The organism is Actinopolyspora sabaoui, assembly GCF_051225635.1.
Taxonomy (GTDB): Bacteria; Actinomycetota; Actinomycetes; order Mycobacteriales; family Pseudonocardiaceae; genus Actinopolyspora.
The window spans coordinates 171,899-286,485 of record NZ_JBMIHH010000007.1; the positions used below are offsets into that span (position 1 = coordinate 171,899).

104 protein-coding genes and 1 tRNA gene (2 of these 105 running past the window's edge) are annotated in these 114,587 nt (G+C 67.9%); 36 read left to right on the forward strand and 69 right to left on the reverse strand.

Features of this window, described 5'->3' with window-relative positions:
* The 4 genes from ACOQFL_RS15300 to ACOQFL_RS15315 all read right to left on the reverse strand — a co-directional run.
* Positions 1–1,377: the 5' portion of an MFS transporter gene (locus ACOQFL_RS15300; RefSeq protein WP_435544837.1), read on the reverse strand. 1,335 nt of this gene lie to the left of the window's left edge; the window shows 1,377 of its 2,712 coding nt (coding positions 1–1,377); the start codon lies at positions 1,375–1,377; its stop codon lies off the left edge, out of view.
* The gene (locus tag ACOQFL_RS15305; RefSeq protein ID WP_435544838.1) at positions 1,374–1,865 is read right to left on the reverse strand and encodes a MarR family winged helix-turn-helix transcriptional regulator; all 492 of its coding nucleotides are present in this window, start codon (positions 1,863–1,865) and stop codon (positions 1,374–1,376) included. Before ACOQFL_RS15305 ends, ACOQFL_RS15300 begins: the two co-directional genes overlap by 4 nt.
* Positions 1,866–2,049: 184 nt before the next feature.
* The gene (locus ACOQFL_RS15310; protein WP_435544839.1) at positions 2,050–2,544 is read right to left on the reverse strand and encodes a MarR family winged helix-turn-helix transcriptional regulator; all 495 of its coding nucleotides are present in this window, start codon (positions 2,542–2,544) and stop codon (positions 2,050–2,052) included.
* Between the two features lie 205 nt (positions 2,545–2,749).
* A complete protein-coding gene (locus ACOQFL_RS15315) occupies positions 2,750–3,370 on the reverse strand; it encodes a pyridoxamine 5'-phosphate oxidase family protein (protein WP_435544840.1) in 621 nt (206 codons plus the stop codon).
* A 507-nt stretch (positions 3,371–3,877) separates the two neighbouring features.
* Here ACOQFL_RS15315 and ACOQFL_RS15320 point away from each other — a divergent pair.
* From ACOQFL_RS15320 to ACOQFL_RS15335, 4 genes are all read left to right on the forward strand, one after another.
* Positions 3,878–5,059 carry a globin domain-containing protein gene (locus ACOQFL_RS15320; RefSeq protein WP_435544841.1) on the forward strand — a complete coding sequence of 394 codons (1,182 nt, stop codon included), beginning with the start codon at positions 3,878–3,880 and terminating at the stop codon, positions 5,057–5,059.
* A 79-nt stretch (positions 5,060–5,138) separates the two neighbouring features.
* On the forward strand, positions 5,139–5,906 hold the full coding sequence (locus tag ACOQFL_RS15325) for a YwqG family protein (protein WP_435544842.1): 768 nt from the start codon (positions 5,139–5,141) through the stop codon (positions 5,904–5,906).
* Between the two features lie 19 nt (positions 5,907–5,925).
* Positions 5,926–6,777 carry a YwqG family protein gene (locus ACOQFL_RS15330; protein WP_435544843.1) on the forward strand — a complete coding sequence of 284 codons (852 nt, stop codon included), beginning with the start codon at positions 5,926–5,928 and terminating at the stop codon, positions 6,775–6,777.
* Between the two features lie 68 nt (positions 6,778–6,845).
* On the forward strand, positions 6,846–7,610 hold the full coding sequence (locus ACOQFL_RS15335; RefSeq protein WP_435544844.1) for a YwqG family protein: 765 nt from the start codon (positions 6,846–6,848) through the stop codon (positions 7,608–7,610).
* A gap of 83 nt (positions 7,611–7,693) precedes the next feature.
* Here the strand turns inward: ACOQFL_RS15335 and ACOQFL_RS15340 are convergent, their stop codons facing one another.
* The 5 genes from ACOQFL_RS15340 to ACOQFL_RS15360 form a co-directional block, all read right to left on the reverse strand.
* Positions 7,694–8,158 (reverse strand): heat shock protein transcriptional repressor HspR, encoded by a 465-nt coding sequence (locus ACOQFL_RS15340; protein WP_092626759.1) that lies wholly within the window; start codon positions 8,156–8,158, stop codon positions 7,694–7,696.
* Positions 8,155–9,354: a molecular chaperone DnaJ gene (dnaJ, locus tag ACOQFL_RS15345; protein ID WP_435544845.1), complete on the reverse strand. Its 1,200-nt coding sequence runs from the start codon at positions 9,352–9,354 to the stop codon at positions 8,155–8,157. Before dnaJ ends, ACOQFL_RS15340 begins: the two co-directional genes overlap by 4 nt.
* 138 nt (positions 9,355–9,492) lie before the next feature.
* Positions 9,493–10,158 carry a nucleotide exchange factor GrpE gene (gene grpE, locus ACOQFL_RS15350; protein ID WP_435544972.1) on the reverse strand — a complete coding sequence of 222 codons (666 nt, stop codon included), beginning with the start codon at positions 10,156–10,158 and terminating at the stop codon, positions 9,493–9,495.
* An 80-nt stretch (positions 10,159–10,238) separates the two neighbouring features.
* Entirely contained in the window at positions 10,239–12,107 is a 1,869-nt protein-coding gene (gene dnaK / locus ACOQFL_RS15355) for a molecular chaperone DnaK (protein WP_435544846.1), read from the reverse strand.
* A gap of 498 nt (positions 12,108–12,605) precedes the next feature.
* On the reverse strand, positions 12,606–13,388 hold the full coding sequence (locus tag ACOQFL_RS15360; RefSeq protein WP_435544847.1) for a DUF4097 family beta strand repeat-containing protein: 783 nt from the start codon (positions 13,386–13,388) through the stop codon (positions 12,606–12,608).
* Between the two features lie 276 nt (positions 13,389–13,664).
* Between ACOQFL_RS15360 and hisG the strand changes: the two genes are divergently transcribed.
* Complete coding sequence (gene hisG, locus ACOQFL_RS15365) at positions 13,665–14,531, forward strand: ATP phosphoribosyltransferase (protein ID WP_435544848.1); 867 nt, start codon at positions 13,665–13,667, stop codon at positions 14,529–14,531.
* A 113-nt stretch (positions 14,532–14,644) separates the two neighbouring features.
* Here the strand turns inward: hisG and ACOQFL_RS15370 are convergent, their stop codons facing one another.
* From ACOQFL_RS15370 to ACOQFL_RS15380, 3 genes are all read right to left on the reverse strand, one after another.
* Complete coding sequence (locus tag ACOQFL_RS15370) at positions 14,645–15,232, reverse strand: TetR/AcrR family transcriptional regulator (protein ID WP_435544849.1); 588 nt, start codon at positions 15,230–15,232, stop codon at positions 14,645–14,647.
* Positions 15,229–15,552, reverse strand: coding sequence for a DMT family transporter (locus ACOQFL_RS15375; protein WP_435544850.1), 324 nt, complete (start codon positions 15,550–15,552; stop codon positions 15,229–15,231). Before ACOQFL_RS15375 ends, ACOQFL_RS15370 begins: the two co-directional genes overlap by 4 nt.
* Positions 15,553–15,667: 115 nt before the next feature.
* Positions 15,668–16,174, reverse strand: coding sequence for a DUF1707 domain-containing protein (locus ACOQFL_RS15380; RefSeq protein WP_435544851.1), 507 nt, complete (start codon positions 16,172–16,174; stop codon positions 15,668–15,670).
* A 515-nt stretch (positions 16,175–16,689) separates the two neighbouring features.
* Between ACOQFL_RS15380 and ACOQFL_RS15385 the strand changes: the two genes are divergently transcribed.
* The 6 genes from ACOQFL_RS15385 to ACOQFL_RS15410 all read left to right on the forward strand — a co-directional run bounded on the left by ACOQFL_RS15385 (position 16,690) and on the right by ACOQFL_RS15410 (position 28,415).
* Positions 16,690–18,954, forward strand: a complete 2,265-nt coding sequence (locus ACOQFL_RS15385; protein WP_435544852.1) for a heterodisulfide reductase-related iron-sulfur binding cluster — start codon at positions 16,690–16,692, stop codon at positions 18,952–18,954.
* A gap of 465 nt (positions 18,955–19,419) precedes the next feature.
* Positions 19,420–20,934, forward strand: coding sequence for a TIGR02677 family protein (locus ACOQFL_RS15390; protein WP_435544973.1), 1,515 nt, complete (start codon positions 19,420–19,422; stop codon positions 20,932–20,934).
* Positions 20,931–22,163, forward strand: coding sequence for a TIGR02678 family protein (locus ACOQFL_RS15395; RefSeq protein ID WP_435544853.1), 1,233 nt, complete (start codon positions 20,931–20,933; stop codon positions 22,161–22,163). The genes ACOQFL_RS15390 and ACOQFL_RS15395 overlap by 4 nt, the downstream gene beginning before the upstream one ends.
* Complete coding sequence (locus ACOQFL_RS15400) at positions 22,160–26,200, forward strand: TIGR02680 family protein (protein ID WP_435544854.1); 4,041 nt, start codon at positions 22,160–22,162, stop codon at positions 26,198–26,200. Before ACOQFL_RS15395 ends, ACOQFL_RS15400 begins: the two co-directional genes overlap by 4 nt.
* Entirely contained in the window at positions 26,197–27,726 is a 1,530-nt protein-coding gene (locus ACOQFL_RS15405) for a TIGR02679 family protein (RefSeq protein WP_435544855.1), read from the forward strand. Before ACOQFL_RS15400 ends, ACOQFL_RS15405 begins: the two co-directional genes overlap by 4 nt.
* A gap of 83 nt (positions 27,727–27,809) precedes the next feature.
* Positions 27,810–28,415 (forward strand): Uma2 family endonuclease, encoded by a 606-nt coding sequence (locus ACOQFL_RS15410; protein WP_435544856.1) that lies wholly within the window; start codon positions 27,810–27,812, stop codon positions 28,413–28,415.
* A gap of 80 nt (positions 28,416–28,495) precedes the next feature.
* Here ACOQFL_RS15410 and ACOQFL_RS15415 read toward each other — a convergent pair whose 3' ends face one another.
* A complete protein-coding gene (locus ACOQFL_RS15415) occupies positions 28,496–28,768 on the reverse strand; it encodes a DUF397 domain-containing protein (RefSeq protein WP_435544857.1) in 273 nt (90 codons plus the stop codon).
* Positions 28,769–28,791: 23 nt separating this feature from the next.
* Entirely contained in the window at positions 28,792–29,628 is an 837-nt protein-coding gene (locus ACOQFL_RS15420; RefSeq protein WP_435544858.1) for a helix-turn-helix domain-containing protein, read from the reverse strand.
* A 162-nt stretch (positions 29,629–29,790) separates the two neighbouring features.
* On the opposite strand from ACOQFL_RS15420, the gene ACOQFL_RS15425 reads away from it, so the two are divergent.
* From ACOQFL_RS15425 to ACOQFL_RS15435, 3 genes are all read left to right on the forward strand, one after another.
* Positions 29,791–30,000 (forward strand): hypothetical protein, encoded by a 210-nt coding sequence (locus tag ACOQFL_RS15425; RefSeq protein ID WP_435544859.1) that lies wholly within the window; start codon positions 29,791–29,793, stop codon positions 29,998–30,000.
* A gap of 179 nt (positions 30,001–30,179) precedes the next feature.
* Positions 30,180–30,752, forward strand: coding sequence for an RNA polymerase sigma factor (locus ACOQFL_RS15430; RefSeq protein ID WP_435544860.1), 573 nt, complete (start codon positions 30,180–30,182; stop codon positions 30,750–30,752).
* A complete protein-coding gene (locus ACOQFL_RS15435; RefSeq protein ID WP_435544861.1) occupies positions 30,745–31,773 on the forward strand; it encodes a hypothetical protein in 1,029 nt (342 codons plus the stop codon). Before ACOQFL_RS15430 ends, ACOQFL_RS15435 begins: the two co-directional genes overlap by 8 nt.
* A gap of 155 nt (positions 31,774–31,928) precedes the next feature.
* On the opposite strand, the gene ACOQFL_RS15440 is transcribed toward ACOQFL_RS15435, so the two are convergent.
* Positions 31,929–33,335 (reverse strand): sugar porter family MFS transporter, encoded by a 1,407-nt coding sequence (locus ACOQFL_RS15440; protein ID WP_435544862.1) that lies wholly within the window; start codon positions 33,333–33,335, stop codon positions 31,929–31,931.
* A gap of 208 nt (positions 33,336–33,543) precedes the next feature.
* The gene (gene dcd, locus ACOQFL_RS15445) at positions 33,544–34,125 is read right to left on the reverse strand and encodes a dCTP deaminase (RefSeq protein ID WP_435544863.1); all 582 of its coding nucleotides are present in this window, start codon (positions 34,123–34,125) and stop codon (positions 33,544–33,546) included.
* 80 nt (positions 34,126–34,205) lie between these two features.
* Here dcd and ACOQFL_RS15450 point away from each other — a divergent pair.
* Positions 34,206–34,279 (forward strand) — tRNA-Gly (locus ACOQFL_RS15450).
* Between the two features lie 312 nt (positions 34,280–34,591).
* Here ACOQFL_RS15450 and ACOQFL_RS15455 read toward each other — a convergent pair.
* From ACOQFL_RS15455 to ACOQFL_RS15495, 9 genes are all read right to left on the reverse strand, one after another.
* Positions 34,592–34,909, reverse strand: coding sequence for a hypothetical protein (locus ACOQFL_RS15455; protein ID WP_435544864.1), 318 nt, complete (start codon positions 34,907–34,909; stop codon positions 34,592–34,594).
* A 240-nt stretch (positions 34,910–35,149) separates the two neighbouring features.
* Positions 35,150–36,193 carry a S66 family peptidase gene (locus ACOQFL_RS15460; protein ID WP_435544865.1) on the reverse strand — a complete coding sequence of 348 codons (1,044 nt, stop codon included), beginning with the start codon at positions 36,191–36,193 and terminating at the stop codon, positions 35,150–35,152.
* Positions 36,194–36,313: 120 nt separating this feature from the next.
* A complete protein-coding gene (locus ACOQFL_RS15465; protein ID WP_435544866.1) occupies positions 36,314–36,847 on the reverse strand; it encodes a DUF3558 family protein in 534 nt (177 codons plus the stop codon).
* Entirely contained in the window at positions 36,844–37,341 is a 498-nt protein-coding gene (locus tag ACOQFL_RS15470; RefSeq protein ID WP_435544867.1) for a hypothetical protein, read from the reverse strand. The genes ACOQFL_RS15465 and ACOQFL_RS15470 overlap by 4 nt, the downstream gene beginning before the upstream one ends.
* 5 nt (positions 37,342–37,346) lie before the next feature.
* Positions 37,347–38,258: a hypothetical protein gene (locus ACOQFL_RS15475; protein ID WP_435544868.1), complete on the reverse strand. Its 912-nt coding sequence runs from the start codon at positions 38,256–38,258 to the stop codon at positions 37,347–37,349.
* Positions 38,255–38,629: a hypothetical protein gene (locus tag ACOQFL_RS15480; protein WP_435544869.1), complete on the reverse strand. Its 375-nt coding sequence runs from the start codon at positions 38,627–38,629 to the stop codon at positions 38,255–38,257. The genes ACOQFL_RS15475 and ACOQFL_RS15480 overlap by 4 nt, the downstream gene beginning before the upstream one ends.
* A gap of 134 nt (positions 38,630–38,763) precedes the next feature.
* Complete coding sequence (locus ACOQFL_RS15485) at positions 38,764–40,731, reverse strand: alkyl/aryl-sulfatase (protein ID WP_435544870.1); 1,968 nt, start codon at positions 40,729–40,731, stop codon at positions 38,764–38,766.
* A complete protein-coding gene (locus ACOQFL_RS15490; RefSeq protein WP_435544871.1) occupies positions 40,721–41,902 on the reverse strand; it encodes an acyl-CoA dehydrogenase family protein in 1,182 nt (393 codons plus the stop codon). Before ACOQFL_RS15490 ends, ACOQFL_RS15485 begins: the two co-directional genes overlap by 11 nt.
* 19 nt (positions 41,903–41,921) lie before the next feature.
* Positions 41,922–43,529 carry an AMP-binding protein gene (locus ACOQFL_RS15495; protein ID WP_435544872.1) on the reverse strand — a complete coding sequence of 536 codons (1,608 nt, stop codon included), beginning with the start codon at positions 43,527–43,529 and terminating at the stop codon, positions 41,922–41,924.
* Positions 43,530–43,680: 151 nt separating this feature from the next.
* On the opposite strand from ACOQFL_RS15495, the gene ACOQFL_RS15500 reads away from it, so the two are divergent.
* From ACOQFL_RS15500 to ACOQFL_RS15520, 5 genes are all read left to right on the forward strand, one after another.
* The gene (locus tag ACOQFL_RS15500; protein ID WP_435544873.1) at positions 43,681–44,277 is read left to right on the forward strand and encodes a TetR/AcrR family transcriptional regulator; all 597 of its coding nucleotides are present in this window, start codon (positions 43,681–43,683) and stop codon (positions 44,275–44,277) included.
* Between the two features lie 218 nt (positions 44,278–44,495).
* Positions 44,496–45,962, forward strand: a complete 1,467-nt coding sequence (locus tag ACOQFL_RS15505; RefSeq protein ID WP_435544874.1) for an MFS transporter — start codon at positions 44,496–44,498, stop codon at positions 45,960–45,962.
* Between the two features lie 139 nt (positions 45,963–46,101).
* Positions 46,102–46,596, forward strand: coding sequence for a GNAT family N-acetyltransferase (locus ACOQFL_RS15510; RefSeq protein WP_435544875.1), 495 nt, complete (start codon positions 46,102–46,104; stop codon positions 46,594–46,596).
* A gap of 135 nt (positions 46,597–46,731) precedes the next feature.
* Positions 46,732–47,391 (forward strand): DUF1326 domain-containing protein, encoded by a 660-nt coding sequence (locus ACOQFL_RS15515; RefSeq protein ID WP_435544876.1) that lies wholly within the window; start codon positions 46,732–46,734, stop codon positions 47,389–47,391.
* A gap of 41 nt (positions 47,392–47,432) precedes the next feature.
* Positions 47,433–48,197 (forward strand): DUF2182 domain-containing protein, encoded by a 765-nt coding sequence (locus ACOQFL_RS15520; protein WP_435544877.1) that lies wholly within the window; start codon positions 47,433–47,435, stop codon positions 48,195–48,197.
* An 11-nt stretch (positions 48,198–48,208) separates the two neighbouring features.
* On the opposite strand, the gene ACOQFL_RS15525 is transcribed toward ACOQFL_RS15520, so the two are convergent.
* Complete coding sequence (locus tag ACOQFL_RS15525; protein WP_435544878.1) at positions 48,209–48,853, reverse strand: TetR/AcrR family transcriptional regulator; 645 nt, start codon at positions 48,851–48,853, stop codon at positions 48,209–48,211.
* 59 nt (positions 48,854–48,912) lie between these two features.
* Between ACOQFL_RS15525 and ACOQFL_RS15530 the strand changes: the two genes are divergently transcribed.
* Positions 48,913–50,145: an oxygenase MpaB family protein gene (locus ACOQFL_RS15530; protein WP_435544879.1), complete on the forward strand. Its 1,233-nt coding sequence runs from the start codon at positions 48,913–48,915 to the stop codon at positions 50,143–50,145.
* Positions 50,146–50,290: 145 nt separating this feature from the next.
* Here the strand turns inward: ACOQFL_RS15530 and ACOQFL_RS15535 are convergent, their stop codons facing one another.
* The 7 genes from ACOQFL_RS15535 to ACOQFL_RS15565 form a co-directional block, all read right to left on the reverse strand.
* Positions 50,291–51,091 (reverse strand): hypothetical protein, encoded by an 801-nt coding sequence (locus ACOQFL_RS15535; RefSeq protein ID WP_435544880.1) that lies wholly within the window; start codon positions 51,089–51,091, stop codon positions 50,291–50,293.
* On the reverse strand, positions 51,088–52,011 hold the full coding sequence (locus tag ACOQFL_RS15540; protein WP_435544881.1) for a DNA-processing protein DprA: 924 nt from the start codon (positions 52,009–52,011) through the stop codon (positions 51,088–51,090). The genes ACOQFL_RS15535 and ACOQFL_RS15540 overlap by 4 nt, the downstream gene beginning before the upstream one ends.
* 318 nt (positions 52,012–52,329) lie before the next feature.
* Positions 52,330–53,145 (reverse strand): SDR family oxidoreductase, encoded by an 816-nt coding sequence (locus tag ACOQFL_RS15545; RefSeq protein ID WP_435544882.1) that lies wholly within the window; start codon positions 53,143–53,145, stop codon positions 52,330–52,332.
* A 237-nt stretch (positions 53,146–53,382) separates the two neighbouring features.
* Positions 53,383–53,928, reverse strand: a complete 546-nt coding sequence (locus tag ACOQFL_RS15550) for a GNAT family N-acetyltransferase (RefSeq protein ID WP_435544883.1) — start codon at positions 53,926–53,928, stop codon at positions 53,383–53,385.
* A gap of 153 nt (positions 53,929–54,081) precedes the next feature.
* A complete protein-coding gene (locus ACOQFL_RS15555) occupies positions 54,082–55,656 on the reverse strand; it encodes an alpha/beta hydrolase (protein WP_435544884.1) in 1,575 nt (524 codons plus the stop codon).
* Entirely contained in the window at positions 55,653–55,961 is a 309-nt protein-coding gene (locus ACOQFL_RS15560) for a type VII secretion target (RefSeq protein WP_435544885.1), read from the reverse strand. The genes ACOQFL_RS15555 and ACOQFL_RS15560 overlap by 4 nt, the downstream gene beginning before the upstream one ends.
* Before the next feature lie 465 nt (positions 55,962–56,426).
* Complete coding sequence (locus ACOQFL_RS15565) at positions 56,427–57,398, reverse strand: bile acid:sodium symporter family protein (protein WP_435544974.1); 972 nt, start codon at positions 57,396–57,398, stop codon at positions 56,427–56,429.
* A 316-nt stretch (positions 57,399–57,714) separates the two neighbouring features.
* Here ACOQFL_RS15565 and ACOQFL_RS15570 point away from each other — a divergent pair, with 316 nt between their 5' ends.
* Positions 57,715–58,128, forward strand: a complete 414-nt coding sequence (locus ACOQFL_RS15570; RefSeq protein WP_435544886.1) for a hypothetical protein — start codon at positions 57,715–57,717, stop codon at positions 58,126–58,128.
* 357 nt (positions 58,129–58,485) lie between these two features.
* Here ACOQFL_RS15570 and ACOQFL_RS15575 read toward each other — a convergent pair whose 3' ends face one another.
* The 16 genes from ACOQFL_RS15575 to ACOQFL_RS15650 all read right to left on the reverse strand — a co-directional run bounded on the left by ACOQFL_RS15575 (position 58,486) and on the right by ACOQFL_RS15650 (position 69,911).
* Positions 58,486–58,839 carry a DUF1048 domain-containing protein gene (locus ACOQFL_RS15575; RefSeq protein ID WP_435544887.1) on the reverse strand — a complete coding sequence of 118 codons (354 nt, stop codon included), beginning with the start codon at positions 58,837–58,839 and terminating at the stop codon, positions 58,486–58,488.
* A gap of 2 nt (positions 58,840–58,841) precedes the next feature.
* Positions 58,842–59,171: a PadR family transcriptional regulator gene (locus ACOQFL_RS15580; protein WP_435544888.1), complete on the reverse strand. Its 330-nt coding sequence runs from the start codon at positions 59,169–59,171 to the stop codon at positions 58,842–58,844.
* Between the two features lie 192 nt (positions 59,172–59,363).
* Positions 59,364–60,365, reverse strand: a complete 1,002-nt coding sequence (locus tag ACOQFL_RS15585; protein ID WP_435544889.1) for a mechanosensitive ion channel family protein — start codon at positions 60,363–60,365, stop codon at positions 59,364–59,366.
* 206 nt (positions 60,366–60,571) lie between these two features.
* Complete coding sequence (gene crcB, locus ACOQFL_RS15590; protein WP_435544890.1) at positions 60,572–60,955, reverse strand: fluoride efflux transporter CrcB; 384 nt, start codon at positions 60,953–60,955, stop codon at positions 60,572–60,574.
* Positions 60,955–61,404 carry a FluC/FEX family fluoride channel gene (locus tag ACOQFL_RS15595; RefSeq protein ID WP_435544891.1) on the reverse strand — a complete coding sequence of 150 codons (450 nt, stop codon included), beginning with the start codon at positions 61,402–61,404 and terminating at the stop codon, positions 60,955–60,957. Before ACOQFL_RS15595 ends, crcB begins: the two co-directional genes overlap by 1 nt.
* 198 nt (positions 61,405–61,602) lie before the next feature.
* Positions 61,603–62,562 carry a CPBP family intramembrane glutamic endopeptidase gene (locus tag ACOQFL_RS15600; RefSeq protein ID WP_435544892.1) on the reverse strand — a complete coding sequence of 320 codons (960 nt, stop codon included), beginning with the start codon at positions 62,560–62,562 and terminating at the stop codon, positions 61,603–61,605.
* Positions 62,563–62,741: 179 nt separating this feature from the next.
* Complete coding sequence (locus ACOQFL_RS15605) at positions 62,742–65,480, reverse strand: M48 family metalloprotease (protein ID WP_435544893.1); 2,739 nt, start codon at positions 65,478–65,480, stop codon at positions 62,742–62,744.
* Positions 65,481–65,547: 67 nt separating this feature from the next.
* The gene (locus ACOQFL_RS15610; RefSeq protein ID WP_435544894.1) at positions 65,548–66,033 is read right to left on the reverse strand and encodes a hypothetical protein; all 486 of its coding nucleotides are present in this window, start codon (positions 66,031–66,033) and stop codon (positions 65,548–65,550) included.
* A gap of 194 nt (positions 66,034–66,227) precedes the next feature.
* Positions 66,228–67,016, reverse strand: a complete 789-nt coding sequence (locus ACOQFL_RS15615; RefSeq protein ID WP_435544895.1) for a MerR family transcriptional regulator — start codon at positions 67,014–67,016, stop codon at positions 66,228–66,230.
* Positions 67,017–67,145: 129 nt separating this feature from the next.
* A complete protein-coding gene (locus ACOQFL_RS15620) occupies positions 67,146–67,946 on the reverse strand; it encodes an ABC transporter permease (protein WP_435544896.1) in 801 nt (266 codons plus the stop codon).
* 185 nt (positions 67,947–68,131) lie between these two features.
* A complete protein-coding gene (locus ACOQFL_RS15625) occupies positions 68,132–68,590 on the reverse strand; it encodes an Imm1 family immunity protein (RefSeq protein WP_435544897.1) in 459 nt (152 codons plus the stop codon).
* Positions 68,587–68,790, reverse strand: a complete 204-nt coding sequence (locus ACOQFL_RS15630) for a hypothetical protein (RefSeq protein WP_435544898.1) — start codon at positions 68,788–68,790, stop codon at positions 68,587–68,589. Before ACOQFL_RS15630 ends, ACOQFL_RS15625 begins: the two co-directional genes overlap by 4 nt.
* A gap of 30 nt (positions 68,791–68,820) precedes the next feature.
* On the reverse strand, positions 68,821–68,976 hold the full coding sequence (locus ACOQFL_RS15635) for a hypothetical protein (protein WP_435544899.1): 156 nt from the start codon (positions 68,974–68,976) through the stop codon (positions 68,821–68,823).
* Positions 68,977–69,095: 119 nt separating this feature from the next.
* Entirely contained in the window at positions 69,096–69,482 is a 387-nt protein-coding gene (locus ACOQFL_RS15640; RefSeq protein ID WP_435544900.1) for a hypothetical protein, read from the reverse strand.
* Complete coding sequence (locus ACOQFL_RS15645; protein WP_435544901.1) at positions 69,475–69,699, reverse strand: hypothetical protein; 225 nt, start codon at positions 69,697–69,699, stop codon at positions 69,475–69,477. The genes ACOQFL_RS15640 and ACOQFL_RS15645 overlap by 8 nt, the downstream gene beginning before the upstream one ends.
* The gene (locus tag ACOQFL_RS15650; protein WP_435544902.1) at positions 69,696–69,911 is read right to left on the reverse strand and encodes a hypothetical protein; all 216 of its coding nucleotides are present in this window, start codon (positions 69,909–69,911) and stop codon (positions 69,696–69,698) included. Before ACOQFL_RS15650 ends, ACOQFL_RS15645 begins: the two co-directional genes overlap by 4 nt.
* A 148-nt stretch (positions 69,912–70,059) precedes the next feature.
* Between ACOQFL_RS15650 and ACOQFL_RS15655 the strand changes: the two genes are divergently transcribed.
* Both ACOQFL_RS15655 and ACOQFL_RS15660 read left to right on the forward strand, forming a co-directional pair.
* A complete protein-coding gene (locus ACOQFL_RS15655) occupies positions 70,060–70,911 on the forward strand; it encodes a helix-turn-helix domain-containing protein (protein WP_435544903.1) in 852 nt (283 codons plus the stop codon).
* A complete protein-coding gene (locus tag ACOQFL_RS15660; protein WP_435544904.1) occupies positions 70,908–71,096 on the forward strand; it encodes a DUF397 domain-containing protein in 189 nt (62 codons plus the stop codon). Before ACOQFL_RS15655 ends, ACOQFL_RS15660 begins: the two co-directional genes overlap by 4 nt.
* 70 nt (positions 71,097–71,166) lie before the next feature.
* On the opposite strand, the gene ACOQFL_RS15665 is transcribed toward ACOQFL_RS15660, so the two are convergent.
* The 3 genes from ACOQFL_RS15665 to ACOQFL_RS15680 all read right to left on the reverse strand — a co-directional run bounded on the left by ACOQFL_RS15665 (position 71,167) and on the right by ACOQFL_RS15680 (position 73,096).
* Positions 71,167–71,304 (reverse strand): hypothetical protein, encoded by a 138-nt coding sequence (locus ACOQFL_RS15665; protein ID WP_435544905.1) that lies wholly within the window; start codon positions 71,302–71,304, stop codon positions 71,167–71,169.
* A gap of 29 nt (positions 71,305–71,333) precedes the next feature.
* Positions 71,334–71,789: an Imm1 family immunity protein gene (locus ACOQFL_RS15670; protein WP_435544906.1), complete on the reverse strand. Its 456-nt coding sequence runs from the start codon at positions 71,787–71,789 to the stop codon at positions 71,334–71,336.
* Positions 71,790–72,052: 263 nt separating this feature from the next.
* Complete coding sequence (locus ACOQFL_RS15680) at positions 72,053–73,096, reverse strand: ATP-binding cassette domain-containing protein (RefSeq protein WP_435544907.1); 1,044 nt, start codon at positions 73,094–73,096, stop codon at positions 72,053–72,055.
* A 269-nt stretch (positions 73,097–73,365) separates the two neighbouring features.
* Between ACOQFL_RS15680 and ACOQFL_RS15685 the strand changes: the two genes are divergently transcribed.
* Complete coding sequence (locus ACOQFL_RS15685) at positions 73,366–75,210, forward strand: acyl-CoA dehydrogenase (protein ID WP_435544908.1); 1,845 nt, start codon at positions 73,366–73,368, stop codon at positions 75,208–75,210.
* Between the two features lie 206 nt (positions 75,211–75,416).
* On the opposite strand, the gene ACOQFL_RS15690 is transcribed toward ACOQFL_RS15685, so the two are convergent.
* The 8 genes from ACOQFL_RS15690 to ACOQFL_RS15725 form a co-directional block, all read right to left on the reverse strand.
* On the reverse strand, positions 75,417–76,454 hold the full coding sequence (locus ACOQFL_RS15690; RefSeq protein WP_435544909.1) for a zinc-dependent alcohol dehydrogenase family protein: 1,038 nt from the start codon (positions 76,452–76,454) through the stop codon (positions 75,417–75,419).
* A 136-nt stretch (positions 76,455–76,590) separates the two neighbouring features.
* Positions 76,591–79,020, reverse strand: a complete 2,430-nt coding sequence (locus tag ACOQFL_RS15695; protein ID WP_435544910.1) for a VanW family protein — start codon at positions 79,018–79,020, stop codon at positions 76,591–76,593.
* A 163-nt stretch (positions 79,021–79,183) separates the two neighbouring features.
* Positions 79,184–79,504 (reverse strand): GroES family chaperonin, encoded by a 321-nt coding sequence (locus ACOQFL_RS15700; protein WP_092632434.1) that lies wholly within the window; start codon positions 79,502–79,504, stop codon positions 79,184–79,186.
* Between the two features lie 83 nt (positions 79,505–79,587).
* Positions 79,588–81,531, reverse strand: a complete 1,944-nt coding sequence (locus tag ACOQFL_RS15705; protein ID WP_435544975.1) for an NHL domain-containing thioredoxin family protein — start codon at positions 81,529–81,531, stop codon at positions 79,588–79,590.
* 54 nt (positions 81,532–81,585) lie between these two features.
* Positions 81,586–81,852: a type II toxin-antitoxin system VapC family toxin gene (locus ACOQFL_RS15710; protein ID WP_435544911.1), complete on the reverse strand. Its 267-nt coding sequence runs from the start codon at positions 81,850–81,852 to the stop codon at positions 81,586–81,588.
* On the reverse strand, positions 81,849–82,739 hold the full coding sequence (locus ACOQFL_RS15715) for an ornithine cyclodeaminase family protein (RefSeq protein WP_435544912.1): 891 nt from the start codon (positions 82,737–82,739) through the stop codon (positions 81,849–81,851). The genes ACOQFL_RS15710 and ACOQFL_RS15715 overlap by 4 nt, the downstream gene beginning before the upstream one ends.
* Positions 82,740–83,206: 467 nt before the next feature.
* Positions 83,207–83,440, reverse strand: coding sequence for a hypothetical protein (locus tag ACOQFL_RS15720; RefSeq protein WP_435544913.1), 234 nt, complete (start codon positions 83,438–83,440; stop codon positions 83,207–83,209).
* A gap of 713 nt (positions 83,441–84,153) precedes the next feature.
* A complete protein-coding gene (locus ACOQFL_RS15725; protein WP_435544914.1) occupies positions 84,154–85,431 on the reverse strand; it encodes an acetyl-CoA C-acetyltransferase in 1,278 nt (425 codons plus the stop codon).
* A gap of 125 nt (positions 85,432–85,556) precedes the next feature.
* On the opposite strand from ACOQFL_RS15725, the gene ACOQFL_RS15730 reads away from it, so the two are divergent.
* From ACOQFL_RS15730 to purL, 5 genes are all read left to right on the forward strand, one after another.
* Positions 85,557–86,894 (forward strand): 3-oxoacyl-ACP reductase, encoded by a 1,338-nt coding sequence (locus tag ACOQFL_RS15730; protein ID WP_435544915.1) that lies wholly within the window; start codon positions 85,557–85,559, stop codon positions 86,892–86,894.
* Positions 86,895–87,022: 128 nt separating this feature from the next.
* The gene (locus tag ACOQFL_RS15735; RefSeq protein WP_435544916.1) at positions 87,023–87,907 is read left to right on the forward strand and encodes a MaoC/PaaZ C-terminal domain-containing protein; all 885 of its coding nucleotides are present in this window, start codon (positions 87,023–87,025) and stop codon (positions 87,905–87,907) included.
* A gap of 126 nt (positions 87,908–88,033) precedes the next feature.
* Entirely contained in the window at positions 88,034–88,273 is a 240-nt protein-coding gene (gene purS, locus ACOQFL_RS15740; protein ID WP_435544917.1) for a phosphoribosylformylglycinamidine synthase subunit PurS, read from the forward strand.
* Positions 88,270–88,956: a phosphoribosylformylglycinamidine synthase subunit PurQ gene (purQ, locus tag ACOQFL_RS15745; RefSeq protein WP_435544918.1), complete on the forward strand. Its 687-nt coding sequence runs from the start codon at positions 88,270–88,272 to the stop codon at positions 88,954–88,956. Before purS ends, purQ begins: the two co-directional genes overlap by 4 nt.
* Positions 88,953–91,286 (forward strand): phosphoribosylformylglycinamidine synthase subunit PurL, encoded by a 2,334-nt coding sequence (gene purL, locus ACOQFL_RS15750; protein ID WP_435544919.1) that lies wholly within the window; start codon positions 88,953–88,955, stop codon positions 91,284–91,286. Before purQ ends, purL begins: the two co-directional genes overlap by 4 nt.
* Before the next feature lie 167 nt (positions 91,287–91,453).
* Here purL and ACOQFL_RS15755 read toward each other — a convergent pair whose 3' ends face one another.
* Positions 91,454–92,272 carry a lysozyme gene (locus ACOQFL_RS15755; protein ID WP_435544920.1) on the reverse strand — a complete coding sequence of 273 codons (819 nt, stop codon included), beginning with the start codon at positions 92,270–92,272 and terminating at the stop codon, positions 91,454–91,456.
* Positions 92,273–92,645: 373 nt separating this feature from the next.
* Here ACOQFL_RS15755 and ACOQFL_RS15760 point away from each other — a divergent pair, with 373 nt between their 5' ends.
* Positions 92,646–94,823 carry a putative bifunctional diguanylate cyclase/phosphodiesterase gene (locus tag ACOQFL_RS15760; RefSeq protein WP_435544921.1) on the forward strand — a complete coding sequence of 726 codons (2,178 nt, stop codon included), beginning with the start codon at positions 92,646–92,648 and terminating at the stop codon, positions 94,821–94,823.
* Positions 94,824–94,956: 133 nt separating this feature from the next.
* On the opposite strand, the gene ACOQFL_RS15765 is transcribed toward ACOQFL_RS15760, so the two are convergent.
* Positions 94,957–95,808 (reverse strand): GGDEF domain-containing protein, encoded by an 852-nt coding sequence (locus ACOQFL_RS15765; protein ID WP_435544922.1) that lies wholly within the window; start codon positions 95,806–95,808, stop codon positions 94,957–94,959.
* A 524-nt stretch (positions 95,809–96,332) separates the two neighbouring features.
* Between ACOQFL_RS15765 and ACOQFL_RS15770 the strand changes: the two genes are divergently transcribed.
* Entirely contained in the window at positions 96,333–97,709 is a 1,377-nt protein-coding gene (locus tag ACOQFL_RS15770; protein ID WP_435544923.1) for a glycosyltransferase 87 family protein, read from the forward strand.
* A 230-nt stretch (positions 97,710–97,939) separates the two neighbouring features.
* Here the strand turns inward: ACOQFL_RS15770 and ACOQFL_RS15775 are convergent, their stop codons facing one another.
* Both ACOQFL_RS15775 and ACOQFL_RS15780 read right to left on the reverse strand, forming a co-directional pair.
* Positions 97,940–99,385, reverse strand: a complete 1,446-nt coding sequence (locus ACOQFL_RS15775) for a hypothetical protein (protein WP_435544924.1) — start codon at positions 99,383–99,385, stop codon at positions 97,940–97,942.
* A gap of 221 nt (positions 99,386–99,606) precedes the next feature.
* The gene (locus ACOQFL_RS15780; protein WP_435544925.1) at positions 99,607–100,848 is read right to left on the reverse strand and encodes a hypothetical protein; all 1,242 of its coding nucleotides are present in this window, start codon (positions 100,846–100,848) and stop codon (positions 99,607–99,609) included.
* Positions 100,849–101,181: 333 nt separating this feature from the next.
* Between ACOQFL_RS15780 and ACOQFL_RS15785 the strand changes: the two genes are divergently transcribed.
* Positions 101,182–102,333, forward strand: coding sequence for an AI-2E family transporter (locus ACOQFL_RS15785; protein ID WP_435544926.1), 1,152 nt, complete (start codon positions 101,182–101,184; stop codon positions 102,331–102,333).
* 382 nt (positions 102,334–102,715) lie between these two features.
* On the opposite strand, the gene ACOQFL_RS15790 is transcribed toward ACOQFL_RS15785, so the two are convergent.
* On the reverse strand, positions 102,716–103,912 hold the full coding sequence (locus tag ACOQFL_RS15790; protein WP_435544927.1) for a GGDEF domain-containing protein: 1,197 nt from the start codon (positions 103,910–103,912) through the stop codon (positions 102,716–102,718).
* A gap of 500 nt (positions 103,913–104,412) precedes the next feature.
* Between ACOQFL_RS15790 and macS the strand changes: the two genes are divergently transcribed.
* Both macS and ACOQFL_RS15800 read left to right on the forward strand, forming a co-directional pair.
* Positions 104,413–105,702 (forward strand): MacS family sensor histidine kinase, encoded by a 1,290-nt coding sequence (gene macS / locus ACOQFL_RS15795; RefSeq protein ID WP_435544928.1) that lies wholly within the window; start codon positions 104,413–104,415, stop codon positions 105,700–105,702.
* Between the two features lie 11 nt (positions 105,703–105,713).
* Complete coding sequence (locus tag ACOQFL_RS15800) at positions 105,714–106,391, forward strand: response regulator (protein WP_435544929.1); 678 nt, start codon at positions 105,714–105,716, stop codon at positions 106,389–106,391.
* Positions 106,392–106,443: 52 nt separating this feature from the next.
* Here the strand turns inward: ACOQFL_RS15800 and ACOQFL_RS15805 are convergent, their stop codons facing one another.
* The 3 genes from ACOQFL_RS15805 to ACOQFL_RS15815 form a co-directional block, all read right to left on the reverse strand.
* On the reverse strand, positions 106,444–108,081 hold the full coding sequence (locus ACOQFL_RS15805; protein WP_435544930.1) for a phosphoenolpyruvate--protein phosphotransferase: 1,638 nt from the start codon (positions 108,079–108,081) through the stop codon (positions 106,444–106,446).
* Between the two features lie 886 nt (positions 108,082–108,967).
* Positions 108,968–109,273, reverse strand: a complete 306-nt coding sequence (locus ACOQFL_RS15810) for a glutaredoxin family protein (protein ID WP_435544976.1) — start codon at positions 109,271–109,273, stop codon at positions 108,968–108,970.
* Positions 109,274–109,589: 316 nt separating this feature from the next.
* Positions 109,590–111,740: an MMPL family transporter gene (locus tag ACOQFL_RS15815; RefSeq protein ID WP_435544931.1), complete on the reverse strand. Its 2,151-nt coding sequence runs from the start codon at positions 111,738–111,740 to the stop codon at positions 109,590–109,592.
* Positions 111,741–111,865: 125 nt separating this feature from the next.
* On the opposite strand from ACOQFL_RS15815, the gene ACOQFL_RS15820 reads away from it, so the two are divergent.
* Positions 111,866–112,651 (forward strand): TetR/AcrR family transcriptional regulator, encoded by a 786-nt coding sequence (locus tag ACOQFL_RS15820; RefSeq protein ID WP_435544932.1) that lies wholly within the window; start codon positions 111,866–111,868, stop codon positions 112,649–112,651.
* Positions 112,652–112,686: 35 nt separating this feature from the next.
* Here the strand turns inward: ACOQFL_RS15820 and ACOQFL_RS15825 are convergent, their stop codons facing one another.
* Positions 112,687–114,587, reverse strand: the 3' portion of a protein-coding gene (locus ACOQFL_RS15825) for an acyl-CoA dehydrogenase family protein (RefSeq protein WP_435544933.1). It continues 64 nt past the right edge of the window; 1,901 of the gene's 1,965 nt are visible here — the last part of the coding sequence; the start codon falls outside the window, past its right edge — the gene reads right to left on this strand; the stop codon is at positions 112,687–112,689.

The window sequence follows — 114,587 nt, forward strand, 5'->3', positions numbered from 1 at the left end:
CAGCACCGCACCGAGCACCGACACCCCCGCGGAACCGCCGAGGGTGCGGAAGAAGGTCACCACCGAGGTGACCGAGCCCATGTCCTTGATGTCGACGCTGTTCTGCACCGCGAGCACCAGGTTCTGCATCAGGGCGCCGACCCCGATCCCCATGAGAGCGAGGTAGACGTCCACGAGCGGCAGCGGCGTGTCCGAGTCGATCGTGCTCAGCAGCCCCATCCCCAGGGTCAGCACCAGGCTGCCACCGATCAGGAACGGTTTGATCCTGCCGGTGACCCGAGCGATGACCTGTCCGCTCACCGTCGAGGAGACGAACAGGCCGAGCACCATCGGCAGCGTCATCAGTCCGGCCTCGGTGGGGGTGTAACCGCGCCCGAGCTGGAAGTACTGCGCGAGGAACACCGCACCGCCGAACATGGCCGTGCCGACGGCGACCATGGCGACGATCGCCAGCGAGACCGTGGGATTGCGGAACATCCCCAGCGGGACGATCGGCTCGCGAACCCTTGTCTCGACGATCACCGCGAGGATCACGGCGAGGACTCCGCCGCCCACGAAGCCGAGCGTGGCCCAGGAGAGCCAGTCGAACTGCTTGCCCGCCAACGACACCCACGCAAGCAACAGGCTCACTCCGCCGACGAGGAACAGCGCGCCGAACCAGTCGATGGAGACGTCGCGCTTGATCACCGGCAGCCGCAGGACTCGTCCCAGCACCAGGAACGCGATCACCGCGATCGGCGCTGTTACCCAGAAGCACCAGCGCCATCCCAGCGGCGAATCCACGATGAGCCCACCGACCAGCGGTCCGCTGGTGGTGGCGACGGCGAAGGTCGCACCGATGTAGCCGGTGTAGCGACCCCGGTCGCGCGGCGCGACCATCGCGGCGAGCACCACCTGGATCAGCGCCTGCATGCCGCCCATGCCGATGCCCTGAATGGCCCGGAAGCCGATGAGCATCCCCATCGACTGCGAGAAACCGCCGAGCACCGAACCGAGCGTGAAGATGGTGATCGAGAGCTGGTACAGCAGTTTCTTGCTGAACAGGTCCGAGAGCTTGCCCCAGATGGGGGTGGTGGCCGTGGAAGTCAGCAGCATGGCCGTGACCACCCAGGTGTACTGGCCTTGCGTGCCGTTGAGCTCGGCGGTGATCCTGGGCAGCGCGTTGGACACGATCGTGGAGCTCAGGATCGCCACCAGCAGGGCCAGCAGCAGTCCGGTCAGCGCCTTGAGCACCTGGCGGTGCGTCATCGGCCCGTCGGAGCTGCCCTGCCCACCGACGCCGGGAGGCGAGGTGTCCCGCGCGGCGGCCCGTCCGTCGGTGGTCTGGCCGGGCGGAGCGTGTCCCGCCTCGGCTCCCGCGACGTTCGAGGTGGTCATCGATTTCCTTCCTTGGCCGCGTCTTCCGGATTCGTGAGCTGCTGCCTGGAGGAGGTCAGCAAGTCGTCCGAAAGGGCGCGGAGCAGTTCGTCCAGTTCGGCGAGCCGACTCTCGTCCCAGTCGCTGAGCACCACTTCGCTGAGCCAGCGCGCCTTCTGCCGCTCGCGTTCCTCGAGCGCGCTCCGCCCCCGCTCGGTGGCTCGCAGCAACGAGACCCGGCGGTCGGTCGGATCGGGTCTGCGCTCGATCAGCCCCTCCTGTTCGAGCTGCCCGAGCTGTCTGCTCACCACGGAGGTGTCCACGACCCGGTTGTGGGCGAGATCGGATGCCCTCGACTCGCCGCCGTGGACCAGCTCGGACAACAGGCCGGTCCCCGAGGTGCTCAGTTCGTTGCCGTGCTGCGCCCGTTGCAGCGCCACCTGTCTGATCCCCAGCAACTTGCGGAGCGGTTCCAGTAATCGCTCGCAGGATTCGAAGTGCGATCCCATCGAGTATTCCTTTGGTTGGTACAACCAACCATAAGGATCCTTAGTTTCAGTAAGCAACTTAATCGTGCGCGACGGAGAGCGGGGTCACACTCGCCCCACCGGACCGAGCCGCGATACTCACCCTTTCGGGATCAATCGGGCCTCCCGACTGTTCGGGAGGAAGAAGCGGCGGGAAAGATCGAACTCAGTACATCGCGTTGAGCTTGCCGAGCAGCCTCGCGAACTGGTGCAGATCGTCGGTGGACCACTGCACGAAGTCCTCCCGCAAGTGGCGGGAACGACGTTGCCGCGCCGCCTCCAGTCGTTGTCTACCGGACTCGGAGAGCTGGATCAGCCTGGCCCTGCCGTCCTGCGGGTCGGGGGCGCGGCGCAGTAGGTCCAACCGCTCCAGGTTGGCTATCTGCCTGCTGACCGTGGACTTGTCCAGGCCGATGCGTTCGGCCATCTCGATGGCGCGCAGCGATCCCGCGTCGGCGACCATGAGCAGCAGGCTGTAGGAGGCGGGGTCGAGCTCGGGATGGACCTCGGCGGCAACGTCCAACGACATCTTGCGGGCGCGCCGGAACATCATGGCGAGTTCACGCTCGACCTCGGCGGCCGCCCGTTCACGCTCGGTACCGGCCGAACCCCACGATTCGGAGGCCGCCTCGCCTGCCCCCTCCGGCATGCCCTCGGTCACGAGCTCGCCCTCCCATCGCCGACGCCCCAAGTCTGACGGTGCCGCGTCGCGCGTCGACAGGCGGTCCTTCAACTCGGGACGCACCCGCGCACATTTCGTGGGAAATTGACGGAGGTGGGGCCACACCGCCGCGCGGCGGCGTCAATTTCCCACGAAATCGCCGCGCCACCCGCACCGCCACGCAGCCCGAGCCGACACCCGGTTCTCAATCCTGCTGGGGTTGCGGTTCGTGCCAGGGACGTGCGGTCCCCTTGGCCGCGAAGTAGTCCCCGCCCTTGCGCTTGACGTCGTCGGTGCCCCAGGAACGTTCCCGTGAAACGAAGGCCATCCGAGGAATGTGTTTGCGGCAGTGGATGTAGGCCTCCTCGACCTGCACGACCACCCAGCGTTCCGGTTTGCGGCCGCGTTCGAAATCCGAGCGAAGCCCGGGATGGATGGCTCTGAGGTCGGAGTCCTCCAGAATCCTGGCCTTGCCGTTGACGTGCAGCCCGATCAACTCGTCGACGAAATCGATCAGCAGGATACCGACGTGCGGGTTCTCACTGATGTTTCCCAGACTCGCCATGACACCGTTGCCCCGGTACTCGGGGTAGGCCACGTGGCGGTCCCCCAGCACCTCGATGAACCCCTTGGGGCCCGCGCGGAAGCTGGAGTCGCACTCGCCGTGCCCGTCCGCGGTGGCGATGAAGGCCATGCTCATCGAGAGGATGAACTCCTTCATCCGCTCGTTGAGATGGTCGAGCACTTGGTCATTGTAGAACTTGTGGGCCCGGCGCTCGGTCTCGTAGGCGCTCTGCAGCAGGTGCTCACCCGCCGAGCCGGGCATGGTGCTCCGCTCGTTCGGAGCGAAGGGATCCTCCGGCCGACTCGTGCCGCCCGTGGAGTCCGGAGTGGACGAATTGGGGCGAACGGGTCGCATTTGTGGGCGCGTCGGACCGTCGTCGTAACGGCTCTGCCCACCGGAGGACGATTCGGATCGCATCCGCTCGGAAACACTCGGTGACGAATCCGCGAGTTCGAGCTCCAACAGATCCGCCGGGGCCATCCCTGTGGGACGGCGGGATTCGGGGGAAGGTAACCAGTCCGCGATCACGCGCCTCACCGTGTCACGCCGCGAGGTGGATGCAAGTGTGCCGAAACGGATTCAACACGAGCGTGTGAGCTTTCATGACGATGAGTATTAAACAACCACTCGAAGGTGGCATCAAGGGTCACACAAGCCGAAAAAGGGGTTAGAGTCTCGGGCAGTCGGGGGACAGGTATACGGACATCAGGTATATGGACACCGTGCCGGACCGACACGGCCGCCTATGTGGAGAGAATCGCCCGAACCATGACAGCCAACGCCGCTTTACACCCCGAGCGCCCCGGCGGTTCAGCTGATCGCGAGCGCCCGACCGACGTGACCGACACGGTTCGGCTGATCCGGGACAGCTGGGCCGTGGTGGAACCGCAAGCCGAGGACGTGTCGCGGTTCTTCTACAGCATGCTGTTCAGCCTGGCTCCCGCCACTCGGGAACTGTTCCCCGTGAACATGGAGGTACAGCGGAGCAGGCTACTGCGTGCCCTGGTGCACGTGGTGCAGATGGTGGACCGGCCGGACGAACTCACTCCGTTCCTGCAACAACTCGGCAGGGACCACCGCAAGTTCGGCGTGGTCGCCGAGCACTACGAGGCGGTGGGAACCGCACTGCTGGCAGCGATCAAGAAGTACGCGGGCGATGCCTGGAACGACGCCGTGGAGCGTGCTTGGGGAGAGGCCTACGCGGTGATGGCCACGACCATGACCGACGCGGCCTCCAAGGACGACGGACCCGCCTGGTACAACGGCGAGGTCGTGCAGCACGAACGGCTGAGCTGGGACGTCGCCATGGTGCGCATCAGGCCGGAACATCCCGTGCCGTATCAGCCGGGCCAGTATGTCAGCGTCGAGGTGCCGCAGCGTCCCAGGCTGTGGCGCTATCTGTCACCGGCCAATCCCCCCTCCGATGACGGCACGATGGAGTTCCACGTACGTGCCGTGCCGACGGGTTGGGTGAGCCGCGCCATCGTGGGGCACGCACAGCTCGGCGACCAGTGGCGCATGGGTTCCCCGATGGGCAGGCTCGGCGTGGATCGTGACTCGGAACGCGACGTGGTGATGCTCGCCGGCGGCACCGGGCTGGCACCGATGCGGTCGATCATTCAGGACCTGGCGCAGTACGGCAACAACCCCGAGGTTCACCTGTTCTACGGCGGCAGGACCCGAGAGGACCTCTACGAGCTGCGCAACCTGCGGCAGGTCGCCATGAGCAACCCGTGGCTGAAGGTGATCCCGGTACTGGAGAACGACCCCACCGCGCAGGGAGCCGAGCACGGCACACTGGCGGAGGCCGTGACCCGCCACGGCGCGTGGCAGGACCACGACGTGCTGGTCAGCGGTTCGCCGGAGATGATCCGGAACACGGTCTCCGGCATGATGGTGGCGGGCACCCCGCTGGAACGGATCCACTACGATCCGTTCACTCTGGACTGAGCACTCGCGGAGCTCCCGAGAACGCGGGGAGGGGTGAGCCACCGGACCCGTTGTCAGGGGTCGGTGCGAGAGTGCGCGCATGTCCGGAACCGAACAACAGCGCGAACGTGTCAGACAGACCCTGACCGAACACGTGGGCGCCGCCGAGGCCGAACGAATCACGGCCCTGGCCGCCACCTCCGTCGCACTGAGCACCCACAGCGAAGCGGGAGCACCACTGGGGGTCTCCCGCTTCGGCGGCGACGCACTACTACCACCGGACACGACGTGGCCGGAACACGAATCGAGAGCACTGGAGCTGTTGGCCGTGCTCGACCTCACCGCCCTCGCACCACTCAACCCCGAACTCCCCCTGCCCCACCACGGCGTGCTCAATTTCTGCTACGCCCCGGCCGAGCAACTCGTGACCGGGCTCGATCCGGGGGAGTCGGATGGCTGGCGGGTGATACACGCCGACCCCGCCACAGCGGTACGCACCGCACCACCCGGGGAAACGAAACGCCACCACGAACGGACGCTGCACGGCCGTCCCCTCCTCACCGTCCCGGATTTGGAGGATCTTCCTCCGGACGAAGCGGGAGAGCTGCCGGACAAGCTACTCGACGGCTACCGAGAGCTCCGCGACGACGAGAACGAACCCGCGCATCGGATCGGTGGCTGGCCGGATCTGATCCAGGGCCCTGTACTGGAGAATTCCGGGAAGGAGCTACTACTGGCCCAGCTGGACAGCGACGACCGGATGGACTGGTGCTGGGGTGACTCCGGCAGCCTCTACTTCCTCATCGAGGAGCAGGACCTGAAAGCGGGCGACTTCAGCCGTGTCTGGCTGGAAATGCAGTGCTGCTGACCGACACGGGAACAGGACCATGACCGACCTGGAACGACAGCGCGAGCGCCTCGCGCAAACGTTGCGCGAGCACCTCGACGAGGACGAGGCCGAACGGATCACGGCGTCGGGCAGCGCTGCCCTGGAGCTCAGTGTCACCACGCGGCACGGTGATCCGTTGGCGCGTTCCCACTTCGGCGGGGATGCGTTGCTATCTCCTGGAAGCCCCTGGCCCTGCTACGACGAAGCCACACCGCTGGAGCTGGTGGCAGTACTGGACCTCGCGGAGATCGGTGAGCGCGAACCGTCCGGCATCCTGCCAAAAACCGGCCTGCTGAACTTCTTCCACGCGGGCTTGGACACCGAACTGGTAGGGCTCGGCCCGGAGGAAACCGGTACTTACCGAGTGATCAAGGCCGATCCGGACACCGCTGTGGCCACGTCACCACCGGCCGGGGTTTATCGCTATCCGTGCCGCCAACCGCGAACTCGCTGCATATTCACGATTCCGTGCGAACAGGACGTGCTCGGTGTGCCTCCGGAAAACATACCGCAGCGGTACCAGTACGCCTACGAAGCACTTTACGACGAGCCAGGGTACGCGGGGGAGCTTCGCGCACTGCACCAGATCGGTGGCTGGCCGACACCGATCCAGGAAACCATGTGGGAACGGATGCAGCGGATGGCGGCAGCTACCGTCCCGGGCTCCTCACCGACGAAAGTAGAGCGCACCGAGGCGAATCCCGACGACTGGTTCGTGCTCGCGCAGTTCGACAGCGACAGCAGCATGGATTGGGAATGGGGCCATGCCGGAACGCTGTACTACATGATCAGCAAAACGGACCTGCGTGCTGCGGACTTCAGCCGGGCATGGATGCAGCTCCAGTGCTGAACGGCTCCGGAGTGTCGGAAACTTCGGAGAACGGATCGGGTGTCGGGGGTCGGTGCGAGAGTGCGCGCATGTCCGGAACCGAACAACAGCGCGAACGTGTCAGACAGACCCTGACCGAACACGTGGGCGCCGCCGAGGCCGAACGAATCACGGCCCTGGCCGCCACCTCCGTCGCACTGAGCACCCACAGCGAAGCGGGAGCACCACTGGGGGTCTCCCGCTTCGGCGGCGACGCACTACTACCACCGGACACGACGTGGCCGGAACACGAATCGAGAGCACTGGAGCTGTTGGCCGTGCTCGACCTCACCGCCCTCGCACCACTCAACCCCGAACTACCACTGCCCCACCACGGCGTGCTCAACCTGTTCTACATCGAGAACCTGCGGTCCGGGGACTCGGTGGCGGCGGGCGAGTACGAGAGCTGTCGGGTCGTACGCGCCGACCCGGAAACAGCGGTGCGGAGCACTCCACCCAGGAGCGTGCAGCGCCATCGTGAACGGGCGTTGTACGGCCGGGAAAGCTTCACGATCCCGGATTTCGAAGATGTGGTGTACGAGCTGACGGACCTATCGGATACGACAGCGGAGGCTTACGATGTGCTCGACGACGCGGAGACCGAACCCCGACATCGGATCGGTGGGTGGCCCAAACTGGTTCAAAATCCGGTGCTCGACGACTCCGGCGAGGTTCACTTGTTGGCCCAGCTGGACAGCGACGACCGGATGGACTGGTGCTGGGGTGACTCCGGCAGCCTCTACTTCCTCATCGAGGAGCAGGCTCTGAAAGCGGGCGACTTCAGCCGTGTCCGGCTGGAAATGCAGTGCTGCTGACCAGCTCGGCTGCTGGCGACCTCACGGCCCGGTGACCGTCCAGAAGAGAACCGCGAAACCGTCAACCGCGAGGTCGTCGAGGGTCAGCGCCTGCGCCGCTCGGGCTTCCAGACCACCAGCGCCGTCTCCTGCCGCACCGGCACCAGGTCGCGCCGGTAGGAGGCGTGCACCCGCGCGGCCGCCTGCTCGGCGGCCGCGTAGGCCGCGGCGACCTCCTCGGAGAGTTCCTTGATCTTGTCGCGCAGTGCGTCGACCTGGTTCTCCAGCTCGATGATGCGCTTGATGCCCGCGAGGTTCACGCCCTCCTCCTGGGAGAGCCGCTGCACCTCGCGGAGCACCGCGATGTCGCGCGCGGAGTAACGCCGACCACCCGCGGGTGTCCGGCCCGGCGAAACCAGGCCGAGCCGGTCGTAGCTGCGCAGCGTCTGGGCGTGCAGCCCGGACAGCTCCGCGGCCACGGAGATCACGAAAACCGGGGTGTCCTCGGACGCACCTGGCGGGAATCCGGCCATACCGCCGGATTCCGCGGCAGACTCACGCGCGGTCATTCCGCCCTCCGGACCAGCTCGTTCAGTTCGGCTCTGGGATCGTGCTGCTCCGTCGCCTCCGCGTAGGACCGCAACGCCTCGGCGGCCTTGCCGTCCAACTTGTTCGGCACGGCAACCTGCAACGTCACCAGCAGATCCCCGCTACTGCCGTCCTTCCTACCGATGCCCTTACCGCGCACCCGGAGGGTACGGCCGCTGTTGGTGCCCGCTGGCACCTTCACCGACACCTTGCTCTCCAGGGTCGGCACGGTCAACGTAGCGCCCAACGCCAGTTCGGGGAAGGTCACCGGCACGGTGATCGTGAGATCGTGCCCCGACCTGCCGAACACCTGGTGCGGATTCACGTGCACGACGACGTAGAGGTCACCCGAGTTGCCGCCGTTGCGGCCGGGTTCGCCCTGGTGTGCCAACCGGATTCGCTGCCCGTCGGAGACGCCCTGCGGGATCCGCACGGTCAACGTCCTGGTTCGGGTGCTCACACCCTCGCCGCGGCACTCCTGGCAGGGGTTGTCGACGACCCGGCCACGCCCGCGGCAGTCCGGGCACGGCTCGCTGAACGCGAACGCGCCCTGATTGCGGGTGACCGCACCCTGCCCCGAGCAGGTCGAGCACCTCCGAGGGCTGGTGCCCGGCCGAGCACCGGAGCCGTGGCAGGTGGAGCACGTGGTGGGGCTGGAAAGGCGTAACGGGACGGTCGCGCCCTTCACCGCCTCGGTGAAGTCGATGCGGACCTCGGTCTCCACATCGGAGCCTCTGCTCGATCTGCTCGCCGTGCCCGGACCACCGCCTCTGCGGTTGCCGAACAGCCCGCCGAACAGGTCACCGATCCCGCCACCGGCCTGGCCGCCGGCACCACCGAACAGGTCACCGACGTCGAAACCGGGACCACCCGCACCACCGGGCTGGCCACCGAAGCCGCCGCCGAAACCGCCGAAGCCGCCCTGGCCGCCACCTCCGGAGGCGAACAGCCTGCGGGCCTCGTCGTACTGTTTGCGCTTCTCGGGGTCGGAGAGCACACCGTAGGCCTCGGAGACGGCCTTGAACTTGTTCTCGGCCTTGGTGTCCCCCGGATTGGCGTCGGGATGGTTCTCCCTGGCCAGCTTCCGGTATGCCTTCTTGATGTCGTCGGCCGAAGCGTCGGAGGAGACGCCCAGTTCGGCGTAGAAATCCTTGTCCAGCCATTCCCTGGCACTCACCGGACGCCCCTCCTTCCGTCTCGATCCGTTGACGTGCGCCACGACGGTTCACCGGAAAACGGTGATCCTCCTCGCGAGAACGCGTGCGCGAGCCCGTAACGGTTACTGAACACGGCGGTTCCTAAGCAGTCTCGTGAATCAGCCTTGTTCGGATGTCTCGCCCTGCGATTCCGGCTCGGCACCGCTCCCGTCGGGCTCGTGGTCGGTGACTCCGACCATCGCCGGACGCAGCACCCGTTCACCGAAGCGGTAACCGCGGCGCAGCACCGTCGTGACCGTGGGCCCGGATACCTCGGCCGAGGTCTCGTGCTGGACCGCCTCGTGCACGCTCGGGTCGAACTCCTCGCCCTCCTGGCCGAAGCCCTCCAACCCGGCCTCGGACAGCGCGGCGGTGAGCTTGTCCGCGACGGCCTTGAACGGGCCGGTGAGGTCGCCGTGCGACTCGGCGCGTTCGAGATCGTCCAGCACGGTGAGCAGGGACTCCGCCACGGACGCCTTCGCGTTGTTGATCACCGAGTCCCGGTCGCGCTCGACGCGCTTGCGGTAGTTGGCGTACTCGGCCTGCACACGCTTGACGTCAGCGGTGAGTTCCTCGACCTGCCGACGCAGCTCACTCTCCGCGTCCGAAGTGGGTGCCTCGGCCTCCGCGGCGGTTTCCACCGCGTCGGCCTCGGCCGCCACCTTCGCCAGCTCGTCGTCCAAGGATCCGGACATGCTGTCGTTCACCTCGCCGGCCTCCGACTGACTGTCGTCCGAGGACCGGAGATCACCCGTTTCCGGGTCGATCCTGCGCCGGTCCCGCACCACGACGGGCTCCTGCTCGCCTTCGTCCTGTGCGCCGGAGGCCTGCTGCGGCCCCCGGTCCTGTTCTGGCTTGTTCGGAGTCACTTCTTCTTCTCGTCCTCGTCGTCGACGACCTCGGCGTCCACCACGTCCTCCGCACCGGAGGAGTCGGAGGAGCCCGTCGCCTGCCCGGCCTCGTCACCGGCGGCACCGGCGGCGGCGCTCGCGTCGCCCTCGCTGTACAGGGCCTGGCCCAGCGACTGCGACTCGGTGGCCAGCTTCTCCACGGCCGACTTGATGGCGTCGGAGTCCTCGCCCTTCAGCGCCTCGTTGACCTCGTCGATGGCGCTGCGGACCTTCTGCTTGCTCTCGTCCGGCAGCTTCTCGTCGTTGTCGGAGAGGACCTTCTCGGTCTGGTGGACCATCGACTCCGCCTGGTTGCGGGTCTCGGCCTCCTCGCGCTTCTTCTTGTCCTCCTCGGCGTGGGCCTCGGCGTCCTTGACCATCTGGTCGATGTCGTCCTTCGGCAGCGCGGAGCCGCCGGTGATGGTCATCGACTGTTCCTTGCCGGTGCCCTGGTCCTTGGCGTTGACGTGCACGATGCCGTTGGCGTCGATGTCGAAGGTGACCTCGATCTGCGGCACGCCACGCGGTGCGGGCGGCAGGCCGGTCAGCTCGAACATGCCGAGCTTCTTGTTCTCCGCGGCCATCTCGCGCTCGCCCTGGAAGACCTGGATCTGCACCGAGGGCTGGTTGTCGTCCGCGGTGGTGAAGGTCTCCGAGCGCTTGGTCGGGATGGTGGTGTTGCGCTCGATCAGCTTGGTCATGATGCCGCCCTTGGTCTCGATGCCCAGGGACAGCGGGGTGACGTCGAGCAGCAGCACGTCCTTGACGTCGCCACGCAGCACACCGGCCTGCAGACCGGCACCGACCGCGACGACCTCGTCCGGGTTGACGCCCTTGTTCGGCTCCTGACCGCCGGTCAGCTCCTTGACCAGATTGGTGACCGCGGGCATGCGGGTGGAACCGCCCACCAGCACCACGTGGTCGATGTCGCCGACCTTGATACCGGCGTCACGCAGCACGGACTCGAACGGCTTGCGCGTGCGCTCCAGCAGGTCCGAAGTGATCCGCTCGAACTCTGCCCTGGTCAGGGTCTCGTCGAGGAACAGCGGGTTCTTGTCCGCGTCGACGGTGATGTAGGGCAGGTTGATGTTGCTCTGCGCGGAGCTGGACAGCTCGATCTTGGCCTTCTCGGCGGCTTCCTTGATCCGCTGCAGCGCCATCTTGTCCTTGGTCAGGTCGATGCCGTTGGCACTCTTGAACTTCTCGACCAGCCACTCGACGATGCGCTCGTCCCAGTCGTCACCACCCAGGTGGTTGTCACCGCTGGTGGCACGGACCTCGACCACGCCCTCGCCGATCTCGAGCAGGGACACGTCGAACGTCCCGCCGCCGAGGTCGAAGACCAGGATGCGCTGTTCCTTCTCGCCCTTGTCCAGGCCGTAGGCCAGCGCGGCCGCGGTCGGCTCGTTGACGATGCGGAGCACGTCCAGTCCGGCGATCTGGCCCGCTTCCTTGGTGGCCTGCCGCTGGGCGTCCTCGAAGTACGCCGGAACGGTGATGACCGCCTCGGTGACGTCCTCGCCGAGGTACGACTCGGCGTCCCGCTTGAGCTTCATCAGCACACGCGCGCTGATCTCCTGCGGGGTGTACTCCTTGTCATCGATGGTGGTCTTCCAGTCGGTGCCCATGTGACGCTTGACCGACCGGATGGTGCGGTCGACGTTGGTCACCGCCTGGTTCTTGGCGGGCTGCCCCGTGAGCACCTCGCCGTTCTTCGCGAACGCGACGACCGAAGGCGTCGTGCGCGCACCCTCGGAGTTGGCGATGACCGTGGACTCACCGCCCTCCAGGACGGAAACGACGGAGTTTGTCGTCCCGAGGTCGATACCGACCGCTCGCCCCATTGAAGTCTCCTCCAGCGTATTGGTTCTCTGCTTAGGACTGATAACTCCTGAGCCCTACTGACTCAAGTATTACCGAAACCGAGTCCGATCCGTCAAACCGAGTTTGAGTCGTCGAGGCTCAAGGTTCCTGCCCGAGGAACGCGTGACCAGCCACGAGTGTTCCCGATAACCCGGCTGGGCGGGTGTGATTCGTGTCGCCGGGAGCGGCTTTCGTGGCTGTCGTGCCCTCTTGGAGGCGGGAACACCGGGCACGGTCAAGAACATCGCCACGGTCGGGAACACCGGCCACGGTTCGGGGCAGAAGGAGGCGGGAGGCCGGCCCGCGAACGGCGCGGGTGGGTACTCGATCGGCCGCGGCACGGGCCGAACCCTGCACACTTTCGGGGGATTGCCGACTACCGGAGCGGGCAATCACTGCCCAGGAAGCCGCGGGCACTCAGCGGGAAGACGGGGGCGATCCCGGGAAGACGCGGGCGGAGTTACGGCGAGACGGGCGGCTCAGGAGCTCTCGACCTCGATCGAACCGCTACCCGTGGACAACCGCAGCGAGCGTTCGGAGTCGGCGTCCCGGGGCACCTCGATGTCGGTGGAACCGCTGCCGGTGTCGGCCCGGACGCTGTAGCTGTTCGCGGGGACGGTGAGCTCGATACCGCCGGAGCCGGTGTCGGCACGCACCGAACGCGGCTCGGACAGTTCCAGCGAGATCCCGCCCGAGCTGGTCCGCGTCGTGACGTCGGCGGAATCGATGTCCTCCCCCTCTATTTGGCCGCTGCCGGTCGAGACGTTGACGGGGCCGCCAATGTCGGTGAGTTCGATCCCGCCGGAGCCGGTCTCGGCACGCACCTCCCCGTCGATGCCGCGCAGTTCCAGTGCCCCCGAGTCCACGCGCACGTCGGTCGAGGACATCCCGGTGACCTCCAGCGAACCGGAACCGAGTGTGCCGGTCACCGGAACACGCCGGGGTAGCGTCACCTCGTACTCCACGTCACAGCCCCAGCCGCAGTCGGCGTCGAGCACGAGTCCGCCGTCCTCGACCCGGTAACTCGTCTCGGAGTTCCGCCCCCAGCCGCCCCACCAGCCGTCGCGTTCCTCGCGGACCCTCGGCTCGGCACCGGCCTCGTAGCTGATATCCACCGCCCCCGCCCCCGAACGCAGCTCCACGGCCGTCACCCCGGAGGGTGAGCCAGTGCTGGTGTCCGAGGGCCCTCCCCAGGCGAGCACGGCTCCACCCAGCAGGACCAGTACGGCTCCACCCACCGCGAGTCCCGTGCGCATCGTCATCACTCCGATCTCAGGGGCTTGGACCTCAGGGGCTTGCCCGGTCACCCGACGAGGTCAAGTTACCGCCGACCGCGAGGGCACGGTATCGGTGTTTTACCCGGAGCGGGCCCGGAGACTCCGAAAGTGCGAATCCGGGGCACCCCCTCATCCGCGCACGGAGTGCTTCCAATCGCTGCCGGACACCGGAGTCCGTGGAGCTGGGTGCGCCGGAACCCCGCCGTAGAAGCAACCATTAGAATCGTTCGCGGAGGCCATACGCCGTATTGAGGATGCCTGATGTTGCGCGTCGCCGTCCCGAACAAGGGATCGCTGCACGGTCCGACCACCCAGCTACTCGAGGAGGCGGGCTACCGGCTTCATCGCGAGCACCGCGCCCTGTTCGCCGAGGACACGGGCAACAACGTGCGGTTCATCTTCTGGCGGGCCAGCGACATCGCGCGCAACGTGGGCGCCGGGGTGCTCGACGTCGGGATCACCGGGCAGGACCTGCTGGCGGGCGCGGGCACGGCGGCGAGCACCACCGAGCTGCTGCGGCTCGGCTTCGGCAGCTCCCGCTTCTACTTCGCGGTCGCCAACGACGGCCCGATCACCTCGATCCCCGAGCTGGACGGCAAGCGGGTGGCCACCTCGTTCCCGAAACTCGCCGAACAGGCGGCGGCGCGGCACGGCATCCGGATCGAGCCGGTCGAACTGGACGGTGCCGTGGAGACCGCTGTGGAGCTCGGGCTGGCCGAGGCGATCGCCGACGTGGTCGAGACGGGGTCCTCGCTGCGTGCGGCGGGGCTGACCACCCTCGGCGAACCGATCCTGCGCTCGCAGGCGGTGCTGGTCCGCGGCGCGGGAGCGTCCCTGGGTGAGGAGCGCGAGCACGCCGTGGAGGTGCTGGGGCAGCGGCTGCGGGGAGTGCTCGACGCCCGTTCCTACGTGGTGATGGACTACAACTGCCGGGAGACCGCGCTGGAGACGGCGACAGCGATCACGCCGGGCAAGGAGTCACCCACCATCTCCAGCCTCACCGAGCCCGGCTGGGTAGCGGTACGGGCGATGGTCCCCAGGGCCGACGTGCAGGACGTGATGGACAAGCTCGCCGCGGTGGGCGCCACCGAGATCCTGGTGACGCGGCTGGAGGCCTGCAGGCTCTGAGCCGGCCCCGCCGGGTACGGGTTTCGGGCTCGGTTCCCGAGGTCGGTGCTGTAGCGGAACCTCTCGCACCACCTCGCCGCGGGAAGTCCCGGCTTCGAGCGGTGCGGGCCCTCTCAGCGCTCGGGGACCAGGTGGGCCAATGCCGGGCGGAACTCCTCGGGGCCGGGCGGTTCCTCGGCGATCAGGGCCTGCATCAGCAGGCCGTCGATGGCCGCGGGTAGCGCGCGCACCGCGCCGGTGTTCCGCGTTCCCGTGTCGTGCACGTAGCCGGTGGCCACCTCGATCCAGCGACGCGCGGCCGGGCGCAGCGCCGGTCTGCGGGCGGCCAGCAGGTAGAGCTCGTACTCGGCCAGCGTCCTGCCGCGCTGCTCGCGGACCATGCGGGAGAGCATCTCGGCGGTGGCGGTGACCCACCCCTCGGGATCGTCGACCACTTTTTCGGTGAGTTCGCGCAGCTCGGCGATCATCGTCTCGCAACTCTCCAACAGGGTCGCGATCAGCACCCCGTCGATGCTCTCGAAGTAGTAGACGACCGAAGCGGGCGGCACACCGGCCTCACGTGCGATGTTGCGGTGACTGACCCCCGCGATGCCGTCCCGTTCGATCACCCGCAGGGTGGCGTCGATGATCTCCCTGCGTCTGCGTTCACCTTTGGCGCGGCGCCCGTCGGAGTGCTCGGTCGGATTGCCGCCGTGGGTCAATGCGTACCTCCCGCCTCCAGCGCGACCACACCGCCGATGATCAGCAGGATTCCCGCGATCTGGGTCAGGGTCATGGTCTCGTTCAGGAACAACGCGCCGATCAGCACCACCAGGGCCACTCCGGCGGCCGACCAGATGGCGTAGGCGACGCCGACGGGTATGCCCATCTTGAGCACGTTCGCCAGTGCCACGAACGCGGAACCGTATCCGAGCACCACCAGCACCAGGGGCAGGGGCCTGCTCAGCCCGTCGACGAACCGCAGCGAGATGGTGCCGAGCACCTCCGACAAGATCGCCGCCACCAACACGATGTAGGCCAACTGCCCTCCGAACTCCCGTGCGGATCGGCGCGGTAGCCGCGAACCGTCCGAAAATTGAACGACTGTACTACTTCTTCAATATACCGCCGTCGCTCCAGGGTGTCGATGTATCCGCTCAGCGCTGCCGACCGCCGCGCTCGTCCTCGTCGGAACCGAAGATCCTCGAGCACAGCAGAACCACGGCCCAGATGCCCATCGGAAAGATCGGCCAGAAGAAAGTGGGACCACCGGAGGCGATCGAGGTGATCAGCCAGATACCGACGAGCACGAAGGAGGTTCCCGCCCAGTCCCGCCACTCGGCACCCCGACTCCGCCGCCCGCGGTTCCGTTCGACCGACTGCTCGTGCTCGTCGTCGTTCTCGGCCGCCGGGACGTCGGAACGCCCTTGCCGGGCGGGCCGGGAGGGGTCCGGCAGATCCCGCGTCAGGGGTTCCAGCTCGGCGCGGGTCACCGCGGCGTAAGCCTGCCCGACCCGTTCGTCGAACTCGGCTATGTCGAGCCTGCCCTCGTTCATCGCGAGGCGCAGCCGCTCGGCGACCGCCTCTCGCTCGGCGTCCGAGGCGCGCACTCCCCGTTCGTTCGGGCCGCTCCAATCCGGGCCACTCGCTGCTGGGCCGGACATCACGCCTCCCGATCGGCCGTTCCCGAGGTACGCCACACCGCGCGGTACTCCCGGCACGATGCTGTGCGAGGAGGATATCGAAGTCGCGCTCGTGGCGGGCCCGTTTCATCACAACGGCGACACCGGACCGCACCGCGATGGTTCCCACTGGATCGATCAAAGCCGGACTCGGACCACGAGAGTGGCGAAAATCGCAACCGCCATGACCTCGCACCAGCCGGGCGCGACACTGCCTCCGCGCAGACCCTGCGACCCCGTTCGGCGAGCCACCGACGAGCGGCGGGAAATCAGACACACCCGCGCTGCGCAGCGCGAACAGCGCAGCGTAGCGTTCTGTTACGCTTCCCCGGATTCCACGCTGACGGCAGGCGGACGACCTCGCGCCCGACTAGTCTTCCGTGTCGCCGTCTCGCACAATCACCGACTGTTCCCACCCCGAGCGACGCCCCTATGGTTACCGACGAGTAATAGAGGCTAAGCTCAGCGTCCAAACCCGCGAACAGGAGGCCACGAGCATGGTAGCCCTGCAGCTCGTCCTGGGCCTGATCTGTCTCGCCGTGACCGCCGTCGCGGTGGTCATGGTTGTCAGGACAGTTCGACGGATGGTGCGCTCCATCCGGCTCGGACAACCGGACCCGAACCGCAAGGGGCCGTTCGGCACCCGCTTCTCCAACATGCTCAAGGAAGTCCTCGGGCACACCAGGATGCTCAAGTGGAGCCACGTGGGAGTGGCCCACTGGTTCGTCATGCTGGGCTTCGGCGGACTCAGCCTGAGCGTGCTGGTCGCCTACGGCGAAGTGTTCCACGCCCCGTTCGAGATCCCGTGGCTGGGATCGTTCGGCCCCTGGAACCTGATCGTCGAGATCCTGGGCGTGACCACCATCCTCGGCGGTATCTGGCTCAGCGCCATACGCCAGCTCAACCACCCGCGCCGCGCGGGCAGGGTCTCCCGCTTCGCGGGCTCCAACTTCTGGCAGGCCTACTTCGTCGAAGCCGTCGTCGTGCTGGAGGGCGTGGGCATCATGGGCCTGCGCTCGTTCAAGGTCTCCTCCGACCTGTTCCACGCCCCGGTGTGGTCGGCGCCGGTGAGCTTCGCGCTGGGCAGCATACTGCCCGCCAGCGCGTTCGCGGTCTCGCTGTTCGCCGCGTTCAAGATCCTCTCGGCGATGATCTGGGTCATCGTCATCGCCTCGAACATCACCATGGGAGTGGCCTGGCACCGGTTCACCGCGTTCTTCAACATCTACTTCAAGCGCGACCCCGAGCGCACCGCGCTGGGCGCGTTGAAGCCGATGATGAGCAACGGCGCCCCGATCGACTTCGAGGAGGCCGACCCGGACACCGACACCTTCGGTGCCGGTCAGGTGGAGGACTTCTCCTGGAAGGGCTGGCTGGACTTCACCACCTGCACCGAGTGCGGGCGTTGCCAGTCGCAGTGCCCGGCTTGGAACACAGCCAAGCCGCTGTCACCGAAGATGCTGGTCACCAGCCTGCGCGACCACGCCTACGCGAAGGCGCCCTACCTGCTGGAGGGCGGCAAGAAGGACATGACCGGCGAAGAGGTCGGCCTCACCGGTGACGACGCGGAGGAGCGCAAGGGCAAGATCGACGCCCTGGCGCTGGCCGAGTCGGAGAAACCGCTGGTGGGCGGCCCGGAGGAAGCCGGGATCATCGACCCCGAGGTGCTGTGGGCCTGCACCAGCTGCGGCGCCTGCGTCGAGCAGTGCCCGGTGGACATCGAGCACGTCGACCACATCGTCGACATGCGGCGCTACCAGGTGATGATCGAGTCGAACTTCCCCACCGAGCTGGGCGGGATGTTCAAGAACCTGGAGAACAAGGGCAACCCGTGGGGCCAGAACAACAAGGACCGGCTGGCCTGGACCCAGGACCTCGACTTCGAGGTTCCGGTCTTCGACGGTGAACTCGAGGAGGACGTCGAGTACCTGTTCTGGGTCGGTTGCGCGGGCGCGTTCGAGGACCGCGCGAAGAAGACCACGCAGGCGGTCGCCGAACTACTGCACACCGCGGGGGTGAAGTACACCGTGCTCGGCCCGGAAGAGGGCTGCACCGGTGACCCGGCGCGCCGCGCGGGCAACGAGTTCCTGTTCCAGACGCTGGCCGAGCAGAACGTGGAAACGCTGAACTCGGTGTTCGAGAACCGCGAGCCCGGCAAGCGCAAGATCGTCGCCACCTGCGCGCACTGCTTCAACAGCCTGGCCAACGAGTACGGCCAGCTGGGCGGCAACTACGAGGTGGTCCACCACACGCAGCTGCTCAACCGGCTGGTGCGGGAGAAGCGGCTGGTCCCGGTGGCCCCGGTCACCGAGGACGTCACCTACCACGACCCGTGCTACATCGGCAGGCACAACAAGGTCTACGAACCGCCGCGTGACCTGGTCAACGCCTCGGGCGCCTCGTTCCGCGAGATGCCCCGCCACGCCGACCGCGCGATGTGCTGCGGCGCGGGCGGCGCCCGGATGTGGATGGAGGAACGCACCGGCAAGCGGATCAACCTCGACCGGGTGGACGAAGCGCTGGGCACAGCCTCGTCGAAGGTCGCCACCGGCTGTCCGTTCTGCAAGGTCATGCTCACCGACGGGATGACCACGCGGCAGAACGAGGAGGTCGCCTCCGAGAACGTCGAGGTCGTCGACGTGGCGCAGCTGCTGCTGCAGTCGGTCAGGCGCGGCACCGACGGTGCCGCCGCGAACGGCGAGTCCGGCGCGGAGACCGCCGACTCGGACGACGTCACCGCGAGCGCCGAGTCCAACGGCTGAGCTGAGCCGTACTTCCCCGCGGGGTGGGGTTTTGGGCTCGGTCCCGAGATCCCTGCCAGGAGCGATCGTTCGGCGAACGGGGCCGGATTCCCTACGGGAGTCCGGCCCCGCTTTTTGCCCGGCCCCGTCGTTTCCTGCCCGGCCCCGTTTCGTGCGTGGCCACGCTTCCTTCGCGCTCCTGCCCTGGCTTCGCGGTCCCGCGCTTCTTTAACGGTCCCTGCGCTGTCCGTCACCGTTCGACGGAGCATCCCCGCCCCTCCCGCGTACATTTCGCGAGAAATCGACGCCGCCCCGAGGTCGGCCGAACCTTCCGGAGTCCGCGCGGTGATTTCGTGAGAAATCGACCACGGGCACCGGAGGTGTCGGTAACGTCTCCTATGGTGGCGCCGGGTGACCGCTCCCCCGAGGCGGTGCCAGCGGCCCGGGAAGGGAGGTGCCGTGCAGCCACTGCGCGTCCCGAGCGAGATGTTCAGGTTCACCACCGGTGACCGCTCCGAGCTCTACTCCGCGATCCTGCACGCCTTCGGCGAGGCCAACGAACGCCTGGAAACCGCGCTGGGCCTCGACGAGGTGCGCGACAGGCTGCGCTCGGTGGGCTGGTTCGACGCGCTCTCCGAGGAGGACCTGCACGCCGCGCTGAAGCAGCTGGGCGACTGGGGACTGCTGGACAACGTCCAGAACCACGCCGAGAACTACCGCACCGCCGCCGAGTACGAACGCCGCAACCTACAGTACTCGTTGACCAAGCTCGGCGAGGCCGCCTTCGCCGGTGTGCAGCACGCGATGGCGACGCTCGCCTCCAGCGGGGCGTTGCAGACCGCGGTGCTCGACGCCATAGCCGACCGGCTCGGCGAGCTGAACAAGTTGCTGCGCGATCCGACCTCGGCCGACCGCCGGATCTTCAGCAGCCTGCAGGAGTTGGAGGGGCACCTGGAGGCCCTGCGCAACAACACCAAGCAGTTCAACGGGGAACTACAGCGGTTGCTGCGCACCGAGGGTGTCGACCTGACGACGTTCCACGAGGTCAAGTCGGCCACGGTCGCCTACCTGCAGGAGTTCTGCGACCAGCTCGAACAGCGCTGCCACGCGATCGCCTCCGGCATCGCCGAAGTGGAGGATCACGGTGTGGCGGAGCTGCACCGGCGGGCGCTGTACGGCGCGGAACTACCGCCCGGGGCCGGCGAGGAGCGGCGCACCGAGTGGCTGGGCCATCGCGCCACCCGCTGGCAGGGCCTGCGGATCTGGTTCCACCCGGAGGACGATTCAGCCCCGCGTGCCGAGCAGCTGCTGACCGTGGCGCGGCAGGCGATCGTCACTCTGCTGCAGGTGCTGGAACGCATCGACGACTCGCGGAAACGTTCCTCCAGTGTGGCCTCGGACTTCCGGGAACTGGCCCGCTGGTTCACCCGCGCTCCGGAGGAGGCGGACCTGCACCGGGTTTTCGCGGCCGCGTTCGGCCTGGGGTCGGCGCGGCACGCCCAGCTGGTCCACGACGACCCCGAGGTCATCGCCCCCTCCACGCCGTGGGCCGAGGCACCGGCGGTGGGGGTTTCGGCGACGCTGCGCACCGGGGGCCGCAAGGAGAGTTTCGCCCGCACCGGCAGGGTCCGGGACGTCGCCGAGCTCAAACGGCAGCGCGCGGAACGGGCCCGCGCCGAGCGCGCCCAGCTCGAAGCCGCCTGGCAACGCCTGGCCACCGACGGCCGGGTGCGGCTGTCCGGCTTCGCCGAGCTGGATCACACGGTGTTCCAACGGCTGCTCGAACTGCTGGGCAGAGCGCTGGCAGCCGAGCGGGACGAGTCCGGGGCGCGCCGCGCGAGCACGCCGGACGGTCGGGCGGAGATCGAATTGCGCGAACCCGGCGATCGGGCCGAAACGGTGCTGCGCACCCCGCACGGCACGTTCACCGGCCCCGACTTCACCGTCGACATCCGCATCGTGGGGCGTGATCTCGGCGAGTTCGAGCGGGAGGCGAGTTGAGCAACCTCAACAACCAGCTCGTGGCCACCGAGCGCGAGGAACTGGCGCGCTGCATCAGGGTGCTGCTGGCCGATCCGCTGCTGACGAAGCAGGACGCCCCGAAGGACTTCGACACGGCCCGACGCCGTCACGAGGCGCTGCGTTCCTGGTTCGACTACTACTGCGGCTGGACGCTGACCGTCATGCCCCGTGCGGGCTACGCCCGACTGCACAAGAGCCGGGGCGACGTGGACGCGAGCAGACCGGCCCGCAGACTTCGTTCGGGCAGGGCGCCGTTCGACCGGCGCCGCTACGCGCTGTTGTGCGTGGTGGCGTCCGAACTGCTGGCCACCCCCACGACGACCATCGGGATGCTCGCCGAACGGGTCCGCCACAGCACGGGAAACGACCCCGTCGTTCCCACCTTCGACACCTCGACACGTTCGGAACGAATGGCCTATGTGGACGTCCTCCGGTTGCTGGAGTCGTACACGGTGCTGGTAACCGTGGACGGCAGCACCGAGAGCTTCGTCGAGACCGAGCGGGCACAGGTGCTCTACCGGGTGGACTCGACCCTGTTGATGCGACTGCTCAGCACCGTGACCGGCCCCTCCCGCGTCGCCGAGGAGGGAACCGACTACGCGGATCCCGACGAACTGATCGAGGCGATCTCGACCGACTCGCGTTACGGGAACGCCGAGCACTCCTCGCGGAACCAGCAGAACCTGTGGGCGAGGCACTCGGTGATGCGCAAGTTGTTCGACGATCCGGTGGTGTACTGGCAGGACCTGAGCGAGCAGCAGCGCACCTACGCCGGTTCGCCGACCGGTCGCCAGTTGCTCCGTAAGGCCGCCGAGGAGGCGGGGTTCGTGCTGGAGGAACGAGCCGAAGGGCTCCTGCTGGTGGACCGGGAGGAGATCGCCACCGACAGCACCTTCCCGGACGACTCGGGCAACGCCAAGATCGCGGCGCTGCGATTGCTGGACGAACTCAACGCCCATCCGAAAGGCGTGACCGAGCAGCGGCTGCGCGAGGCGGCGGACGGGATACTGGCCGAGGAGCCCCGATGGGCGAAGTCCTACCGTTCCGAGGACGGCACGGCCCGCCTGGTCTCCGACGCGTTACGGGTGCTGACCGACTTCGACCTGGTCGCGCGGCACGAGGACCGGATTCTTCCTCGCCCGGCCGCCGCCCGCTACCGCCTCGACGGCGTGAAAGTCTCGGCTCCCTCGGAAGGAACCCACCAATGAGCGTCACCGAGCTGCCGACGCGCACCGACAGCGAGACCTCGCGGAACCGCTGGCAACCGCACCGGGCGGGCATCGTCAACATCTGGCGCTACTACGGGGAGACCTTCCGGTTCCACCGCGGCAGGCTGCTGCTGCGCGGCCCCAACGGAACGGGCAAGTCCAAGGCCCTCGAACTGCTGCTGCCGTTCCTGTTCGACGCGCAGCTCAACCCGAAACGGCTGTCCACGTTCGGTTCCGACCGGAGCATGCACTGGAACCTGATGGGCGAGGGCGCGGCCGGAACCACGCGGGTGGGCTACGTCTGGCTGGAGTTCACCCGCGAGACAGAGGAGGGCACGGAGTGGTTCTGCTGCGGCGCGCGGCTGCAGGCCAGCAAGCGCACCAGCAGTGTGACCCCGGCCTACTTCACCACCACTCGCCGGATACAGGCCCCCGACTCCTCGGTGCACGACGCGGCGGAAACAGCGGACGAGGCAGCGGAAACCCTGTCGCTGCTCAACGACTCCGGTCAACCGCTGTCCCAGGCCGCCCTGGCCGAGGCCATCGGTGACTCCGGGGAGGTTCACCAGAACACGGGCGACTACCGCGCCGAGCTGCGCGCCAGACTGTTCGGCGGTATCGGGCAACAGCGTTACGAGTCGCTGATCAGCGCGTTGCTGCAATTGCGCACCCCGAAACTCTCGGAACGGCTCGACCCGAACTTCCTGTCCAATCTGCTTTCCAACGCGCTGCCGCCGCTCGGCGAGACCGAGATCAGCGAGCTCGCGGACGGCTTCGAACGGCTGGACCGGCAGCGCGAACGGGTCGCCAGACTCGACTCGGAGGTCGAGGCCGCCGAGAAGCTCGCCGAACGGCAACAACAGTACGCACGGCGCGTGCTGCGCAACGCCGCGGCCGAGCTGATCTCGGCCAACACCGAAGTGGACAAGACCAGCGGCCTCGCCCGCGAGACCCAGCAGCGGCACGAGGACGCGCTCGCCGAACGCGAGCAATTACGCGGACGCCAGGGCGAACTCGCGGGCACGATCACGAAGCTGCGTGAGGAATTCGAGGGACTCAGCGACCGCAACAGCGAGTTGAGCGACCTCGCGGCCGACAGCGAGCGGGCGCGGCACGACGCGACCGAACTGCGCGGCAAGGCCACCGACGCGCGATCGCGGGCCGAGCGGGAAGAGCGGAACTCGACCGAGGCACGGGAGACCGCCCGGAAGGCGGAAACCGAACGGCAGGAAGCCGCCGAGGACGCCAGGCAGTCGGCGTGGCACCTCGGCATGTCGAGCACCCACCACGAGATCTCCGAGTCCGCGCACGACTCGAAGCACGCGATGACGCTGCTGCGCGCGGCGGTCGGCAGCAAACAGGACATGATCCACGAGCTGCGCACCGCCCTGGACACCCACGAAACGGCGATTCGGGACCGTGAGCGGGCCGAGCGGTGGACCGAACAGGCCAGGGGCGAGCTGGCCGAGGCCACCGAACGCCGCGACGCGGCCGAGCGGGCCCACGAGGTCGCGGTGCGGCAACAGGCACAGCGTCTGCGGGACTGGGCCGAGGCCAACGTCGAGCTGCGGATCGACGACGCCGAGGAACTCGCCGAATCGGCCGAGGACCACTCCACGGTGCAGCGGTTGGTGGGCCACGCCGCCCGCCCCGCCGCCGAAGCGCTCACCACCGAGCGAACCGAGCAGCGGGCGCGCCGCGACGACCTGGCCGAACGACACGCCGCGCACGCGGCCGAGATCGAACGGCTCCGGCACGAGACCGACCTGCCACCGGCGGCCCCGGCCACCCGCGACTCCGACCGTTCGGCGCTGCCGGGTGCCCCGCTGTGGCAGCTGGTGGACTTCGCCGAGGGCACCGACGAGGCGACCAGAGCGGGTGTCGAGGCCGCACTGCAGGCGGGCGGCCTGCTGGACGCGTGGGTCACTCCCGAGGGCGAACTCACCCCGGACGGCCACGACACCTTCCTGACGGCCGGTTACGCCGAACGGGTCGACGGGCGCACGTTGGCCGAGGTGCTGCGTGCGGAGCCCGGACAAGCGGTGCCCGAAGCACGGGTGGAGCGGATACTCGCCGCTATCGCCTTCGACGACCGGTTGCCCGCCGAGCACCCGGTGGCGATCGGTGCGGACGGGCGGTGGCGACTCGGCCCCGCCACCGGGAGTTGGGCCAAGCCCGCCGTGGCACACATCGGCGCCATGGCACGGGAACGGGCCCGCGAACGGCGGATCGCCGAACTCTCGGAACTCCGCACCGAGCTGGACGCCGCACTGTCCGAAACGGATGGAATCCTGGCGGAGCTGGGCGAGCGCCAGGAACGGCTGCGCACCGAGCAGGACTCGCTGCCGCCGCCCGAAGAGGTCAAGAACGCCCGCGAGGAGCTCGACACGGCCACGGCCGCGGTGGCGGCCCGACAGGACACCGTGCTCCGCTGCGAGCGGGAGGTCACCGAGTACGCCGAGGCGGTCGAGCGGACCCGGAACTCGCTGGCGGCCAAGGCCGACGAGTACGGGATGCCGCGGGAACGAGCGGCGCTGGACACCTTCGAGAAGGCGCTGCGGAAGTTCGACCGGAGCGGGGAGCGCTGGATCCACGCGATGCGCGAGGCCGACACGGCCGAAAACATCGCGCGGGACAAGGCCGAACAGGCCGAGCGTTCGCTGACCGACGCACAGCAGCGCGAGGAGGAGGCCGACAGCGCCGAGCGACGAGCCGAGGGCCTGACCACGAAACTGCGTGCGCGGGAACGCGCACTGGGCGCCGAACAGGGCGAGATCCTGCGTGCGCTGGAGGACGTCCGAGGCAGGCTGCGGCAGGCCCAGAGCGACTCGGAGTCGCTGAACGAACAGTTGCAGGAGCTCGCGGGCCGGATCGGCTCGCTGGAGAGCTCGCTGGTATCCACCGGGCAGGAGCACGAACGCGCCGTGGGTGCCCGGGACGAGAGGTTGGAACGGTTCCGGCGGATCTCCGCGACGAGCATCCCGGGCGACGCCGGAATCGAACTGGACACGACTTCCGACGCCGTTCGGCCGACCCTGGAGTCGGCCCGCTCGGTCACCGAGACGTGGCCCAACACACCGCACACCCCGAAGAACATCAACGACTCGCTGGACCGGCTCAACGAGACCCTGCACAGCTACCGGGAAGTGCTGGCCGAGCACGCCGCCGTGGCGCTGGAACTCGACGAGGACGTGCACGTGTTCGTGGCGACGATGAACGGCGTGCGACTGGGTGCGGCGCGGCTGTTGGAGTCGCTGCGCGAGGAACGTGACCGCCAGCGCACCGACATCACCGAACGCGAGCACGAACTGTTCGACAAGACGCTGACCGGCGACGTGCGCAGACACCTGGCGGAGCGGATCAGGAGCGCCAACGAGCTGGTGGACGCGATGAACGAGCGCCTCGAACGGGTTCGCACTGCCTCCGACGTGGCCGTCCGACTGGTGTGGCAGGTGGGGCGGGAGCTCCCCGCCGGTACACAGGCCGCGCGGGACCTGCTGCTCAAGGACCCGGTACGGCTGTCCGAAGAGGACCGCGAGTCGCTGCACCGGTTCTTCCGGGAACGCGTCGAGGACGCCAAGGCGAACAACACCGCCACGTCCTGGGAGGAGCAGCTGCGCGAGGTCTTCGACTACACCAAGTGGCACCGGTTCGACGTGCGGATCGACCGGGGCCGCGACAACGGCTGGGAACTGCTGACCAGGAAGCTGCACGGGGCGCTCTCCGGCGGGGAGAAGGCCATCGCGCTGCACCTGCCGCTGTTCGCCGCCATCGCGGCGCACTACGAGTCGATGCCCGGGGCGCCCCGACTGATCCTGCTGGACGAGGTTTTCGTCGGGGTGGACGGCGCCAACCGGGGGCAGGTTTTCGAGCTGCTGAACTCGCTGGGGCTGGACCTGATGCTGACCTCGGACCACGAGTGGGGGACCTACCGGGAACTGGACGGCATCGCGATCCACGCGCTGACCACCGGCGACGGCGACGACGCGGTCACCACCACCCGGTTCGTGTGGGACGGCCAGGGGTGGCGCGAGTGACCCCGCCGGATTCCCCACGGGTGGGGCCGTCGGATTCGCGGTGGGAGAGCCTATCGGATTCACGGCGGGAGCGTCTGCCGGATTCGCTGCGCGACGCCGAGCTGAGTCCACTGTGGCGCGCGGTGCACGAACGGCTCTCCTCCGGCCGCACCGTGCGCGTCGTCCGGGTGGGGCCGCTGGACGAGGCGCAGCGCTCCCGATTGGCCGACCTGCTGGGAAGGACCCGGCTGCCCGGGGAGTACGAACGGATCACGCTGGCCGAGCTCGACGCGGCCCTGCTGGAGGTGTGTGGGCGGGACAGCCGTGCGGTGGTCGCCGAGCTGGTCGGCCCGCTGGACGACCAGGCGGCACGGCGGAAACGGCACACCGACGAGGTGACCGAGCTGTGGCGGTGGCTGGCCGAGCACGAGGTGGTGGCGGCCCGTCCCGAGCTGGCCGAGTGGGCGGCGCAGGTGAGGCGCAACGGGCTGGTGGACGGTTCGGTCTCCCGCACCCGCGAGCTGCTCGGCGACGCGCTGCGGGTGCTGGCCGGGCTTCCCGAGGGCGGGCTTCCCGAGAATGGGCTTCCCGAGGGCGGGCTTTCCGGGGCAGGGCTCCCAGAGGGCGGGCTCCCAGAGGGAGGCATCCCGCTGCCGGTGTTGGCGGAGCGGGAGCTGCGCGACCCGCACGCGCTGGACGGCGACACGCGGGCGGCGGGACTCGTGCTGCGTGCGCTGGCCGTACTGCACGGGGTCCCGGTGCCGGAGTACGCCGAGCAGCGGCGAGAGCTGTGGGAACGCGCCGGGGTGGCCGAGGACGAACTCTCCGGGACGGTGCTGGTGTCCGGGCCGGTGCTCGGCGGACAGGGAACCGCCGCGCGGCTGCTGCGGGTGGGGCGCGAGGACGGGCAGGCCGTCGCGCTGACCCCGGCGCAGTTGCGCGATGGTGACCGGGAAAGCGGAGTTCAGGGTGGCGGGATCGTCCCGGCCGAGGGCGTGACCGAGGTGTACGTGGTGGAGAACCCGGCGGTGCTGACGTTGGCGCTGCGGCGGTTCGGTTCGCGCTGCCCACCGATGGTGTGCGTGTCGGGATGGCCGAACAGTGCGGCGATCCTGCTGCTGCGGGAACTCGCGGCGCACGGGGTAATTCCGCGCTACCACGGGGATTTCGACGGCGAGGGGCTGCGGATCACCGCTCACCTCGTGGAGCGGGTGGGCGCGCGGCCGTGGCGGATGTTCGCGGCCGACTACCTGGCTGCCCTGGCGGGATCGGACAACGCCGGCTCGAACGAGGCTGGATCTGACGGCGCTGGTTCGGATGGCGCTGGTTCGGATGGCGCTGGTTCGGATGGCGCCGCATCGAGCGGGGGAGAATCACGACGCGGCGGACCGGCCACCGGCTCCGTGCCGGACACCCCGTGGGATCCCGAGCTCGCGGCAACCGTGCGGGAGCACGGGGTGGCCGTCCCCGAGGAGCGGGTGGCCGAGGCGCTGCTGGAGGAGTTGGCACGAGCGGCAGTCTCGCTGCCGCCCTCCCCGATGGGGTGAAAGATCGTCGCGACAACCCACACCGTCGACCGCTCGCGGCAGGCTCGGGGTATGAATACCGCGAGATTCGGGAAGAACCGCTAGTGCGCGGGTCCCGTTACCCCGGCGGGGAATGGGATCCGCTGGTCGAACTTCACGGCCTCTGGACTCCGGGACTCGCCGACCGCTATCTGCCGATTCCCGGAATGCCGCCGGTGAAGTACGAGTGCCAGGACGGACGTTTGCTGGTCAGCCGCTGCGAAGGAGCCGACACTGTCCATGCCGCCGATGAGCTGCGCGAGATCCTCAAGCCAAACGCGAAATCCCTGGGTGGTGGCGCCTACACCACCCTGAGCATCCAGCTCAGCCCGAAAAGTTGGACTCAGCCCGACTTCGCGGTGCTGCGTGAACCGGCGCGCGGACGAGAGTGGATACCCGCCACTCGGGCTCTACTCGTCGGCGAGTGCCTCTCGCCGTTCAGCGGCGTGGCCGACCGGATCGACAAACCCGCCATGTGCGCCGAGGCGGGCATCGAGTACTTCATGCGGGTGGAGGTCTCCTACGCCAAGAAGTACGCCGAGGTAGTACTGCTGCGGCTCGGTGACCACGGCGGCTACGAGGTGCACGCCAAGGCGCTGGCGGGCGACACCTTCGAGACGCGGGAGCCGTTCCCGCTCCGGTTCGACCCCACCGAACTACTGGAGGACTGAGGCGGCAACCGGAAGAACTCGTCGTCGCGAACCCGTCGCCGCTGCGGTTCTCAGCGCAGTGGTTCGAAGCGCAGTGATTCTCAGCGCAGGCTGGCGAGGAAGGACGACCAGGCACGCTGATCGAAGGCGAGCACCGCCCCGTCCGGCACCTTGGAGTCCCGCACCGCCACGGCAGGCCCCGCGAAGGCGACCTCGAGGCAAGCATTGTTGCTTCCACCGCCGCTGCGGCTGCTCTTGCGCCACGGCACAGCTGTGGGTTCCGGGAAGGCAACCTCCACACAAGCGTCGTTGCTTCCGCCACCGCTGCGGCTGCTCTTCCGCCACCGCACTGCGGAGAGGTCCAACGCGTACATAGCGCCCCACTTCGGCAATCGCGTCACTGGAGTTCGGCAGCGGCCCGTTCGATCAGCCTCATCGACTGTTCGGCAGGCAAGGCTTGGGCGAACAGCCGCTCGAATACCACCCTAGCCTGCTGAACCTCCCCGGCCTTCTCCACGTGGACCGAGCCCACGGGGTGAGAGACGAACAGTACGTCGTTGTCTTCCGGCTCCGGGAACTCCAGAACAACGAACGCTCCCGCCATCCCCAGGTGACAACCGGTTGCCTTGGGCAGTATCCGCAGTTCCACCCGATCCAGCTGGACCACTTCGAACAGGTGGCGAAGTTGATTCCGCATCACCCGTGGGCCGCCGATCGGGCGTTCCAGCGCGGCCTGGTCCACCAGCGCCGTCAGCTCCAGCGGATGCTCGGGATCGGTCAGTCTGCGTTGTCGAATCGTCCGAACCGATACGTCGTTTTCCACGTTTCGTTCGAGGCGCATCCCACTGTCAGCGGTAAAGATCGCCCGCATGTACTCCTCGGTCTGCAGCAGTCCGGGGATGTACATCAACGAGAGCTCCTGAACCGCGCACGCCTCGGTCTCCAGGTCCACGTAACCGCGATCCTCCACGCCGTAGGCCCGCCACCAGCCGCGTTCCCTGGCGGCTCTGGCCAGGTCCAGCAGTTCGGGGTCCCGGATGTCGTAGAGGTCCATCATGGATCTGGCCTCGTGCACCGAGGTGATCACATCGCCGTTCTCCTTGCGGCTCAGCGCGCTGGTGGACATGTCCAGCTCGCAGGCCGCGTGCTCCTGGGTCAGCCCGGCCCGCTCCCGCAGATACCGGATCCTGCGTGCGAGCCTGCGGCGTCGGAACGTGGGGCTGGTGCGAACCACCGCAAAAGACCTCCCCGACAACGGTCGTGACCCACACCATGATCCCAGCGGGAATCCGTGAGCGGGATTCCCGCATCCGGTGATCCCGCTGAACCGCCTCCCGATGGGCGATTCCCGTTCGGACAGTGCTCGGTGAAACGGCTAACTTTCGAGGAGGTTCACGTGATCCCGAACGTTTTCGGCCTGGCCCGGCCCGACGCCTCCGGCACGCCCGACCCGGATTCGGTGCTGCTGTGGGGAATGGAAACCGCCGAAGGTGCGGTCCTGTACTGGAAGGAGGGCGACCGCAGCCAGTTCGCGGTGTTCGACACCGCCGACGGCGCGGCCGAACGCTTCGGCCCGCTGTTCGACCTGGTGCTCTACCGGCCGTGACTCCCACCCCGCCGCCCGGCGATTTCGCGAGAAATTGACACCCACGCCCCGCCGTCCCTCACTCCACGCCGTCACCGATCCCGGCGATTTCGCGAGAAATTGACGCCGGGCGGTAACGCCGACGTTCCACGCGACACGGACAGGGGCGTAGGCAATCACAACGACTAGGCGGGATTGATGTGGGATCTGTCGACCAACGGGGAGTCGCATGGTTCACCGCTGTCTACGCGGAGCACTACGACGCGGTCCGCCGATACGTGCTGCGCAGGCTGGGCGATCCGAGCATCTCGGAGGAACTCACCCAGGAAGTCTTCGTGATCACCTGGCGCCGTCGCAGCCGGGCACCGGAACGCTGTTTGCCCTGGCTCTACGGCATCGCACGCCGCGTACTGGCCAACGACCGCCGCGCGGGCCGGGCGAGACCGACCTTGGTGGGTCTTCCCGGTGACGACGTGCTGCGCGACCGGCGGGAGGACCCGGCTCGCGGGGCACAGCACGCCGATGTGCACCGCGCGATGGACGCGCTTTCCGAACCCGACCGGGAGGTCCTCCGACTGGTGGGTTGGGAGGGCCTCGACCTCGGCGACGCGGCGCGGGTGCTGGGCTGCGCTCGGGGTACGGCGCGGGTTCGGTTGTTCCGCGCGCGGCGACGACTGGCGAAAAACCTGGAAACCCCTGCTTCGGCCCGCGAAAACAGCGATTCGGCTCTCTACCCGGCAGCTGTCGAACCTTTGGAGGAGTCCCATGCGTGACGTCGAGACGGTCCGCGAACTCGTCGGCCACGCCGACCCGGCGCGGAACTCCAACAGTGGCGGGCCGGAGAGACCGACCGCCGCGGATCTGATCGCACGGGCGGAACTGCGCGAGCACGCCGGGAGCGAAGTCCCGTTGCCCGGGTCGCCCGACCGTCGGCGTGGGAAACAGCGTCGTCTCGTAGTGGCGGCATCGTTCTTGGGAGCCGCACTACTCGGCAGCGTTCCGCTGCTGAGCGGAACGACCGCCGTATCAGAGCAGAGCCCTCCCGAGGTCGGACCGGTGCGCGAGGCAACCGAACTCGGTGCGGACGTTTCCGGACGAGCGGCCACCAACGAGCTGCTCACCAGGGCGGACGGCTTGGAGACCGCGCCTTACGAAACCGCCGAGGGCGAGTTCGGCTACATCCGCACCCACGAGTGGTCCGGGTCGCTGTGCTCCTCGGAGGTGGAGCACTGCGCGCACTACGCGCAGCGGCACGAGACCTGGTTGCGGGAGCCCGCAGCGGGAACGACGCGAACGGTTCCGCAACCGCCGGAGTTCGGTTCCGACTCGGACCGGAACTTCTGGGAGCGGCAGAGCGGCTGGACCGGACATCGCAGGACCAGCGAGAAACGGATCGGTCCGAACAGTGTTCACCTGGCGCGGTGCGTTCCCGAACGACCCGAAAGGGTCGCGGAGTGCCTGAACGTGCGGCGGAACGATTCCCGGGACGTGTTCCGCGGCGTCGTATCGCTGTTCAAGCACGACCTGCTTACCCGTGAGATGCGTGCGGAACTGCTGCGGGTGCTCGCCCGCACACCGGGTGTGCACTTCCGGGGTGAGAGCGAGGTGCGCGGTCACCCGGTGTTCGCGGTGGGGCTCACCAGCTCGGCATCCGTCGGGAAGGTTTCCGAGATGCTGCTGTTCGACCGCGCGACCGGGGTGCTGCGCTCCTTCGAGAACCTCAACCTGGACCGGGGCGAGCTGACCGGTTACGTGGTCTTCGAGAAGTACGGCCGGACGAACACGCGGGGCTGAGCCACCTCGCGGAGCTCGTCGTGGATAGGAAACGAGGGGCGTCGTCCACGCGACGCCCCTCCAGTTGATGCACCGAAGCGAACAGCCCCTACCGGAGCGAGGGCCGGCGGGGGATCCCGCCGGCCGAGTACTCCGTAGGACGAGGTTGACCTCGATCAGCTGGTACCCATCTCCTCCAGGGAACGGCCCTTCGTCTCCTTGAGGTAGCGCACCACGAAGAACAGCGAGAGCAGCGCGAACGCCGCGTAGATGAAGTAGGTGACCGGCAGGTTCCAGGCCTGCATGCTCGGGAAGGTCACCGTGACCAGCCAGTTGGCGATCCAGTTGGTCGCCGTGCCGAGGGCCAGTGCGGCGGCGCGGATGCGTGCCGGGAACATCTCGCCCAGCAGCACCCACATCACGACACCCCAGGATGCCGCGAAGAAGAACACGAAGGCACTCGCCGAGATCAGCGCGAGAGCACCCCACTCGAAGGGCAGCGTGGTCTCGCCGTCGACGACGCTGGCGTAGCTGAACGCCCAGCCGGTCAGCGCGAGCGCGATGCTCATGCCCAGGGAGCCGACGACCAGCAGCGGCTTGCGGCCGATCTTGTCGACCAGCGCGATCGCGACGATCGTGCCGACGATGTTCACGATGGAGGTGAACAGGCTCAGCAGCAGCGAGTTGCTCTCCTCGACGCCTACGGACTGCCACAGCGTGGAGGAGTAGTAGAAGATCACGTTGATGCCGACGAACTGCTGCAGCGCGGCGATGGCCATACCCACCCAGACGATGGGCAGCACGCCGAACTTGCCGCGCAGGTCGCTGAGCCTGGTCTTGCGCTCGTCCCCGAGGGCGTCGCGGATCTCCTGGATCTTGGTGTCCGCGTCGTCGGACTCGATGCGCTGCAGCACCCCACGAGCCTGGTCGATCCTGCCCGCGCGGACGAGGAACCGCGGGGATTCCGGGATGACCGAGGCGAGCACGAGATAGATCAACGCGGGGACGGCCTCGACGGCCAGCATCCACTGCCAGGTGTCCAGCGGGCCGAGCTGAGCCGAGGCGCTGCCGCCCGCCGAGGAGGCGAGCGCGTAGTTGACCAGCTGGGAAACCGCGATACCCAGCACGATCGCGAGTTGTTGTAGCGAACCGAGCCTACCGCGATACGCGGCGGGCGCGACCTCCGCGATGTACGCGGGGCCGATCATCGAGGCGATACCGACGGCGACACCGCCGACTATTCGCCACCAGGCGAGGTCCCAGACCGTGAAGGGCAGCGCCGAACCGATGGCGCTGATGATGAACAACACGGCCGCCACCTGCATCACCCTGGTGCGCCCGATCCGGTCGGCTATGCCACCGGCTATGGCCGCACCCAGTGCCGATCCGAGCAGCGCCGCGGCGACGGTGACACCGGTCAGTGCCGCGCCGACGCCGAAGTTCTCCTGGATGGCTCCCACCGCACCGTTGATGACCGAGGTGTCATAGCCGAACAGGAAGCCTCCCAGGGCGGCTGCCCCAGCAATCATCACCACGTGCGCAAGGTGATCGGTGGAACGACCTCTCGTCTGATCTACCGACATCGAAGTACTCCTGAGCCCCCGATCGCCGATGTGCCATGTCGCACATCGCTCGTTAACGACGGGTTACGCGACAACGTAAGTCACACCCAACCCGCTTGACTTCCACGATTCAGCGTGACGCTCGCCACTGTGACGGGTTCAGATACGTTTCGCTTCTGAATCGAAGCGAGCTGCGTCTGACCCGGTAACGAATGGGTCTCGATCGTGATCAACGGCTGGTGTCGACCCTGCCGAAGTTGAGATGCGCGCGCGAGGGTGTGGGGCCGCGCTGGCCCTGATAGCGGGAGCCGGCCGCCTTGCTGCCGTACGGGTGTTCGGCCGGGCTGGAGAGGCGGAACAGACAGAGCTGTCCGATCTTCATGCCTGGCCAGAGGGTGATGGGTAGGTTCGCGACGTTGGAGAGCTCCAGCGTGATGTGCCCGTTGAAACCGGGGTCGATGAACCCGGCGGTGGAGTGGGTGAGCAGGCCGAGCCTGCCCAGGGATGACTTGCCCTCCAGGCGGCCCGCCAAGTCGTCGGGGAGGCGAACCGTCTCGTAGGTGGAGCCGAGCACGAACTCGCCCGGGTGAAGGACGAAGGCGTCGTCGTCGGAGTGCTCGACCAGCGAGGTCAGGTCGTCCTGCTGCCGCGAGGGGTCGATGTGGGTGTACTTGGAGTTGTCGAAGACCCGGAAGAACCGGTCCAGCCGGACGTCGATGCTCGACGGCTGGATCAGCGTGTCGTCGAACGGATCGAGTTCTAGGCGGCCCTCGTCGAGCTCTTTACGCAGGTCGCGGTCACTGAGCAACACGGCAACAGCGTATCGGGTGGGTGGGTGAACATCGCCGTTGGCCGCCGTGCTAGGCTTGATTACGTCGCATTGAGGGCGATGCGGGTGTAGTTCAATGGCAGAACATCAGCTTCCCAAGCTGAGAACGCGGGTTCGATCCCCGTCACCCGCTCCAACGGTGAAGGCCCAGGCCAGAAATCTCCGGGTTCCGCCTGGGCCTTTTTCGTGCGCGGGGGTTGGTGGCTTTCAGCAGCGGGGTACCGATCCGGCGCGGCGCCACGCCGAAGATGGTCCGCCGATCTACCGGAAGCGGCTTTCAGTCCGCGAGGGGAGAGGACTCCGGCCGCACCGCGAGCTCGGACACCGCCGTGTCCACGGTTTCCTTGAACCGCAATAGGTTGGTGCGGCTCATCGTGAGCACGATCGGGGCGAACCGCACTGGCTACAGCCTCGCCACGCAGCGACCGTGTCACCAACCGGGATCTCGCTACGGGTGACGGGCTCGGTTGTCGCAGTGCTTGCAGCGTTGATTCGCCCGCAGCTCGACGTTGGCGCCGGCGTTCGCGGCGATGACGTCGCCGTTCCCGATGCGCTCCCAGGCACGTGGCACGTCGCGGATCTCTCCCCAGTCGGAGTAATCGGGATCGTCACCCTTGTGGAAACAGCCGGGAATATGCGCCATCCCCGCCGGACTGATGAGGATCAGAGCAGGCGCGGGCTGCCCAGCGGGCTTGGGTTTCCGAGTGTGTTCGCACTGCCCGACAGGCAGATCGCATCGCTCGCAGCGAGACTCACCAGACGACATGGCTCCATACTGCGCTTCCAGGCATGACCTTGTGTGCCATTCGCGACGATCTGTTCCATTCTGACCAGGCTCGCGGTGAGCTTCCGGGCCACACGCGGGCCATCAAGGACGGTTCTCCACGGTCAAGGGCGCTGCCGAAAATCGGCTCGCACCGCAGGACTGGAACCACGCGTGGACGCGAGTATCGGCTTGCCGAGCAGGAATCCGCAGGCGCCGCGTCTCGAACCTGCCGCGCATGGCTCAGCCGTAGTCGGCGAACAGGCGTCCGTTCGCGCCGTCAACCGTCATGAAGCCACCGTAGGGGACGATCCACTGTGGTCTGGTGTGCCCGAAGGGCGGGCCGACCACGACGACCGCGTCCGGGTTGTAGGCGTGTACCACGGAAATCGCGGTGTCGCGCTGCTCCGCTCGGTGCTCCCGCCGCTGCTCGGCCGTGGGGCGCACGTTGAAGTTCGAGGTCGGCGGACGGGCGACGACGACCGCATCAACCGCACTCAGAATCCCTCGTTCCCCTAGGGACCGGAGGATCCAGCCGAACTCCCGCGCGGGGATGAGTTCCTCCGATGTCTCCAGGAGCAGCACACCACCGTCGAGTACGGCCGGATCAACCGGAAAACGCCCGGCCGTGAGGAGCCACTGCAACACCTCGACACACCCGCCCCACGTCCTGCCGGTGCGGGATTCGGCAGGACCGGCCCAGGTCCAGGGCTCGGTCGGCTCGCGTTCGCCGAATTCGCCGAGCGCGCGGGGGTCGCTCCAGTCGTGCCCGATGTCCTCGGACTCACCCGGCTCGGTGAGCTCGATGCGTTCGCCGGTGAGCAGCGCGGCCCGCAGCGACCGCTCGTGGATCGGATCGACACGCGGTCCCGGCCCCAGCTGAACCTGGGTCGAGCCGCCGTAGTAGCCGGGCACCCCGAGCGTCCAGAGCCGATTCAGCAGGTTCGTGTTGTCGCTGTAGCCGAGGAAGGGTTTGGGATCGTTGGCGACGAGTTCGGCGTCCAGGTGCGGCACGACCGTGATCTGGTCCTCCCCGCCACTCGTGGTCAGCACCGCCCGGATCTCCGGATCGGCGAAGGCCGCGTTGAGGTCCACCGCGCGTTCGCGCGCGGTGGCGTCGAGCTTCCGAGTGGTCGGAAACTCGACGGGCACGAGACCCGTGATGTCCCGCAGCCGTCGCAACGCCTGCTCGTGCACGGCGGAACCGACCGCGGGAGCCGCGAAGGACGGCGACAGCACAGCGATCCTGTCGCCGGGCCGGGCCTTCCGGGGGTGGACGAACGCCATGTGACCGACCCTAGGAGTGCTGTCACCTCGTTTCCCGCAGAGGTGACGCGGGCTGACATCCGGACGATTCAGCACGCCCCTCGGAGTGCGACCGGTGCTCGGCGCACAGCCACGAACAACTCAGGCCGCGAGCGACTGCATCGCGGCCTCGGCGAACCGGCGTGCCGTGGTGCAGGTCGACGGATCCTCATCGCTGTAGGACTGCTCAACCCTGACCCGTAATGACTGCCCACCGGCCACATCCACGTAGATCCAGCACTTGTGATCCGGATCCGGGCGATCACCGTCGAACCACACCTTGACCGCACGAAAACCCTGAATCCGGGAAACCTCCTCGGACCTCGCATCCTCATCAGAAGGATCAATCCACCGATCGATCCCTTGGTTCGTTATCGTGCTGACGTAGATGGTATTCCCGGTGGTGATACCGTAGAAACAGGTATTCCCTTCCGCTTCTATCGCCCCGGGGACGGAATCGAGTTTCTGTGACTCCTGACCTATCCGCATCCCTTGCAACGATTCGCTGTTGATCAGGTCGCACGGCTTCACGTCACTGACCGACAACTCTTTGGGCCGATCCGACGAACCACACGCCGAGACCACCCCCAACCCCGCCAACAGCACGGCAGTAACACGTAACGCCCGCCCGATCATCCGTAATACCTCAGCTTCAGCTCGGTCGTCCTCGCCTGGTAGTCCTGCACCAACCGGGTAGCCGCCTCGACCACCCGCGCCGCGAACTCGTCCTCCCGCAGTTCGCGCAGGCTGCCGCGCTTGATCCGCGCGGTGAACTCGTCCATGCCCACCGCCGACAACGCGAAGCGGCCGTCACTCGACTCGCCGTAGGACTCCACCGCGCGGCACTCCGCCTGGAAATCGGAATCGTGCTGATCACGCGGCTCGGTGTCCAGGTTGGTCCAGCTGATCGCGTCCTGATACTGCCGTTGCCACCCGGCGTAGAGCAGCCGCGCCATACTCGCCAACGCCCGCTCCAGGGCGCGCTCGTCGGCGAACTCGTACACGCTCTCGCCGAACGAAAGCGAGAACTCGCTACGGTTGCGCAGCTCGGCCTGAATGTCCATCCCCGGGGCACTCGCCCGCACCCGGATGTTGTCCAGTCGCTCGGCCAGCTCACCCACTGCTCTCACTCCTCCTAGTCGTGACCGCCGACGCCCTTGTCGCTGGTGAGAACGCTGCCCGACATGCCCGCGAGCTTCGGCCGCGCCGAGACGAACGGGGAATCCGCCTTGTTCTGCCGATCGACCTCACCGGCGTAACCGTTCAGCGCCTTGGTGATCTCACCCTGTTTCTTGCTAGTACGCTTTGTGAGATCGTCGATCGTCTCCTTCATGGAGTTCACTACCTGCTCCGCCGAACCGCCGCTCTTCTTCACCGACTCGTACCCCTTCTGCACCGCGCCCCCCACGGCGGAGGCGGCGCCCACCGCCGCGAAGGCCACCGAAGCGCCGCCGGTGAAGGGGATGGCCCCAATCGCTGCCACCGCGCTGGCAATCGACAACGTGAATTCGAGATCACTCTTGCCGCAGCTGGCCACGTTGTCCAACCCCTCGAGAGTGTCGTCCGCTATGCCTACGATGTCATCTCGCGTTCTCTTCCAGACTTCCTGATCCGCCTCGACCGCACCTTTCATGATCCCCAGCACCAGGAACTGGTTGCTCGCGACGGCGGGAAACGGATCGAGGAAGTTGGCTTTGAACGCGTGGGCGGCCATTCCGCTCCAACCGTTCAGATCGTCGGCCGCCGTCTCGATCGACCGCAGGTCCTCGTTCGCACCGATGGAGTCCCCGCTGATGGGGTCCCGCATGTGCGCCCCGTTCGACAAACTGCTCATGGCACCGTGCAGCTGATCGATGATCCCCTGGTAATTCCCCGGATCCGGAATTCGGGTGAACGGCTCGAACAGGGGTGTCGCGCAGTTCTGGTACTTCTCCTTGATCCTGCCGTAGTCGGGTCTGCCACCGTACTGGGCCAGCTGGCGGTATTCCGCGTCGACGGCGCCTTCCTCGATCTCCTGCGCCTTAGACATCAGCTTGTCGAAACTCACGAGTTCCCCTCCGGCTTCGGGGTGCCCTGCTGCTGCATCAGCCGATCCAGCTCGTCCGAAACTCCTTGATCTGCCTCCGCGTACATCCGCACCGTTTCGTGCAACGCGTCCGCGGTCTCGTCCAGGCTGGTTCTGGTCGACTTCAGCACGCCGGTGATCGCGCCGTGCAGCTGGCCGTACGCCTGGGCCATCGAACCGCCCGGGCCCTGGAACTGCTCCGGCACACCGGACAAGCCGTTCACCGCGCCCTGCGCGTCCTCGCACTGGCCGAGCGCCTTGTCGTAGACCCCGGACACCGTGGGAAGGTAGTCCTTGGCGACCTTCTCCAGGCGGTACAGGTCGACGCCGAAACCCGATCCGCTGTCCGTCATGTTCGCTCCTCGTATCGGCTACAACCAGGGCAAGCTACCAGCCGACCGGGCGCTTCCTGGCCCATTCGCGGAACTCAGCCCGAAACCCAGCCGAGCAATGGAAGCCAGCAGTACACAGCGGAACGTGCCGGGAATCAGCGACCGGTCTCCGGATCGCCGGTGTCCACGGGCGTGACCATGGGGAAGTCCCGCCTGGGCTGCTCGACGAGGTCCGCGAGCGTTTCGAGGGCCGCGAGGTCGCCCTCGACGTGCACAGCACCGTTGGCCACGTGCTCCCGGAAGTCAGTTGGGCGCGCGGCGATCCGGTTCAGCACGGCTCGTGGCAGCCGCAGCGTCAGCTCTGGCGACGAGCCCGGCACGGGATCGCTCTCGTCGTGCACGAGCGCCCCGTTGGACAGCACCGTATGGCGCCGGACGTTCTCGTCCTCGACCTCCCACACGATGTGCGCCCTACCGCGCGCGGCCCGGGGACCGTTCACCCGAACCGCGATGCTGTCGAAGAGCTGCGGCAGGCTCAGCGCGGCCAGCATGCCGCCGCCTCCCGAACGCGGCCGCGCGGCAGGACCTCCCGTCCGGAGTTCGGCGGCGCCTGTCAGGAAGAAGTTGCGCCACGCGGCGTTCTCCGCGCCGTAGCCGAGCTGTTCCAGCGCGTCGGCCTGCAGCAGTCGCGCCCGCTCGTTGTGGGGTTCGGCGTGGACGACGTGGTTGACCACCTCGACGACCCACCGGTAGTCGCCTTCCGAGTAGCTCCGTTCGGCCATGCGCAGGACGTTCCCGGAGCCGCCCATGAAACGCACGTACCGGGTGGCGGCTGCGGTGGGGGGATGCGGCCACAGGTTGGCGGGGTTGCCGTCGAACCAGCCGACGTAGCGCTGGTAGACGGCCTTGACGTTGTGGCTGGTGGAGCCGTAGTAGCCGCGTGCGTGCCAGCTGTCCCGCAACGTCTCGGGCAGTTCCAGGTTCTCGGCGATCTCCGCGGGTCCCAGCCCCCGGTTCATCAGCCGGAGGGTCTGGTCGTGCAGATAGGTGTAGAGGTCGCGCTGCAGCCCGAGGAACCGCACGACCCGTTCGGAACCCCAGGTGGGCCAGTGGTGTCCCGCGAAGAGGACTTCCGAATCCGCGCCGAACAGCCGGATGGTCTCGGTGAGCGACCGCGCCCAGGCTCGGGCGTCGCGCACCGGGGCGCCGCGCAACGTCCCCAGGTTGTGCTGGGTGTGGGTGGCGGTCTCGGCCACGCACAGCGCGGCGAAGCCGGGGAGGTGGAAGTTCAGCTCGGCCGGGGCCTCGGTGTCGGCGACCAGCTGGAAGACCATCCGCACCCCGTCGACGGTGTGCCGCTGCCTGGTCCGTTCGATGTGGACGTTCGGCCGGATCAGGCTCACCCGCCCGGAGGACGTGCCCAGCCCGAGCCCCACCCCCACCTGGCCACGCGGGTCGGCGGACAGGCCGGAGCCGTACATGAAACCGGCACGCCGCGACATCACCGGGCCTGCGTAGACGTTCTCGTCCACTGCGTGCTCGGTGAAGCCCTCGGGCGCGATGACCTCGACGTCAGCGAGTTCGCGGGCGCCGGAAACGGTGAGCCCGAGCACCCCGCCGAAGTGGTCGACGTGGTTGTGGGTGAACACCACTCCGGTGATCGGCCGGGGTCCCCGGTACCGCTGGTACAGCTCGAACGCCGCGCGAGCGGTCTCCACGCTGATCAGCGGATCCACCACGACGACGCCGCGTTCCCCCTCGACGAGGGTCATGTTGGACAGGTCGTAACCGCGCACCTGGTAGACCCCGGGCACGACCTCGAACAACCCGGCCTTGGCCAGCAGCCGCGCCTGACGCCACAGCGAGGGGTGCACCGAGTCGGGCGGTTCGGCTTCGAGGAAGCGGTACCGCTCGAAGTCCCACACGGTGCGCCCCTCGTCGTCGGTGACGGTGCGCTGCTCGGGCTCGGCCAGCAGTCCCCGCTCGGCGTCGGCGAGGTCCTCCCGGTTCGACCACGGCAGCGTCCCGGCCGCGCGGCGGTGCGCGGCGATCACGTGCTCGCTGGGCGGATTCGGAGCGTGCTCCGAAGAACGGCTCTCCGTGGTGGACTGCTCAGTGCTCAAGTCGGGCCAAACCTTTCGCGATGCCGTTGCGCTGGATCTCGGAGGTCCCGGTAAGTACGCGGAACATCCGGATCTTCCGGAACAGGTGCTCGATCTCGCTGCCCTGCGTGAGCCCCTCCTTGCCGTGGATCTGCACGGCCTCGTCCGCGATGCGGAAAGCCGACTCCGCGACGAACAACTTGCACATGAACGCTTCCGTGCGGACGTCAGCGCCGTTGTCCAGCGCCCGCAGCGCCTCGTAGGTCATGGAGCGCGCGGCGTAGAACTCGGCGGCCATGTCCGCCAGCTTGTGCTGGATGGCCTGCAGTTCCAGCAGCGTCTGTCCATTGGCGACCTTCCGCGTCAGTGCCCGCTGGCGCGTGAGCGAGATGACGCGGCGGGTCGCGCCGAGCACCGTGGGGCAATGCAGCAACCTGTTGGTGGTCACGCGGCCGAGTGCGATGCGCATGCCCTCGCCCTCCTGGCCGAGCAGGTTCGCGGCGGGCACGAAGCAGTCCCGCAGCACGACGTCGCTCTCGATGTGCTCACCGGACATGGGGGTGTCACCGTCGAGCACGGTGCAGCCGGGGCTGTCGAGGTCGACGAGGAACGCGGAGAAGGAGTTCTCGGTGTCGTTCATGCGCGCGACGACCACGGCGAAGTCCGCGAAGGGGCCCGCCGAGCTGAACACCTTGTGCCCGGTGATGCGGTAGCCGTCCCGCTCCGGCACCGCGATCGTGCTCATCGAGCGGACGTCGGAGCCCGCTTCTTTCTCCGTCAGCGAGAAGCAGCAGGCTCGTTCCGCGCGCACCACGGGAAGCAGGTACTCCCGCAGCTGGTGCTCGGTGGCGTGCCGGAGCACGTCCCCGGCGCGCAGCGGTCCACCCATGTCGCCGAGCACGCTGTGGCCGAGCAGTCGTTCGCTGGCGCCCACCTCCTCCTTGAGCGCGGCGAGCGCCGTGAAGCTCAGCGCCTGACCGCCGTACTCGGTGGGCAGGTGTATGCCGTAGAAGCCGAGTTCACGGCTGCGCCGCCACACCGGTTCCAGGTCGGCACGGGTGAGTCGCCCCTCACGGGTGATGCCGCGGTGGTGCTCGTACTCGGCGAGCTCCCCCTCCAGATAGTCCCGCAGTCGCTCGACCAGCGCGGCCAGTTCGGTGTCGCCGTAGTCGGGACGCAGTGAGAATGTCATGCTCGCTCTCCTGTTCCGCTCAGTTCACTCGACGCTCCACCGCGGCCCAGTACGGTTCGCGCACCGCCTTGCGGTCGGTCTTGCCGTTGCGGTTCCGGGGGAGTTCGGGGAGGAAATCGACCGATCGTGGTTTCTTGAGGCGGTCGAGGTGCTCGGCGCAGAACTCGATCAGTTCCTCGGCGCTCGGGTGGTGGCCCACACGCGGGACCACCACCGCCTTGACGGCCTCGCCCCACTTCTCGTCGGGAACCCCCACCACGCACGCCTCGCCGACCGAGGGGTGTTCGTGCAGGGCGGCCTCCACCTCGGTGCAGTAGATGTTGAATCCGCCGGAAATGATCATGTCCTTCTTGCGGTCCACGATGAACAGGTAGCCGTCCTCGCGCATCCAGGCGAGGTCGCCGGTGTGCACCCAGCCGTCGCGGAAGGTGCGTGCGGACAGCTCGGGCTCGTTCCAGTAGCGGGGAACGCAGTCGGGGCCGCGGGCGACGATCTCGCCGATCTCGCCCGGCGGGAGTTCCGCGCCGTGCTCGTCCACGACGCGGACCTCCGTGTCGTAGGCGGCCCGGCCGCAGGAGCGCAGCAGTTCGGGGTCCTCGGTGGGTGCGGCAGCGATCTCCTCGCTGGTCAGGCCGGTTATCACGCTGGTGGTCTCGGCCAGGCCGTATCCCTGCGCCACCACGGGGCCGAACAGGGTGACGGCCTCCCGCAGCGTTCGCGGTGAGACCGGTGCGCCTCCGACGCGGACACTGGCCAGGCTGGACAGATCGCGCTCCGCCGCACGGGGATGTTCGAGCACCATGCCGAGCATGGCGGGCACGAGGAAGGTGGCGGTGATGCGCTCCCGCTCCACCGTGTCCAGGAACGATTCCGCGCTCCACGCGGGCAGGACGTGGGTGGTGCAGCCGCCGAAGACTCCGCTGAGCAGTCCCATCCCGGTGGCGTGTGTGATCGGCCCGCACGCCAGGTAGCGGGTGTCGCTTCCGGGGCGGGAGTCCCCGCTCATCAGCTGCTTGCGCATGTTGGCCAGCCGGTTGCCGAAGGTCTGCACGGCCGCCTTGAGCGTGCCGGTGGAGCCGGAGGTGAAGTTCAGCACCGCGATTTCGTCCGGATCGACCTCGACGGCCACGGGATCGGCACTTCCCTCGGCGATGAGTTGCTCGTAGGACCGCACTCCGGTTGCCGGAGTGGTTTCCGGGGTGGTTCCCGCCTCGTCGGGGGCGTCGCCCGGATCGTCGTCCAGCTGGACGGGGACGCATCCGTTACCGGCGTCCGAGACGGCGTCGAGCGCGACCTGCCGGTGCGCCGCGTCGAAGACGAGGACCCGCACCGACGCGTCCCGCAGGATGTGTCCGATCTCCTCCCGACCGAGACGCGCGTTGACCGGAACGCGGGTCGTCCCCGCCTTGTAGAGGCCGAACTCGATCTCGACCAGCTCGCCGCGGTTCCACGCCAGGGCGGCCACCGCCTCGCCCCTGCCCACGCCGAGAACTCCTGCGAGCGCGGCTGCCAGCCGGTTGGCCCGGGTCTCGAACTCCCGGTAGGTCCAGGCTCGATCACCGCAGACCAGCGCCGGCCTGTCCGGCCAGTACCGGGCGCTGCGGCTCAGGTACGTGCCCAGGTTCATCGACACCACCACCATCAATAGAAGACAGTCTGAGCATTTTCATACACTCTGTTCAGAAACAGTACGGCTGTCAAGCTTTCCTACACTGGTCCGGCTGTGCGCGGCGCCCCGATGGGGGTCGCCGCGCGGACGACGGGGACGAGAGGAACCGATGGCCGAGGACAGGCGCACCAAACGAACCCGGCGCGCACTCAGCGACGCGCTGGTGGCGCTGGTGCTGGAACGCGGCTTCACCGCGATCACCGTGGAGGACGTGGCCGAGCACGCCGACGCGGCGCGCGCCACCTTCTACAGCCACTTCCAGGGCAAGGAGGACCTGTTCACCAGGGTGACCTCCGACCTCGTGGCCGAGCTGGCCGAACGGATGCAACCGGCCGTCACCGAGAGCGCGATCGGCTTCACCGGCAAACCGCTGCTCGAACTGCTGCGGCACGCCAGGGACGAGCGGGACAGGTACCGAATCGTGCTGCGCGGGGAGGGCGACGGCAAACCGCTGCAGATGTTCACGGACTCGCTGGCGCGGGCCACGAGCGAGCAGTTTCGGCTGCGCGCCGAACGCAACGGGGTCACCCCGCGCATCGACTCCGAGCTGCTGGCCAGGGTGTGGGTCGGCGAGCAACTCGCCGTGCTGCGCTGGTGGGTGGAGCACGACGCTCCGCCGATGCCCGCCGAGGAAGTCACCCGGATGCTGCTCGAACTCGCCATGCACGGCCGCTACTGGGCAAGCGGATTCGACGCGCCCAGCTGAACCGGCCACGACCTGCGACGACGCGGAAGAATCAACCCCGATCGCACCCCGACACCGAAGGCAGCCCCGGGACCGGCGCTCGTTCGTCACCGGGGCCGCACCTCTTGAACCAACGGGCAACGCGCCCTACAGTCATGTGCTTATCGTCACTTAATGGACAGTTTGTCCAATAAAGCTGATGGAAGTTCCGCGCACCGTGGTTCAGTGAGGAGCGGCCGATGACCGCATCAACCCGGGGTCCCTCCGGGGACGAGTTGCTCGCCCGACTCGATCGTCTTCCCCAGTCGAAACCGCACCGCCGACTCATGCTGCAGGGCGGGATGGGCCACCTCTTCGAGGCATACGACGGGGTGCTGCTCGGCTACGCGGCATCGGCCGTGGTGACGATCTGGGCAGTCGACTCCACCGTGGCCGGGTGGCTGCTGGCGTCGGTGTTCATCGGCTACCTGATCGGCTCGCTGCTCGCCGGAGTGCTCGCGGATTGGATCGGGCGCCGCCGGGTGCTGATGTACGCGCTGTTCGTCTACGTGGCGTTCACGCTGCTGGCGGCCACGGCCACCGGTCCGGGAGAGCTGATCCTGTGGCGCGTGCTGAGCGGCATCGGGATCGGGGCCGAGGCCACGACGATCGTGCCCTACATCTCGGAGTTCCTGCCGCGCCGCAACCGGGGTCGCAGCATCGGCAGGACGATGATGTTCCTCGGCGTCGGCCACGCGCTCGCCGGGTTGACGGCGGTCCTGGTGATCAGCCCCCAGCCGGAACCGGGCTGGCGAATCGCGTGCCTGAGCGGTGCGCTGCCGGTGCTGCTCCTGCTGTGGTGGCGCCGGACGATGGTGGAGTCACCGCGCTTCCTGATCGACAAGGGACGCGTCGACGAGGCCCGGGAAATCGTCGAGCGGATCGAGCGGGAGACCGCCGAAACCGGGGACGCGGTACCCGCGCCACCGGAGGAAGGGCCTTTCGGAAGCGAAGGGGCCGGGGGAAGCGCGGACGAGCGCTCGCACCACGGGGCCAACCCGCTCCGCCGCATGGCGGCGCTGTGGGGTCCGGGAATGGCGCGGCGTAGCACGGTGGTGTGCCTGCTGTGGTTCGCCTTCCAGGCGGCGCAGTACGGCTACGGAACCTGGCTGCCCACCCTGCTCGTGCTGAAGGGCTTCACGATCTCCACGAGTTTCGCCTTCGCGATGGCGGGTGCGGTCGCCCAGATTCCCGGTTACTACCTGGCGGCCTCGATCAGCGAACGCCTGGACCGCAAGTGGACGATCGTGCTCTTCCTGGTGGGAAGTGTCGGCTGCGCGGCGGCACTCGGCACGGCCGGTAACGCGACGAGCATCTTCTGCTTCAACATCGCGCTGTCGTTCTGCATGAACGGGGTGGCTTCGCCGCTCTACGCCTACACGACGGAGATCTACCCGACGGGGATCCGGACGAGCGGCATGGGCATGGCCAGCGCGATGGCGAGGGTCGGAGCGATCCTGGCGCCCGTGGTGATCGGTTACGTCCAGGCCGATCTCGGTTTCGGCGGGGTGTTCGCGATGCTCTGCGGCCTGCTGCTCTTCGGCTCCGTGGTACTCGCGGTGTTCGGGCTGCGCACGGCGGGACGAAGCCTCGAAGGCTTGGAGGCAACCGGGCGCACACCTGACTCGACGTCGTCCGAGTCGGAATCGAGCCCGTCCGGCTCGTGACCCACCCGGCCGGGATCGTGGCGTGGGACGGTTGGAGTCGGCTCCCCGGCCCGGCGATTTCGCGAGAAATTGACAGGACGGTGGAGCGACGACCAACCGTCGCGCTTCACGACCCACGACATACAGCGGCAGGGCGGAATTGTCGAAATCACCGAACAGCGGCATCACCGTGGCCGCGGAAGACGTAGCAGCGGCTGAAAGCGTGGTTCTGCTCCGCGAGTACTTCGCGGAGATGACCGCTCGCTACATCGGTAGGCGGCCCACCAAGTCCGAAATCGAATCCTCGATGGCCGAGGACCCGAGCACCGACCTGTCCGGCGCTACCGGACGCTTCTTCGTCGCGCGCGAGAACGGACGCGCGGTGGGCTGTGTCGGTCTTCGGCGCCTCGACGAGCACATCGGCGAGCTCACCAGGATGTTCGTGGTCGAGCCGAGCAGGGGACAAGGCTTGGGCGTGCTGCTGCTCCGCGCCGCCGAGCGAGCCGCCGTGGAACTGGGCATGCGGGCGATCCGGCTCGACACTCGCAACGACCTGGTGGAGGCCCGGAAGCTCTACGCGGCCAGCGGCTACGAGGAGATCGAACCGTACTCCGACGCGCTGTACGCGGACCACTGGTTCGAGAAACGGCTGTGATCCCGAGAAATGACTGTGAACCACGGGCCGCTGCACAGGCCCGGGGAAATACCGCGCACCTCGTATTGACAGCCGCCCTCGCCCGGGGCGGAAACTGGAAACGAGTAGTCCGCCACGAAGGCTGGTGAGGCGATCATGACTACTTCCACCATTCAGAACTGGCACCTCAAGGGCGTGTGGTTCGACGCGTGCAAGTGCGCGATCCCCTGTCCCTGCTCGTTCGCGCAACCTCCCACCTACGGCGATTGCAGCGGCATCCTGCTCTGGCACGTCGACGAGGGCAATTTCGGCGACACCGCGCTGGACGGGCTCAACCTCACGATGCTCGGTTCCTTCACCGGCAATCCCTGGGAAGGAACCCACACCGACCCGTACGCCGCCGTGTTCATCGACGAACGCGGCGACGAGGACCAGCGGCAGGCCCTGCAACTGATCTTCGGCGGCGAGGCCGGTGGCTGGCCCGCCGAGTTCGGCGCGATGTTCGGACCGGAGATCCTCGGCATGGAGTTCTCCCCCATCGAGGCCTCGTTCGAGGAGAACTTCGCCCGGTGGAGCGTGCGCGTACCCGGCAGGGCCGAAGCGGAAGTGGAGGCACTGACCGGCCCCACGGCAACCGAGGGCAGCAGGGTTGAGGTTCACAACCTGCCCGGTGCGGAGGTCGGGCCCGGTCAACCACCCGCCGTCTGGGGCAAAGCCGTCAGCGACCACGCCGACGCCTTCGGGTTCCAGTGGAACCGCTCCGGCTACTCCAGCAAACTCATCCCCTTCGAGTGGTCGGGACCGGACGCGAAGTGACGAGTAGGGCAGGGTCTCGTGCGGCTTCGGGACCGGGTTGGTTGTCCGGAACGGAACTTCTGCTGGCGGTCGTACTGCTCACGCTCACCGCGCTGGCCTGGCTGCTGACCCACAGCCTGGCCACACCCGGTATGCGGCTGGGCATCCTGACCGGGATGCGGCCGATGGCATCGTCCGGCTTCGAATGGACCCGGTTCGGATTCTTCCTGCTCACCTGGCTGATCATGATGACGGCGATGATGCTGCCCGGTATCACCCCGTTCACCATCGGCATGAGCAGACTGCTCCGGGTTCGCCAGGCGGGCACGGGCAGCATCCCGGCGCTGGTGGTCGGCTACCTGCTCGCGTGGCTGCTCACGGGGCTGGCGGCCTACGCGTGCCTGCGTGCCTTCGACGCACTGGCCATGGCGGGCAGCAGCACGGCGGCCCGTTCGGGAGCCGCCGTGCTGCTGATCGCCGGGCTGTTCCAGTTCACCCCGCTGAAGCAGTGGTGCCTGGTGCACTGCCGCTCGCCGATGGCGCTGCTGATGCGGCACGGGCAGCGAGCGGCCCGCAGCAGACGCGGCACGCTGCTGGTGGGGTGCGGGCACGGGGCCTACTGCATCGGCTGCTGCTGGGCGCTGATGGTCGTGCTGCTGGCCGCGGGCATGATGAGCCTCGTCTGGATGGCCGGTATCACCGCCGTGATCACTGTGGAGAAGGTGCTGCCGTACGGCAGGCAGACCAGTTACGCGATCGGTGCGCTGCTGACCGGTGCCGGGATTGCCCTGCTGGCCCTTCCCGGGCTGGTCGGCACGATCGCGTAACTCGTCGGTGCTCAGTCGTTCCGCCGCTCGCGCAGCTCGATCCGCTCCGCCAGGTAGCCGGTGATCAGCCTGGTGAGTTCCTCGACGACGATCTCGCGCGAGATCTCCGGCCGGTCCAGCACGTAGCTGATCGTCAGGTTCTCCACCGAACGCACCAGCACCCAGGCGATCGCGTCGACCGGTTCGGTGCCGCGATCGACGTTCAGCGACAGCAGCACCGTGGTCACCAGCTCGTCGATGCGGTTCCGGAAGTCGTGCCGGTGCGTGTCGGCGGTGGGCGGCAGCTGTTCGTAGAGCACCCGGATCAGCCCGGCGTTGTCCTCCAGCGCTTCGAGCAGCGCCAGCACGCTGCCGCGCACGCTCTCGTCCGGCGAGGGGTTCGCGAGGTTGCCGACGAAAGCACGTGAAACGCGATTGCGCAGTCGATCCGTGTAGCGGTCGATGACCGTGCCCAGCACCGCGTGCTTGTCCGGGAAGTACTGGTACAGCGATCCGGGGCTGATTTCGGCCCGCGCCGCGATGCGGGCGGTGCTGGCCCGCTCGTAGCCGTGTTCGAGCAGCACAGCGTATCCGGCGGTGATGATGCGTTCGACCATCGCGCGGGAGCGCTGCTGGGTCGGTTCGCGGCGCAGCTGCCGTCGGGGCCCGGAAGTCATGTTCGCCTCCGACCAACGCGAATTGAATGCGAATAATTATTCGTGTCAATCTCCGCCGCATGATCGCACAGGAACCGCACGAGGCGCCGCGTTATCCGGGCCGGTTCTTCGGCGCACCGGAACGAGGAAAACGGATCGGGCGCGTGCTGCGAATGACCACCCGTACTCGCGTACTCGACGATGAACTGCTCGACCGCATCGGACGGCGCATGTTCACCCGCGACGAGCTCGGCGCGGAACTGGTCCACGCCATGCGGCGGGACACTCCGGACGGCGAGTGCGTGACGAGGGCGCACTTCCACCGGGCTCTCGACAGTGGAATCGAGAGCGTGCCGAACGCTCCCGCCGCGCTGCGGAACTTCTTCACCGAGGTCGCGCGCACCCCGGAGTGGGTGGACTTTGAACTGGTCGAGCGCGGCGCCCGCGCGATGCGCCGGATGGGGCGCAGCGCCGACGACGTGCTGCTGCAGCTGTCGCTGATCGGCGGCTATCGCTTCGGCGGACCACCCGACCTGCTGGTGGAGACCGGCGGTCTGACCGGGGAGACCGCGATGCGCAGGCTCGGCGAGACCAAGAAGTGGGCAAGCGCGGTCTCGCGACCGGGTGGCATGCGCTTCGGCGGCGAGGGGTTCAAGCTCACCTTGCACGTCCGGGCGATGCACGCCCTGGTCAACGACCGATTCGAACGCAACGGCCGGTGGGACACAGCGCGCTGGGGGCTGCCGATCAACCAGACCGACCAGGCCGCCACGCTCGGGCTGTTCAACAGCACCCTGCTGCTGGGGGTGCGGGCACTCGGATGGATCGTCACGCGCGAGGAGTCCCGCGCGGTGATGCACCTGTGGAAGTACGTGGGGTGGCTGATGGGCGTCGACGAGGACTGGCTGTTCGACACCGAGCACGAGCAGAACGTCTTCAACTACCACGTGCTGCGCGCCCAGGACGACGTGACTCCGGCGGGTGCGGCGCTGTCGACAGCGCTGGTGGAGGGGCAGCGCACACTCGGCACCGGCCGGTTCGCGGGGGTGCGGGGCTCCTACTCACGCCTGCGGCTGCTGAGCATGCTGCGCTACTTCCTGGGCAAACGCGACCTGCACGACCTGGAGCTGCCGGTTACCCCGCCGTGGGTGATCCCGCCGATCGTGGCGACGAACGTGTTCAAGTCCACGCTGGTCGGTCGGGTACGGCCCGGGCGGAGGTATCTGGAGCGGGCGGGCGACCGCACTGTGGCGCGCGATCTGGACCGGACCTTCGGATCCGCACCGAAGCGGGTCGGCGCGCTGCCCGCGTGAGCTCCGGCATCACCGTGGTGCAGTGATGGGGCCGATAACAAGTAGAGGCATGACGACGAGCACGAAAATCGATTCCTCACTGGCAGCCGCAGGAACCTTCCGTTCGAGATAGTCGTCTCTTCGTACGTTACTAACCATGATCTGATCAGTTTGCCGAACAAATGTCATCGCTCACCGGGCAAACGTAGGCATCGTACGGTTCGGTACGGCTGTCGAGGAGCCAACGGTGGCTCTCCCAGTCATGACGGCACCACCGAGCAGCGCACAGTGCGGTGACGTGATCCGCTCCCGCCTCCCTGAGAGCAACAGCAGCGGATTGCACCTTCGCTCCCGAGGTCCAGGTGTCCTCAACCAGCAGGACATGCTTGCCCGCGACACGATCCCGGTAGTGTTCGGGAACGACGAAACGGTCACTGCGAACCGCACGTGGGTCCAGTTCGATGCCAGGCCCCAGGTCCAATGTCAGCCGGTTGTCGGCATCGTTGTTGAAAGCGACCTGACGTGCGAGTTGCGCTACCGGATGACTAGGACCTGGATTGTTCACCGATGGTACGAAAGTCACCGACTGCCACATCCGATTCATTAAAGCAGCGATGCACGAGGCATGGATGCTGGTGGCAGCCATAATCATCAAACAGAGATCTTTGACGCTTTTCTCAGCGGCAGAAGGACGCTTGTAACTCAACACAGTGTGAGCCGACTGGTGCTTCTTCTGCTGCTGATTTCCACGCACATAGGTCAACGGCACTACTTGATCAGCGAGCCGGTTACCGAACTCGGCACGCCGTAAGGCGCAAACCCCACAATCCTTCGCTCCCGGAGAGGCAACCGGACCGGTACATACCGAACACGTCTCGCCGTTGCGGCGAACCGTATTTCGGAAAAAACCACCGACTCGGTCAAGCAGAGCGTTCCGGAGGGTCTCGTTCAGCTGCGGATCGTTCATGAACTTGTCGTGACGAGCAACTGTTCCACCTGCTGTTTCCCGGACACAAGCCGCTCGGCGGTGCTGACCACGGCCCGAGGGCCGTCGGCGACGAACACCCCAGGCTGCCCGCGCAGCGCGGCACCCCAATCGGTTCCCCGTGCCACGGAATCCAGCAGAATGACAGGACGGCCGTGCTCCACGGCCGTGCGTGCCTGGATACGAGCGCCGCTGTGCTCACCGGCCTCCACGACTATCGTCGCGATTCCGTACGCACTCATCGTGGCGTTACGCATGGGAAAGGTGTGCTTGGCCGGTGGTGAATCGGGCCAGAACTGGGACAGCACCATACCCTCGCGGACGATCCGCTCCTGCAACTCGCGATTCGCCGCTGGGTAGACCCGCCGGATACCGTTGCCGAGCACGGCGACGGTCCGACCGCCGTTCTCGAGAGCCGCGTTGTGTGCGGCGGTGTCGATCCCCGAGGCCAACCCGGAAAGCACGGTGAACCCGGCCCCAACCAACCCGGCCGAGATATCGGCGGCGGTGTCCAGCGCCCACTTCGAGGCGTCGCGAGATCCGACAACGGAAACAGCGTTCTCACCGGGAACGAGCGTGCCGCGCACGAACACGAACGGTGGGAACTGGTTCACTTCCCTGAGCTGCTTCGGATACTCGTGGTCCCGGAAAGTAATGAAGTCGAACTCTGCGGAGCGCCAAGCGGCTATCTCTTCCTTCGCGGACTCCACCTCTGATTTCGTATCGTGAAACCCGCTCGGGTCCACCTCGAACAGGGTGGGCACACCGCAGCGTTCCAAAACCGCACGAGCACTTCCCTCATCAGCCACGTCGGAGGCGATCCTCGACCACGTCATGTTCTCCGGGCGAGCACGAAGCAGGGCGAGCAGCGCAGCCCGTTCTTCGTCATCCCAGCAGCTCATACCAGAAACCATACGGCTATCCGGGCTACCACGTTCGGCCCAGGGGGCATCCGAAACAGACGAGACCTCACCTGCGTGCATACAGTCGATCACCCCCGTGACTCTCCCGAACAGTTCCCTCGAACAATCGTCAGTTTATCGAACAAAGATTCGACTAGCCAACACAACGACGGAACTTACATCAAAACCACCCTGTTCAGTGATACCGGCATCGCTACCGCACCGCGTCCGGCACTAAACCACCTGGCTCTCATACGTACGGATCGAGCCGGTCAAATGTCCTGGGGACACGCAGCGCAGGCACAGACCCCGACTCCTTCACCGCACCCAGCGGCGGAAGCCCGCCTCGGCGTCGAGCACGTGTCCCGTGATCGTCGTAGCGCGTTCGTCGAGCAGCAGCTCGACCACGCCCGCTGCCTCGTCGGGAGTGTTCCAGCGCCCGCGCGGCAGCGCCCGGCCCACAGAGGCGGTCAGCTCCTCGGTGGCCCAGCCGGTGTCGGTCGGCCCCGGGTTGACGCAGTTCACCGTGATGCCGCGTTCCACGAGCGCGTCCGACAGCGTGGGGGTCAGCTGGTGCAGCGTGCCCTTGGTCGCCGCGTAGGGGATCTCGCCGCTCATCGGCGCCAGGTGCTGGCCGGAGGTGAACAGCACGACCCGCCCCTCGTGCCCATCTTCCCGGGATTCGCCATCCGGGTGTTCGCCTTCCGAGTACTGCCGCGCGAACTCCCGCACCAGCAGCAGGCTCGCCCGCACGTTGACCGCCCAGCACAGATCCAGCTCGGTCGCGGACAGCGCGTCGAGGCCGAAATCGGAGCTGCGGGCGTGCGCCAGGATCAAAGTGTCCACGGAACCGAACCGCTCGGTGGCCTGCCGCAGCAGCTCGGCCGGAGCTTCGGGTTCGGCGAGATCCAGCTCCGCGTGGGAGAACGTGTCCTCGGTAGCCCCCAGCTCGGCGCGGAACTCCGGGGAAGCCGTCTCGTCGCCGCTTCCCAGTCCCAGCTCCGAGTCGTGCGGCGACCACCCCTGGGCACAGACCCGCACGCCTGCGGCGAGCAACCGCCGCGCGACCGCGAAGCCGATACTCCGCCGCCGACTGACACCGGTGACCACCGCAGTACGTCCCGCCGAACCCATGCGGGGGAGCCTCGCCGGGTACGGGCGTGGCGTCAACTCGATTTCCGGTGCGGCGTCGATCTCTCACGAAATCCACGAGCACCCGCACCGTGAACTCCGCGGCGTGGCCCCGGGGCGGCGCCGATTTCTCGCGAAATCGTCGGAAAGGGCTGCGAGAACGTCCACTGTGGCCACATACGTGATTTCCGAGGTGAAGGTCCTCGACGAGGAGACGGCCGACGACTATCGCCCGCTCACCTACGCGAGTCGGAGAGCCATCAGGATCTCGTCCCGGTCGTCGCCGGGGGACAACCGCAACGCACCGGGCCAGCGTCCGATCTCCTTCCAGCCCAGTCGGGCGTAGAAGTCCTCCAGGCCCATGCCGTCGCGCGCGGCCAGCCGGAGCTGCTCCAGTCCGAGCTCGTCGCGGGCGATCTCGTGGACCCGCGACAGCAGCGCTGTACCCACTCCCCGACCACGTGCCGCGGGATGGCTCTGCACGTGGTGCACCGACCCGTTGTGAGCAGTCAGGGCGGGAGCATCGGCGCGCAGCACCAGCCAACCGACCACCCCGCCGTGTCGTTCGGCGACGAGAATCCTGCACCACTCCTCGGCGAGTTCGTTCGACAACGCGTCCACGGCCGGTTCGACCTGAGCGGCTGTCACCGGCGGGAACGGGAAACCGGCCGCGCCGCCCGCGTTGGTGACGGCGACCCAGCAGCCCACCAGCTCGCGGCGCAGCGCGGTCGACACACTCGCGCTGGAGCGGTACTGCCGCACACCCACCGAATCCCCAGCAGTCATGCGGCGAATACTAGTGCTCTTCCCCGACACGCAGGGTTTCCAGCGCTCTTTCCGCAATCGGTTCCCGGGCGGGGCGTCAATTTCTCGCGAAATCGCCGGGCCGGAGCGGGGTTTCCTGGAGCCCCGGGCCCGGGTGGGCACCGAGAGGCCGGGTCAGTTCTGGCCCCCCTCGTGGACGACGTCGTCCTCTTCGCCTGCCACGACGGAGGAGATGTTGTGGTGACTCGTGTTGCCCTCGGTCAGGTAGTCGGAGTGCCCCGAGGTGTTCGTACCCTCGTCCGACCCCTCCGCCGAGAGCCGGGTGGCCCCGTTTAGTTCGCCGCCCCGCTCGTAGGTGCCCGCCGCGCCGAAACCCTCTGTCCAGTCCCACGCGGCGCTGAGGGTGTAGACCGAGTCCTCGGGCACCTCGAGGTTGGAGACGTCGCTGGTGGCCGGGCCCGGTGAGCCGAACAGCACGGCGTTGTCCACCCCGGTTCCCTCGTGCTCCAGCGCGCGCCCAGTGGTCACCGCGCCGTAGGAGTGTCCCAGTGCGGTGAGTTCGGGGTCCTCAGCACGGGCGGCGTTGATCCCCTCGTAGAAGTGCCGCAGGTTGTCGCCGGTCCGCTCGGCCAGGTCGTTGCTGTTCTCCTCCCCCAGGTGGGGAGTGTTCTCGTAGCCGATCCAGGTGACGGTGGCGACGTCCGCGCCGGACTTGTCCTCGGCGCTGCCCCTTACCCCCTCCATGAGCTCGTCCTTTTCCACCAGACTGCCGTGGACCGAGCTGTTCATCCCCGTGGTGAGCACGGCGACCTTGCCAGCGGTATCCACATTGCCGTCCGAAACGGCCGCTTGAGCCTGTTCACCTGAGGTGTCGAACATCAGGAGCTGCTTGTCGTCGCCTTTATCCAACGTGTTCCGAATGGCTTCGATGGACTTCAGCCTTTCCTTCGCCTCCAGCACTTCCGTACTGGCGGCCCTGCCCGTGTAATCGTCGATGATTTTTCGCAACCGCTTCTCCTCCTGATCCAGCAAGGCCCGGTTCGCCTCGTCCCGTACTGTGGCGGGAATCCCGTTGCGGTTGCCCACCCATTCGGGGTGTTTTTCGAGTACGGACTGCCGTTCTTCGGAAGACAGCGAGCTCCACCACGCCGCGTTGGCACCGGGGTCCCCCTTGTCCGGCGGCTGGGTGACCGACAGTTCCCCGGCCTTGGCTCCCTGCTGGGCCGCGTTCGCCAGCGACCCGTCTCCGTCGATCCTGTCCTTGCTCGCGTCGCGGAGCACCTCGGCCAGCTGCTCGTCGATGTCTTTCGCCCTGCGTTCGAGTTCGCCGACCCGGTTCGCCAGCTCGGCCCGCAGGGTCTTGCGCTCGGCCCGGGGCATGTCGGTGTCCTCACCGCTCTCGGTGACGGAACCGTCGTCGCCGATCGCGAATCCCTTGGCCCTGGCCAGCTCCTCGGTTTCGGTCAGCGAACCCCGCAGTGCGGTGACCGCGTCGGCCGCGTCGATGGTCGCGGTGCGTACGGCGGCGACCTCGGCTGTCAGGTCGCGTCCGGCTTCTGCGATCTTGGTGTGCGCGCCGCGCGCCGCCTCGGCCGCCTGGCCCTGCCAGCTCGACGGGGGCTCGCAGCCGTCGAGGTCGTCGTCGACTTCGGTGAGCTTGTCCCGATGGGTGCGAATGGTGCTCGCGGCGTCCTCGAGGACTTCCGGTTTCCACTTCCGGATCGTGCCGATGGTGATGCCCGAACTCATTCCAGACCTCCGAACTCGGAAAGCTCGATGTTTTCGAAGTCGGCCTCGTTGGCTTCCTCCTCGTCGCGGTACTGCTTGTGCGAGGAGTGGAGTCCCTGGGCGTATCCGTCGATCGCCGAGGCCCACTGGTTGATCTCGTCGTCCCAGTCCTGGGTGAGTTTCTTCGCCGCATCGGCCGAATCCGAACCGGGCAGCGCGTCGACGATCTTCTCCGCGCCGCTGCCCAGTGGAATCGCCGAAGCCTGCTGTGCGGCGTCGTCGGCCTTGTTGGCCGCTCGTTTCAGCTCCGCCTGGTTGACTCGCATCGCCAACTCCTCTCCTGCCGATCGAGAGATGTGACGTGGCGGGCATTCTCGGGGTTCCCGGGAAATCTCAGGAGATTCGAGAAGTCCCCGATCGGTACGAATGAGCATTGGCATTGAGCTGTTCGGCGCAACGATTCGGATTCGTTGGTCGTAACCGGTTGCCGCGAACATCGGCACTCGGGATTTCACTCTTGCCATGATCCGACCATCGGCACCTAGCCTCCGAATAGGTATAGACCAAATTGGAGGGTGGCTATGTCAGGTATGGATCGCCGTCGTTTCCTCGCGGGTTCCGCGGCTGTGAGTGGTGGAACCGCGGTGGGGGCCCTCACCGGCACGAGCGCCACGACCGCGACCGAGCGGGGCCGTGGCCACGTAAATTTCCCGCGAAATTGACGGAGCCCGGGGACACACCGCCGCACCGGCCCGACGATTTCGCGAGAAATTGACACCGCCCCGGCGGGGTTACCCGCGCGCGGGTTCGGCCGCGTCGGTCTCCGGGTCCTCGCTTCCGCTGGGCCTGCGCGACCAGAACGACGCCACCGCCGCTCCGGAGAGGTTGTGCCAGACGGAGAACAACGCGGCGGGCAGCGCGGCCAGCGGGGTGAAGTGGGCGGTGGCCAGGCTCGCGGCCAGCCCCGAGTTCTGCATCCCGACCTCGACGCCGATGGCGCGGCGGGACGCCTCGTCCAGCCCGGCCAGTCTGGCCGCGCCGTAACCGAGCAACAGCCCGAACGCGTTGTGCAGCACCACGGCCAACAGCAACAGCGCGCCCACCGAGGCGAGCGTGCTCGCGTTGGCGCCGACCACGGCCGCCACCACGACGACGATGCCGAGCACCGAGACCAGTGGCAACAGCGGCAGCACCCGCTCGACCAGCCTGGGCAGCGCCGCGCGGATCGCGATGCCGAGCACCACCGGAATCAACACGACCTTGACGATCGACCAGAACAGCCCGATGAAGTCCACCGGCAGGCTGGAACCGGCCAGCCACAACACCAGCAGCGGCGTGAACAGCGGGGCCAGCAGGGTGGATACCGAGGTCATGGTCACCGACAGCGCGACGTGCCCCCTGGACAGGTAGACGACCACATTGGACGCCGTGCCGCCAGGAGTGGACCCCACCAGAACCATGCCCGCCAGCAGCGCGGCGGAGAACCCGAACGCGCTGCCGATGGCCCAACCGGCCAGCGGCATCACCAGGTACTGCGCCACCAGTCCGATCAGCACCGCCCACGGCCTGCGCAGCACCAGCGAGAAGTCGCGGGCGCGCAGGGTGAGCCCCATGCCGAACATGATCACGCCGAGCAGCGGGGTGATGGCGGGAGCGAGCGTGCTGGTGGCGCCGGGAAGCAGCATTCCCACCACGCCGCCCAGCAGTACCAGCAACGCGAACCAGCTGCCGACGAAATCGGCAGCGCGACGCAACACACCCATGTCGCCGAAACCTCCCCACCGCGAAAGCACACCACGGTCGGGCACCGTTTCCGCGGGCTCGACCGAGAAATCCACGACTTTCCTAGCAGGGCGGGTGACCGGTGTAAACGCCGATCCCGAGACGCGGAAAGCGACAAGGCTCACTCCGCGGCAAACCGTCCGATTCCCAACGGCGCGGAATTCGATCAGTGCTCGTCCGGTAACCGAACGAGTGGAAATGTCCCTCTTTCGGGGCTGGTGCGGATGCCGAGGCGGGGGATCGGCGGCATGCTGATCTCGTCGCAACGGTTTCGAGACGGATTCGGTCGAGGACGAGATGAGCACACCGGCCCGCAACTCGCCCCTCGTCGGGCTGCCCTGGGTCACCATCGTGGCACTGGGGATACTGGGACTGATCCAACCGGCGCTGGGCATCCTCCGGGTCTACGAGACGCTGGGCAGGCCCTGGAGCCCGATAGTGGTCACCGTGCTCGTCGCGGCGGTCTGGGTGGTCGTCGTCGTGCTGCGCAGGACGGCCCGGCCGGTGCTGACGCTGACGATCGTCGGCACGCTGTACGGGGTGCTGACGATCGCGCTCAACTGGATCGTGCGAATCGTGCTGTACGGAAGTTCCGCACCGCTGCCCGGCCCGGCGATCGCCAGCATCGTGCTGGCCAATCTGCTGGGGGGCGCGCTGCTGGGGCTGCTGGCGCTGGTGATCCTGCGAATCATGAGCAGGCGGGGCCGCTGATCGCGCGGGAAAACCGCTCGGAGTTCTCCGAGCGGATTGGCGGGACACTTCGACGGCACCTCTCGTTGGTCCTACCCGGAACGCCCCGACTAGTTTCCGGGCGCGGCGCGGCGGATGAGCGAAGAACGCTCGGCCGGAACGTTCCGGCCGAGCGTCAGGAACGACTCACGACCACCGGGATTCGGTGATCGTGTGTAGCCCCCCCCCCGAATTCGTCGTTCTCGGGACGTGTTCGTGGATCGCCGCCGTAGGGCGGAACGGTCGCTCTCGAGAGCGCCGGAAGTTCCTTCCACTGTGTACCGGTGACGGTGAAGTGTTTCGCGGCGCGGCGAACGAATCGCGTACGCGACTACGTCATCAGCTGGTTCGCTCCGCCTCGATCGCCCGCTCGATGCCACGGAGCAATCGCCGCCGCTCCTTGTCGGGGGCGTAGCCGCCCTTCGTATAGTTGCGGGCGAACTCCTCGGCGAACTCCGTGGGCTCGTCACCAACCAGCTCGCGGATCGGCGTGCCGTCCGACGCGGCCCGCTCGAACAGCTCGGCGAGGTCCTCGAACTCCGAGATCGCGCTCTCGTTGTCCACGGGAACGAAATGCATCAGGTACCGCTCGACCGCCTCGACGGCCGTGCGGTAGTCCTCGGGAAGTCGTTCGAGGCGCGCCTTGTACTGCCGGTAACGCCGCTTGTCGCCGAGCAACTTCGAGACAATCATGATCATCTGCCCCCTTCGCGGAGCTGTTCGAGGCGTTCGGAGAGAAATCGCCAGGCCGTCCAGAATTCTTCGAGGTATTCCCTGCCCTGGCCGTTGAGGGAATACACCTTGCGCGGCGGGCCCTTCTCCGACGGGACCTTCGCCACGTCGACGAGGCCGCGCTTCTCGACCCTCACGAGCAGCGCGTAGACGGTGCCCTCCGCGATGTCGGAGAACCCCTGGTCCCGCAACCACGCGGTGATCTCGTAGCCGTAGGCGGGTCGACCGGCCAGGATCGCGAGGACGACGCCTTCCAGCGTGCCCTTGAGCATCTCCGTCGTCTGCTTGCCCACGGCAACACCCCTTCATCTACTCAGTAATACTAACTACTGGTAGATAGTAACACTGAATAGCAAAGTGACAAGTCCCCGCGAACACGGAAAATCCGGGGCCCGACGTGAATCGAGTCCCCTCCCGAGGTCGGGAGGGGACTCGAAGAGTTCAAGGTCGGGCCGGGCGCGTGTCCCGGCAGCAGGACCGAAGAATCAGCCCTGCTTGACGGCGCCCATTCCGTTGGTGGGCAGCACCGGGTAGGCCACCCGCACCCCGGCCTGGTCGAAGCTGTGCTTGAGCCGGGCACGCAGCGCGCGGCCGAGCGCCCACTGCTCACCGGGCTTGACCTTGACGATGATCCGCACGGTCACCGAACCGTTGCCGATGCCGATGACGCCGTTGAGATCCGGCTTCTCCAGGATCTTGGAGCTGAACTCGCTGTTGGCCGCGAAGTCCCCGATGGTCGACTCGATCACGCGCTCGGCGTGGGAGATGTCGACGCTGTAGTCCAGCGGAAGCTCGATGACCGCGTTGGCCCAGTCCTGGTTCATGTTGCAGACCCGCATGATCTCGCCGTTGCGCACGTACCACAGCCCGCCGTTGAGATCCCGGATCTTGGTGATGCGCAGCGTCACGGCCTCGACGGTGCCGACGGCATCGCCCGCGTCGATCACGTCACCCACGCCGTACTGGTCCTCGACCATCATGAACACACCGGACAGGAAATCCTTGACCAGGCTCTGCGCACCGAAACCGATGGCGAGCCCGAGCACGCCCGCGCTGGCCAGGATCGGCGCGAGGTTGATGCCGAACTCACCGAGGATCATCACGAAGGCCACGCCGAACACGATCGTCGTGGCCACGCTGCGCAGCACCGATCCGATGGTCTGCGCGCGTTGCTGCTGCCGCTCGCCCGCGTTGTCGGTCTCGGCACTGTTGCGCCCGACGAAATTCCCGGCCCTGGCGGTGGCCTGGTTGATCCGCTGGTGCGAACTCACCATCCGTCGCACACCCTGGGTGATCACCCGCCCCAGCACGGCACGCAGCACCACCGCCACGAGCAGGATGATGACGACGTTGACGAATCCGGAGAACAGCGCCCCGGAATTGTTGTTGAACCAGTTCACCACCGGATCGGTCACGCTCGCCGCGGGCGCGGCGGCGAAACGCGTCGTGGCATTCGCGGCGATCAGCAACGAAACGACCCTTCTCACGCGGGGACAGCGGGAACGGCTCGCGCGACTCAACCGACTGGAGGAGCACAGTACGCGAACGGAGGAGTGCGGCCTGAGCCGTTTTCACGACAGAGCGGCGTTCATCCTGTCAAGGACATCACGAAATGGCAAAGCACCGGTATCGCCGCCCCGCGAAACCGGATTCTCCGCGCGAAAAGTGAACAACCACCAAAACCGGGCGTACATCAGAGTTGAGCGAGCAACGCGACGAACCCCAGCCCGAGCCCCGCTGCCGCTGCACCACCGAGTACGGTCCCCAGCACGTACCGGACGGCGTGCGAACGAGCGCCGGAGGTGTAGAGCCGGACAGTGTCCTGCCCGAACGTACTGAACGTGGTCAACGCACCGCACAGCCCCACCACTAGCAGGGTGCGCAGATCGGAGGAGCCGAAGCCGTCGAACACGGCAGCGCCGCCCGCGAACACCGCGAGCAGGAACGAGCCCACCACGTTGACCGTGAACGTGCTCCAGGGAAGCTCCGAACCGTGACCGTGACGCACGCTCCGGTCGATGCCGTAGCGCAGCACCGCGCCCGCCGCGCCGCCCAGGGCCACCAGCAGCAGGGTCATCACGACTCCGTTTCCGTGGCGGTGTCGGGGCAACGCGGCCGCGAACGCGCGAGGATCTTCCTGGCCAGCATCGCGCCGCAGATCACCGCGGGCAGCGCCAGCAGCACCGTCAGCAGCAGATACAGCGCGGCGTGGAGCTGCTGCCCGGTGGCCAGCAGCCCGCCCGCATCGGCCAGATAGCTGGAGAAGGTGGTGAAACCGCCCAGCACCCCGACCCCGAAGAACGGCCGCAGCAGGTGGTGCGGCTCGGCCGCTTCGAGGAACACGGTGAAGGCGCCGATGACCAGACAGCCCAGCACGTTGACGGTCAGGGTGGGCCAAACGGCGCCGCCATCGGCGTGCGGCAGCGCGAGCGAGACGCCGTAGCGCAGCGACGATCCCAGTGCGCCGCCGAGTGCGACGGCGGCGAGCACCCGCGAGCGGTGCGAGATCAGGGCGTTGGGCAACACGGGCTCCCTACCCGGGGATTTTCGAACGGGTAGGGACCGTCGGCGGGGCGAACCCCGCGGTTGGTTCCGGCGGGCCCCACCGCCGGGATCCGCTCGCGCGGACCACGAGCAGTATAGCGATCCGGGGCGTGGGAACACCGCCGGAAGCGACGTGACACACACCGGGGAACCGACTGCCGACTCGGCTGCCGGGCTCACTCACGAGGGCGTAGCGGCGGACGCGAAGCCCGAACGACGACGGCGATAGGCCAGCACGGCGATCACCAGCAGGCAGAACAGCACGGCGGTGGTGGGCAACCCGCCCTCGATGCCGAAGGCGCCGCCGTTGAGCAACGCGCTGCCGCCCTCGGCGGGGCGCGTGTCCGCGAGCGTGGCCGTCAGGTTCATCCCGGAAACCTCGACGCCGTAGATGTTGCCCTGGCACCAGTTCCAGACCGTGTGGAAGGCACACACTCCCCACAGTCCGCCCTCGGCCAGCGCCCAGTACGCCAGCACGAACGAGATCAGCACCAGGTTCAGCAGCGGCAGCGGACCGAAACCGGTGTTGAGACCGTGCAGCAGGGTGAACACCACCGCCTGTGCGACCAGCGCGGCCGTGAGCCCCCACTTCCGCCAGGTGACCTGCATCAGGTAGCCACGGGTGAGGATCTCCTCCGTGCTCGCCTGCACCACGAACCCCAGCAGTGTCAGCGCGAGCGCGCCCACGATCGCGTAGCCCGCCCCCGAGCTCTCGAACACCAGCTGCTTCGCCGCGACGTTGCCCAGCACCAGCACGCTGATCGCCAGCAGGGCCACCCCCGCACCCAGCGAGGCGGAACGAACGGGATTCCGGGCGGGCAGGAATCCGACGCTGCCGAACGGCCTGACCTCCTTGAGCGGCAACCACAACACCAGCCCCAGCACGGAACCGATGAAGCCGCAGGTCAGGGCCACCTGGGAGGCGAGCCCGATCCGCATGCTGCTCAGCACGGACAGATCACCGGTGAACACCACCGCCATCGCGAAGGCGATGGCGCTGACGATCTGTCCGAGCAGGAAGCAGCCGAGCACCACCAGGATCCCGACCACCGCGCCGGTCGGGCGGCGCGCACGAAGTATTCCCCGGAGCAGCGGGGATGCCGGGCGGGTTGCTCCGTCTACGGCTTCGGAAGTGTCCACTGTGCCTCAACCTGGATCGGGAACGCGGTGACGACATTGTCCCGTGGGGCGGCGAAGGACGGGAAAGCGCCGTGCCGCTCGTGCCTAACCGCTAAACCCACCGTTCGCACACCAGCACTGCGGGAAGACGTGATCACGGGCCCGGCCCGGTGACCTGGCCGAGCTCGTGCACGCTCGGATCAGCACGCCTCCAGCACCCGATCCCCGTACTCGCCGCACCAGAGGCCGATCAGCTCCTCGAACAGTCGGACTCCCCGCGCCAGCGATTCGACGACTTCGAGCAGGAGTTCCCGGTCGAGCGTGCCGGTGTCGAGCGCTTCGACGAGCCGCCGCGCGGAGCCATCGAGAACGCCCAACGCCTCGCCCCAGATCTCGGCCCGCCGACTGTCGGGTGGCTCGGGGAACTGGCGGGCCCCGGTCACGGCCTCGGTCAGCCGGACGGCCCTTCCGCGCACCTCGCGCACCTCGGAGTTCGAGCTGATGCCTTCCCCGAGCTCGACCGTCGCCGAGCTCACCGCTCGGAGGTGTCGCGCACCCCCACGACGGAGCCAGACGCGTCCGGGGTCGGTGCCGAGCTCCGATTCGGTGCTCTCCGCCTGGGCCCTCTCCGATGCGTGGGCAGACTCCAGTGGGTCCTCGCCGGTACCGGACGTGTTCGGCAGGGCCAGCACGACGACGGAGCACGCGGCCACGAGCACGGCCACGATCCGCCCCGCACGACCGGGCTCTGGGCTCCCCGCCCTGACCGATGTCCGAACGGATTTCGGACCGCGGGTCACGTTCCACCCGCGTAACCCCCGGCGGACGGCGCTGCCGAGCAGGTATCCCCCGAGGGCCGCCGCGGTTCCCTCCACCGTGACGACGCCGAGCACCGTCGCGGCGTACTCGCCGCTCGTCGTTCCCGGGCATCGGGTCGCCGTCGCGTGCAGCGGCGGCACGCACGCGCCGAGGTGTCCGAACGTCCACATCATGCCGCTGACAGTCAGTCCCGTGGTCGCGGCGGCGAACAGCGCGTGCGCGAAGCCGGACCTCCGGAACAGCACGGCGGCGACGACAGCGGCCACGGCGAACTGCACGGCGACCGCTCCCGCGAACTCCCACGCGGAGAGTACCGCCCGGAACGGGTCGGTGCTCCGCTCCGACAGCGGGACGGTGCCGCGCATCGCCGCCTTGACCGCGAGATCGAACGCCAACCACGCTGCGGCACCGAGCAGCCCGGCCGGCAACGCGAACCGGATCCGCGTGCGGCGCGTCAACAGCAGCGGCACCACCCACAGCAGCACCAGGCCCGCGCACAGCGCCAGGTTCCGGGCGGCGAACCCCATCACCACGGGATGCCACGTCGCCGAGAGCAGCGCGTGATCCAGGCCGGTCCACGCAGTCTGACTCCCGAAGTCCGCTATCGGAGTACCGAGCCGTGTCAGTTGAGACGATGCTCGAGCCAGGTTCTCCGGGGACGACCACAGCTCCAACCAGGACCAGCCGAGCAGCGACACGGCCGTACCGACCGCGGACCAGCCGGCCACTCGGGCCCGAGCGATCCGTTCGCGATGCAGCAGGCGCGAGCACCGGTACACCCACCAGGACAGCAGCACGAGCTGCCCGACGAGCAGTCCGACCACGACGAACACCACGACTCCGGGCAACGGGTCGCCGAGCGTGCCCGGCGAAAGTCGTTCCCCCAGCAGAACACCCGCCCCCACTCCGAGGCAGCTCCGGACCAGCCGGCGCCCCACCGGAGCGCGCCGTGGTCCACCTCGCGCCGCTGCGACGGCCGACCCGCGCACCGCCGCGAAACCCACGAGCAGTGCGACGAAGATTCCCCAACCACCGCTCAGCAACCGGAAAACATCGAGCGGTGCACCGGCGGCGACGACCGGCATGGCGAACTGGACGAAGCCGAGCTGCAGCACGACCCCGGCGGCGAAGTGCTCACCGAAGTCGGGGCGGAACAGCGCGGTCGGTTCGGGGAGGGCGGCGACGCGACTCGAAGGAGTCGGATGCCTGCGCAGCCAGACCGGTGGCCGTTGGGCAACCGTTCCCGCCAGGGCGGGCAGGCACAACGCGGGATCGGCCGAGCCCAGCCAGGCCGACACCCGCGCGTCCGCGTGGTGCTCCCGGGTCCGCAGCAGGGCGTTGCGGAACAGGTGGACCAGCAGCACCAACCCGGCGACGCGCCAGGAGATCTCGAGCGAACTCCGAAGGGCACCGTCCCACCAGGACACCCAAAGCAGGCCCACCGCCATCGGCGCCAGCGCCGTGAGCAGGAACGACCGCCACACCGCCAGAGCGAAGTAGGTGATCGGCACGTCCCGCCCGCGCACGTGCGCCAACTCGTGCAGCACCACGGCCCGGAATGACGCGGGGTCGGTCCGGAACAGCGTCAGCAGGCCCGCGTCGAGCCGAACGTAGCGCCTGCGCCCGTGGCCGAAGGCGAGCCCGCCCGCACGCGGGTTGAGCGGGTCGACCAGGAAGACCGGGGCGCGGGGTAGTCCCGCTTGGGCGACTAGGCTTTCCAGGTACGCTGCCAGCTCCGGGCCGTCGGCGGAGCGCAGCGCCACCAGCCGCTGCCGCCGGATGCGCCACCACGGTTGCACCCGGTAGAGCAGCACCGCGACCGCGAGCATCACCAACAGCCCGAGGCCGGTCCACAACAGACGGTCGGATATCCGCTCGGCGAGGCATCCGGCGAACCCGTCGTACCGCTGTTCGGTGTCGGGCCGTGGCAGGGGGCGCTGTCCCAGGTAGTACTCCGCACGCACCTGGCATCGTTCGAATTCGCGAAACCAGCCGGCCAGGCCGGAAGGCAGCAGCACCCAGTGGATCGTCGCCGCTGTTCCGAAAGCCAGGGCGATCAGCGAACCGAAGTGCACCGTGGTGCCGCTCGGCGCCCGCAGGCCCGCCACGGACGGCCGCACCGTCCGCTTCGTGCCCGTCACCACGAGGGACTTCCGGTCAGGTCGACAGCCCGAAGCGACGGCTCCATCACTCGTCCCGGTCGAGAGAGTCCATGATGGCGCCGACGAGCAGTCGCACCCGGTCCTCGGCCAGGCCGAGTGCCCTGGCGCGGGCCTCGGCGACTTCGCGTACCCGCGCCCGCTGCTCCTCGGTCAGCGGTCCCGCCGGCAACGATTCCACCGTCGACTCTTCCGCCGCGGCCCCGTCCTCGCTCTCCAGTTCGGCGCGACGACGGAACCGGGCACGGAGTCGGGACAGCACCCGGTCACCGCCGCGCACCACCGCGTCCCCGGCCCTGCCGACCAGCTGGTCGTAGACCGCGGCGGCCACCGCCAGAGCAGCGGGTGAAAGCAGCGCCACCACGGTGTCGATCCCGGAACCCAGCGCTTCGTCGCCGCGCCGCCGAACCGCCGTCACCCGGTCCGGATCGCGCAGGAACGCCTCGCTCGTCGCGGCGAAAGCGGGCAACTCCTCGGGCGCCAACGACTCGACGACGCGACGCGCCGTCGTCACCGTGAATTCCCGCCGCTCGTCCTCGCCCACCGCTCAGCCCCCAGGAAAGATCGGCCCGAGAACCGATTCTCGTCGACCGGGACGCGTGCCGTCACTCGGCCGTTCGGATTACATGGGCGGGAGAAACAACGCGCGTGGCGGAAGAGCCACTAGTGGCCCCAGCGGCTCCCCGCACCTTCAACCCCTCGGAGCGTTCACCCGCCGGAGTGCTCGGCACGCTCGGCGTTGGCCACGATCGCGTCGTGCACGAACCGGGCACCACCGGTGCCCACCTCGCGCTCGTAGGTGGCCGTGAAGCGCTCGTCGGCCAGGTACATCTCGGCCAACGAACGCTGCATCCCGTAGGAGCACTCGTAGAACCAGCCGGTGATCAGCCCGCGGTGCCGCTCGGCCAGCTCCATCGCGCGGGCACTCGTGGCGGACTCGCCGTCGGCGAGCGCCGCGGCGAAGTCCCGGTGCAGCTCGCGCTGCTCGGCGGCCATGCGGGCCCAGTCGTCCTTGGTGTAGGAGGCCGTGCGGCGCCGCGACTCCCGGTAGGGATCGGTGCCGCCCCAGCGCCGTTCGGCCTCCTCGGCGTGTTCGTCCGGGTCGAACCCGCCGAACAGTTCGAACTTCTCCTCCTCGGAGAGATCGATTCCCATCGTGTTGGCCTCCAGTTCGAGTTCCACGGTGGCGAGCGTCGCCCGCAGCCGAGCTATCCGCTCGCTCAGCAGGCGGTGCTGCCGCCGCAGCTGGTCGGTGGGGTCACCGCCGTCGAGAATCTCGGCGATGTCGGTGAGGCCGAACCCGAGTTCGCGGTAGGCGAGGACGCGCCGCAGCCGTTCGAGATCCGCCTCGGAGTACTCGCGGTGCCCCGCCGCGCTGCGCCCGCTCGGCGAGAGCAAGCCGATCTCGTCGTAGTGGTGCAGCGTGCGCACCGTGACTCCGGAGAGCCGCGCCACCTCGCCGACGCCGCGGCCCTTCCCCGCTGCCGAATGACCCATGTTCGCTCACCTCGCCGACCACCCTGCGCCCTCACGCGACGTGAGGTTCAAGTACGAGTTCGCCTCGGTTGCAGCGGGAGCGACGGGGAGCATCGGGGCCACGGGGATCACGGGGAGCGGTATCGGCGGTCACCGACTGGCCACCCGCCGGTAGCGCGCCACCGACAGCGGGACGAACACGGCGATGATCAGCAGCGACGAGAGGACGGCGTAGGGGATCGCGTGCTCGGCGGGCCAACCGCTCGGTGGCGGCGTCCCCACCCGGATCGGATTGCCGAACAGCTCCCGCAGCGCGTCGGCGTTGACCGTGATCGGGTTCCACCGCGCGAACACCCGCAGCGGCGTGGGCATCGACTCGGCCGAGACGAAGACCGAGGATATGAAGGTCACCGGGAACAGCCACAGCAGTCCGGCGCTCTGGGCCACCTCCACGGTGCGCGAGATCAGCCCGATGAACGCCCCCACCCAGGACATGGCGAACGAGAACAGCAGCAGCACCAGGTAGCCGGTGAGCACGTCGGTGGGGTCTCCCCGCAACCGCCAGCCGATCAGCAGGCCACAGAGCGACATGATCACCACCGACAGCAGGCTGACCGCGAGATCGGAGCTGGTACGGCCCAGCAGCACCGCCACCCGCGACATCGGCAGCGCGCGGAACCGGTCGACTATGCCCTTCTGCAGGTCGTTGGTCAGGCCAATCACGGTGAACGACGAGTTGAAGGCCACGGTCTGCACGAAGATCCCGGCGATCAGGAACTCCCGGTAACGCCCGCCGCCCAGGCTGCCGCCGAACACGAAGGCGAACAACAGCACGAACATGATCGGCTGCACGGTCCCGGACAACAGCCAGTCGGGATTGCGCTTGATGTTGAGCAGATTGCGCCAGGCCACCACGGAGCTGTCGCGCAGACTCGACGGAACGACGGTCACTCTCGGCCTCCCCACTCAGGCGCTCGGCGGGACCCTCCGACGACTCGACGGCACTCGCCACGGCCTCATCGGACAACCCGGCATACCCAACAGTAAGAGCCGGAAACACATCGTCCGGGATCACGACACGAACACGCCGAGATCGTTGGCCGTCATACCGGACCACCACGACACTCGGTCGAACGTCAGTACCACTGCCCGGGTTGCCACCGCACGGATTCGGGGCGTTGCCCGGTACGGCAATACTCGGCGATGGCCTCGCGGACCTGATCCAATGGCAGCGAGGCCGAAGCGGGGAACCACAGGTCGCCTTCGGGATCGAACAACAGCGACGGGGTCTCGCCGGTGGCGTATGGGTTGTAGGAGTCGACGAGTCGACCCTGCTCTCCTGTTCCGGGACGGGCGTCCATGTAGTTCAGCGCTCCCCATCCGTCGCGTGAGGTGATCTTCATGCGGTGCCCACCGGGGAACTGTGGCCCACCGTCGTCGGACGAGAGACAGGGGCGGTCCCACACGTAGAGCTGCGAGTACCGGGTGTCGAGGACGGCTTCGACGAGATCGGCGGTTTCCTCGGGGGTGCGTGCGTAGTAGAACTCGTGACCGAGGATGGCAGTGACGACGGTGCTGGGAGCGATCGTGGTCATGGGCGGGCCTTTCCGTGGATCTCTTTCGGCTGCGACGCGCCGGGCTGCCACACCACCAGCGTGGACCCGCGGGGCAGGATCGCGGCCACCTGGTGCAGCTGCCCACGCAGCTCGTCGAGCGTGGTCTGTACGGCCTGGAGCTCACCGGCGGGAGCGGTGTCGATGATCCGCTGAAGCCGGCCGCGAATTTCGTCGAGCATTAAGGATCTCCTATCAGTAAGCGACGACAGTCAAGCCGAGTGAGACGGCCAGTACTTGACGTTGTAGCGAGCCCACGCCCGCAGCCGGTCGCCCTCGTGCGCTCCCTCGTGACCGAAGGGCATCACGCACGGCTCGCCGTCGGCGTCGAGGTGTTCCGGGCTGGTGGTTGAGCATTCGGCGAACACCGGTGATCCTCCTGGTGGTGGGAACCGCCCGGCCGGGACGGGGAAGGGAGCTGCCCGGCCGGGCGGCGGACGGCCCAGCGCCGGAGTTTCGGGGTCTCAACAGCGCCGGACCGTGGTCGCTACAGAGCGCGGAGTCCGGCCAGCACGCGGGCGAGCAGGTCCGGGTCCGCACCGTCCAGCGCGATCGGGTTATCCTCGGTGGGTCGACCAGGTAGGTTGGTGCTACCTGGTCGGCGCTTGGTCACCGCCGACAGCGGGAGTGTGCCGCGCCAGCGCGACCACCTGCCCCGCCCGAGGGCGGGCATGATCTCCGTCAACGCCGCATCCGCCCGCACCTGCTCGGGCATGGTCTCGATCTCCTCGCGTAGCTGGGCCACGGTCAGCGCTCCCGGGCCTGCCCCGGCATGTCTCGGTCTTCGCTCCGAGTAGTGCCCCCACACGCCCAGCACGATCGCGGTGGCCGCGAACAGCACAGCGAGCACGAGCACGGGGAATACGTCAGGCATCGGTATCCTCCGCGAGCAACCGGGGACCACGAGACGGGGCGCGTTCGGCCTGCTCCCGCATGTCGGCGGCGAGTCGTTCCATGTAGTCGGCCGCCCCGGTGAGTTGCTCGGCAGTGGTCGACTGCGTGGACAGGTCGAACGACAGCGCGTGCAAGCTCGCCCGCAGGTGCGTCACACGCAGCGCGATGTCGACATGCGGCGGTGTTGGTGTACTCACTGCCCCACCTCCCGCAGCGCAGCGTCGAGCACGTTCCGCAGGAGCTCCGCTTGCTCAACGGTCCACTCAGTCCGGTTGTAGACCGTGGGCGTGTCGATGCGGATGGTGCGCGGGTCGCTATGTGCGAACCACACCCGCAACGACGACGAGCCGGACTCGTCCCGACATCGCACCCGCACCCCGAAACCGGTCCAGTCGTATCCCCGTTCCATCCGCTATGCTCCCTCGTAACGAACACTGCGTGTTCACCCTGTCTCGCCTTGTCTAATGAGACAGTATTTTGACCTACGGAACAAGCTCAATACTCCGATCGAGCGATCTCCTGGAACAGAACCTGTTTCGGAGATTAGAGTTTGTCTCATGGCACGTACCGCGAAGCATTCGCCACGAGTTCGAGCGCTGGGCGCTGAACTGCGAGAAGCACGCGAGGCCGCAGGAATGACCATGCGGGAAGTGGCGCAAAGACTCGGATGGCACCACTCGAAATACGCGAGGTTTGAATCCGGCGACCAACCACCCACGCCGGAGCAGGCATCCGCGATCCTGGCGACCTACGGCACGTCGGAAGCCGAGCGGGAGCGGCTCACGGAGATGGCGAGCGACATCGCCAACGGCGATGCGAACTGGCTAAAGACTGGAAGCGGTCACGACGAACTGACAACGCTACTGGAGTTCGAGCGCACCGCGACCAACATCGTGGATGTTTCGCCACTGCTCATCCCTGGACTGCTACAGACCTCGGATTACGCACGCTCGATCATGGCGAACGAGTCGCCGGGCGACATCGAACGCCTGGTGGCTATGCGAATCGGGCGCCGCGATGTACTCACACGCCCGAAACCGGCGGAACTCACGGCGATCATCCTCGAAGGCGCACTACGTCGACCGATAGGTGGCAGCACAGTCATGGCCGATCAGCTCCGGCACATCATCAAAACAGCCGAGCTGGACAACATCGCCGTGCACGTCCTACCGGATACGAGCACGTGGACCCCGGCGCACGTTGGACCGTTCATGCTGTTCGATTTCGCCAAAGCTGCGCCAGTTGTGCACATCGAACACCTGAGCAGCTCAGCGTTCCTGTCGAACGTCGGGGACATCCGTGTTCACCGCGACGCGACGGTTAACCTCCGTGAGGCAGCGATGAACCCGACCGAGTCCATCGAGTTCATCGCTCACTGTGCGGCTGAAATGGAGGACAACCACGAATGACAGTACCCCCCGAGGGCTGGCGAACGTCGAGCCGATCCTCGAAAACCAACTGCGTCGAGGTCGGCCGTGTGGCCGATGGTGCGGCGGTGCGTGACACGAAGGACCGGTCCGCCGGCTACTTCACCACCACCGGCCCGCAGTGGTCCGCGTTCATCGACGCCGTGAAGAGCGAGCGGTTCGAGTAACCGCCGACCGATAGCAAGACGCCCCCGGTTCGTCCGGGGGCGCTTTTTCGTGTCCTAGCTGGTCAGAGTACTAAAACGCTGTTTGTCTTTCCGAGTAGGAGTTGAAAGCCACGGTCTGTACGAAGAACCCGACGATCAATAAATCCCGGTAGTGACCACCGCCCAGACTGCCGCCGAGCACGAACACACCGAGATCGTTGGCCGTCATACCGGGCCACCACGACACTCGACCGAAGGTCAGTACCACTGTCCGGGTTGCCACCGCACGGATTCGGGGCGTTGCCCGGTACGACAGTACTCGGCAACGGCCCCACGGACCTGCTCCATTGGGAGCGAAGCCGATGCCGGAAACCACAGGTCACCCTCCGGATCGAACAACAGCGGAGGCGTGTCCTCGGTGGTATGGGGATTGTAGGAATCCAGCAGTTCGTGACGATAGTAGTGGTAACTCAGCGCTACGACGCCACGGTTCGGGTCGGCAGCGACCCGTAGAGAGTGCTCGGGGAACGCTTCTCCGTCGAGTGAGCGCCAGGAACGGCACGGGCGGTCCCAGACGTAGAACAGACTGACTCGATGGGCTGGTGTGTCGAGTACGCGTGTGATGAGCTGCTCGGTTTCCGCTGGTTCGTGGACGTAGTGCCACCCGTTGTCGGTCACTGCGGTAACGACGGTGGGCGCGCTGATCGTGGTCATGGTCTGGCTTCTCCGTGGATGGTGACGGGGTGCTGTTTTCCGGGTTCCCAGACGACCAGTGTGGACCCGCGAGGCAGGAGGGCGCGCGCCGCTTGGTAGCAGTTTCCGCGGTGACCAGCGAGCGCTTCGAGTGAGCGAACCCAACACGAAGGGCGCCTTCCGAAACCGGTTCGATTTCGAGGCCCTTCCGTTAGCGCGCTTGATGTTGAGCAGGTTGCGCCACGCGACCACGGAACTGTCGCGCAGGCTCGGTGGAACGACGGTCACTGTCGGCCTCCCCGCTCCCCGCTCTCGGCCGGGGCCAATCCTTCGGAACCGGCGGCGCCTGCCGTCGCACCGTTGCCGGAGACCTCGGTGGGCTTACCGGTGAGGCTGAGGAACGCGTCGTCGAGGGTGGGGCGGTGCAAGCCCACGTCGTGCACCTCGATCCCCGATTCGCCCAACCAGCGCACCGCCTCGACCAACGACTTCGAGCCGTCGTTCACGGCCACCTGCAACCGGCGGCTCTGCGTGTCGACTCGCGGGGCGCCGGTGCCTATCCCGGCGAGCACCTCGGCCGCGGTGTCCATTTCGGCCGCCTCGTCGACCACCAGCTCCAGGCGTTCGCCACCGACCAGCGCCTTCAGCTCGTTCGAGGTGCCGTTGGCGATCACCCTGCCGTGGTCGATGACCGCGATGGTGTCGGCGAGCGCGTCCGCCTCCTCCAGGTACTGGGTGGTCAGCAGCACGGTGGTGCCGTCGTCTACCAGTTCGGCGATGAGCCGCCAGGTGTCCATCCGGCCGCGCGGGTCGAGCCCGGTCGTGGGCTCGTCGAGCATCACCACCGGAGGTCTGGCCACCAGCGCGCCCGCCAGGTCCAGACGTCTGCGCATCCCGCCCGAGTATCCCTTGGCGATCCGGTCACCGGCTTCACCCAGTTGGAAACCGTCCAGCAGTTCACCGGCGCGTTTTCGCGCGTCCGGGCGGTTCATGCCGTAGAGCCTGCCGACCATGTAGAGGTTCTCGCGACCGGTGAGGTTCTCGTCCACGGCGGCGTACTGCCCGGAGAGACCGATGGAACGCCGCACCGCGTTCGGCTCGGTGAGCACGTCGTGCCCGGCCACGGAAGCGTTTCCGGAGTCGGGGCGCAGCAGTGTGGTAAGGATGCGCACGGCGGTGGTCTTGCCCGCGCCGTTCGGCCCCAGCAGTCCGAGCACCCGCCCCTTGCGGGCCGAGAGCTCCACTCCGTCCAGCGCGCGGTTGGCGCCGAAGGTCTTGACCAGTGATTCGGCGCTGATCGCCGCGGTGGAGGTCGCAGGGGAGGTCATCGTGGGGAGCCTCCATCCGTTCGCGTGATGTACGCGGCAACCGTAAACGGCCGGGCGGTATTCCGCGCGCGATCGCGGCCACACCCCGCCCCGGGGTTCGACAGCGGGTTCTTCCCGGGGCGTTGCCCGGGAAGAACCCGCTGACTTTCGGGGCGTTTCAACGGGTTTTTCTTGGCAGAAGTTACCGGTAGGTAATATACTCAGGTTACCGATGAGTAAGGGCGTGGTACCTGGCCCGCCCGCACGATTCAGCACGAGGGAGCCACGCCATGGGCCACTACAAGAGCAATATCCGCGACCTCGAATTCAACCTCTTCGAGCTGTTCGAAGTGCAGAACCGGCTGGGCAAGGGCGCGTTCGAACAGGCCGACGAGGACTCGGCCCGGGGCGTGCTCACCGAGCTGAACACCCTCACCACCGGCCCGCTCGCCGACTCCTTCGAGGAGGGCGACCGCAACCCGGCCCAGTTCGACCCCAAGACCGCCTCGGTCACCCTGCCCGAGGGGTTCAAGAAGTCCTACCAGCAGGTCATGGATGGTGAGTGGTGGCGGCTGAGCCTGCCCGACGAGCTGGGCGGTTACGGCATCCCGCCGTCGGTGCAGTGGGCGGCGGCCGAGCTCATGCTGGGCTCCAACCCCGCGATTTTCATGTACATGGCGGGACCGAGCTTCGCCACCATCCTCTGGGAGAACGGCACCGAGCAGCAGCGGCGCTGGGCCGAGCTGATGATCGATCGCGGCTGGGGCGCGACGATGGTGCTGACCGAGCCCGACGCCGGTTCCGACGTGGGCGCGGGCCGCACCAAGGCCGTCAAGCAGGAGGACGGCAGCTGGCACCTCGAAGGGGTCAAGCGCTTCATCACCTCGGGGGACCAGGACATGACCGAGAACATCATGCACCTGGTGCTGGCCCGGCCCGAGGGCCCCGGCATCGAGCCCAAGCCCGGCACCAAGGGGCTGAGCCTGTTCCTGGTGCCGAAGTACCACTTCGACGACAGCACCGGTGAGCCCGGCGAGCGCAACGGCGCCTACGTCACCAACGTCGAGCACAAGATGGGGCTCAACGTCTCGGCCACCTGCGAGGTCACCTTCGGGCAGCACGACACCCCGGCCAAGGGCTGGCTGCTGGGCGAGGTGCACGACGGCATCGCGCAGATGTTCCAGGTCATCGAATACGCCAGGATGATGGTCGGCACCAAGGCCATCGGCACCCTGTCCACCGGCTACCTCAACGCACTGGAGTACGCCAAGGAACGGGTGCAGAGCGCCGACATGCCGCGCTCGACGGACAAGACGGCCCCCCGCGTCACGATCACGCACCACCCGGACGTGCGGCGCATCCTGATGCTGCAGAAGACCTACGCGGAAGGGCTGCGTGCCGTCTACTGCTACACCTCCGACTACCAGGACCGCATCGCGCAGGCCAAGACCTCCGGTGAGGACGCGAGCCTTTACGAGCAGATCAACGACCTGCTGCTGCCCATCGTCAAGGGTGTCGGCTCGGAACGGGCCTACGAGATGCTCACGCTGTCGCTGCAGACCCTGGGCGGCTCGGGCTACCTGCAGGACTACCCGATCGAGCAGTACATCCGCGACGCCAAGATCGACAGCCTCTACGAGGGCACCACCGCGATCCAGGCGCAGGACTTCTTCTTCCGCAAGATCGTCAAGAACAACGGTCAGGCGATCGGCCACGTGGCCAACGAGATCCAGCAGACCCTGAACTCCGCCGAGGCCGACGAGCGGCTCAAGGAGGAGCGCGAGCTGCTCGGCCAGGCGCTGGACGACGCGCAGGGCATCCTCGGCGCACTGTTCAACTTCGCGACTTCCGCGCAGGAGGACGTCAACGAGATCTACAAGGTCGGCCAGCAGGCCGTGACCCTGCTGATGAGCATGGGTGACGTGCTGATCGGCTGGCTGCTGCTGCGCCAGGCCGAGATCGCGCTGCGCGCGCTGGACGCCGGAGCCACCGGCAGGGAGGCGGCGTTCTACAACGGCAAGGTCGCCGCTGTCCGGTTCTTCGCCAAGAACGTGCTGCCGGAGCTGTCCTCACGGCGGAGGATCGTGGAGAACACCGACAACTCGCTGATGGAGATCGACGAGTCCGCGTTCTGATCCCGAGCTCGTGACGAATCACCCGCGCCCACCGGCACCACCGGGGACACCCGGCGGAGCCGGTGGGCGCGGTTTTTCGTTCGGTGTCTCCCGGCGCGGCGTAAATTTCCCACGAAATCGCCGCGCGGGACGGCGATACGGCCCCGGGCCCCGTCAATTTCCCACGAAATCGCCGCGTCCGGGACCCGGCAACGCACTCCTCGAACTCAGCTCGGGTCGACGAGGACCTTCAGCGCCTTCCGGTCGGCCATGTCGCGGTACCCGTCCGGAACACCGTCCAGCCCGGTCCGCTGGTCGAACACCCGACCGGGATCGAGCTTGCCGTAGAGCACGTCGGGCAGCAGCTGGGGGATGTAGGCGCGGGCGGGACACACTCCGCCGGAGACGCCGACGTTGCGCATGAACATCTCGCGCACGTCCACGCCGTCACCCTCCTGCGGAACGCCGACGTAACCGACCCGGCCACCCTCGCGGGCCAGCCGCAGCGCGGTTCGCAACGAGTCGCCGGTGCCGACGCACTCCAGTACCGAGTGCGTGCCCTCCCCACCGGTCAGCTCGCGGACGCGCTCCACCGCCTCGTCGCCGCGCTCGGGCACCACGTCGGTGGCACCGAACTCGCGAGCGAGGTTCGTCCGATCGGTGTGCCTGCCCATGACGATGATGCGCTCGGCACCGAGCCGGTTGGCCGCGAGCACCCCGCACAGCCCGACCGCGCCGTCGCCGACGACGGTGGCGGTGCCGCCGGGACGCACCCCGGCGGAGACGGCCGCGTGGTGCCCGGTGGGAAGCACGTCGGCCAGCGTCAGCAAGCCGGGCAGCAACTCGCTGTCCGGCTCCACCGGCAGACGGACCAGCGTGCCCTCGGCATGGGGAACCCTTACCGCCTCCCCCTGGGCACCGTCCGAACCGGGCGAGCCCCACAGGCCGCCGTTGACGCAGGAGGTCTGCAGCTGTTCCCTGCAGTAGGTGCAGTGACCGTCCGACCAGGTGAACGGCGAAACCACCAGATCACCGGCACGCAAGCCGCCGACCTCGGAGCCGGTCTCCTCCACGATCCCGACGAACTCGTGACCGATGCGACTGCCAGCGCCGTCCTGCTCCATACCCTTGTAGGGCCAGAGATCGCTGCCGCAGATGCAGGTGAGGCTCACCCGCACGATGGCGTCGGTGGGCTCGGCCAGCACCGGGTCGGCGACGTCCTCCACCCGGACGTCGCCCGCACCGTGTATGACGGTGGCGCGCATGAAACCACTCCGTTTCGGATAGAAACCTTCCACCTCGTCCCACGTACGGAACGGGCGCGGGATTCCGGCGAACCGGCACACATCCGCGAAACGTGCGGCATCACACCCGGTGCGCTCCCGGAGGGTCGTCGGGCGGCTACTCCTCGCCCTTCTTCTTGGCGCACTTGACGATCGGCTGCGGCTCGTAAACGGTCTTCTGCCGGTCCTTCGACACCTCGCCGGTCTTCAGGTTGGTCCTGATCCGGGTGTTGTGGACCGTGAAGCCCTTCTTGCCGCTGGTTTCCACGCACTCCTCGTCCGCGGGCACGGTCTTTTTCTCGGGGTCGGTGACGTCGGTCTTGTCGCTGGTCTTGGACTTGACCTTGTACTGCTTGGTCCCCCAGAAGGTCACGCTCACCGAATCGGGCGTCCACGCGGTCTTGATCAGGATCCCGCTGTCGGAGACGTTCTTGAACTTGACGTCGATCAAGCTGGTGCCGTCGGGACGCTGGAACACGGTCGCCTCCCGCCCCATCGGGTAACGGCTGATGTAGTAGCTGTGCGCCTTGTGCTCCACGTCCTTCATACCGGCCAGGTAGGAAGCGTTGTAGAGCGTGGTGGCGAACTGGGAGATACCGCCACCGACGGCCTCACTGGGACGGCCGTCCTTGATGATCCCGGAGGCGATGTAGCCCTGTTCCTTCTGGCGGATACCGGTGTGGCCGTTGAGGCTGAACGTCTCGCCCGGTTTGACGAGCGCGCCGTCGACCTCCTCGGCGACCCGTTTGATGTTCACCCCGGAATCCTTGCTGAACCCACCCGTGGTGAAGGTGCTGACCTTCTCCTTGATACCGAGCTTCTTGGCCTGCTCGGTCGTCAGTTCGGCCGGAACATCCTTGTAGACCGCATCGATGGTGTCCGAACCGGACTGGGTGAGTTTCTCGCGCAGCGGCTCGAAGGTCTTCTTCCAGTTGATGCCGCGTCCGGTCTCGGAGGGCTCGACGGTGGGTTTGCCGCCCTCGAACACGAAGGAGGCACTCTTGCCCTCCTTGAGGGTGGACTCCAGCTGGGGTTTGACGACCTTCCTCGCCGTGGGCACGTCGAGATGCCAGTTCAGCCCACCGGAGTCATTGGGTTCGAACCGCAGCGCAGCGGCGATGTCGGCGGGCGCCAGGCTCGCCTGCACACCGTCCCCGTTGACGGTCACCGACCCCGAGACAGCGGGGCGGGCGACCCCCTCCAACGCCCGGCGCACCCCCGCCTCGTCGGTTCGGACGTCCTCCTTGGTGTAGGGCAGCGAGACCGGCTGACTACCCACCCAGTCGCGGACGACGACGTCCATCGCCCGCTTCATGTCCACGTTCCTGCCGGTGACGGGAAAAACCGGCACGGGTTCGGAGCCCTCGAACCGGATGGTCCCCTCCACCGGTTCGCGATGGAGATCGTTGCGCACCTGCTTCAGCTGCGCACGCAGCTTCTCCCGGTCCACATTGCTCTGCGGAGGCACCTCGCGGGTGGTGAAGAAGGAGGTGAGCCTCGTTATCGGGTTCAACGGCTGTGAACCCGCCTTGTCCAGTGTGGCGTCCCAGTTCATGGACAGCCCGGCCGCCTGGGGCTCGATGCTGCTAGTGGCTTTGCCGACCTTGAGGCGAATGGGTTCGCTGAGCGAGTCGTCGAGCCGGGAGCGCAGCTCGCGCTCGGCCGCGGCGGGATCGAGCCCGCCCACGTCGACACCCGCCACCGTGGTGCCACGCGGCACCTGACCACTGCTGAATGCCAGGTCACCGATATAGAGCAGCGCCAGCACCCCGATCGTGATGCCCGCCGCGATGCCCGCTCGGAGTAAGGACTTGTTCTCGGGGAGTTTTCGGCGGAAACGCGAGACACCCGACTCGCCCGGTGACCCCGATTCCTCCCCGGGCGTTCCGAACGGTGGCTGCTGCGGATAACCGGACGGCATCCCGAATTGCCAGTCCTGCCCGTACTGAGCCTGTTGGGGCTGCCCGTACTGGGCCTGTTGGGGCTGCTGGTAGCCGAATCGCGCGGTCGCGTTGCCGTTGTAGTGCTCGGGCGAGGCCGGCACGTAGGACGTGGCCGCCGCGGTGGAGTCAACGGCCCGGGTGCTCTCGGGCACGGCGGGAATCGTGTCGGTGCGCTCGGTGTCCCCCTCGAAGGGAACCGCCGTCGTCTCCTCGGCGACCCGGGGGATGATGTCGGTGCTCTCGGTGTCCGATTCCGGGGGGACACCATTGCCGGTGCCCCCTGCCGCGGTACCGGTACTGCCGGTACCGGCCTGCCCGTCCGCCGAGTTCCCGTCCGCCGAGTTCCCCGTTTGGGCGTTCGCCGCTCCGGCGAGGTGCGGCGGTGTCATACCGGGTTTCGTGCTCCGGCGGGACTCGTCGACGGCCTCGTCGTCATCCGCTCGCCCACCGGCGGCCGACTCCGACGGCCCCTCGGCGGCCGCGCCACTCGGAGCACCACTGCCGCTCAGATCACCGGTGAGAAACTGAATCCGCTCGGTCGGTTCGTCCGCTCGCCGATCCCGACCGCCCTCGATGCGATCGGGACGTTCGTGGTCTTCCGGCACCGCGTCCCCTTCTTCTCGGTCTTGCGGCGGGGTCGGCGGCGCTCGAGCCTGCCGACCGGCATCACCGGTACAGCCCGGCTGGGGAGGCCTCACACGGCTTCCGAACTGGTATCACGTGCGCCACAGCACACAGCGGCCACGCCGAACCGGACACGCACCTCGGTCAAAGATACAGACCGGTACCCTGTTCGGTCCGCTCGGAGGCGACGGCGTGCAGATCCCGCTCCCGCAGCACCACGTAGATCTCGCCCTGTACCTCCACCTCGTACTGCTCCTCGGGATTGAACAGCACCTGATCCCCGGTTTGGACACTGCGCACATGGCTGCCCACACCGAAAACCTCGCCCCAGAGCAGGCGTTTGGCCACCTGGGCGGTCGCGGGGATCACGATACCGCCGCTGCTGCGACGTTCACCGGACTCTTCGGAGACCCGCACCATGACCCGGTCATGCAACATCTGGATCTCAAGCTTGGCATCGGTCACCCGGAAAGTTTACGCGTCCGGTCGAGCCCACCGAATGCGCAGGGTAGGCCGACAGGACGGGCCACGGAACCGCGACGAGCCGGTCACTGCTCGTCCATCCCACCCATGACCAGCGGCAACCTCTCGCTGCCGCCACTGTCGAGCCGGACCGGCACTCCCCAGTCCTGCCTGGTCAGTCGACAGGCCGGATGCTCGACCTCGGAGTCGTCGTCACAACTGGCCGCCTGCGCGACAACGTGCAGCACTCCGTGCTCGATCCCCGCTGCCAGCACGAGCCGCCTGCTCAGTTCGGTACCGACACCGGCGCCCTCGACCAGCATGTTCTCCGGGGAGGAGCTGACCTCGAGCCGCGTGGCGGGGCCGTAGCGCTCGTCGAGCTTCTGCCCGGGCGGAGGATCGAAAACCACGGTGAGCTCGACCTCGCCGGAACTGATCTCGGTCGCCGGGCGGTTGACCCGCTGGGACCCGCCCTCGATCAGCCGCGCGGTCACCCCCGGCGGCACCGGGCGTTCCAGCCGGTGCGCGGTACTCGCCGCGACCACCAGCTCGCCTTCGGAGGTGGTGGCACCGGACGGCTCGGCGACACCGGTCACCAGTGTCGAGACCTCCCCGGAGGCGGGTTCGTAACGTCGAATCGCGCCGTTGTAGGTGTCGCAGACCGCCACGGTGCCGTCGGGCAGCACCGCGACACCGAGCGGGTGTTGCAGCAGCGCATCCGCTGCCGGGCCGTCGGAGTGGCCGAAGTCGAACAGTCCCCTGCCGACCGCGGTGTGGACCTCGAAACCGCCGTCGGTCGGCTCCACCCAGCGCAGCGCGGAGGTCTCGGCGTCGACGAACCAGAGGCGCTCCGGCTCGCCCGCTCCCAGCTCGGTGGCCCCCGCCTCAGTAGCTCCCGCCTCGGTGTTCGCTGCGACAGCGAGTCCGGAGGGCTGGGCGAGGAACGCCTCGGTCACCGGGCCGTCGCGCAGCCCCTCCACGGTGGTGCCCGCGAACCGGGTGATGCTCTCCGCCACGGGATCGAACAGCCCCAGCGTGTGGTTACCCGCCATCGCGATGACCACACCGCCCGCCGGTTCCCACCAGGTCACGTCCCACGGACTCGTCAGCGCCGTCCGCGACGCCGCGCCGGAGTGCGGCTCGTCGCGCCACTGCTCCCCGGTTCCCGCGACCGTGACGACGGCACCGTCGGCCAGCCGCAGCCCGCGCAGCAGGTGATTGACCGTGTCGGCCACCACGACGTCGTAGCCGACCCGCGCCGCGACCCGCTCGGGCAGCAGCGCCATGCCACCGGGCTCGCTGAAGGAGGCGAACTCGGCGTCTCCGTCCGCGTTGCCCCTGCGGCCGGTTCCGATGCGGCGCAGCGGGGTCTCCCCGTCCGCCGCGAACTCGACCAGCGAGTGTCGCGCCGAGTCCGCCACGAGCAGGGTCCCCCCTTCCAGGCCGAGCACCTTGGTGGGGAAACGCAGCGTGGTGTCGGACTCAGGGGTATCGGGCTCCGGGGTCTCGACACGGTGTTCGGCACCACGGCGGAGGGTGCCGCGCCGCTCGTGCTCGGGCACGAGCTCACCGAGTATCCGGCGCAACGCCTCGACGTGGCCCTCCCCGGCCGCCTGGTGCACCACGTAGCCCTCGGGGTCGATCAGCACCAGGGTCGGCCACGCCTTGACCGCGTAGTCGCGCCAGGTCGCCAGCTCCGGATCGTCGAGCACCGGGTGGTCGACGTCGTAGCGCTCCACGGCGGCGGACAGCGCGTCCGGGTCCGCCTCGTGCTCGAACTTGGGCGAGTGCACGCCGATGGTGATCAGTTCCGCGGCGAACTCCCGCTCCAGCGGGCGCAACTCGTCGATGACGTGCAGACAGTTGACGCAGCAGAACGCCCAGAAGTCCAGCAACACGAACTTCCCACGCAGCTCGGCCAGTCGCGGCGTGGTTCCACCGGTGTTCAGCCAGGCTCGCCCGGAGGGTTCCGGGGCTCGGACACGGGCACGGCGTTGCTGCTGCGAAGTATTCACATTCCCGGTCAACACACCCGAACGGCGCGGTGTTCCGCAGGAGAGGTACTCCTGAGTCACGTCTCACTGTTAGTTCGGTAGCCGCAGGGTCTCGGTCAGCTTGGGGCACACCTTCACCAGTTTGTGGTCAGTGGTCAGTACCCGAATACCGAGGTGCTCGGCCAGCGCGATGTAGAGCGCGTCGAGCAGCCGCACGTCCGCGCGCCGTGCCCACGCCCCCGTCAGCAGGCTTGGCAAGGGGTGACGAGTGACGGGCATGGCTGTGAGGCGATCCAGGGCCAATTCGACATCGTCGACGGCGAGGTGGTTCCACCGGTGTTCAGCCGAACATCTCACCCGGAGATCGCGCCGAACAGGCGATCGGCGAACAGCACCTCCGATCCGGCCAGGCCGACGGAGCAGTGCACCGTGAGCTGCTCGGAGCTCTCCCGACCGGGGTGGGTGCCGATCAGGACGTCACCCAACGACACCAGCCTCGTCGGGTCGACGAGGAACTCGGGCAGCGCCGCCGCCTGCCGCGGCGAGTCACAGGTGACGATCGCGGCACGTTCGAGCAGTTCAGGAGGCATCTCGTGCCTCGTGAGCCCCTTCGGCCCCACGGTCGTTACGTGCGCGCCGGGAGCGATGTCCGCCGAGTCGATCACCGGGCTCTCCGAGCGGGTGGCGAGCACGATGACCTCGGCGTCACGTACCGCCGAATCCGGGGTCGCGACGGTCTCGGCGCGCAACCCCAGCCGGTCGCGCACCTCGGCCGCGAACACCTCGCGGTTGCGCTCGTCCCTGCTGTGCACCCGGACCAGTTCGGGGGAGCGGACGGCGCCGCAGGCCCAGACCTGGGTCCACGCCTGCTTGCCGGTTCCGATCACGGCGAGCGTGCTCGCTCGTTCGGTGGTCAGTGCTGCCACGGCGGCACCACCCAGGGCACCGGTGCGGCGGGCACCCAGTTCGTCCCCCACCACGATGCCGAACAGACTTCCCGCGGCGTCCCACAGCGCCACCAGCTGATCTCCGGCGGGTGTACCGGCGCGGTAGGCACGGAAACCGCTGACGCCGCCCGACAGGCCACCGGTGGTGTAGTAGTAGTCGAGATCGCCGAGCTCGGCGCTGACCCGGGGAGGAGCGGCTAGCTCACCACTGGCGAACCGGCGGAGTGCCTCTCGCGCGGCGTCGACGGCCACTTCGGGATCAACGGTGACGACGTCGGCATCGGTAAGTACGCGCATGTGCCGATGTTCGCAGCGCTCCCGGCCCCGATCATCAGTAGTTCGACTACGCATGGGCGGCGCGGACGAGGCTCCGGCATGGCCGAGGAGGCACATTTCGAGTCACCACACCCGGAGCGTCGACTCCGAGTACGGTGAGCTTTCCGTGGCGTCGGAACCGGATTCGACTGCCGGAGAAACGAAACGGCGCGCACCGAACGTCGGGGTCGTCGGTACGCGCCGGGAAACGATCCTCACCGAAACCGATTCACGCGATATCGGAATCAATTTCATTCGCGGTTTCCGCGATGGCGTCGGTCGTGCTCCGGGGGACAGAGCACGACCGTTCGATGCTTTTCGGTTCTTCGTCTTCGACACCGCAGCACCGCGTTCACGTCTCACCCGCACCCGGACGCGGCCACCGGGAACGAAGCACGAGGCCGGAACGACCTCGGGGGAACAGCCCCGGATGATTCGGACTCGGCCGATCAGGCGGCCTCGGACATTCGCCTGTCCAAGGGGCCTTGATCCGCCGGGCCCACGTGATCCATCGGAGTCAGCGGGGTTAGGTCACCGGAAGTCGACATGTCGTACTCACCGCTCTCCTCGGAATTCGGAGGGGAACGATTGATGCGTTGCGGAGTACGGTGGTCGCTTACGTAGAACACGCTTGCCGCCAAGATCGGAAGCAGTGCACCGATCATCACGATGGCAATGTTCATGGTGCCTCTCCTTAAGGCTGTCCGAAACCCTGAGTGATTTTCCGATCACTCAGGGTGATCAATATGGGGCCGTGGCGTTGCCCTGCAATACAGATCTTCCTGCCACACAGGTCTTCCTGTCATACAGGGATGCCGTTATCGGACTCGTCGCTCTCGCGACGAAGAGACACCTCGTCCGGCGCGTGGGAATCCACCCGTTGGGCGAGGACGTATGGGAGGTGCCTACCTGCCGTTCACCGGCAGCCAGAACACCGGGGTGGCGAACTCCGCGATGCTGCCAGGTCGGGGGTCCGACAGCATCGCGAAGTCACCCCGTTCATCGTGCCTGTACATCAAAGCGTTACACCTTCGACATGATGTGTCCTGGATCACATTTTGCGATCCGATCACGATGTCGATCGATCGGGAACACGAACCGGTCTCAGTACGATACGGACAGTCATACCCGGAGGGGAAAGTATGCTTCGGACAAGATCCGAAGACACTTGATCACCGTGTTGGTTCCCGTCCGATGAACGGAACCGAAGCGGTGCGAATTCCCGAGCGGGGCAACCAATGTAGCGCAGCTCACGACACGGGGCACGACGAAACACGCCGTCCCCCGCCCCTTCCGCGAGCCGCGGACCACAATCCACTTCGGACCGATCCTGAGCAGGGAACGGAACGCCCGGTGGTACGGCCGGACGAGCACCGTGACCCGAACGGAGCTCCGGTCAGCGTTCGACGACGGCGGTGAGCCCCTGACCACCGGCCGCACAGATGGACACGAGGCCACGACCGGACCCACGCTCCGCCAGCGACTTGGCCAGGGTCGCCACGATCCGCCCGCCGGTCGCGGCGAAGGGATGCCCTGCCGCGAGCGAGGAACCGTTCACGTTCAGTCGGTCGGTGTCGATCTCGCCCAGCGGTTCGCCCCTGCCCAGCCGCTCGGCGCAGAACTCGGGATTCTGCCAGGCCCGGAGCGTACACAGCACCTGCGAGGCGAACGCCTCGTGGATCTCGTAGAAGTCGAAATCACCGAGCGAGCCGCCCACCTGGTCCAACAGCCTCGGCACGGCGTAGGCGGGAGCCATCAACAGCCCCTCGTCACCGCTGACGTAGTCCACCGCATCGGAGACGAAGTCGCCGATGTAGGCCAGCACCGGCAGCTGGTGCCGCTGGGCCCACTCCTCGCTGGCGAGCAGCACCGTGGCCGCGCCGTCGGAGAGCGGTGTGGAGTTGCCCGCGGTCATGGTGGCCTGCTCGTCCCGACCGAAGACGGGTTTGAGCTTGGCGAGCTTTTCCGGTGAGGAATCCGGCCGCAGGTTCTGGTCACGTGTGAGCCCCTGGAACGGCGTGACCAGATCGTCGAAGAACCCCCGCTCGTAGGCGGCGCCGAGCCGCTGGTGGCTGCGGGCGGCCAGCTCGTCCTGCTCCGCCCGCTCGACACCCCATGCCGCCGCTGTCCTGGCGGCGTGCTCCCCCATCGACAGTCCGGTCCGGGGCTCCGCGTTGCGGGGAATACCGGGTACCACGTGCCCCGGCCGCAGGCCGGTGAGCGCCCGCAGCTTCGCGCCCGCGCCCTTGGCGTGGTTGGCGCGCAACAGCACCCTGCGCAGCTCGTCGTTGAGTTCGATCGGAGCGTCGCTGGCCGAGTCCACGCCGCCCGCTATGCCGGACTCGAGCTGTCCGAGAGCGATCTTGTTCGCCACGGACACGATCGACTCCAGCCCGGTGGCGCAGGCCATCTGCACGTCGTGCGCGGGAGTACGCGAGTCGAGACCGGAGCCGAGCACGACCTCGCGCGCCAGGTTGAAGTCGCGGCTGTGCTTGAGTACCGCCCCGGCGACGAACTCACCGACACGCTGTCCGGAAAGTCCGTAACGAGCCACCAAGCCGTCGAGAGCGGCGGTGAGCATGTCCTGATTGGACGCACGCGCGTAGGGACCACCCGAACGTGCGAACGGGATTCGGTTGCCTCCGACGATGGCGACCCGGCGAGTTGTGGACATGGCCGATTCCTCCGCACAGCTGGTCGACGAACGCCCGGAACGGTGCCGGGCATGACTGGAAACTTAACCTACCGACGGGTAGCTTATGCGTCGAGTGCCGGTCACGCATGGAGGAGTTGCTCGTAATGGCGGATCCGTACAGCAAGCTGGTCACATCCCGGTACGGGCGGCGGTTGGCCAACAGTCTCGGGCTGCCCACCCCCACACCACTGCGCAGGTACCGACCGGGTGACCCGCTCGTCTCCGGCCCCGTACTGCTCGGGGAAGCCGAAGGGGGCCGGCTCGGCGAAGCCGTGTCCGAGACCCTGCGGGAGGCGAACGCCGAGGTGCACCGCACCCGGGACGACGACGCCGAGTACGCGGCACTGGTCTTCGACGCCACCGGAATCGCGGCCAGCACGGAGCTCGGGCAACTGCACGAGTTCTTCGGCCCCACGATCCGACGCGTGGGCAGGTGCGGCCGACTGATCGTGCTCGGCACCCCGCCGGAGGAGATCGACGACCCCGCGGAACGAACCGCGCAGCGCGCGCTGGAAGGATTCGTGCGCACCGCGGGCAAGGAACTCAAACGCGGCGCCACCGCCCAACTGGTCCACGTCTCCCGGGGCGGCGAACGGACGATCGACTCCACACTGCGCTTCCTGCTCTCGTCGAAATCGGCGTTCGTCTCCGGCCAGGTGATCCGCGTCGGAGCGGCCGAGGCACCCACCGCCGACGAAGCGCTACCGCTGCGCGAGAAGGTCGCGCTGGTCACCGGCGCCTCCCGCGGCATCGGCGCCGCCATCGCCGAAACCCTGGCCAGGGACGGGGCCCACGTGGTGTGCCTGGACGTCCCCGCCCAGGGGGAAAACCTGGCCGAGGTGGCCAACCGGATCGGCGGTTCGACGCTGCAGCTCGACATCACAGCCGAGGACGCGCCCCGGCAGCTGATCGAACACGTCGAACAGCGGCACGAGGGGCTCGACATCGTGGTGCACAACGCGGGCATCACGCGGGACAAGACCATCGGCCGGATGAGCCGGGACCAGTGGGAAGCGGTGCTGCGGGTCAACCTCGCCGCCCAGGAACGGATAAACACCGCCCTGCTGGCCGATTCCTCCCCACTCCGCGGCGGCGGCAGGCTGGTCGGGATCGCCTCCATCAGCGGCATCGCGGGCAACGTCGGACAGGCGAACTACGCGACCTCCAAGGCGGGGGTGATCGGCCACGTGCGGGCACTCGCGCCGCGCGCCGCGGCACGCGGTGTGACGATCAACGCCGTGGCCCCCGGATTCATCGAGACGGCGATGACCGCGGCCGTACCGCTGTTCGTGCGTGAGGCGGGCCGCCGGATGAACAGCCTCTCGCAGGGCGGACTGCCGATCGACGTCGCCGAGACCATCGCCTACTACGCGGATCCGGGGTCGGCCGGAGTCAACGGCAACGTGGTCCGCGTATGCGGGCAGAGCCTGTTGGGGGCTTGAGAGTTTCGGCGGCTCGGTGGTCGCAGGGGGTCGGGTGGCGGAACCTCTCGCACGGCTCTCGCCGCGGGTGCCCCGACATCGGGTAACGACGATCCAGATGAGCTATTACCGCGGGAAGGTGAGGCGAAGTGCCGACCGAGGAACTGACCGAGGCGCCGAATCTCGGCGCGCTCTACCTCAAGGCGGCGGGAACCACGCCGCTGCGGCGGGGCGGGAGGGACGCCGAACTCCCGGACACCGAGTACGTCCGCTCCGGAATCACGATCGACCGGGAACACCTGGCGGACTACAACCGGCTTTGCGGGTTCGGCACCCGTGACGAGCTGCCGATCACTTATCCGCACATCACCTCGTTCCCACTGGCCATGCGGCTGATGACCGACCGGGACTTCCCGTACCCGCTGGTCGGTCTGGTGCACGTGGCGAACCGCATCACGCGGTACGAGCCGATGTCGGTGACCGACTCGATGACCCAGCGGGTGCGGCTGGCGAACCCGCGCCGCCACCCGAAGGGCCGGCAGTTCGACGTGATCACCGAGACCAGCGTCGACGACCGGCTCGTCTGGAGCGAGACGAGCACGTACCTGCGGCGGAGCGCCTCGGACGACTCCGTCCCCCGGCCCGAGGGAGTTCCGGAGGTGACCGCCGGTTCTCCTACGGCGGTCTGGCGGCTGCCCGCGAACCTCGGCAGGCGCTACGCGGCCGTCTCCGGCGACCGCAATCCGATCCACCTGCACCCACTCACGGCCAAGGCGTTCGGGTTCCCGCGAACCATCGCGCACGGCATGTGGTCCAAGGCGCGCTGTCTCGCCGCCTTCGAGGGCAGAGTGCCCGAGGCCTGCACGGTCGAGGTGGAGTTCGCCAAACCGGTGCTGCTTCCCTCCAAGGTGGACTTCACCGAACAGCCCGGCACCGAGCAGCCCGGCGACTCGGACTCGGCGAAGCTCTTCGCGCTGCACTCCGCCTCGGGCAAACCGCACCTGAAGGGACGGCTGCACGGCCTGCCCGAGTGACCCAGCTCCCACCTGGTCCCCGGCCGCCCGAGGGGAACTCGCAGGTCAGTTACGCTTTGCTCGTAACGCCGACCATCCGCGCCCGCGGTAGCGGGGCGGATCCGCACAGTTTCCGGAGCGACGCCCGTGGCCCGAGTCGTTGTCGACGTAATGCCGAAGCAGGAGATCCTCGATCCGCAGGGACAGGCGGTTGCCAACGCACTGCCCCGGCAGGGATTCGAAGGAATCTCGCAAGTCCGTCAGGGGAAGCGGTTCGAGCTGGAGGTCGACGACGGCGTCGACGATGACACGCTCGCCCGCATCGCGGAGAACTTCCTGGCCAACCCCGTGATCGAGGACTGGGCCGTGCGCCGGGTGGAATCGTGAGCGCCGCCGGGGCCAGGATCGGGGTCATCACCTTTCCGGGCTCGCTGGACGACGGCGACGCCCGCCGCGCGGTGCGCCGGGCGGGTGCCTCGGACGTGGCGCTGTGGCACGGTGACGCCGAGCTGCACGGAGTGGACGCCGTGATCGTCCCAGGCGGGTTCAGCTACGGCGACTACCTGCGTTGCGGCGCCATCGCCAAGTTCGCGCCGGTCATGACCGAGGTGGTGCGCGCCGCCGGGCAGGGCATGCCGGTGCTCGGCGTCTGCAACGGGTTCCAGGTGTTGTGCGAGGCCGGGCTGCTGCCCGGCGTGCTGACCCGCAACTCGGGGCTGCACTACGTCTGCCGCGACCAGTGGCTGCGCGTGGACAACAACACCAGCAGCTGGACCACCCGCTACGAACCCGGCGCCGAGCTGCTGATCCCGATCAAGCACGGCGAGGGCCGCTACGTGGCCGAGGACCCGGTGCTGGACCGCCTGGAGGGCGAGGGCCGAGTCCTGTTCCGTTACGTGGGCGGCAACCCGAACGGCTCACGACGCGACATCGCCGGAATCACCGACGAACGCGGCAGGGTGGCCGGGCTGATGCCCCACCCCGAGCACGCCGTCGATCCACTCACGGGGCCCACCGACGACGGCCTCGGCATGTTCCTGTCCGCCCTCGACACCCTGGTGGCAGCATGACCGACCCCACCCGCGAAGCCGCGACGCAGGACCCGGCCACGGCGAACGGCACCGAACCGGTGGACAGCGTCGAGCACGCCGCGCGGACCCCCGAACTCGACCAGCCGTACCGCGAACTCGGGCTCGCCGACGACGAGTACGAACGCATCCGCGAGATCCTCGGGAGGCGCCCCACCGAGGCCGAGCTGGCGATGTACTCGGTGATGTGGAGCGAGCACTGCTCCTACAAGTCCTCCAAGACGCACCTGAAGTACTTCGGCGAGACCACCACCGAGGAGATGCGCGCCAAGATGCTGGCGGGCATCGGTGAGAACGCGGGAGTCGTCGACATCGGCGACGGCTGGGCGGTCACGTTCAAGGTGGAAAGCCACAACCACCCCTCGTACGTGGAGCCCTACCAGGGCGCGGCCACCGGTGTCGGAGGCATCGTGCGCGACATCATGGCGATGGGCGCGCGCCCCGTGGCGGTGGCCGACCCGCTGCGGTTCGGTCCGGCCGACGCCGACGACACCCGCCGAGTACTGCCCGGTGTGGTGGAGGGAGTCGGTGGCTACGGCAACTGCCTCGGGCTGCCCAACATCGGCGGCGAGGTGGTGTTCGACGAGTCCTACGCACGGAACCCACTGGTCAACGCGATGTGCGTCGGCGTGCTCAAGTCCGACGAACTGCAGCTGGCACACGCCACCGGGGCGGGCAACAAGGTGATCCTGTTCGGTGCCCGCACCGGGTTGGACGGCATCGGTGGGGTCTCGGTGCTGGCCTCGGAGACCTTCAGCGGCGACGAGACCGGCAGCGGCCGCAAGAAGCTGCCCAGTGTGCAGGTGGGCGACCCCTTCACCGAGAAGGTGCTCATCGAGTGCTGTCTGGAGCTCTACGGCTCGGACCTGGTCGTGGGGGTCCAGGACCTCGGCGGGGCCGGACTCTCCTGCGCCACCTCCGAGCTGGCCGCCGCGGGTGACGGCGGCATGCGGATCGATCTGGACACGGTGCCGCTGCGGGCCGAGGGGATGAACCCGGCCGAGATCCTGTCCAGCGAGTCGCAGGAACGGATGTGCGCGATCGTCCGCCCCGAGGACGTGGACTCGTTCATGGCGGTCTGCGGCAAGTGGGACGTGACGGCGACGGTTATCGGCGAGGTCACCGACGAGGAGCACCTGCGGATCGACTGGCGGGGTGAGTGCGTGGTCGACGTCCCGCCCCGGACCGTGGCCGACGAGGGGCCGGTCTATCAGCGCCCGGTGCGGCGTCCCGCGGAACAGGACCTGATCGCCGCGGACGACGCGAACACCCTGTCGCGTCCGACCACGGCGGACGAGCTGCGCGAGACCGTGCTGCGGATGGCGGCCTCGCCCAACCTGTGCTCCCGGGAATGGGTGACCGGCCAGTACGACCACTACGTGCGAGGCAACACCGTGCTGGCGCAGCCCTCCGACGGGGGCGTGCTGCGGGTGGACGAGGAGACCGGCCGCGGCATCGCCGTGGCCACCGACTGCAACGCCCGCTACACCAGGCTCGCCCCCTACGAGGGCGCGCGGCTGGCGCTGGCCGAGGCCTACCGCAACGTCGCGGTCACGGGCTCGAAGCCGGTGGCGGTCACCAACTGCCTCAACTTCGGCTCGGCCGAGGACCCGGCGGTGATGTGGCAGTTCCAGCAGTCCGTGCGGGGACTGGCCGACGCGGCCGCCGAACTCGGCATCCCGGTCACCGGCGGCAACGTGAGCTTCTACAACCAGACCGGTGGTGACCCGATCCTGCCGACACCGGTCGCCGGGGTGCTCGGGGTCATCGACGACGTGACCGCCCGGATCCCGACCGGCATCGGAGCGGCGCCCGGTGAGTCGCTGCTGCTGTTGGGGGACACCCGTGAGGAGTTCGGCGGTTCCGAGTGGAGCCGGGTGGTGCATGGCCACCTCGGCGGCACCCCGCCGCGAGTGGACCTGGCCCGGGAACGGCTGCTCGCCGATGTGCTGGGGATCGGTTCACGGGACGGGTTGATCTCGGCCGCGCACGATCTCTCCGAGGGCGGACTGGCCCAGGCGCTGGTGGAGATGTCGCTGATCGGGGAGACCGGGGCGCGGATCGTGCTGCCGGAGGAGGCGGATCCGTTCGTGTGGCTGTTCGCCGAGTCGGCGGGCCGGGTCGCGGTGTCGGTGCCGCGTGGGGCGGAACTGAAGTTCACCGAGCTCTGCTCGGCCCGTGGGCTACCGTGTTCGAAGATCGGCGTGGTGGACGGCGAGTCGGGGGCACTGGAGATCCAGGGCGTCGGCGACATTCCGCTGTCGGAGCTGCGGGAGGCGTGGGAAGGCACGCTTCCCCGCCTGTTCGGTTGATCGTTTCCGGGTGAGTGCCGTCGACACCGACGCATGTCGGCGGCACTCGTCTCCCGGAACTCGTAGCGGTGGTTGTTCGGGTGGTCGGGTTCGACGCCCGGGTCGGCGTCGCACGGTCGCGGGCCGACTTCCGAACGGCAGAGCTCCACCCGAGGGCACGGGAGTTCTCACCCGCGGGCCAACCGCTCGAGCTGCTTGTAGGAACCGTTGAACAGGTTCTTGTCCAACGGGGACGAGGTGTACTGCCAGAAGGTGTGGAACCCCCAGCCGTGCGGTAGCGGACCGATGTAGTCGTTGTAGCGCGCGACCCACAGTGGATTGGTGTCGCCGAAGTCCGAGGCCACGCACTTGTTCCACCAGCTGGTGCTGGTGTAGATGGTGGGATACCTGCCGGTCAGTTTCCGATAGGTGTCGCTGAAGTCCCGGATCCAGGCCGTCATGGCCCTCTTGCTCTTGCCGTAGCAGGTGGGGCCGTACGGGTTGTACTCGATGTCCAACGCGCCGGGCAGGGTTTTGCCGTCGTCGGACCAGCCGCCGCCGTTGGCGACGAAGTAGCGCGCCTGGGCGGCGCCACCGGACCGGTCGGGCAGCGCGAAGTGATACGCCCCCCGGATCATTCCGACCTTGTACGAGCCGGTGTACTGGTGATTGAAGTCCGGACTGGTGTAGCCGGTCCCCTCGGTTGCCTTGACGTAGGCGAACCGCATTCCCTTGTTCCACCAGTGTCGCCAGTTGACCCAGTTCTGGTGACCGCTCACGTCCATCCCCTTGACCGAGGGATTGCGCGCCATGGCGGGAGCGGCGGACGGATCACCCCCCTCGTGTTCACGGATCTGCGAACCCATCTCGTGACCCGCCCGCTCCCGAACCGACGACGATTCGCTCACGGCCTGCGCGGAGCTCCCCAGCAGCAGTGCCGTGCCGAACAACGCTGCTAAGGCCACGGTCAGCGCTCGGGCGCGGCCACATCCCCTCGAACCGTGCATGATTGTCCCCTCGTGCTCGTCCCGCGGCCCGGGGGTGTGGCGTCGGTCCCCACGGGTAACCGCCGTTGTGGAATTCCGGTCGTGCGGGGAAGACTGCGATCGTTCCACCGCGATCAATCCACCGCACCACTAGATATCGTGTTACCTTTTCACCACAACGAGGCAAATCGGACGCCGCGCGTTTCACAAAACTCGACCCGTTCGAGTGACATGATCAGCCGATTCGATCTTCGTCAGCACTTCCCGCCAATTCACAGCGGCTAGCTACCCTGGGCGGCAACAGGTTCCGCGTTCGACCGACGGGTGGCATCGGCCGTATGCTCTCCCCCGTACCTTGCGCGGGCGACTACGAGAAGCGGAGGGCGCCGCGGGCATGACCGGCTGGACAGCGCCTGTTTCAAGCGCTCACGAGGTGACGAGTGTGGACGGACAGCGCAAACGGGATTTCGCCGCTGCCTGGAGCCGGGCGCTCGTGGGGACCAGCTACGTGCCGATGACCGGCGCGGAGATCGAAGAGCTGCTGGAAGGCTACACCGACCAGCTGGTCGAAGCGCTGCTGAGCGAGCCACAGAACACCGACGCCGCGCACGAGATCGGTGCCGAGCTGGTGTCCGTGCACTTCACCGGGGCCGAATCCCTCGCGAGAACGATCGAGAACGTCGGGGAACACATGCTTCCCGCGTTCGGCATCGCGGAGAGCCCCGAGATGCGGACGCGCGTCTCGGCGATACAGTCCGCGATCTCGGCGGGATTCATGCAAGCGGCCCGCAAACGAACCCTGGACGAACAGGAAGCCATCCGCCAGGCCGTACTGGACGCGCGCGACTCCGTCGAACAGGCCCTGCGCACCAGTGAGGCCAGGTTCCGGGCGATCTTCGCCGAAGCCGCCATCGGCATCGGGATCGCCGACACCGAGGGGCGGATCATGGAGGCAAACGCCTCCCTGCGGCGGATCCTGGGACGCACCTCCGAGGAACTGCGCGGCCTGATGGTCTACGACCTGGTGGATCCCGAGGACAACGACACCGTCTGGCGGGTCTACGAGGAACTCGTCCGCGGCGAACGCGAGCAGTACCGGGTCGAGAAACACTTCACTCGCCCGGACGGCAGCAAGTCGTGGACCGAGCTGATCGTGTCGCTGGTGCGCGGTGAGGACGGCATGCCGCTCTACCAGGTCGCGATGATGGAGGACGTCACCGACCGCAAGATGCTGCAGGACCGGCTGCGGCACCAGGCCCTGCACGACCCGTTGACCGGCCTGCCCAACCGCGCCCTGTTCCTGGACCGGCTCACCGAGGCGCTGCGCGAGGACTCCGAGAGCACGAAGCGCACCGACCGGGTGGCGCTGTGCTACATGGATCTGGACGGTTTCAAGGTCATCAACGACAGTCTCGGACACCACGTGGGTGACGACCTGCTGGTGACCGTGGCCCAGCGTCTCGACGAGGCCGTGCGGGGCGAGGACCGGCTCGTCGCGCGGATGGGCGGGGACGAGTTCGTGATCCTCATCCAGGGATCGCAGGGCACGCAGCAGGCCATCGAAGTGGCCAACCACGTACTGGAAACCCTGGTTTCCCCGATGCGTGTCGGTAACCAGGAGCTCGCGGTCTCGGCCAGCATCGGCATTCTGGAACGCTCCACGGCGGGACAGACACCCGCCGAACTGATGCGCGACGCGGACGTCACGTTGTACTGGGCCAAGGCCGAGGGCAAGAACCAGTGGGCCTTGTTCGACACCGAACGCAACGCGAGCGAGGTCGCGCAGTTCCGCCTCTCGGCCGCCATGCCCGCGGCGCTGGAGCGTGAGGAGTTCTACGTCGACTACCAGCCGCTGGTGGAGCTCGGCGGGTACACCGTCTCCGGTGTGGAGGCGCTGGTGCGGTGGTGGCACCCGGAGCTGGGCAGGCTCGGCCCCGACCGGTTCATCGGTCTCGCCGAGGAGACCGGCATGATCGTCTCGCTGGGGCGCTGGGTACTCGGCAAGGCTTGCGAACAGGCAAAGGCCTGGCAGGACGAGTTCGGGCGGGACGCGCCCTTCATGAGCGTGAACCTGGCCGTGCGGCAGTCCCGGGACCCCAACCTCGTCTCCGACGTCACCGAGATTCTCGACCGGACCGGCCTGGACCCGAGGAAACTGCAGCTGGAGCTGACCGAGAGCGCGATCATGGGTACCGCCGACGAACCGCTCGAGGCCCTTCGCACGCTGTCCCGGATGGGAGTGCGCATCGCGATCGACGACTTCGGCACCGGCTACTCCAACCTGGCCTATCTACGGCACCTGCCAGTGCACGAACTCAAGATCGCCGGTTCGTTCATGGAGGGGCTGGCCGACAGCGACTGTATCGATCCGGTGGATGCCCGGATCGTGAGCACCCTGGTCGACCTGGCACACGCCCTGGGGCTGACCGTGACCGCCGAGGGTGTCGAAACCCGCGCCCAGGCCAAGCGGATGAGCGAGATCGGTTGTGAAACCGGGCAGGGCTGGCTCTTCGCGAAACCGGGTACGCCGGACGCGGTACGAGAACTACTGACCGCCGAACAGCACCGGTGACACCGGAGCGGCCGAGCGAAACCGACTCGAGCCGAGGCCGCCGGAGCGGAGCGACGGCCCGCAGCCGGCCACGGCGGGAGACGCCGTGCCGATTCGGGCCCGTCGCGGGAGCGAGTCGCTCCCGCGGGAGACATCAGTCCTGCAACTGCCGCTCCGCACGACTGATCACCGAATGCACCGAGGCATGACCGTCACTCGTGACCCAGGAGACCCGAACGCTCGGGCGGATCTGTCTGCGCTGCAGCCGCATGGGACGGGCCACCGCACCGCGAGCCCCCTCCGCGATCTCGTCACCGGTCCCGCTGGGATGTTCCACGACCACCGCGAACTCGTCACCACCGAACCGGGCCACGGTGTGCTCGTCGGCGACGCTCTGCCGCAGCCTGGCCGCGATCATGGTCAACAGCTCGTCCCCCTGGGCGAAACCGTAGTCGACGTTGAACTGTTCGAGCCTCCGGACATCCACGAGCACCAACGTGGTCAGGGTGGTCCGACAACGGGAGCGCGCCAGTGCCTGGTCGAGCCTGTCCAGCAACAGCACCCGCCCCGGCAGGCCCGTCAACGGATCCGTCATTCCGCGGGAGTGCGACACGTCGGAATCCACCGGTTGGAGGAACATCAACACCCGCTGTTGCGAACAGGTACGGGTGGGTTGGTAGTCCATCCAGAGGTGTCCACTCGGCTTGCCCTCCCGGGTGATCACGACGGGAGTGGACATCCGGGTACCGGTGCGCAGCACCTGGCTGGTCAGATCGGTCCAGTCGGGCAGTCGCGCTCCGGTACTGTCCCGCATCGCCCAGTCCGCCGGGCGCGAACCGGTGAGCAGATCCGTGCGATCCAGCCGCAGCAGATCCGCGGCGGCGTCGTTCGTGGCCAACACCTGACCCCGCTCGTCGGTGAGCATGAATCCGGCGGTCAGACTCATGATGAGTTCATCCCACACCCCGGTGAACTGGGATACGCCAGTGGCATAGACAACACTCATTCGGAGCTACCCTCCCCACCAGATGGAGCAGTGAATTTGAGCCTCCCCTCGTAGCGGGATCGAATTCAAGGGTTCCGACACCACACGTCATGGTGTTTTTTCGTTGAGTTACTAACACAACGTGAGCACTGTCGAACCCCGGAAACCCGAGGTGATGTTTTCGCGACGGTTCGACGACGTCGAGATGAACCGTGGCGGTCCTCCGGCTTGGTGTCCCGACCTCCTACTCTGGTTGACATCTCGACTGCTGTCCGGGAACGCGTCCCATCCCGAACCATCGGGCCCGCCGAGGGGTCGTCCGACTCACCACCCCGTGGCACGGAGCCCCGTGGCACGAAGCTCCGGCCCGGCACCTCCGAGTCGTGGCGGAACCCGCGGCACGGGCACTCCGCGGCTCGGAGTCCCCGGAAGCCGAGCGGAAACGGACGCGGTTCTCGGACCACCCGACGAACCAGCAGGACCAACAGGACGGTGGCAGTGTGCGGCCGACAACACAATTCCCCGAACGGGGATCACTTGTCAGCATGGTGTACGAACACCGAAAAATACTTTGTGTAATCGCACTGTGCGAGTTCCTCGCGGTGGTCCTCGTCTCGGCCATCGACCCGCACGCACACATCGACGGCGAGGTATACCGCCTCGGAGCACAGGCGTGGTTGAACGGGCAACCGATCTACCACGACCTCCCGCCCACCGAAGTGGGACTGCGGCTCCCGTTCATCTACCCACCGTTCGCGGCTGTCACGTTCACACCACTGGCGCTGGTCTCCAAAACGGTCGCCGTCGCACTGATCATGTTCGTCAGTCACGTCGCCCTGCTCGTCACGCTGTACGTGATTCTTCGAATGGCCGACTTCGGCCCGTCGAACCGACGCACCGTCCTGCTGGTCACCGTCGCGGTGTTGCCGTTGGCCACCCTCGCCGAACCGGTACGGGAAACCCTCACCTACGCACAGATCAACCTGGTACTCATGGCGCTGGTGGCCGTCGACTGCCTGTGGCGGGCGGACGGGCACCGCAAGCTGCCCTACCCCAGAGGAGTGCTGCTCGGCATCGCGGCGGGCCTCAAACTCACACCCGCCGTGTTCCTGCTTTTCTTCCTGCTGCGCCGGGACCTGCGCGCGATCGTGACCACGGTGCTGACCTTCCTGGCGACCGTGGCACTCGGTTTCCTGCTCGCGTTCGACGACGCGCGCGAGTTCTGGCTGCACGAGGTGTTCGCCAGTAGCGACGTTTCGTTCGGACCGCAGTTCACGGGTGACGCCTCGATCTACGCGGGCAACGTCTCGCTGCGCTCGTTGCTGAGCAAACTCGCCGTGCCGGAACCCTGGCTGAGCCTCTGCCTCGGAGTGTTGATCCTGCTGATGGCCGGCTTGGCGGTATTCGGGATGCTGTCGGCGCTACGCGCCCGGAACGGGCAGCGCCGGGATTACTCGACAGCGCTGGTGATCAACGCGGTGTTCGGCCTGCTGATCTCGCCGATCTCCTGGTCACATCACTGGGTGTGGATAGTGCCGGGTCTGGTGCTGCTGTTCGGGCGTGGCTACACCCGGCGCGACTGGCCACTGCTGGTCTCGCTGGGGCTCGCGGTGGAGCTCTACCTGATCGGCCCGCACTGGCTGGTTCCGCAGGGCGACGGCAAGGAGCTCACGTGGAACTTCTTCGAACACCTGATCGGCAACGCGTACGTGTACCTGGGAGTCGGTTTCCTGATTTACCGCGCGTTCCTCGGTTGGCGGGCCCGGTACTCGCATACCGGGACGAGGACACCGGTTTCCAGCGGGAGAAATCCCGGTCCACAGCCGGATACCGAAAGGGCCGACTCCGGTGCCAACGGCTCAGTGGGCTCCGGCCCCGCCGGGAGCACGAGATCGACCACCCCGGACGGGCCCGGAGGTTGAACCGCCGCCGCGACGGCGATCCCGGATGGGAGGCTCCGCCAAACGAGCACCCCGAGCGGAAAACTTCGACGGGACGACAATCGGGGCCGGGGAGTTCCCAGCTCCCCGACCCCGACAACGCCGCCCCGCGGCTACCGACAATCGCCAAGCGGCCCCGCAGGGGCGACAGGACGCGTACTTCCGGGGTGGTCAGTCCCGGCCGTACGCGTGCGCCGAGCCCGCCACGGCGCTCACACGGCACCGACCTTCGGCATACCGTTGGCATCCAGGGCGGGCAGCGGATAGGTGTGCCCGTCGAGCAGCGGCAACGCCATCATCGACGCCGGGGCGGCACCGCGGGCCGTGGGCCGCTCGCGGAACGGGTTGGAAACCACCTGCTGCCGTTCCGGCATCGCGGCGGCCAGCTCGTCCAGCTCACGCACCACCACGCGCGAGAACTCGGGGCGCTCGCTGAAGACCACCTCGTCGTCCTCGGCCGCGTAAACCGGGATAACGGTGGTGGTCTCGACGCTCAACTCGCGTGCGATGCGGGAGAAACCGCCCGTCTCGACGTTGCCGCCGAAGGCGTGGAACTCGCCCAGCGGCTCGGCGAGCTCGGCACCCGCCGGACCGTTCGCCGCCTCGGGGGTGGCGAGCAGGAGTTCCGGCGCCACCAGGGTGGGGACCTGCTCGGCTCGCTGGTGTGCCTCGTTCGGCAGCCGGAGCGGTTCGGCGTCCTCGGTGGGGCGCTCCCCACCCGAATTCGCCGAAAGCACCGAGCGCAGCAGCCCGTGCGGCACCGCACGCAGCTCCGGCCCGGTGTCCAGCCCGGACGAGGTGAGATCGACGGAGTCGGTTAGCAGCAGCCCCGGTGAGTTACGCGACCGCGCGACCGGACCGGTGTGGACGATCCCCTCCCCGCGGGGTGCTGCCAGCTCAGGAGCCACGGCCGGGTCGATGTGCGGCCTCACCAACGCGACGGGCAGCATCTCGAGGGTGCTGTCGTCGACGTGCGGCCGGTTATCGACTCGCGGCCGGGCATCGACGAGCGTGTCGACGATCTCGCCGATCGGCCCGGACCAGCTCAGCGAGCGGTGGAAGCCGTCCGCCGGTTTGCTCTCCTGGGCCGCGTGCCTCCCGCGGGAACGTTCCCTGGGCTGAGCCTCGACGCGGGCGGCGGTCCGGAGCGGAGCGGAGCGTGCCACATCCGTGCGCCAGGACAACTCGGGCAGCGCGGTGGACGGACCCGCACGGGGGGGTTCGATCGGCAGGCGTTCCGTCGATTCCGTACGAGGCGGGATCCAGTGCTGCCGGGCGGTCTGTTCGACGGTCTGTTCGACATCGGGCTCCGGCGCATCGGTGATGCGCGGGATCCGCTGGGTGCGCTCGTTGTCGACCTCGGGTGGGACGTCGCGTATGGGTTCGATGACACCGACGAGGGTGTCGGCAGTGGCGTTGGCGATCGTGTCCCGGAGCGGGTCCTTGCCGTCCTCCGGGAACAACTCGCCCGCGAAGCACAGCCCACTGCGGCTGGGAGTACCGTCTCCGGCCGCTTCGGCCGGAGTCAACGGGTCACCGAGCGGTGAGGTGGGACGGTCCGGGCAGTTCCCGGACGCCGCGGCGACACCGGTACCGGCCGCGAGCATTCCGCCGGTCACCAGCGCTGCTTGTACGCCTCGCCTAGCCCAACTCTGCATGGAACTCTCCTCCGATTCCTTTCCCGCGATACAGGAGTGCCCCTGCACGCAAGCTCTGCGAAAACTGCGATTGCCGAATGACCCGATCGAGCGAGCCCGGATTCCGGTTCAGGTAACGCTCGGGGTCGAAGTCGCGGAGGGCGAAAAACACTTCTCGGGTGCGACGGTGAGTGGAGATCACTCGAACCGGCCCGAGGCGGTCCGCCACGGCGGACCGAGAATCAGTCGGGAGTGGTACCCGGTTGCGGCCCCTCGGGGCTCGCGGGGTCGTAAACATTGGCGCGTGTTATGGCGCCGAGCGAGGGGACGGCGGAGCGTGAAACGGGAAGCGAATCCCCGAGACCGTAGCCGCCGTGCGAACCGCCGCCGGAGGTGTTGGTGTCCGTGCCGCAACCACAGTTACCGGACTGGAAGGGGAATTTCCCGCCACGATTCTTCACGGGCGCCCCGTCGCGTTCGGAGCGCGATTCGTGATCCAGCCAAGCGATGTTCCGGTCGATCGCGGCGAGCACCGCGGCTTCCCCGGGGCCGGACGCGGAATCGGACGCCCCGGTGGCGTTCGAACGGGGTTCATCGGAGTTCTCGCCGGGATGTGTGGCAGACGCACCATCATCCGGTAGTGCCGCGGTTCCCTTGCCGATCTCCCCGGCGGGTTCGTCCGGAAACTCGTCCGGTTTCTTCCCGGAGACCGTTTCGCGTAGCGAGTCGTGCAGTTCTCCCAGGCCCGACTCGACCGCTCCGGTGAGCGATTCCTCGCCCGTGGTCCCGGAAATCAAGGTGCCCGCCACTCGTTCGACGGGGTGCAGCAGCGGATCGACCTCGCGTCGCGCGGTACGTAGCCCGTCGGAAACGGAGTCGGACAGCCGATCGGTGGTTCCCCGGAGTCCGTCGCGACCCAGTACGGTCCGGAGTGGACCGTTTTCTCCGCTGCTTTCTTCGCTGCTTTCTTCGCCGTTTTCCCGAGCGCGGTCGGATCGTACGGAAACGGTCGGGGGAGTCTGGAGTCGAGCGATCCGGGACCGATCAGCCTGGGCTCGATCGACCTCGGTCGGCTTCTCGGATACTCGGGCTTCCGCACCGCCCCCGACCGTCCTGCCGGCCGGATCCACTGTGGCCGTTCGGCCGCAAGCTTCGGTTCCCAGCGCGTTGGAGAGCGTCGACACCGGCCCCGAGCGGTCCCCGTCCGGTTCCGCGCGGGATACGGCCCGCTCCGCCTCGGAGCAGTCGTGAATCTCGGAACCGCCCGTTCCCGCGCCAGGAGAGTGATCGTCGACGTGTCGGATCAGCGCACCGACCTGTCGGAGTGTGCCGTCCTCGGACGGTTTCTCGACCGCCACGGCCTGGGCGGATCCGAAGAGCCAGGCAGCGGAGACGCCGGCCACGGTTCCCCCGACAGCGACCAGCGCGCGGGACAGCCACCGCCGTTGGCGGTCGGCCGTCACCCCCTGCTCGCCGTCGAACATGAACTCCGCAGCCTCCTCGGGACGACATTCCCGCCTGGACGAGCCCGAACGAGGAAGGGCGGTCGAAGACCGGCCACTCCTCGCGTGCGGTCCGCTGCCACGTCGGTCGGGGAACAACGTTCCGTCGACCCGACGGACAACCGAACCGGAGCACGCCCAGCGGATTGCCGACGATCACTCTTCCAAAGACATCCCCCACTTCGCATTCACTCCGCGCTTGGTTCGTCACATCGTGTGACAACACGGTGCGCCGCACAGGTCCCGAATCGGACACGGCACAACCGGAGCCACGAGTCACCACAGTGATCCACCGTGTGCGTATACGGTTGCGGTGTGAGCGCCTTCAAGGTCACGGACTCGGACGAAGCCGCCAGGGTCCCGATCGCGATACGAACGACGGCAGCCCTCAGCTGGCGGGTGTTGGTCATTCTCGGCATGCTGTACGCGCTCGGCTGGCTGGTCGGCAAGCTGTCCGTGGTCGTCATCCCGGTGGCCATCGCGCTGCTGCTGGCCGCGCTGCTGGCTCCGGCCGTGTCGGCGCTGACCAGGTTGCGCGTGCCGCGCTGGCTGGCCACCGCGGTCGTGCTGGTCGGCGGACTCGCCGCCGTGGGCGGCATCCTCACCTTCGTCATCAACGCGTTCATCGCGGGCCTGCCCGATCTGCAACGGCAGCTGACCGTCAGCCTGAACACCGTTCGGGAGTGGGCGGCCACCGGTCCGCTACACCTCGGCGAGGAGCAGATCAACAGATACGTGGACCAGGTCGGGAACTGGCTGCGGGACAACCAGCAACGAATCACCAGCGGAGCGCTGGCCACGGCCACCACCTTCGGCAGCTTTCTGACCGGGATGCTGCTGATGCTGTTCACCCTGATCTTCTTCCTGCACGACGGCAGGCGAATCTGGCTGTTCCTGCTGGGTCCGATGCCGGAACCGTTGCGCTCCCGGCTCGATCTGGCCGGGTCACGGGGATTCGACTCCCTGATCGGCTACATCCGGGCGACCGGCCTGGTGGCGGTCGGTGACGCGTTGGGCATCGGGATCGGGCTGGCCATAATAGGTGTGCCGCTGGTGGTACCGCTGGCGGCGCTGGTGTTCCTCTCGGCGTTCGTCCCGATCGTGGGTGCCGTGGCATCCGGAGCGGTCGCGATACTCGTCGCCCTGGTCGCCGAGGGGCCGATCGCCGCGCTGCTGACGCTCGGAGTGGTGCTGGGCGTGCAGCAGCTCGAGGGAAACGTGCTGCAACCGCTGCTGATCGGCCGTGCGGTGCGGCTGCACCCGCTCGCCGTGGTGCTGGCGATCAGCGTGGGAGCCATAGTGGCCGGCATCATCGGCACGCTGCTGGCGGTACCGGTGCTGGCGATGCTCAACTCCGCCGTCCGCGCGCTGTACGAGGGCGCCGGGCAGGCGGACTCCACCACCGCCACCCTGGAAAGCGGGCGGGAACCTCCCGAAAGCGACAACGAAGAGCCCGCCACCGAATGATTCCGCCTCACGGTTGCCGCGGCTCGGTTGCCGTAGCGGTTCGAGTGGCCCGACGATTTCGTGGGAAATTGACGGAGTTGGGGGCACACCAGCGTGCGGGGGTGTCAATTTCCCGCGAAATCGCCGCCCCCGAGACCGCTGTGGGGACGCGACCATGCGGGTAAGTAGCGGGGTGTCCCCGGGGCGTGAGTCGGATGCATCGCGAGGCCGGGCCGCTCGCCGCGTAGGTCGCTACTCAAGAGCCGGCCCAACGCGGCAAGGCGCCGACTCACGTGACGGCTACCCGACCATCGCGCCAGAGCGACCGAACCAACAACGCAGCGAGAGCCGTGCGCGAGGTTCCGCCACACGAGCCGCTACGCAACAGGCGAGAAGAGAGCGCTCACGCGAGGCTGACGGCGTCACGCCCGTTGGCTTTGGCGGCGAGGAGGGCCGCGTCGGCGGCCACCAGCAGGTCCTCCAGCTCGTAGCCCAACCGCTCGGTGGCGGCCACGCCGATGCTGACGGTGAGCCCGTCGAGTTCACGGTGGACTCCTCGCGTGTCCCGGGCGGGTACGGACAGTGAGGCGGTGGAACTCCGGATGCGTTGGGCGATCTCGCAAGCGGCGGGGATGTCGGCGTCGGGTAACAGCACGACGAACTCCTCGCCGCCGAAGCGCCCCACCAGGTCACCTTTGCGAACGCTGCCGCGCAGCATCAACGCCATCGAGGCCAGTGCGGCGTCCCCAGCCAGATGTCCGAGCTCGTCGTTGACGCGCTTGAAGTGGTCGAGATCGAGCAGCAGGATCGCGGCCCGCTGTTGCCGGGAGCTCGCCCTGCCCAACTCCGCACGGGCCAGTTTGTCCCAGTGAACCGCGTTGACGAGTCCGGTCTTGCCGTCCCGCTGCGCCGAGCGCCGCCACTGCGGTAGCTGACCGGCCATGTCCAGCAGCGCCATCGGCGGTGCGGCGAGCAACGCGCTGGCCGGGTTGAATTCCATCGCCACCGCCAGCAGGGTGCCGAGGGTGGCGGCGACGACGCCGAGCAGCACATCGATCGGATCACCCAGGATCTCGGCCCTGTCAGCCCGGGGCCTGCGCAGTCGGAGCCCCACCGCCACGATCGCGGCCCGAAGCAGTAGCAGGGTGGCCGAGCCCGCGATCAGCAGCAGGGGATTCCACCGCGGCTCGTGCCAGCCAACGACCGCGCGGGCCACGAACGTGGCCGAAACGGTGGCGGCGGTGACGAACATCCACCGGTACGACTCGCCGCGCACGTCGAGCACCCCGTGCAGGGCGGGCCCCAGCAACAGCAGCACGAGCAGGTTCGGCGGCAGTGTGAGCATGCCGGTGACCAGATAGCAGATGTGGATCGTCCAGGGATCCCGGCGCACCTCGTCGCGTAACTGGATGGACAACGAGGTACCGACGATCACGACGCCCGCGGTGAACGCGAGCAACCCGAAGCGGTGCAACGTGTCGGAAGCCGGAGGAGCGGTGGTCAGAATGACCGCGAACACCAATGACACGGCCACGACCTGCACCACGATCACGTAGACCAGCGCCGCGGGCCTGAGCCTCCACAATGGCCAGTACCCCATGAATCTCTCACTCCTCCCCTGCCGGGAGCCTCGCACAGATCCGGCCGGGTTCGTAGCCACACCCTGAGTCGCTTTCGCTTCGAAGCGTCATTCACTCGTCGAACCCCGTTTCCCGTTGGATGTCCGAGGTGATCGACTGGTTCCGTTCGACGACCCATTGGGCCGACGGCGGCGAGGGCAGCGGTCTTCGGCCCTTCTCGAGGGGTCGTTGTCGATCCGATCGCGGGCCGCGAAGCACGGCGGTGTGGGACGGGCCGTTTCGGGAGCGGGGAGCACGCTGTGCCGGGCGATCGACAATCGGTTCGCTCATCCCACACTAAGACGAATAAGATTCATACCTGGCTGGTCCGCACGTCGCGACGTGCGGAGGAAAGTCGCGGCGCGGGGTGAAACCGTCACGAAGGTCCTGGAGCGAACTCCGCGAAGGCTGGAACGAAGAGCCCGGCGCGCTCGTCGATACGTATGGCCCTGGCAAGTTCGCCGGAAAGGAACGCCGAAGAGTGGGCAGCACGACCAGCGACAGCACGGACGGACACCGCAACCGACCCCTGTGGCCGAGAATGTGGCGAACACTCACGACAACAGGCGGAACCCCACACACCACGACGAACCGGCACGGACAGCTGGAAGCGGTCCCGGACGGTCGCATACCGCTCTGGCGGGCGCACAACGGAACACGCGTGTTGACCCTGCTCTACGCCTTCGTGTGGTTCCTGGTCATGCTGCCCGACTACCGCGAACCCGTGCTGGGTTCCGTGATCATGGCATCGATGGTGGGCTGGACCGCGTTCACCATCTGGCGTTACAGCAAACCGTCAGGGCGCACGAAGCGGCTGGTGCTGTTGGACCAGTTCGTCACGACGGCACTGTTCGGGCTCTGCTACTTCGTACTCACCGAGCACCAGCTGGAACAGGGACTGCCGACCGTGGTCACCATCTGGCACGCCTCGATGGTCACCGCTGCCGCCGTACGGTGCGGTATTCCGGGAGGGGCGGTGAGCGGCGCGGCCGCCGCGGCGGCCAACTTCGCCATGCGCGGTTACATCGACTCCAACATGTGGATGGACACGGTGCTGCACCTGACGATCGGGTTGCTGCTGGGGCTCGCCTCGGAAACCGCCAAGCATTCCACGCGGCGACTGGCCAGGGCACTGCGCGCCGAGGCGGCCACGGCCGAACGCGAGCGGCTGGCGCGCGACATCCACGACAGCGTGCTCCAGGTGCTGGCACGAGTGCGACGCCGGGGCGGTGAGCTCGGCGGCGAAGCCGCCGAACTGGCCACCATGGCCGGTGAGCAGGAGATCGCGCTACGAGCCCTGGTCTCCACCGGCCCGGCCGAACGCGGCGAGACGAGCACGGACCTGGCGGCGCGCCTCCGAGCGCTCGGGGACGCTGGGGTCAATGTCTCGGTACCCGCCACCGAGGTAACGCTGCCCGCGGAAACGGTCACCGCGCTGTTCTCGGTCACCAGCGAAGCCCTCCAGAACGTGGCGGACCACGCGGGACCGGAAGCGCAGGCCTGGATCCTGCTGGAGGATCTGGGTTCCGAGATCGTGCTCAGCGTGCGGGACAACGGTCCCGGTATTCCGGAAGGCAGGCTGGAGGAAGCGGCCGCCGCGGGCAGGATGGGAGTCGCGCAGTCGATCCGCGGTCGGGTGGAGAGTCTCGGTGGGACCGTCACGTTGGACACCTCGCTCGGTGAGGGCACCGAATGGGAAATCCATCTCACTCGCACCGATTCGCGGGACCGGACCGTGCACAGTGGTGTACGGGCACGCGGGAATTACTGAGGAGCGAGAGCATGACGGGGTCGGAGATTTCGGTGATGGTGGTCGACGACCACCCGATCTGGCGAGACGGAGTGGCGCGGGACCTCACCGAACGGGGGTTTCGCATCAGCGCCACCACCGGCGACGCGGTCTCGGCACTGCGTATCTCACGGACCGTGCACCCGGATGTGGTGCTGATGGACCTCAATCTGGGCGACACCTCCGGGGTGGCGGCAACCCGCCAGATCACCCAGGAAATACCCGGAACCAGGGTGCTGGTGCTGTCGGCCAGTGGCGAGCACGCCGACGTGCTGGAGGCGGTCAAGGCCGGCGCCTCGGGATACCTGGTCAAGTCGGCCTCCGTGGACGAGCTGGTGGACGCGGTGGAGCGCACCTCGGTGGGAGACGCGGTGTTCACCGCCGGTCTGGCGGGCCTGGTGCTGGGTGAGTACCGACGGATGGCGGTCACCCCGGACGACTCGGATCCGGACCCGCCACGGCTGACCGAGCGGGAAACGGACGTGCTGCGGCAGGTCGCCAAGGGCCTGACCGCACGCCAGATCGCGAACAAGCTGGTGATCTCGCACCGCACGGTCGAGAACCACGTGCAGTCCACACTGCGCAAGCTACAGCTGCACAACCGGGTGGAGCTCGCCCGCTACGCGATCGAGCACGGGCTCGACCAGGAGGGTGAGGCCCCACCGGAGTGAAGCCTCCCCGAACCGGTGAAGCTTGGTGCGCACGACGAGTCGCCGCTGAGGTTCATTCGAACGCCGCACGCGCCGCCGCCTTGGCTCCGGCGGCGTCCGACGCGGCGAGCGCTGCCTCGGCGGCTCGTTCACAGGCTCGCAGCGAGACACCGGCGACCGCCGAGCCCACGGCGGGAACGGCCGTGGCCACCATGGACAGACTGCTCACCCCCAGCCCCACGAGTACCCGGGCGAGCAGCGGATCGGCGGCCGCTTCCCCACAGACCCCGACCGACTTGCCCGTCTCGCTCCCCGCCCGACCGATCATCGCGATCAACCGCAGCAGCGCGGGCTGCCAGGGATCGTTCAGCCCCGCCAGCGCGCCGAGCTGTCGATCGGCGGCGAACACGTACTGCGCCAGGTCGTTGGTACCGATGCTGACGAAGTCGACCGCTTCCAGCAGTTCCCCGGCGATCAACGCGGCAGCGGGCACCTCCACCATCGCACCGACGCGGGCGATCCCGGCCGTCCTGGCACGTTCGGCGAACCAGGCGGCCTCCTCCGGGGTGGCCACCATGGGAGCCATCACCGCGACGTCCGCGCCCGAGTCCCCCGCGGCCGCCGCGATGGCGGCCAGCTGCCGGTCGAGCACCTCGGGCCGGTCGAACGCCACCCGCAACCCGCGCACACCCAGCGCCGGATTGGGCTCGGTTCCGGTGCCCAGGAAACCCAACGGTTTGTCGGCGCCCGCGTCCAGGGTGCGCACCACCACGGGTTTCCCGGCGAACGGCGCGAGCACCTCGGCGTAGGCCGCCCGCTGGGTGGCGACCTCCGGTTCGTCCTCGGCAGCGAGGTAGCAGAACTCGGTACGGAACAGCCCGACTCCCTCGGCCCGTGCGGAGACGGCTGCCGCCGTGTCGGCGGCAGCGCCCACGTTGGCGAGGATCTTGACACGACTCCCGTCCGAGGTGCCGCCGCTGCCGGTCCAGTTCGCCGTGTCAGCCCGTTCGGCGGCACGGACCTCGAGCCGTTCCTCCGACAGCCCGATAGCCCCGCTGTCGCCGTCGACCTCGGCCGCGATCGCGGCGCTCTCGGCGAGCAGTCCGCGCACCGCCACCACGGCGGGGATGCCCAACGAACGGGCGAGAATCGCGGTGTGACTGGTGGGGCCGCCCTCCTCGGTCGCCAGGGCCAGCACGAGGTCCGGGTCCAGATCGGCGGTGTCCGCGGGCGCCAGGTCCCGTGCGAGCAGCACGCTGGGTTCCAGCAGGGCGGGAACCCCCGGAGGCCGCACCCCGAGCAGTTCGGCGATGATCCGGTCCCGCACGTCGTGCACGTCCCGCACCCGCTCGGCCAGGTAGCCACCGGTGGCCCGGAGGGATTCCGCGAACTCGTCGGCGGCTTCCAGCACGGCCCGTGGCGCGGGCACCGCGCGCTGGTGCACGAGCTGTTCGGCGCGTGAGCTCAACGAGGGATCCATCGCCATCGCGGCGGTGGTCTCCAGAACGGCCTTGGCGTCCCCCTCGACGCCCGCGGCGCGTGCGAACAGTCCGTCGGCCACCGCTTGGGCGGCGGGTGGGATCCGCGCGGCCTCGGCTTCCGGATCCGTTACGGCGGGGGAGGCGGGGGGTTCGGGCAGGGGCTCGGCGACCCGGACCACCGGGCCGGCGGCCCGCCCGTTGCTGACGCCGACACCACTCAATCGCAACATGGTCTAGACCATACCTTTCGGCTAGCTGTTCCCGCGACGCCGAGCCTCCCGACGCCGTACGGACTCACGGGACCACGAAACCCGTCCGAACGAAACAGTGACCAGTCGCCCGGAGAGGGGCATCAGGTACGCGAGGGAACTTACTTCACTCGAACGAACCAGCGGGCTGCCGACAATAGGTAACTCATGAGTAACCGCACGGATCCGCGTCCCTCGTACTGACCAGCAGGCTGGAGACATGACACAACGAAACGTGACGCACTCGCGAACCGTCGGACACTCCCGAGCACACCACCTGGCCGGCCCGGCCCGGATCCATCGGCTCTCGCTGGGTGAACCGGTGGACACCAGCTTCCTGCCCCCGGCAACCGTCCCGAGGGCGGCCACCACGAATCCCACCATTGCTGACCACTCGAACCGGGAAAGCGGGAACACGGTCACCACCGCCGGGCCGAGCAACACCAGGCCGACACTCGTGACCCGCCTCCCGTACCGCACCGGACGGTTACACAGATACCACCCGGACGGAAGGTTCCGGAGAGTCTGTCGTTCCCCCGACGGATCAGGCTGAGAATTCTCGCACGATTCGCGTGTTTCGAACCGAATCCGCCCCTCAACCACACCCCCGTTCGGGGGTTATTGGGAACGAAATCGCACCGTTTTCGGGTTCCTCGGGGTCACACTGGAATGGTTGCGGCTCGTCGATATCGCGCCATCGGCGATGGCAACAGCCGGGGCCGGTCGTAACGCCCCCCGTACGGCCGGCCCCGGTCCTCGGCTCCGATCCTCGTTCCCGAGGCGGGACCACACCGCCGTCCTCTCCACGCGGGAGCGGGCGAGAGGCCCCGCGGGCCGCACCTCCCCGGCGATCGGGCGGAAGCCGCGATCAGGAATCGCGCAACCGCAGCGCCCGCAGCGCACCATCCACAAGCCCCGGTTCGCTCTCCGGCAGCGCGGCGGGAGCGTGTGTCGCCGCGGCCTCGCGTACGGCCTCGGCGGAAGGATTGACCGCCGACCAGGAACCGATCACCACGGTGGGAACCGTCTCGTTGCCGTCGGCGAGCTCCCGGACGGCGGCGGCCGCCCGTTCGTCCTGCCAGATGTCGGTCTCCTCGAAGCTCACCCCGTGTCTGCGCAGCCCGGCACGCAGCGAGGTGCAGAAGGGGCAACCCGGGCGGGTGTAGACCAGCACGTTGCCGTCCTTCCCCGTTTCCCCGGCCGCCCGGTGTTCCCCACCGACGCGGTTCGGGCCAGCGGTTCGGTCCGGGTCCTCCCCGTTCCCTCCGACCCGCTCGTCGGGGTCACTCGGGTTCTGTCGCCACGACATCGGCCACCTCCGGCTCACTCGTCGTCCTTCGTCGGCACCACCTCGGGCTCCCCGCGGCACACTTCCGCGAGAGCACCGGAGACGTGGCGTGGATGCTCGGTCGATCCTCTCGGCACCGTGGGTCGACTCCGATGGCGGGGTCCACCCACCGAACGCCCTGCCCACCACCGGAACGCTCCGATCAGCGCACCGATTCCGGCTCCGGTTCGTTCCCGGCCTCCGCCTCGGAGAGGCCGACCCGTCGCTGCAACCGACGCAGCTTTCCGGGTGCCCACCATGACGCATCACCCAGCGACCGCAGCAAAGCGGGTACGAGGATCATTCGCACCACGGTGGCGTCCAGCAGCAGCGCCACGATCATTCCCACCCCGATGAACCGCATCATCGTGACGCCGGAGAACGCGAAGGCTCCGGTGACCACTATCAGCAGCAGCGCGGCGGCGGTGATCATCCGGCCGGTGCTGGCCAGGCCGGTGCGCACCGCTTCGGGTGTGTCGGCACCGTGGGCGCGCGCCTCGACCATCCTGGAGAGCAGGAAAACCTCGTAGTCGGTGGACAGCCCGAACACCACCGAGGCCATCAGTACGACGATGCCCACCGACAGGGGAGCGGGAGTGACGTTGATCAGCCCGGCGCCGTGGCCGTCGACGAAGATCCAGGTGAGCATCCCGAAGGTCGCGGATAGGCTGAGCACGCTCAGCACCACGGCCTTGATCGGCAGCAGTACCGAGCCGAACGCCAGGAACATCAGCACCAGCGTCGCCCCGACGAGCAGCACCGCCACCCACGGGAGGGTTCTCACGGTGTCGCGCAGACTGTCCAGGTTCAGCGCGGTGGTACCGCCGACCAGCACCTCGGTCTCGGGTGGCGGGGGCAACGACCTGATTTCCTCGACGGCGTCGTTTGCCCGCTCCCCGAACGTCTCCGCCTCCAGGCCCGCCTTGAGCACCACGACCCCGTCGTGGCTTCCCGCGGGGCGGGCCTGGCCAATGCCGGGAACCTCGCCGACGGCGGTACCGAAGGAGGCGACCTGCTGCCGCGTGGGTGCGTTCCCGCCGCCGTCCAGCACGATCCGAACGTTGTCGCTGCTCATCGAGGGAAAATCGGCACGAAGTCGCTCGATTCCCTGCCTGGCGGGGTCGTCCTTCGGCAGGATCCGCTCGTCCGGTGTGCCGAATTCGGTCCGCAGGAACGGCGCCCCCAGCAGCAACAGCACGGCGATGATGGGGAACGCCGTCAGCAGCGGACGTCGCATCACCGCGTCGGCGAACCGGTACCAGCCGCGCCCGGGTTCGGCGTCGCTCCGGCGGTTGCGACGCCAGGGCATCGCGAGCTTGTCCACCCGGGGGCCGAGCATGCCGAGCACGGCGGGCAGCACCGTCAGCGAGATCACCGCCGCCAACGCCACCGAGGACATTCCGCCGTACGCCAACGAGCGCAGGAAGCTCTGGGGAAACAGCAACAGGCTGCCCAACGCGATCACCAGCAGTGTGGCGGAGAAGGCGACGGTGCGGCCCGCTGTCGCCACGCTGCGGCGCACGGCTTCGCCAGTGGAGTCGCCCGTCGCGAGCTCCTCGCGGAACCGACCGACCACGAACAGGCCGTAGTCGATCGCCAGCCCCAGCCCGAGCAGACTCGCCACGTTGACCGCGAAGGTGTTGACGTCGGCGAACAGGGTGATCAGGTGCAGCAGGCCCAGCGAACCGAGTACGGCGGCCCCGCCGACCAGCACCGGAAGGGCGGCCGCGACGAGACCACCGAAGATGATCACCAGCAGTACCAGCACCACGGGGAGCGAGACGGCCTCGGCCATCACCAGATCGTGCTTGGAGTGCCTGTTCATCGACGCCTGCAGCGGCACGCTTCCCGCCACGTCGGTACTGGCTCCCGCCACGTCGAGCCGATCGGCTATCCGCTCGTAGGCACCGGTCTTGACCTTCTCGCCACCCGCGAGCCGGATGGTGGCCAGCCCGGTGGTGTGATCCTCGTTGGTCAGGGCCGGGTTCGGGGTGCTCCAGTAGGAGTTGACCTCCCTTACGGCGGAATCCGGCAGTTCTGCGAGCGTGCTCCGGATTCGTTCACCCAGTTCGGGATCGTCCACGGTCCCCCGGTCCGCGCTGTAGAGCACCACCACGTCACCGCTGGACCCGAGCACCCGCTCGGCCCGTCGCTGTGCCGCCGCGGCCTCACTGTCGGGCGACTCGTAACCGCCCTGGGACAATCGGTCGAAGACCCCGAACCCCCAGACACCGCCCGTAACGACCATTAGCAGCACCGTCACCAGCACCGGGAGCCTGCGCCGATATGTGAGGGAGCCCCAGGAAGCGAACACACGGACCTCCGGCTGTGCGGACCGAACCGTACAGTGGCTACGACCCGGCCATTACCGAGTTAACGGCGTTTACTTCGCACCACTGTAGCGATGAACTCCGAGATAAGCACCCGATGGAGTGACACATGAACGGAGTCACTCGACGTGAACAGCTGCGTGCTGCCACGGACCTCGACATCCGCGGGCACGCGCGCGAACTGCTGGTCCGCGAGGGACAGGAAGCGGTGACCCTACGCGCGATCGCACGTGAGCTCGGCATCACCGCGCCCGCGCTGTACCGCTACTACGACTCCCGCGAGGACCTGCTCAATCGGCTCTCCGAGGACATCTGCGACGACCTCTCGGCGGAGCTGAACGAGACGATGTGCGGGATCGAGGACGACCACCTGAGCAAGGTGTTCGCGGTCTGCCGAGGCTTCCGGAGCTGGGCGCTGGCACATCCACGGGAGTTCACGCTGGCGTTCGCCACCCCGGGCGGCAACGGTAGTGGGAACACCGGTACCGACGCTCACGATCCCGACGCCACGGCGACGTCGGAGAAATCCGCCACACACAAATCCGCCACCCACAGCGACGAGCTGGGCAGCGTCTTCCTCGGCGTGGTCGGGCCGCTCATGGCGGAGGGAGCCGGCAACCCGTCGCCACCCCGAATTCCGGAGGAGCTGCGAGCCGGACTCACGGACAGCCAGCGGGACCTGGCCGCGGCGTTGAACACCCACGGCATCGAGATGCCCCCGGAGGCGTTCAGCGTCGAGGCGGTGTACATGATGCTGCGCTGGTGGGCGAGGCTCTACGGCCAGGTCGCGCTGGAGGTTTTCGGGAAGTTCCCCTTCGACGTGAGCCACGCCGACCGGCTGTTCGAGTCGATGCTGGAGGAACTCGGCCGGGAAGCCGGGCTGTACCGGCAATGAGTTCCGGACCGCCGGTCGGGTCGCGGCCGGGACCTTCAGCCGATACCAGGCTGCTCACCGGTGGCTATCGGCGCCCGCAGCCACTGGCGCGGCACCCCGAACGAGGCGACCAGTTCGACCGCGTGCGGGCGCAATCCCTTGCACAGCGTGTTGACGGCCTCGGTGACGGCCTTGGCCCGGCGCGGACTGATCCGCTCGTGTTCCAGGAACCAGCCACGATCGGCCTCGATGTTGGACAGCACGTACAGATCGCACAACCGCTCCAGCATCTCGGCGGCCGCCGGATCGGCACAACGCTCGATCCCGGCCACGAACGCTTCCAGCACGATGCGGTCGATGTGCACCCGGGCGGCGCGCAGCACGTGGTCCTGCGCGTCGTTGAACACCTCGAACGGGTCGCTGTCGCCGGACCCGGCACGGCGGAGCCTGCGGGCCACACCGTCCAGCACGTGCCGTTCCCGGTCCTCGAACAGCCGCAGCTGCCACCCCCGGTCGAACAGCGCGTCCTCGTCGTCCCGGCCTGGTGAGGCATCCACCAGGCGTTGGATCACCGAGCGGGCGGCGGTCCGCTCGATCACGGTTCCCACGAACTGATCGGCGACGTAGCGGGCCATTCCCAACGTGCCGAGCTCGTCGAAGCTCTCGCGGTAGCCGGTCAGCAGTCCCTTCGCCACGAGTTGCAGCAGCACCGTGTTGTCCCCCTCGAAAGTGGTGAACACGTCGGTGTCGGCCTTCAAGCCGGTCAGCTGGTTCTCGCTCAGGTAACCGGACCCGCCGCAGGCCTCGCGGCACTCCTGGATGGTGCGGGTGGCGTGCCAGGTGGTCACCGCCTTGAGCCCGGCGGCGCGGGACTCCAGCTCCCGCTGAGCGCGTCCCTCGGGGTCCTCGTCGGGGGAAGCGCGCCGCAGGTCGTGCAGGGTGGCGACCAGTTCCTCCTGCGCGAAGTGCAGCGCGTACGAGGTTGCCAGCGCGGGCAGCAGTTTTCGCTGGTGCGCCAGGTAGTCCAGCACCGGTGTCTCGCCACCGGTTCGGGGATTGGCGAACTGGCGCCGGGTCTCGCCGTAGCGCAGCGCGATCTCCAGCGCGAGTTTGGTCGCGGACCCGGCGGTGCCCGCCACCGACACCCGCCCGGTGATCAGGGTGCCGAGCATGGTGAAGAACCGCTTGTTCACCCCCTCGATCGGGCTGCTGTAAGTGCCGTCCTCGGCCACGTCGCCGTAGCGGTTCAACAGCGCTTCCCGGGGCACTCGCACCCGGTCGAAGGAGATCCTGCCGTTGTCCACCCCGTTGAGCCCGGCCTTGCGCCCGCAGTCCGAAAGGGACACTCCGGGGACCGGGTTGCCCTCCTCGTCGCGGATGGGGACCAACAGGGCGTGCACGCCGTGGTTCTCCGTGCCGCCGTCGGCGGTGGGGGTGTGCAGCTGGGCGAAGACCGCGGCGGTGCGCCCGTCCCTGGCGGCGTTGCCGATGTAGTCCTTGCGCGCGGACTCGTCCGGGGTGTGCACCACGAACTCGGCCGTGGCCGGATCGTAGACGGCCGTGGTTCCGAGGTGCTGCACGTCGGAGCCGTGCCCGGTCTCGGTCATCGCGAAACAACCCGGCTCCGAAAGGTCCATTATGGACCGAAGGTGTTTCTCGTGGTGGCGTTCGCTTCCGAGCGCGGTTACCGCACCACCGAAAAGTCCCCATTGGACACCTGCTTTGACCATCAGCGAGAGGTTGCCCGCCAGCATCTCCATGGCCACCACCGAACCGCCCCGGTCACCGGATCCGCCGTACTCGACGGGAAAACCGATCCGGACGATCTCGCTGTCGGCCAACCGCCGCAGCTGTTCGAAGGTGTGTGCCCGGTGGGACTCGGTGTCCAGCCCGTCTCCGGTGGGCAGCGGTTCGTTCTCCAGGACGCCACGCACCCGTTCCCGGACCTCGCCCCAGC

What these genes read in the sequence shown, in the direction of transcription:
- ACOQFL_RS15760 (WP_435544921.1), top strand. Translation starts at nt 92,646, where the DNA reads ATGACCGGCTGGACAGCGCCTGTTTCAAGCGCTCACGAGGTGACGAGT.
- ACOQFL_RS15525 (WP_435544878.1), bottom strand. Translation starts at nt 48,853, where the DNA reads ATGACTTCCGGGCCCCGACGGCAGCTGCGCCGCGAACCGACCCAGCAG.
- ACOQFL_RS15385 (WP_435544852.1), top strand. Translation starts at nt 16,690, where the DNA reads ATGGTAGCCCTGCAGCTCGTCCTGGGCCTGATCTGTCTCGCCGTGACC.
- ACOQFL_RS15725 (WP_435544914.1), bottom strand. Translation starts at nt 85,431, where the DNA reads ATGTCCACAACTCGCCGGGTCGCCATCGTCGGAGGCAACCGAATCCCG.
- ACOQFL_RS15660 (WP_435544904.1), top strand. Translation starts at nt 70,908, where the DNA reads ATGACAGTACCCCCCGAGGGCTGGCGAACGTCGAGCCGATCCTCGAAA.
- ACOQFL_RS15465 (WP_435544866.1), bottom strand. Translation starts at nt 36,847, where the DNA reads ATGATCGGGCGGGCGTTACGTGTTACTGCCGTGCTGTTGGCGGGGTTG.
- ACOQFL_RS15530 (WP_435544879.1), top strand. Translation starts at nt 48,913, where the DNA reads ATGATCGCACAGGAACCGCACGAGGCGCCGCGTTATCCGGGCCGGTTC.
- ACOQFL_RS15330 (WP_435544843.1), top strand. Translation starts at nt 5,926, where the DNA reads ATGACCGACCTGGAACGACAGCGCGAGCGCCTCGCGCAAACGTTGCGC.
- ACOQFL_RS15505 (WP_435544874.1), top strand. Translation starts at nt 44,496, where the DNA reads ATGACCGCATCAACCCGGGGTCCCTCCGGGGACGAGTTGCTCGCCCGA.
- ACOQFL_RS15720 (WP_435544913.1), bottom strand. Translation starts at nt 83,440, where the DNA reads ATGAACATTGCCATCGTGATGATCGGTGCACTGCTTCCGATCTTGGCG.
- ACOQFL_RS15790 (WP_435544927.1), bottom strand. Translation starts at nt 103,912, where the DNA reads ATGGGGTACTGGCCATTGTGGAGGCTCAGGCCCGCGGCGCTGGTCTAC.
- ACOQFL_RS15800 (WP_435544929.1), top strand. Translation starts at nt 105,714, where the DNA reads ATGACGGGGTCGGAGATTTCGGTGATGGTGGTCGACGACCACCCGATC.
- ACOQFL_RS15495 (WP_435544872.1), bottom strand. Translation starts at nt 43,529, where the DNA reads ATGAACCTGGGCACGTACCTGAGCCGCAGCGCCCGGTACTGGCCGGAC.
- ACOQFL_RS15665 (WP_435544905.1), bottom strand. Translation starts at nt 71,304, where the DNA reads ATGACGGCCAACGATCTCGGTGTGTTCGTGCTCGGCGGCAGTCTGGGC.
- ACOQFL_RS15570 (WP_435544886.1), top strand. Translation starts at nt 57,715, where the DNA reads ATGAGCACACCGGCCCGCAACTCGCCCCTCGTCGGGCTGCCCTGGGTC.
- hisG (WP_435544848.1), top strand. Translation starts at nt 13,665, where the DNA reads ATGTTGCGCGTCGCCGTCCCGAACAAGGGATCGCTGCACGGTCCGACC.
- ACOQFL_RS15655 (WP_435544903.1), top strand. Translation starts at nt 70,060, where the DNA reads ATGGCACGTACCGCGAAGCATTCGCCACGAGTTCGAGCGCTGGGCGCT.
- ACOQFL_RS15670 (WP_435544906.1), bottom strand. Translation starts at nt 71,789, where the DNA reads ATGACCACGATCAGCGCGCCCACCGTCGTTACCGCAGTGACCGACAAC.
- ACOQFL_RS15315 (WP_435544840.1), bottom strand. Translation starts at nt 3,370, where the DNA reads ATGCCCGGCTCGGCGGGTGAGCACCTGCTGCAGAGCGCCTACGAGACC.
- crcB (WP_435544890.1), bottom strand. Translation starts at nt 60,955, where the DNA reads ATGACCCTGCTGCTGGTGGCCCTGGGCGGCGCGGCGGGCGCGGTGCTG.
- ACOQFL_RS15555 (WP_435544884.1), bottom strand. Translation starts at nt 55,656, where the DNA reads ATGAGTTCGGGCATCACCATCGGCACGATCCGGAAGTGGAAACCGGAA.
- ACOQFL_RS15550 (WP_435544883.1), bottom strand. Translation starts at nt 53,928, where the DNA reads ATGACTGCTGGGGATTCGGTGGGTGTGCGGCAGTACCGCTCCAGCGCG.
- ACOQFL_RS15730 (WP_435544915.1), top strand. Translation starts at nt 85,557, where the DNA reads ATGGCGGATCCGTACAGCAAGCTGGTCACATCCCGGTACGGGCGGCGG.
- ACOQFL_RS15515 (WP_435544876.1), top strand. Translation starts at nt 46,732, where the DNA reads ATGACTACTTCCACCATTCAGAACTGGCACCTCAAGGGCGTGTGGTTC.
- ACOQFL_RS15685 (WP_435544908.1), top strand. Translation starts at nt 73,366, where the DNA reads ATGGGCCACTACAAGAGCAATATCCGCGACCTCGAATTCAACCTCTTC.
- ACOQFL_RS15480 (WP_435544869.1), bottom strand. Translation starts at nt 38,629, where the DNA reads ATGACGGACAGCGGATCGGGTTTCGGCGTCGACCTGTACCGCCTGGAG.
- ACOQFL_RS15650 (WP_435544902.1), bottom strand. Translation starts at nt 69,911, where the DNA reads ATGGAACGGGGATACGACTGGACCGGTTTCGGGGTGCGGGTGCGATGT.
- ACOQFL_RS15690 (WP_435544909.1), bottom strand. Translation starts at nt 76,454, where the DNA reads ATGCGCGCCACCGTCATACACGGTGCGGGCGACGTCCGGGTGGAGGAC.
- ACOQFL_RS15325 (WP_435544842.1), top strand. Translation starts at nt 5,139, where the DNA reads ATGTCCGGAACCGAACAACAGCGCGAACGTGTCAGACAGACCCTGACC.
- ACOQFL_RS15775 (WP_435544924.1), bottom strand. Translation starts at nt 99,385, where the DNA reads ATGCAGAGTTGGGCTAGGCGAGGCGTACAAGCAGCGCTGGTGACCGGC.
- ACOQFL_RS15770 (WP_435544923.1), top strand. Translation starts at nt 96,333, where the DNA reads ATGGTGTACGAACACCGAAAAATACTTTGTGTAATCGCACTGTGCGAG.
- ACOQFL_RS15820 (WP_435544932.1), top strand. Translation starts at nt 111,866, where the DNA reads ATGAACGGAGTCACTCGACGTGAACAGCTGCGTGCTGCCACGGACCTC.
- ACOQFL_RS15335 (WP_435544844.1), top strand. Translation starts at nt 6,846, where the DNA reads ATGTCCGGAACCGAACAACAGCGCGAACGTGTCAGACAGACCCTGACC.
- ACOQFL_RS15500 (WP_435544873.1), top strand. Translation starts at nt 43,681, where the DNA reads ATGGCCGAGGACAGGCGCACCAAACGAACCCGGCGCGCACTCAGCGAC.
- ACOQFL_RS15615 (WP_435544895.1), bottom strand. Translation starts at nt 67,016, where the DNA reads ATGGGTCATTCGGCAGCGGGGAAGGGCCGCGGCGTCGGCGAGGTGGCG.
- ACOQFL_RS15715 (WP_435544912.1), bottom strand. Translation starts at nt 82,739, where the DNA reads ATGCGCGTACTTACCGATGCCGACGTCGTCACCGTTGATCCCGAAGTG.
- ACOQFL_RS15560 (WP_435544885.1), bottom strand. Translation starts at nt 55,961, where the DNA reads ATGCGAGTCAACCAGGCGGAGCTGAAACGAGCGGCCAACAAGGCCGAC.
- ACOQFL_RS15400 (WP_435544854.1), top strand. Translation starts at nt 22,160, where the DNA reads ATGAGCGTCACCGAGCTGCCGACGCGCACCGACAGCGAGACCTCGCGG.
- ACOQFL_RS15440 (WP_435544862.1), bottom strand. Translation starts at nt 33,335, where the DNA reads ATGTCGGTAGATCAGACGAGAGGTCGTTCCACCGATCACCTTGCGCAC.
- ACOQFL_RS15630 (WP_435544898.1), bottom strand. Translation starts at nt 68,790, where the DNA reads ATGCTCGACGAAATTCGCGGCCGGCTTCAGCGGATCATCGACACCGCT.
- ACOQFL_RS15680 (WP_435544907.1), bottom strand. Translation starts at nt 73,096, where the DNA reads ATGACCTCCCCTGCGACCTCCACCGCGGCGATCAGCGCCGAATCACTG.
- ACOQFL_RS15805 (WP_435544930.1), bottom strand. Translation starts at nt 108,081, where the DNA reads ATGTTGCGATTGAGTGGTGTCGGCGTCAGCAACGGGCGGGCCGCCGGC.
- ACOQFL_RS15435 (WP_435544861.1), top strand. Translation starts at nt 30,745, where the DNA reads ATGCGTGACGTCGAGACGGTCCGCGAACTCGTCGGCCACGCCGACCCG.
- purL (WP_435544919.1), top strand. Translation starts at nt 88,953, where the DNA reads ATGACCGACCCCACCCGCGAAGCCGCGACGCAGGACCCGGCCACGGCG.
- ACOQFL_RS15565 (WP_435544974.1), bottom strand. Translation starts at nt 57,398, where the DNA reads ATGGGTGTGTTGCGTCGCGCTGCCGATTTCGTCGGCAGCTGGTTCGCG.
- ACOQFL_RS15535 (WP_435544880.1), bottom strand. Translation starts at nt 51,091, where the DNA reads ATGAACGATCCGCAGCTGAACGAGACCCTCCGGAACGCTCTGCTTGAC.
- ACOQFL_RS15380 (WP_435544851.1), bottom strand. Translation starts at nt 16,174, where the DNA reads ATGTCCGGCCCAGCAGCGAGTGGCCCGGATTGGAGCGGCCCGAACGAA.
- ACOQFL_RS15320 (WP_435544841.1), top strand. Translation starts at nt 3,878, where the DNA reads ATGACAGCCAACGCCGCTTTACACCCCGAGCGCCCCGGCGGTTCAGCT.
- ACOQFL_RS15340 (WP_092626759.1), bottom strand. Translation starts at nt 8,158, where the DNA reads ATGACCGCGCGTGAGTCTGCCGCGGAATCCGGCGGTATGGCCGGATTC.
- ACOQFL_RS15490 (WP_435544871.1), bottom strand. Translation starts at nt 41,902, where the DNA reads ATGACATTCTCACTGCGTCCCGACTACGGCGACACCGAACTGGCCGCG.
- ACOQFL_RS15540 (WP_435544881.1), bottom strand. Translation starts at nt 52,011, where the DNA reads ATGAGCTGCTGGGATGACGAAGAACGGGCTGCGCTGCTCGCCCTGCTT.
- dnaK (WP_435544846.1), bottom strand. Translation starts at nt 12,107, where the DNA reads ATGGGGCGAGCGGTCGGTATCGACCTCGGGACGACAAACTCCGTCGTT.
- ACOQFL_RS15390 (WP_435544973.1), top strand. Translation starts at nt 19,420, where the DNA reads ATGTTCAGGTTCACCACCGGTGACCGCTCCGAGCTCTACTCCGCGATC.
- ACOQFL_RS15640 (WP_435544900.1), bottom strand. Translation starts at nt 69,482, where the DNA reads ATGCCTGACGTATTCCCCGTGCTCGTGCTCGCTGTGCTGTTCGCGGCC.
- ACOQFL_RS15575 (WP_435544887.1), bottom strand. Translation starts at nt 58,839, where the DNA reads ATGATTGTCTCGAAGTTGCTCGGCGACAAGCGGCGTTACCGGCAGTAC.
- ACOQFL_RS15545 (WP_435544882.1), bottom strand. Translation starts at nt 53,145, where the DNA reads ATGGGTTCGGCGGGACGTACTGCGGTGGTCACCGGTGTCAGTCGGCGG.
- ACOQFL_RS15460 (WP_435544865.1), bottom strand. Translation starts at nt 36,193, where the DNA reads ATGGCGTTCGTCCACCCCCGGAAGGCCCGGCCCGGCGACAGGATCGCT.
- ACOQFL_RS15625 (WP_435544897.1), bottom strand. Translation starts at nt 68,590, where the DNA reads ATGACCACGATCGCTCCCAGCACCGTCGTCACTGCCATCCTCGGTCAC.
- ACOQFL_RS15360 (WP_435544847.1), bottom strand. Translation starts at nt 13,388, where the DNA reads ATGACGATGCGCACGGGACTCGCGGTGGGTGGAGCCGTACTGGTCCTG.
- ACOQFL_RS15455 (WP_435544864.1), bottom strand. Translation starts at nt 34,909, where the DNA reads ATGTCGTCTGGTGAGTCTCGCTGCGAGCGATGCGATCTGCCTGTCGGG.
- ACOQFL_RS15780 (WP_435544925.1), bottom strand. Translation starts at nt 100,848, where the DNA reads ATGTTCGACGGCGAGCAGGGGGTGACGGCCGACCGCCAACGGCGGTGG.
- ACOQFL_RS15765 (WP_435544922.1), bottom strand. Translation starts at nt 95,808, where the DNA reads ATGAGTGTTGTCTATGCCACTGGCGTATCCCAGTTCACCGGGGTGTGG.
- ACOQFL_RS15305 (WP_435544838.1), bottom strand. Translation starts at nt 1,865, where the DNA reads ATGGGATCGCACTTCGAATCCTGCGAGCGATTACTGGAACCGCTCCGC.
- ACOQFL_RS15755 (WP_435544920.1), bottom strand. Translation starts at nt 92,272, where the DNA reads ATGCACGGTTCGAGGGGATGTGGCCGCGCCCGAGCGCTGACCGTGGCC.
- ACOQFL_RS15415 (WP_435544857.1), bottom strand. Translation starts at nt 28,768, where the DNA reads ATGTACGCGTTGGACCTCTCCGCAGTGCGGTGGCGGAAGAGCAGCCGC.